We start from the raw sequence: 114401 nt of genomic DNA on the forward strand, positions 1-114401 counted from the left end.
ACAAAAAGCGTGGCACCAGCTAAACCAACACCCACCGTCACCAAATCCAGCAAACCTGCCCAGCCGACCTGTGGGCCAAAGTTAACTCCTAATGCATTGACTAAACTTGCGAGCAAGTTGCCGGCGCCAAAGATTTCCACCGGAGAGATCATGGATTGGGAATGGGACGCTGACTATGCAGATTCGTCTACTTATGATGAATGCGCCGCATTGTCATGGGTCACCTTTCCCATTGAGGGGGCCACCGGGTCATCGCCATACATCATTGCCCTCTTCCATCAGGGGAAGTACCTCGGTGTCGCCACTCGTACGACGTTCGGTTTTTTCCCACAGGTAGTACGCGTTGACGATGGGCAACTAAAGGTCACCTATACCTATGCCAAAGACGGGGAATCCAACGCGGGAGCCTCAGGCCGAGCGGTCTCCACCTACTCTTGGAACTTGGGCACTGAGTCCGTCAAACATCAAGGTGCATTCCCGCCGGGCTACGCGCAGTAAAGCCGGTCGAACCCTAGACGAAATTCACGGCTGCATCATCAATGGCACAGCACCTGAGCTGTGACGCGCAATTCACGGGGCAGCCCGCTGCTCGATTTGCCTGATCAATGAGGTTCTCGAAGAGCTGACTGTCAGCACGACGAAAATTGCGGCGCGTTCCTTCGCAGCCGGCTGCAGCCGCTAGCCCCAGCGGAACATCTCGCCGCGGCGGTGGCCGAAGAAAACAACAATGATGTTCTGCTGGTCCAATTCATTTCTAACGAAGTGCCGTGCACCGAGGATGATAACGCTGAAGGTTACGGCCAGCCGGCAAAATATCAAGTGAAAGCCACTTAAGTGCTAAACCCTAAAATTACAGTTAAAAAGTCGCTTGACTAGCGTGTTCATCGAGATTGACAATGTTACGCACTAACCACTGACTGAGGGATAAATCCACTACTAGTCAATTGTGACGCAACACCGGAGGTAATAAAGTAAAGCGCTCCTACGATTACTGGCAGAGCACCACTGTGCTTGCCAGTGTTTGAAAGGAATAACCCCCAACATGTCTTCTGCAGATCAGCGTCAGGACAACGTCGTCGGCTCCGAACGCGTTAAGCGCGGTATGGCCGAAATGCTCAAGGGCGGCGTCATCATGGACGTTGTCACTCCGGAACAAGCCCGCATCGCTGAAGATGCCGGCGCCGTAGCCGTTATGGCCCTAGAGCGCGTACCGGCCGACATTCGTGCCCAGGGCGGCGTCTCGCGCATGAGCGATCCGGACATGATTGATAGCATCATCGCCGAAGTGTCCATCCCAGTGATGGCCAAAGCTCGCATCGGTCACTTCGTCGAGGCACAGATCCTGCAGTCACTCGGTGTGGACTACATCGACGAGTCAGAGGTGCTTTCCCCAGCAGACTACGAGAACCACATCGATAAGTGGCCATTCACCGTGCCATTCGTTTGTGGTGCCACCAACCTAGGTGAGGCGCTACGCCGCATCAACGAGGGTGCTGCAATGATCCGTTCCAAGGGTGAAGCCGGAACCGGCGACGTCTCCAACGCGACCGGACACATGCGCAAGATCCGCGCCGAAATCGCTAAGTTAGCTGCGCTTCCAAAGGACGAGCTGTACGTGGCTGCCAAGGAACTTCAAGCTCCATACGAGCTGGTCAAGGAAATCGCTGCGACCGGTAAGCTTCCGGTGGTGCTGTTCACCGCCGGTGGCATCGCCACCCCGGCAGATGCGGCGATGATGATGCAGCTGGGCGCCGATGGCGTATTTGTCGGCTCGGGCATCTTCAAGTCCGGCAACCCGGTACAGCGTGCCGAGGCGATCGTGAAGGCTACCACCTTCTTCGACAACCCGGATGAACTAGCCAAGATCTCCCGCGGGTTGGGTGAAGCAATGGTCGGCATCAACGTCACCGAGTTGCCAGAACCACACCGCCTTTCCGAGCGCGGCTGGTAAAAATCTCTAAGTGAGAAGTAGGGGTCACGCTGCCAAATATTGGTAGCGTGACCCTGCTTCGTTAACGCTCTTTCCGGAGACTGTGCCAGCCAATGGAGACTCATCGCTCACTTCATACAAGGCAATAAGTGCGCAAATGGCCACGGCTACCAATTGAGCCATGTGCACCGCATCTTCATTGTTCGCCTGCTCAGCAATACGGGCGTTGACTGGTCATGAATGATCACGACTTCTCGAAGTCCAGCCATTCGTGCCAACCCAAGCTGCAAAGATTACCAACGCCGAGCCTGGGAGAATTCCGCTGTTGGACGAGCAACACACCAGGGCAGATAAGTAGCGCTCCTAGCATTTGTCTGGTTCCTAAAACCCGCTGCCCTCTTGAAAGCGTGACGAGGGCACTATTTAAACGAATGCTTGTCCACCCTTCAGCCACAGGTCTAGTGTGGGCATCAGGAGTCTTCGCCACCAGATGGGTATCAAAAAATGTGCCGTTGGCTAGCTTATCTTGGCTCACCGATAGAGATCGCAGACATTCTGGTGCGGCCAAATCATTCGTTGATTGATCAGAGCTTGCACGCTAGGGAGCTGTATCTGCCCAATGATCCGCTGGCTGCACAATTCACGAACCACGCATTTCCCACTAATGGCGACGGCTTTGGAATGGCTTGGGCCGGACGCGCAGAAACCTTGGGACAGTACCGACAAGTTGGTCCGGCCTGGGATAGCCAAAACCTGAAGCATCTCGCGCAACAGCTTGAGTCCGGATGCTTCCTCGCTCATGTGCGTGCGGCACCCGGTGGAACGATTGCGGAACAGAACTGCCATCCATTTGTGGATCACGGCTGGATGTTTCAGCACAACGGGTCGATCCCTAACTTTCGTGAACTCAAACGCGAGCTGACCTTTGACGTGGCCACGCCACTATATCCGTCGATTCTGGGCAATGCAGATACCGAGCTTTGCTTCTATCTGGCGCTGACCTATGGGCTGAAGCAAGATCCCGTAACGGCACTTACCCGTATGGTGGCTCGGGTTGAACAGTCAAGGAGCGAACATCAAGTTCGGGCTCCCTTCCGGGCGACCATGTGTGCCTCCGATGGCAGACGTTTAGTGGTATTGCGCTGGGTAAGCCCAGATTCGTTAGGCGCAGTGGCGCCGAGCTTGTATCACGCGACCGGGTCAACAATTCTGCACGGTGTTGCTGGTGAAAAACTTTCATTGCCGGCCGATGCGCAGCTGGTCGTCTCCGAACCGCTTTCTCTCCATTGGAGCAGGCATACCTGGGTCGAGGTCCCCTCGGGAACTATTGGAGTCTTCGAGCAGGGCCAACCACCAAAAATTGAAGCGCTGAAGCTGGAGCGGTGAAGGCGCAACTGGCCATCCAGCAGCCGACGGCTGGCATCATGTTGGTGCCTTGTGCGCTCTAAACCTCGATTATTTGGAGAAATGGGGATGGCCCGTTGAGTGGTTCTGCACGTCAGAATATAGAGGGGCGATTGAAGAGAATTTACTGCGCGAGCAATACCTCAAGTGCATTCGGAAGTCCTGCGAAAGGGTGACTTCTCAAGGAATCAGCCAGATCTTGTGGACACCATCAGCAATTCGGCGACAGGCGAGGATTCGATGGGAAACTTGAGTTATGAGTGAAATAATTTTTGACGCAGCGGTATCGTTAAACGGCTTCTTGGCCGATGAGAGTCATAGTCTGCAGTGGCTTTTTGATGTTCCTGGAGCCCAGGAGCCAGACCCTAATTTGCTGCCGAAAAATGTCGGTGTGCACGTGGAAGGCGCAAATACCTACCAGTGGATGCTGGAGCATGAAAACCTCATTGCCGAACCCGAAAAATGGCAGCAGTTCTACCCAAATATCACCATCTTCGTCTTCACCCACCGCAAGCTTCCGGTACCGAAAGGTGCCGATGTGCGCTTCGTTTCCGGAGCCCTGCAAGGACATCTAAAAACGATTCGTGATGTTGCCGGCTCAAAGAACATTTGGGTGCTCGGTGGAGGGGAATTACTAGGCCAATTCCTCGACGCTAACGCCCTGCACACACTGGCGCTCACCATCGCACCGGTGACCTTGGCGGCTGGGGCTGCGCTGCTGCCACGCAACATCGGAAGCGACCGGTTGGAACTACGCCAAGCCCATCAAGCCGGTCCATTCGCACGACTGATCTACAAGGTGAGACCAACGGATTAAAAAGCAGTGGCGGGACCCGTAAGGATCCCGCCACTCACTGTTCACGTTAAGACCAAGAACGCAGAATCATATGCCGCCCGCGTCCAAGCAAACGCAGCCCATTGGCGCTGAAGAAGTCCGCACTGCTCGGCGGGGACGCCGCAAGCAGTTCCTGGGTTGCATCCTCATCCGGTGGATCCAGCGGATTGATTAGCGACCGAGACAGTCCGTGCAACAGCGCGGTGCCGACGCCCTGACGGCGGTGGCCTTTGCCCACCGCCAGCGAATGCACCATCGCCTGACCATTCAATCCTTGTTGCACAAAACCTCGACCGACGATGTCGCCTCCCTCGGTGCGTGCCAGAGCATGCTCCACCCTGCGTAATGCCGGGTGGCCGCTGGACAGCTGCGAAGACGGATCACGCCACAGATTTGTGACTTTCAGTTCTGCGGCGTCGGCTCCGGTGGCTTCTGGAACATTATTGCCCAGCCGGATCTTCCCCTCCCAGCGTTCCATCGGGATTGCGAGTCGTCCTGCATGCCAGGCGATCTGCGCATTGTCGGTAAAACCTGCGTCTTTGAGTCCAGTGGCATCGGAACCCGAATTCACCCAGGCTTCCACGCGGCGTGCGCCCAAGCGCATACCCTCGGCAAACGCCGGGCGTAGGCCCGCGGAATCTGCATGCTCCGGAAAGAGCAGGATCAGGCGCTTACGCACCGGCTGCCAAGCCCAGGAGCAACCGTGGGTGGTAAAGATCTTGCCACCTGTAGCTACCGCGAGGGCCTGCTGCCAATGGCTAAGAGCTTCTTGCGCGGAGGCAATTGTCGTCATTATTCTGCGTTCACCAATCCTCGACGGCGCAGCAACGGTTCAACTCGTGCGCTGCGTCCGCGGAACATTTCGTAAGACTCTAGTGGATCGCGCGTATTTCCGCGCGAGAGCAGTTCCTGACGGAACCGCATTCCATTTTCTCGCATTAAGCCGCCATTTTCCTCGAACCACTGCACAGTGTCGGCATCTAGCACCTCACTCCAGATATAGGAGTAGTAGCCGGCAGAGTACCCATTGGCGAAAATATGCTGGAAATACGCGGTTCGGTACCGTGGTGGGATCAGCTCGGGGGTGAAACCAAAGTTGGATAAGGTCTCACGTTCAAATGATTCCGGGTCCTCGATGCTGGTTCCCGGATCGATGGTATGCCAAGCCCAATCCAGCACACTGGCCGCCAAATATTCGGTGGTCGCAAAGCCCTGACCCCACAGCTCCGCAGCGCGGATCTTCTCGATGGTTTCCTCGGGTAGCGGCTGCCCGGTTTCATAGTGTTTGGCATAGCCGCCAACCACATCCGGGTGCAATACCCACATCTCGTTGACCTGAGAAGGGAACTCAACAAAGTCTCGTGGCACCGACGTTCCCGAGAGGGTCGCATATTTTCCATTGGAGAGCAGCCCATGCAGCGCGTGGCCAAACTCGTGGAACAACGTGTTCGTCTCATCCAAGGTCAGAAGGATCGGTTGGCCCTCACCCGGAGCCGCGATATTCAGCGTATTTGTCACGATGGGGCGTTCATCCAGATCTGCGGCGGAATCGCGCATGGAAGTCATCCAGGCGCCGCCCTTTTTCGTTTCACGCGCCAAGAAATCGCCGCTGTATAGGGCCATGGCCGAGCCATCTGCGTCAAAAACTTCCCACACGCGTACCGCTGGGTGGTAGGTCGGAAGGTCAAAACGTTCGGTGAAGCTGAGGCCATAAAGGGTCTGTGCGGTGGCAAAGACACCGTGGTGCAGCACCGAATCCAGCTCAAAGTAGGGGCGCAGGGCTGCGGAGTCCACAGCAAAACGTTCGCGCAGCACCTGATTGGAGTAGTAAGACCAATCCCAAGCATTGAGCTCACCGCCGGCCAGCTCGCGCAACGTGTCCGCCTCAGCATGCGCGTTACGAACCGCGGCTTCGGTCAGTTCCTTCAGCCGGGTGGCTACCGCTTCGGTCGAGGGAGCCGTTGCATCGGCCAAAACAGTTTCGGCATGGTTCGCAAATCCAAGCAGTGCTGCCCGCTCCGCACGCAGTGCCGCCATCTGTGCGGCCAGCGGCAGCGTGGAATTCTCCCCGGACCCACGGCTCAACGAAGCTTCAAAAATCTTGCGCCGTGACTCCGAACGCGTCAAGGAGGCGAGTACCGGTTGCCCGGTAGGGGAGACCAGCGGAAGCAGATAGCCGGTGTTGTGACCGGCACTTTCAGCGGCCGCCCGGGCCGAAGCAATCCGTGCCTCGTCGAGGCCTTCGAGCTCATTCACGTCGGTAAAGAGCACGGCGTGGGCATTCTGATTTTCTAACGCCTTGGTGGAGAACTGTGTGGACAGTTCCGAAAGCTGTGCGTTCAGCGCCTTCAGTTTCGCTTTAGCCCCTGCATCCAAGCGGGCGCCGGCAAGCTCAAAGGACTTTAATGTCTCGCTGGCTAGCCGGGCATCTTCGCCTGCTAACTTACCCAGATCCACCTCGCGCAGCCTTGCATAAAGTTCTGGATTCAGCTGAATCTCGTCACTCTGTGCGGTCATGATCCCGCTGAGTTCGGACTGGATCTCACGCAACTGATCGGTGCCGTGTGCCGACAGCACACTGAAATAGGCCATCAGTGTGCGGCGCAGCAGTTGACCACTGCGTTCTAGCGCGAGGAAGGTGTTCGCAAAAGTCGCCGGCCTTGCATCGGCCACGATGGTGGCGATCTGCGCAAGATGCTCCTGCGCGCCCTTGCGGGCTGCCTGCAGGTAATCTTCGGCGGTGATGTGGGCGAAATCTGGCCACTGGTAGGGCAGTTCGCTGGGTTTCAGAAGCGGGTTTGGCATAGTGCCAGATAACCACAGGACACGTGATTTTGCTTGCATTAACACGAGGTATCAGCCGATAGGGTAGAACCCATGAAGTCACGTGCGCTGCTCGCGGTCCTGGCATTACTACTGCTCACGGGATGTTCTGCGGCTCAGCAGCAGTCAACGGCGGAACCCACGCCCAGCCCAGTGCCGGCCCAGCAGAACACACTAAGTCCTAGCCCAACACCGAGCCAAATGCCGGCGCCAAAAGAACTCTCCTTGATGGCCACCGGCGATGTGCTGCTGCACCCGCAACTGCTTACCGAAGCGAAAACCTCCAAGGGCTACGATTTCCTGCCGTTGTTGGATGGACTCAAACCCTATGTCCAGGATGCCGATGTGGCACTGTGCAACCTCGAAACACCGATCGGCACGCCGCCCTACTCCGGATACCCCACCTTCAGCGTGCCGGCCCAGATTGCCGCGGACCTGGCAACCATCGGCTACGACGGCTGCACGACCGCCACCAACCACACCGTGGATATTGGCACCGCCGGAGTCAAGCGCACGCTGGACACGCTAGAAAAATATAAACTCTTCGCCACCGGGTCCTACCGCACGCAGACCGAAGCGCAGGCACCACCGCTGATGGACGTCGAGGGCATCAAACTCGGTGTCATCGCCAGCACCTACTCGCTCAACGGTATGCGCGCCGATACCGACTGGCGGGTAGATACCGGGGTGGACGCGAAAAAACTGATCACCCGTGCCAAGGCCGCACAGAAATCCGGCGCGGAAATAGTGGTCGCTGCCATTCATGACGGCACCGAATACAGTACGCGTCCCAGCGACGCACAGCGCAAGCTCGGCCAAACCCTGGCCGAATCCGGCGCCTTCGATTTCATCTACATGCATCACACCCACTCGGTGCTGCCCATTGAAAAGCATGAAGGCACCTGGATCGTCTACGGTCTGGGTAACTCGGTAGCTAAGCACGCCACCGACACAATCCTGAACCGTGAGGGAATCAGTATCAAGGCCACCTTCACCCGCACCGGAAAAGATCAGTGGAAGGTGGGGGAGCTAGCCTGGGTTCCACATCAGTTGAGTTCCTCACCGGTCAGATGGTGCCAGGTGTTCACAGTCGATGACTGCCTGCCTGCGGCCGATGCCAAAGCCTCGCTGGCGCGCACCAGCAAAACCGTCAACGCCTATGGCGCCTTCGACGACGGCCTGCAACCCTGGGAACTGGACTAGATACGGCGCACCGGCCACGGCGCCCATACGCCATCGGCTGGAAGCATCGCTCGCGCCCTGGCCAAATGCTCCGGAGAAATATCCTCCACCCCGCCAGAGCTTTCGCGGCCTGCCACCCCGTCCGGATCAAAGCGGTGTGTCAGCAGGCCGGTTCCGGACTCATCAAGTATTTCGGTGAAATACCCGGCCACTACCGTCGCGATCTGTTCTTCTAAATCATCCAGCAGTTCATCGACTGAATCATCGCATGCATCACAACCGCTAAAGTCACCCCGGGAAAATCGGTGAACACTAGACTCAGCGGTGCACAGGCCCGATCGGCTGGAATCAGCCGTACCGACTGAACCGCCGGCTCCGCTGTTTCACTTAGTTCGGCCGCTATTCCCGGGTCTTGAAGAGCACGCACCTCAAAGCGTGCACACAACCAATCCACTAGCGCCTGCGCCACGGTATGCAATGGTGCAAAACGCTGTGGGTGGACGGTCACCGTATAACTCTCCTCGCCAGGTTGTCCGGGCCACCGCTGACCATAGGAGATGGGTGTACCTCGGTCATTAAAGTAATTTTGCTCGCCGGTTACCGGCCGCCGGTAACCTTCTAACTGCATGCGGTGTTCCTTCCGTCCTTCGGCGAGAGCGCCGGCTAGTGCCCGAACTCGTCCGAGTCGGTAAATGGTCCGGCACCGGTATCCAGCGCCTCGATGTCTGCCATCTGCGCGGCGTTGAGTTCAAAATCGAAGATATCCAGGTTCTGTGCCTGCCGCGAGGGGTTTGCCGATTTCGGCGCCGCTGCCCGCCCCGACTGCACATGCCAACGCAAGGTCACCTGCGCAGGCGTTTTCGTGTGCGCCTCGGCAATCTGCACCAGCGCAGGATGCTGCAAAAACTCTGATTTCCCCCGGCCCAACGGTGAATAGGCTTCGGTGAGTACCCCATGTTCGGTGTTAAATTCCTCCCACGCTGCACTGCGCCGCTCGGGGTCCAGCTGAATCTGATTAACCGCTGGGGTGAATCCCGCATCAAGCAAAATCTGCAATTGTGCGGGCTTAAAGTTTGAGACACCCGCGGCGCGAATCAGCCCTTCGGCTACAAGCTTTTGCATCTCGGCGAACGCCTGTATAAAAGTGCCCTGCTCCGGGTTGGGCCAGTGAATAAGTAATAGGTCCAGGTAGTCCATGCCTGAACGATTCAGGGAATTTTCCAATGCTTGGCGCACCCCGGTGGCCGAATGCCATTGTTTATTAAACTTCGTGGTCACAAAAACTTCATCGCGTGGCACCCCACTATTTCGAAGTCCCAGGCCCACCGCTGGCTCGTTCTGGTAATTTTCCGCCGTGTCGATCCGGCGGTAACCAATGCTGAGGGCCGAAGTGACCGCGTCACTGGCCTCTGACTCGCGCATCGGCCAGGTTCCTAAGCCGATGGCAGGCATCAAAAAATCACCGGGCAATTTAAAGGACGAAATATCTGCACTCATGTCCCTGAACCTATCAACCCCGGCAAACTTCTGGCGACACACCGAGAAATAAAACGGCACAGCACGCCCTGCCGGCATTAACGTTATTTCGGCGCTTGCTGCGCCGTCCATCCATAAACTGTGAAGGCTCAACATGAGCGAATTTGGTGTGCTCGCATTACAGGGCGACTTCCGTGAACACCTTGCAGCGCTCGACAGCCTGGGAGTCAAAACCCGCATGGTGCGCACGCTCGACGAGCTGAAAGCCGTAGACGCACTGATCATTCCCGGCGGCGAGTCTTCGGTGATCGACCGGCTCACCCGCAACTACGGTCTGGCGCAGCCGATCAAGGAGCGCATCGCGGCTGGGATGCCCACGTACGGTTCTTGTGCCGGAATGATCATGCTGGCGGACCGGCTGGAAAACCCCGCGGTCACCAGTACCGGCGAGCAACAGCAAACGCTGGGCGGAATCGATATGCTCGTGCGCCGCAATGCCTTCGGCAGGCAGGTCGATTCCTTCGAGCACACGCTCAAATTTGCCGGCCAGGATCTCAGAGCGGTGTTCATTCGAGCTCCCGAAGCGGTTCAAGTAGGCCCCGACGTGGCTGTGCTCAGTGCGGTGCCTGCCCCCGATAGCCGCGCACAAGGTAGAATCGTTGCAGTACGTCAGGGAAATTTGTTGGCCACTAGCTTTCATCCGGAAGTTACCGGAAGCAGGGCCATCCACGAATTTTTTGTTAATCTCACGCGAGGAGACGCTTAAAGCATGTCAGGCCACTCCAAATGGGCAACCACCAAGCATAAGAAGGCAGCCATTGACGCCAAGCGCGCCAAGGCCTTCGCTAAATACATCAAGGGCATCGAAGTTGCCGCTCGCGCCGGCGGCGCCGACCTGGCCGGTAACCCGGCACTGGAACTCGCCGTCAGCAAGGCGAAGAAGAACTCCGTACCCATCAACAACATCGATCGCGCCGTCAAGCGCGGCGCCGGACTTGACGGCGAAGTTGTCGACTACACCGAAATCATCTACGAGGCCCGCGGCCCGCAGGGTTCGGCACTGCTCATCGAGTGCCTGACCGATAACAAGAACCGCGCAGCTTCCGAGGTCCGCGTGGGCATCACCCGCAACGGTGGTACCGTCGCTGATCCGGGCTCCGTGTCCTACCTCTTCGCCCGTCAGGGTGTTGTTCGTCTGCCCAAGGGCGAGCTGACCGAGGACGACCTTTTGATGGTTGTACTCGATGCCGGCGCCGACGAAATTCTCGACGAAGGCGAAACCTTCGCTATTGTCTGCGACCCGTCGGATCTGCGTGCGGTAGCTGCCGCGCTGGATGAAGCGGAAATCGCCTACGAAACCGACGAAATGGAATTCATTCCGTCGATGAAGGTTGATTTGGACGTTGAGGGTGCGCGCAAGTTCTTGCACTTGTACGACGCGTTGGAAGAACTCGACGACGTGCAGGGCATTTACACCAACGCCGACCTGTCCGACGAGGTCCGTGCGGCCCTCGACGAAGAGCAGTAGGACTTGGCCCTACGCGTCGTAGGCGTCGACCCCGGACTGACCCGCTGTGGTTTGTCCGTGGTCGACGTCGCAGCCAACCGCAAGGTGGAGCTAATCGATGTCACCGTCGCCGGCACCCCACCGGGCACCCCGCTGGACGCGCGGCTGCTCACCATCGCCGATGCGATCGATGCCTGGCTTGATAAACACCAGCCCGACGTACTCGCCCTGGAGCGGGTCTTCGCCTCGGCCAACGTTTCTACCGTCATCGGGACCGCCCAGGTCACCGGCGTCATTATTCTGGCAGCCGCGAGGCGCAGCATACCGGTGGCCCTGCATACCCCCACCGAAGTTAAGGCCGCGGTCACCGGCAGTGGGCAGGCCACCAAGGCAGCCATCGGTAAGATGGTCGCCAAGATTTGCCGTCTCGATGAGCCGCCTAAACCCGCAGATGCCGCCGATGCGGTGGCCCTGGCCATCGCCCACGGATGGCGTGGCGCGGCCGTTGGCTCCAACGCTTCGGCCTCAGCATCCGCCGCACGCACCGGTTCTCAGCAGCTCACCGCCGCGCAGCAGGCATGGATTGCCGCCGAAGCCTCCTCGAAGCATCGTGCGGCCCGTCGCTAATCGCCATTCGTAACTATCTTCGATAAGCTGGAAGCGTTCGAACATACTTTTGAGGAGTGGCATGATCAGCTCACTGACCGGCACGGTCCAGGCGGTAACCCTAAACACCGCGGTTATCAACGTCAACGGCTTCGGCATGCTTATCCAAGCTACCCCCGGCACGCTATCCACCTTGCACGTGGGCCGTGAAGCCACCGTGCACACCTCAATGGTGGTGCGCGAAGATTCGATGACGCTATTTGGCTTCGCTACCCCCGACGAACGAGAGGTATTCGAAGTAGTTATCGGCGTCTCGGGTGTTGGTCCCCGCACAGGCCTGGCGATCCTGGCGGTACACACCCCCGAAGAGGTCCGCGTCGCGGCGAACACCAAAGACACCGCCGCCTTCACCAAGGTCTCGGGCATCGGTCCCAAGGGCGCCAGCCGAATCGTGCTGGAGCTGAACGGCAAGCTGATCCCCACCGGCGTAGATACCGCCACAGCCCGTCCGGGCACCGGCTCGGTCTGGGAGCCGCAGGTCATCGAGGCGCTCACCGGCCTAGGCTGGACCGAAAAGGACGCGCAATCTACATTGAAGGCACTGGGCAAAGCGAACCCTGAAGTTGTCGAAACCGGCAACGTCTCCGAAATTCTGCGTGCGGCGCTGCGTAGCATGTCCACCGGCACCCGTGCCCGATAGGATAACCCTGTGAATGATTCCTCGCAGCTGACCAACGCCGGCAGTGAACCCGAAGAGCGGGTGATTGAAGCTGCCCTGCGTCCGCGCAATCTGGATGACTTCGTCGGTCAGGGCCGGGTGCGCCAACAGCTCTCACTCATGCTTGAAGCGGCGAAGATCCGCGAGCGCACCGCCGACCACGTGCTGCTCTCGGGCCCTCCCGGCTTGGGAAAAACCACGCTCTCCATGATTATCGCCGCGGAAATGAATGCCCCGCTACGCATCTCCTCGGGCCCTGCCATTCAGCACGCGGGAGATTTGGCTGCCATTCTCTCCTCGCTCACCGAGGGTGAAGTGCTCTTTTTGGACGAGATTCACCGGATGTCCCGGCCGGCTGAAGAAATGCTCTACATGGCCATGGAAGATTTCCGCGTCGACATTATTGTCGGTAAGGGCGCCGGGGCTACCGCTATTCCATTGGAACTTCCGCCATTTACTTTGGTGGGGGCAACCACCCGTGCCGGGTTGCTTCCTGGTCCGCTACGCGACCGCTTTGGCTTCACCGGACATCTAGAATTTTATGCAGTTGAAGAACTCGAACTGGTGCTTCGCCGTTCGGCGATGATGCTTGATCTACGTGTGACTTCCTCGGCCTTCAGCGAGATCGCTGGACGTTCGCGTGGCACCCCACGTATCGCGAACCGCTTGCTTCGCCGCGTGCGTGACTGGGCGCTGGTGAACAAACTTGAAGAGATCGATCAAGTTGCGGCCGCTGCAGCACTTGAGATGTACGAGGTTGACCCCAAGGGGCTTGACCGTCTGGACCGCTCGGTACTCGAAGCCCTGTGTCTTAAATTCGGCGGGGGACCGGTAGGGCTGTCGACCCTGGCCATCGCGGTGGGCGAAGAAAGCGAAACCGTAGAAACCGTCGCTGAGCCTTTTTTGGTTCGTGAAGGACTCATGGGACGCACCCCGCGCGGGCGTATCGCGATGCCAGCGGCTTGGGAGCATTTGGGCCTCGCGGTGCCTAAGGATGCGATCTTTGCCGGAACGCAAAGCTATGAATCCGATGAGGATTAGATGAATACCTCTACTCTGCCCGCGTAAATGGCTTGGTGCTTTGCTTCTAGCCATTAGACTGGAGACGCCCGACACACGCCCTGACTTTGGCGTGCCCGGGCGTCTTAGTTCTTTAAACGAATCGTTAGCAGGTATTACAAGTGAATTCCCTCGTCCTTGCACAGGGAGCCGGTGGCGGCTTCAATCCATCCATGATTCTGATGGTCGCGCTCTTCGCAGTGCTGATCATCATGATGATCCGTGGCCGCAAGAAGGTTTCCAAGCAACAAGAAGCACTGAAGACCAAGTCGGTTCCAGGTGCCAAGGTGATGACCAACTCGGGCATCTTCGGCACCATCATTTCCATCGATGAGCAGGATCGTGTGCTTGTCGAGGTTGCCAATGGCGTGGTGCTCACCTTGCACCGCCAGGCTATCTCCACCTTCTTGGATCCAGCAGTCACCGAGGCTCCTGCCGAAGAAGCCGCTGGCACTCCTGCCGTCGCCGAATCCCCAGAAGAGAGCCTTCGTCGTTTGAACGACCAGGGCAAGGACGACCGCAACGCCTAAGGCAGGCACCATCGTGGTGGCTGTCTAGCACGCCACCAGTTCAAGAAAGCACAATAGATGTCATCAATTGGACCTGTAAAACAGGCACGCAAGGCGTTGCTGTGGTTACTGGTCGTCCTCATCATTGCAACCGGTGTTCTGGTTGCTGGTGTGTCGACGGGCAAGACCGGCGCGGCCCCAAAGCTGGCGCTCGACCTCGAAGGCGGCACCCAGATGATCCTGGCGCCCCGGGTTAAAGGCAATGAGACGATCAGCCAGGAACAGCTTGATCAAGCGGTGGAGATCATTCGCCAGCGTGTAGCCGGTTCCGGTGTTTCGGAAACCGAAATCACCACCCAGTCTGGACGTAACGTCGTCGTGTCGATGCCCGGTACCCCGGATGCTGAAACTCGCCAGCTGATCCAGGCCTCGGCGAATATGGAATTCCGCCCGGTGCTCATTACCGGTTCCTACGAGGCAACTCCCAAGGAACAGCGCACGGCTGACAAAGACATTCCAGCCCCTACGGCTAAGCCGGAGAATCCTTCGGATACCAGCTGGATCACCAAAAAGCTTTACAAAGAGTTCGAGGCCTACGACTGCCCAATCGAGCTCGAGAAGCGTGAAACTACCGATCACGATCCTAAGACCGCGATGATCTCCTGTGACCCGCGCCAGGGAGTGAAGTACATCCTCGGCCCGCAGGAAATTCCAGGTGACCAAATTTCTGATGCCTATGCCAACTTGGCACGCGGCGTGCAGGGTGCGGTGACAGGCGAATGGGTCGTGGTGATCGAGTTCAATAAGCAGGGCGCCGCAACCTTTGCGGAAACGACTCAGCGTCTCATCGCGTTGCAGGGTTCACAGAACCAGTTCGCCATCGTGCTTGACGGAACCGTCATCTCAGCTCCAACCACCAATGCGGTGATCTCCGATGGCCGCCCACAGATTTCTGGAGGATTCACCGAGGAGTCCGCACAGGCGTTAGCTCAGCAGCTCAAATACGGCGCACTGCCGATCAGCTTTGAGATTCAGTCTGAGCAGCAGGTTTCGGCGACCTTGGGTGGTGACCAGCTTGAAGCCGGTCTCATTGCCGGTGTCATCGGCCTGATCTTGGTGTTCATCTATTCGCTCTTCCAGTACCGCGCACTGGGTCTGGTAACGATTGCTTCGTTGCTAGCATCCGGTGTACTGACTTACCTCGCGATCGTCTTACTTGGCTGGGCGATGAATTATCGTCTCTCGCTGGCAGGTGTCGCGGGTCTGATCGTGGCCATTGGCTTGATTGCGGACTCCTTCATCGTGTACTTCGAACGTGTCCGTGATGAGCTGCGTGATGGCCGATCATTGGCCAGCGCAGTCGATGTCGGCTGGTCGCGCGCTAAGCGCACCATTCTTGCTTCGAAGGCAGTCAACGTGCTGGCCGCCATCGTGCTCTACCTGGTAGCAGTGGGCAACGTGCGAGGCTTCGCCTTCACCCTGGGCCTGACCGCAATCATCGACCTCATCGTCGTTTACGGTCTGACCCACCCAACCTTGATGCTGCTGGCACGCACAAAGTTCTTCGCAGACGGGCACCGCCTCTCCGGCCTGGACCCATCGCTGCTTGGCGCGGTGCCGCTGTACCGCGGTGCCGGCAGGGTGCGCAGCTTTAATGAAAATGCGCAGGAGAACCGCGGCAAGAAGAACTCTAAGGCCAGCGGTGAGGCAGCCAAGCGGCTGACCATCGCCGAGCGCCGCCGCGCCGAAGCAAACCGGGAGGAGAACAATGAATAAGCTCGCAGAGTGGGGCAATCAGCTCTACACCGGGAAGCGCTCCTACCCGTTCACGCAGAAGCATCGTCTGTGGTTCTTGATCGCCGGCATCTTGGTAATCGCCTCGATCCTGGTCCCAGTGGCCAAGGGCGGGTTCAACCTCGGAATCGATTTCCGTGGCGGTTCGGAATTTATGGTCTCTGGTGTGCAGAACACCGAGGTCAGCGTCGGCGAAGATGTGGTGAAAAACGCCGCTGATGGCGCCAAAGCCACAGTCACGAATATCGCTCCGGGCACCATGCGCGTGCAGACCGATCGACTCAGCGATGATCAGACGATCAGCGTTGCCGGAGATCTGGCCAAAGCCTACGAGGTGGAAGCCAGTGAGGTAACCAGTAACTTCATTGGCCCAACCTGGGGGCAGGATGTTTCGCGTCAGGCGGTGCTGGGCCTCTTGGTCTTCATCGTGCTGGTGGGCCTGCTGATGGCAGCGTACTTCCGCACCTGGAAGATGTCTGCCGCAGCCATTATTGGTCTGCTGGTAGTGATTATCATTACCGCCGGAATTTATTCACTGTCCGGTTTTGAGATCACCCCTAGCGCGATTATCGGCTTCCTGACGATTCTCAGTTACTGTCTGTACGACACCGTGGTGGTCTTCGACAAGGTTCGAGAGAATACCAAGAACTTTGAGCAGCAGACCAAGCGGACTTTCCAGCAGCAGGTGAACCTCGCGGTGAACCAGACGTTGGTGCGTTCGATCAACACCTCGGTGGTCGCAGTGCTGCCGGTGGCTTCGATCTTGTTCATCGGTTCCTACCTGCTCGGTGCCGGTACGCTCAAGGACCTGTCGCTGGCGCTATTCGTCGGTATTATCGTTTCGGCACTATCGACCCTCTTCGTGCAAGCTCCGCTGTATTACCAGCTGCGCCACGGCGATGAGGACGTGCAAAAGCACAATAAGAAGATGGAAGCGCTGGGCGCTTAAGCACTAAAAACCTTCGTGGCATCAAGCCACGAGCGAAGTGCCCCGGATCAACCGATCCGGGGCACTTTTTTATAGTAGTGTCGAACGGGTAATTAGTTGTCATCACGCGAATGTGCTATAACGAATGAACTAAAACATTGCACGGCGCCGGCATCGCTAGCTTGGCACCTAGCACCGTGAGGACCGGCAACGGTGGGAAGGAGCGAGGCATGGCTAACACGCCGACCCCAAACAATTCGAAGCGACGCTCTATCTCACGTCTAGTACGCTTTGCGGGCCGAGGTAGCACCCCGAGCACCTCGCCAACTTTGGAACCGCTGCTGCGCACGGTTAAATCCAAACACCCCAAGGCTGATCTGGATCTGCTGATCCACGCCTACGAGGTGGCAGAAAAGTACCACGAGGGTCAAAAACGTAAAAGTGGAGACCCCTACATCACCCACCCGGTGGCCGTAGCGACGATCCTTGCAGAAATGGGTATGACAGGTTCGATCCTGGCTGCCGCGCTGCTGCACGACACCGTGGAAGACACCGACTACTCGCTGGAATCGGTCACTAAGGAATTTTCCGAAGAGATCGCGATGCTCGTCGACGGGGTGACCAAACTCGACAAGGTCACCTATGGGGATGCTGCCCCGGCGGAAACCGTGCGCAAAATGGTTGTCGCGATGTCCCGCGATATCCGCGTGCTGCTCATCAAATTAGCCGACCGCCTGCACAACGCGCGCACCTGGCGTTATGTCTCCCCGGAGTCCAGCTCGCGCAAGGCGAAGGAGACCTTGGAGATCTTCGCTCCGCTGGCGCACCGGCTGGGCATGAACGCGGTTAAATGGGAGCTGGAAGACCTTTCCTTCGCAGCCCTGCACCCACTGGTGTACCAGGAAATTGTCCGCATGGTGGGGGACCGCACCCCGGAGCGCGAAAAATACCTCGCAGGCATCCGCGAACAGCTGAACGATAAACTTAACGAACTGGGCGTGCACGCCCAAGTCTCGGGCCGGCCGAAGCACTACTACTCGATCTACCAGAAGATGATCGTGCGCGGTAAAGACTTCGACGACATCCACGACCTGATGGGCGTGCGGATCACCGTGGACTCGGTGAAGGACTGTTATGGCGCCTTGGGCGTAGTGCACTCCGAATGGAATCCGCTGCCCGGACGTTTCAAAGACTACATCGCACTGCCGAAGCTGAACCTTTATCAGTCTTTGCACACCACCGTGATGGGCCCAGAGGGCAAGCCGGTGGAAATTCAGATCCGCACCCATGAGATGCACCTGCACGCCGAAAACGGGGTGGCAGCGCACTTCCAGTACAAGCATGGCGACCGGTCTGATGCGATGCTCTCCCCGGAGAAGAACATGGAGTGGCTGCGCTCGTTGATGGAGTGGCAGGAGGACACCACCGATTCCGAGGAATTCCTCGACGGACTGCGCTACACCATCAACTCCGCCGAAGTTTACGTGTTCACCCCCAAGGGTGACATCATGTCGCTGCCGGTGGGTGCTACCCCGATCGACTTTGCCTACTCCATCCACACCGACGTCGGACACCGCACCATCGGGTCGCGGGTGAACGGCAAGCTCGTTCCGCTGCATACCGAGTTGAAGCAGGGCGATGTGGTGGAGGTTTTCACCTCCAAGGCAGAAGACGCCGGCCCCTCGCAGGACTGGCAGAACTTCGTCAAATCCCCGCGGGCCAAGGCTAAAATTCGTGCATACTTCTCCAAGGAACGCCGCGAAGAAGCCATTGAAAAGGGCAAGGAGCTGCTCACCAAGGAGCTGCGCCGCAATCAGCTGCCACTGCAACGTTTGATGACCCATGAGTTGCTGACCACCGTGGCCACGAACCTGCACCACGTGGATATTTCAGCGCTCTACCAATCGGTGGGTGATGGGCACACCAGTGCACAGAACGTCATCGAACATCTGGTCTCACTCACCGGGCCTCCGGCGGGAGAGCAGGTTGATGAGGAAGCCGTCGTCAGCACCAGCCTGTCCAAGCCCACCACGGGCAACGACGCAGGCGTCATCGTGCAGGGCGTCGGCGACGTGCTGGTCAAGCTCGCTCGTTGCTGTACACCGGTCCCGCCGGATGAGATCCAGGGTTTCGTGACCCGCGGCGCCGGAGTCTCGGTGCACCGCACCGACTGCCTCAACCTCGCACAGCTTGCCCAACAGCCTGACCGGTTGGTTCAGGTATCCTGGGCGGAAAAGCACCACGGGGTGTTCCTGGTAGAAATCCAGGTGGAGGCGCTGGACCGCAAGTCACTGCTCTCAGATGTCACCCGGATCCTGTCCGAAAGCCACCTGAACATTCTCTCGGCCAGCGTGCAAACCAGCCGCGAACGAGTCGCGATCTCACGGTTCTCCTTCGAAATGGGCGATCCCAAGTTCCTGAGCCATGTGCTCAATCAGGTTCGCCGCATCGATGGGGTCTACGACGTCTACCGCACCACCGCAGGAAGCCGGCGCTAAACACCAAACCCTGCGTAACGCCAGCTAAAATCTGGGTCGTTACGTGGGGTTTCGTGCACCCTGCCAGTTCAGGCAGCGCGCGCCTCATAGGACTGCACCAAGCGCAGTGCACGCGCCACCGGGGGACTAGCCTCCAGTTGGGCCAGGTTTTCACCCACGGCGCCCAGATTCAAAAACGGATCACCGAGGCGTTGCACTTGATTAAACACCGAGGTGGCGATCGGCAGCGGGTCATAACAGGCCACATCGCATACCGTGCGCAATGAACTGCTCAGCCGCACCCGCTTACGATTGACCACATCCTCATCATCGATCGGCAGCTGCACAAATTCAAAGTGCAGCCCGTTGCCCGGCCGGTAGGGCCGATGATAGAGCTGCGATGAAATGCAGACTGTGTTCACATGAGGCAGCAAGCCATGGATCCACGCGGCGGTCTGCTGACAGAAAATATCGGTTCTGCCAAAATGCCGACCGGCAAGAAACGCGGCTATTTGCGCCCGCGCGGTCGAATCGTAGCGGAACCTGCTCTCCACAAAACACCCGCCAATGGATTCGCGCAGCAACCCATGGGTAGCCATGGCGCCAAGCTCATTGCGGGTAAAAGGTTCGCCGGCGATAAACAGGTCTTCGGGGATACGCAACGCGGCGACGCGCTGTCCGGTAACTTTTTCCATAAAGCTACTGAACCAGCAAGCGCCGCCGCGTAGGGGGTGTTTAAACGATCTGTGGATTCTAGTCGAGATCCGCCGCAGACTTCTCCAGGGTGTTCAACCACATCTGGCGAGCCTCCAAGGCCTCCTGAGCCTTCGCGATCCGCTTGGCATTACCCTGCTTTTTCGCTGCCTCAAGGTCGTTTTCCAAAGCTGCAATGGTGTCCTGCAACTGCGAAAGCATCGAGTTCGAGCGGGCCTTGGTCTCTGGATTTGACCGGCGCCACTGCTCTTCTTCGGCGCCCTTGACGGCCTCTTCCACCTGGCGCAATGCCGATTCGACTCGCTGGAGGTCAGCGCGTGGCACCTTGCCAGCTACTTCCCAACGGCTGCGAATTGAATCGAGCTTCTGCTTGGTGATGGTTAGATCCTTCACCGGTACCAGGGTGCGCGCCTCTTCAAGCAGCGCCTCCTTGACGATCAGGTTTTCAGCGTATTCGGCGTCGACCTTCGCATTTTCCGCGGCACGCGCCTGGAAGAACACGTCCTGCGAGGCACGGAATCGGCTCCACAGCGCGTCGTCATCCTTGCGTGAGGCACGGCGGGATTTTTTCCACTCGTCCATCAGCTTGCGGTACTCGGCGGCGGTGCCTGCCCAGTCGGTGGAGGTCTGCAGCGCCTCGGCGCGGCTGATCAGCTCCTCCTTGGCAGACTTTGCCTGCGCGTTGGTGGCATCGAGCTGTGAGAAATACGCCCGGCGGTGACGGTCAAAGGTGGTGCGCGCGGCACGGAAACGCTTCCAGAGCGCATCTTCGGTGGCACGCGGCAAACGCACGGCCGAACGCTGGGTTCCCTTCCAGGTTTCGAACAGTTCGTTCATCGCGGTGGAAGCGGTCTTCCACTGGATCTGCTCCGGACGCTTCTCAGCCAAGGCTTCGGCCTGCTCAACCAGGGCTTCGCGCACCTTGAGCTGTTCGGCACGGGCGGCCTCGGTGACCTGACGCTGTTCGCCAGCCAGGGCACTTACCGCGGTGCGTGCCGCGGCGATCCGCGCTTCCAGCTTCGGAATATCGCCGACCAGATGACGCTCGGCCACGGTGGCGTCCAAGGTATCCAGGGTTTTGGGCATATCGCCGCTTGGTGCCTTCGCGGTCACACGCTGCTCGAGCAGCATCAGCTGGGACAGCACATCGTCGTACTTGCGCACAAAGTAGGCCAAAGCCTCATCCTTTGTGGCATCCGGGTACTGTCCAACCGGGTGCTCGGCGCCGTCAATGATGACAAATACATGCCCATCGTCGGTGACGCGGGCAAATTTTGCCGCTTCTTCAAGGGGGGTACTGTGGTCGACGGGCTGAGCCACAACCTGCTTTGCCACTGGCTTATGCGCCTGCGGCAAGGGGATGTTCGGGCTGTCGTCGGATTTCTGACTGGTGGTCACCGCTGAAACTCTTTCGCTTTACTGTTCGCTTGCTTTGCCTAACTCTACCTGTGAGCTGCACTTCTTAGTAAGCCGACGTGCACAGTATTGCTGCCTGTTGCGTCGTAAGATGGATAGGCAACCATTTTGTATGAAGGAGTTTCATGGCACGCAAGGCCTCATTATCAGGTTTCCCCGAATGGCTTCCCGCCGAGCGGGTCGTCGAACAACATGTGTTGGACACCTTGCGTCGCACCTTTGAACTGCATGGTTTTGCCAACATTGAAACGCGCGCGGTGGAAACCCGCGGGCAGCTGCTGCGCAAGGGCGAGATCGACAAGGAAGTTTACGGCCTCTCCCGGCTGGCGGCTGAAAATGAAGATAAGCACGATCCCAACGCACTAGCCCTGCACTTTGATCTGACGGTGCCCTTCGCCCGGTACGTGGTAGAAAATGCCGGACACTTAGCCTTCCCCTTCCGCCGCTACCAGATGCAGAAGGTCTGGCGCGGCGAGCGTCCGCAAGACGGCCGCTTCCGCGAATTCACCCAGGCAGATATCGATGTCGTAGGTGAGGGCACGCTCGCCTTTAGCTACGACGTGGAGCTGGCACTAACCATTGCCGATGCCTTGTCCGCACTGCCGATCGGCGACTTCCGTCTGCGCGTGAACAACCGCAAACTGGCCGAAGGCTTCTACCGTGGCCTGGGTCTGGATGATCCGGATGCGGTGCTGCGCGCCATCGACAAGCTGGAAAAAATCGGCAACGAGGCGGTCGCCAAGATCCTCATCGACGAGGTCGGCGCCACCGGCGAACAGGCCGACGCCGCGCTGGCCCTGGCCGCCATCTGCACGCTGGACACCAGCTTCGTGGAGCAGGTGCGCGCCCTGGGCGTGGAACACGAACTGCTGGACACCGGGCTCGAGGAACTCTTCCAGGTGATCGACGCCGCCTCCAAGCGTGCGCCGGGCAAGGTGATGGCGGATCTGTCCATCGCCCGCGGCCTGGATTACTACACCGGCACCGTGTACGAGACCGTGCTGGTGGGCCACGAATCCTTGGGTTCGATCTGCTCCGGCGGCCGCTACGAATCCTTGGCGTCCAAGGGGAAGAAAAATTACCCGGGCGTGGGCTTGTCCATCGGTGTCACCCGTCTGGTCTCCCGCATCCTCGCCGAAGAGCTGGTCAGCGCCGCGCGCACCGTGCCGTCGGTGGTATATGTCACCTTGGCTGACGAGAATTCCTGGCACCAGGCGCAAGACGTTGCGGCAGCGCTGCGTGGCCGGGGGATCGCCTGCGAGGTCGCCTCGAGCGCCGAAAAGTTCGGCAAGCAGATCAAGTTCGCAGACCGACGCGGGATTCCGTTCGTCTGGTTCACCCAGCAAGACGGCACCCACGAGGTGAAAGATATCCGCACCGGTGAGCAAATCACCGCCGATCCAAGCAGCTGGAGTCCGCCGGCAGAAGATCTGCACAACACCGTCAACTAGCCGCGGTGCACTAAACTCGTCAACGAGAAGAACTGAAGAGATTTCTAGTCTCAACCGACCGAAAGGATCGTAGTGCTACGCACTCATCAGCTGGGCGAACTCCGCGCCGAGCACATTTCACAGCAGGTCACCCTCACCGGTTGGGTTGCGCGTCGCCGCGACCACGGTGGCGTGGCGTTCCTCGATCTGCGCGATGCCTCGGGTTTCGCCCAGGTAGTCGTGCGTGATGAAGAGGACTTCCACCCGCTGCGCAATGAATTCGTGCTGCAGATCAAGGGCACCGTTGAGCGTCGTCCGGAGGGCAACGAAAACCCGAACCTGCCGACCGGGCAGATCGAGGTGATCGCCGATGAGGTGATCGTGCTCAACACCGCAGCCCCGCTTCCTTTCCAGATCGATGAGCACGTTGAGGTCGGCGAAGAGGCGCGTCTGCGCCACCGCTACCTGGACCTGCGCCGTCCGACCCCGGCCCGCAACCTGCGTTTGCGTTCCGAGGTCAACCGTGCCGCACGTAACCTGCTGCACGACGAGGGCTTCGTCGAAATCGAAACTCCAACGCTGACTCGTTCCACCCCGGAAGGCGCCCGCGACTTCGTCGTACCGGCACGCCTTTCCCCGGGCTCCTGGTACGCGTTGCCGCAGTCCCCACAGCTGTTCAAGCAGCTGCTGCAGGTCGGCGGATTTGAAAAGTACTACCAGATCGCCCGCTGCTACCGCGATGAGGATTTCCGCGCAGACCGCCAGCCGGAATTCACCCAGTTGGATATTGAAGCCTCGTTTGTTGAGGAAGATGACATCATCGAGCTCGGTGAGAAGCTGGTCAAGGAAATCTGGTCGTTGATCGATGTGCAGGTTCCTACCCCGATCCGCCGCATGGCGTACTCCGAGGCGATGGCCAAGTACGGCAGCGACAAGCCAGATCTGCGTTTTGGTCTGGAATTGACCGAAATGACCGAATACTTCTCGAACACCTCCTTCAAGGTGTTCCAGTCCGCGTATGTCGGTTCCGTGGTCATGCCAGGCGGCGCATCCCAGCCACGGCGTACCCTGGATGCCTGGCAGGAATTTGCTAAGCAGCGCGGTGCCAAGGGTCTTGCCTACGTGCTGCTGAAGGAAGATGGCGAGCTGGCTGGTCCAGTGGCCAAGAACCTGTCCGACGAGGAGAAGGCCGGCTTGGCGCAGGCGACCGGCGCGAATCCCGGCGACTGCATCTTCTTCTCCGCGGGAGACAAAACCGAATCGCGGGCATTGCTTGGCGCGGTCCGCGTGGAAATCGGCCACCGCACCGGTCTGATCAAGGACGGCGACTGGGCTTTCGTCTGGATCGTCGACGCACCGATGTTCGAGCCGGCTTCCGCGGCCGTGGCCTCCGGCGACGTGGCAGTGGGCGCCGGCGCATGGACTGCCGTGCACCACGCGTTCACCAGCCCGAAGCCAGAGTTCATGGACACCTTCGACACCGATCCGGGTTCGGCGCTGTCCTACGCATATGACATCGTCTGCAACGGTAACGAAATTGGTGGCGGTTCGATCCGTATCCACCAGCGTGATGTGCAGGAACGTGTATTCAAGCTGATGGGCGTATCCGACGAGCAGGCGCAGACCCAGTTCGGCTTCCTGCTGGAGGGCTTCAAGTTCGGCGCTCCTCCACACGGCGGCATCGCCCTGGGTTGGGACCGCGTACTGCAGCTGCTCACCGGTTCAGAGTCAATCCGCGACGTCATCGCCTTCCCGAAGACCGGTGGCGGTTTTGATCCGTTGACCGCAGCGCCTGCGCCGATCACCCCGGCCCAGCGCAAGGAAGCCGGCATCGACTTCAAGCCAGAAAAGAAGAAGGTCGAAGAGAACGCCAAGGCCGAAGCCAAGTAGGCTTACGCTGCTTCAAGATGCCGGATGGAACGCACTGACGCGTTCCATCCGGTTTCTTTTTGCCCAAAAATAATTCAGAAGATGGATTAAGGCTGATTTTTATACTAGGTTAGTTTTCAACCTAGATATTTCGATCCCAGGAGACCAGTTGGCCCCGGCAGAACCCGAAGACATCGTCGAGCAATACCCGGAAACTGACCGCGAATGGGCGCGGGACTTCAGTCTTGCGATGTGGCTGAATGACCTGAATGATTCGCAGAGCCTTCAAGAACTGGAAAATGTCTTGGCTGCCATCCGCGATAGCGGCCAAGGTGCAGAAGATCTCTTTGGCGATCCAAGGGAATACGGCGAAGTCCGGTCCTATGCGCGATTGACGCCGCAGCAGCTCGCGGATTCAGAGATGCCGATCAACAGCAGTGTGCTGCTGCTCGCTGGCTTTGGCCTGGTGGTTGGCCTGCTGTGCGCCGGTTTCGGAACTTGGGTTGGATTCCGTGATGGATGGGCTTCGAATTCGTGGCACTATTGGCAGCTGGCCGCCTTGAGCGCAGGCACTGGAATCGCCTTGTCCGGGCACTTGTGGTGGTTCTACCGCTTGAAAGGAAGGTTCGCCCGATCATGGGCGCTGGGTTTGGCAGGAATAGCGGTTTCCATCGCAGCGGCTGCGCTCATCGCAGTACTCGGCGGTGAGGAAGCCATGCAACTGCCCAACTGGCTAGCGCCGTTCCTCGGGATTGCCCTGGCCGTCGGTGTCTTTTGGCTGCCCTTCAATCAAGAACCCGCAGCAACACGTAACGGTGACTCGGCTTTCACTGATCCAGAGACCTGGTTTGCCGAATCCACGCGTTTGCTGCGCGGACGCTACGGAATGCGGGGCAAGGAGGCGGCAGCTGCCTTGGCGCCTGCCCGCGAGCACTGGTCGAATATGAACGTGGCGCGCGGCGAGCCAACAATTGTCGAAGAATTCGGCACTCCGGGCGAATTTGCCATCGGTCTGGGAGTTAACACCGCAAAGGCGCTGCAACGGCGATGGTTAATGCTCCGGTTGCTGCCACTGGTGCTCGTTGGCCTATACGCCCCCAACCTCGTGGAAGGGTTACTTGCCCCGGAGCGCAGCGGCTGGGATATCTTCTTCACAGTCTGCATTGTGATTTATGCAGTAATTACGCTCTACGAGCTGCGCCCAGCAAATCGCGCAGAATACGTGCAATCAAAACTTGATCAAAGGCGCGCCCATGCCCGCGGCCTGGAAGAAGGCCGCGATGAATAAGGAGTCGCCATTTCCCAGCAGCTGGCAGCGAGCCATGCTTCCGATGCTTTTGCTCGCTGAATTATCCACGGGGCAAGCCCACGGCTACGCCCTGTCCAAATCCTTGCAGGAACGAGGTTTCGGGCCGGTTAAGGGCGCGACACTTTACCCGGCACTGGCTAAGCTGGAAGCTTCCGGATTTGTCGCAACCAGGTGGGAAGAAGGCCAAGGTGGGCCCGGGAGGAAAGTATACGAACTCTCCGCTTCCGGCAGTGCCGAGCTAAAAAGCCAGCGCGCACACTTCGATATTTTCGCGCAGCTGGTGAAGACTACCGGCAGCTAAGCCAGCTCGGCCGAATCCACGATCACCGTGAACGGGCCGGTGTTGGTCAGTGACACGTTCATCATCGCGCCAAATTTTCCGGTCGCGACCGTGGCGCCTAATTCGCGCAGATACGCCACGAAGTACTCGTAGAGCGGCTCGCTCACCGGACCGGGGGCCGCGTTAGACCAGGAAGGGCGCCGGCCCTTGCGCACCGAACCATAGAGGGTGAACTGGCTGATCACCAAGAGGGGAGCGTTGAGGCCTGCAGCCGAGGATTCATCCTCCATAATGCGCAACTGCCAGATTTTCTCTGCAACCTTGCGCGCGGTGCCCTGGTCATCGTCATGCGTCACACCCAAAAGAATCACCAGCCCCGGAGCGTCAAGTTTGCCGACGATTTCCCCTTCGACCTCGACGTGGGCGTTGCTGGCAACCTGGATGACGGCGCGCATAGGGCAGGTCCTTTCAAAAACTGGTAGGTGGCGGCGGTGAAGTGCTGACTAGCACCGCGCAGCTATCAGAATATCGGTAGGCTGGGTCTGTGAACGATTTGCTGGATGCCCTGGATGACGGTTCGATCAAGCGCCCGCGCCCACCCCTTGCGGTACGTATGCGCCCCAAGACGCTGGATGAACTAGTAGGCCAAGGCCACCTGCTGGGTCCCGGCTCCCCGCTGCGGCAACTCGCCGAGCATCCCGAAACCGGGTTGGCCGGACCCGCCAGTGTGATCTTGTACGGCCCGCCAGGTATCGGCAAGACCACCATCGCGCACGTGATTGCCCGCGCCACGGACCGGAAATTTGTAGAGCTTTCGGCGATTACCGCCGGGGTGAAAGACGTCCGCCGGGTCATCGAGCAGGCCAAGGATGACCGCGATCTGCGCGGGGTGACCACGGTGCTCTTCCTCGATGAGATTCACCGCTTTAACAAGGCCCAGCAAGACGCATTGCTTCCCGGGGTTGAAAACCGGGTGGTGGTGCTGGTGGCCGCCACCACCGAAAACCCCTCCTTTTCGGTGATCTCTCCGCTGCTTTCGCGCTCCTTGCTGCTGACCCTGCGCCCGCTGACCGATGGCGATCTCGCGCAGCTCCTTGACCGTGCGGTGCTCGACGAACGAGGTTTTGACGCGCAGGTAGTTCTTCCCGAAGCGCAGCGGGACGCGATTGTCCGGCTGGCTCAAGGCGACGCGCGGCGCTCCTTGACGGTGCTGGAGGCCGCCGGGGCTGTGGCCTGGAACGCGGCTGGGACCAAACCGGAACCGCCGATCGAAATCCTTGACGAACACGTCCAGCTCGCCATGGATCAGGCGGTGCAGCGTTATGACAAGGACGGCGATCAGCACTACGACATCATCTCCGCGTTCATTAAATCCATTCGCGGCTCCGACGTCGATGCGGCCCTGCACTATTTGGCGCGGATGCTTTCGGCCGGGGAGGACCCGCGGTTTATCGCCCGCCGGCTGATGATCAGTGCCAGTGAGGATATCGGCATGGCCGATTCGACCGCCCTGCCGCTGGCGGTGGCCGCCGCCCAATCGGTAGCGCTGATCGGCATGCCTGAGGCACGGCTGATCCTCGGGCACGCCACCGTGCATCTGGCCACCGCACCGAAATCAAACGCCGCCTACACCGCGGTCAATGAGGCCATCGCGGACGTGAATGCCGGCAAAGGCTCGCTGGTGCCGGACCACCTGCGCGACGCGCACTACCCCGGCGCCAAGCAGCTGGGCCACGGGGTCGGTTACATTTATTCGCACGATGCCCCGCATTCGATCGCCAGCCAGCAGTATCTGCCCGACGATCTGCTCGGCACCAACTACTACCGGCCGACCGCCAATGGCACCGAACGCACGCTGGGCGATCGGCTGGCGAAGCTGAGAGAGATTATTCGCCGCAAAGACAAGAAGAAACGATAGCGAGCTACGTTACAACGGGCCTAGCTGGCCCCTGCATTCGTGTAGACTTGATCTTTGGCTGGCAAGCTAAGTCGCGCCCGCGAGTAATCGCAGGGGCAGCAAGGTTGCAGTGGTTCAGGGGCGCGGCGCCCCAACACTCTCCGTCCCGGAGGCCAGTAGATCCCGTCGCTGAAACGAAAAGGACACACTTATGGCTAACGCCCGTGCCCGCCGTACCGTGCGCCTCTCGCGCGCACTCGGCCTTGCCCTGACTCCAAAAGCTGAAAAGTACATGGAGCGTCGTCCCTACGGTCCCGGCCAGCATGGCCGCGCCCGCAAGAAGCAGGACAGCGATTACGCGGTACGTCTGCGCGAAAAGCAGCGTCTTCGTGCCCAGTACGGCATCCGCGAAGTTCAGATGCTCAACGCTTTCAAGGAAGCAAAGCGCCTCGGCGGCCAGACCGGTGACAACCTGTTGGCACTGCTCGAGTCCCGTCTAGACGCTCTGGTTCTGCGTGCAGGCTTCGCCCGCACCATCCAGCAGGCTCGTCAGCTGGTTGTGCACCGCCACATCCTAGTTAACGGCCAGCGCGTGGACCGCCCATCGTTCAAGGTGCAGCCGGGTCAGCTGATCCACGTGCACGAAAAGAGCGAGAAGATGGTTCCTTTCCAGATGGCAGCAGCCGGAGAGCACGCTACCGTGCTTCCAGCAGCTCCTGCTTACCTGGACGTGAAGCTGGAAGCCTTGCAGGCTACCTACCTGCGCGCTCCTGAGCGTGCAGAGATCCCAGTGACCTGCGAAGAGAACCTCGTGGTCGAGTACTACGCACGCTAAACTTAGTGTGTGTTTGGTGGCCCGCAACCGACTCGGTTGCGGGCCACTGGCTTAACTACCTTTAATCGGCTCCGGTTCGATAAGGTGGACTGGCAGCAAGCACTCAAAGCAGAAGAGGAAGCACATGTCGGGTTCGGATATTGCAGGGCTCATCGCGGCCGGCGTCTTTGCCATTTTGGTGGCACTGTTGGCCGTACCAATTATCAAGTTGGGCAAGGTGTTTGATGAGCTTCGAAACTCGATCAAAGATCTCTCTGACGGGACCACTCCGCTGATCGGCGAGGTTGCCAACACGGTGGCCACGACCAATGACCAGCTCAAGAAGGTCGACGCGATCACCTCAAACGTCTCCGATGCGAGCGCCAACGTCTCCGCGCTGTCCTCCTTGGTGGCAGCCACGGTGGGCAAGCCACTGATCAAGGTCGCAGCTTTCACCTCGGGTGTGAAGTCAGCGATGAATGCGAATGCCAGCGGCAAGGGCCGCCGTAGCCGTTAGGGGAGACTAGAATGAAGAAGCTTTTGTGGGTTGTTATCGGCGTGGGCGTCGGAGTCCTCGCCACCAAGAAATACACCGAAGTATCCTCCGGGGCGGCGTTGAACCGTCAGGTCGGTAAGTATGCCGATCGCATCTCGGAGGTCGTGGGAGCATTCCGTGAGGGAATGAACTCCCGCGAAGTAGAACTACGTTCCGCCTTAGGCGTGGACACCGCTAAGTGAAGGGACCATCCGTAACACGATGAAAACGCAGGAAATTGCACGCCGCTGGGTAGACTTCTTCGTCTCCAAGGGGCACACGGCGGTACCCAGCGCGTCGCTGGTCTCATCTGACCCTTCGCTGCTCTTTACGGTGGCCGGCATGGTCCCGTTCATCCCTTACCTCACCGCACAGGAAGAGCCGCCCTACACGCGTGCCACCTCGGTGCAGAAGTGCATTCGCACCGGTGACATCGAAGAGGTCGGCAAGACCTCACGCCACGGCACCTTCTTCCAGATGTGCGGCAACTTCTCCTTCGGCGATTACTTCAAACGCGAAGCGATCCACTTCGCCTGGGAACTGCTCACCGGTTCGATCGAAGACGGCGGCTACGGGCTGGATAAGGCCCGGCTCTGGGTCACCGTCTACGAGGACGGCGAGGAAAAAGACACCGAAGCCCGCAGCATCTGGGAAGACGAAATCGGCATGCCTGCCGAACGCGTCGTCGGCACCGGCAAGGAAGATAACTACTGGAACACCGGCCAGCCCGGCCCCGGCGGTCCCTGCTCGGAAATCTACTACGACCGCGGCCCGGAATACGGTGTGGACGGCGGCCCGGCAGTCGACGAAACCCGTTTTGTCGAAATCTGGAACCTCGTCTTCATGCAGTACCGGCTCTCCGCGGTACGCTCCAAAACCGACTTTGATGTAGCCGGCGAACTGCCTAAGCGCAACATCGATACCGGCCTGGGTCTGGAACGTCTGGCAATGATCTTGCAGGGCGTGGAGAACATGTACGAGACCGATCAGCTGCGCCCGGTACTCGACAAGGCCGCGGAACTGGCCGGCATCGTATACACCTCCACCGAGGATCCGGAAGATCCGAACCACGCCAACGACGTGCGCCTGCGCATGATCGCTGACCACACCCGCTCCTCGCTGATGCTCATCTCCGATGGAGTCACCCCGGGCAACGAAGGCCGCGGCTACGTGCTGCGCCGACTGATCCGCCGTGCGGTGCGCGCGCTGCGCCTGATGGGTGTGGACACCGCGGTCTTGCCAGAGCTGCTGCCGGTCTCCCGCGATGCGATGAAGGGTGTCTACCCGATCGTCGCAGATGACTTCGAACGTATTGCACGCATCGCCTACGCAGAAGAGCGCGCGTTTAGCCGCACCATCGCCTCGGGCACCATCCGGCTCGACGACGCGCTGAAATCCGCTCGGGCCGAGGGGCACAACCTCTCCGGAGATGACGCTTTCGCCTTGCATGACACCTTCGGATTCCCCATCGACCTGACCTTGGAAATTGCTTCCGAGGCGGGGCTTGCGGTGGATGAGAAGCGTTTCCGCGAACTGATGACCGAACAGCGCACCCGCGCCCAGAAGGACGCCAAGTCCAAGAAGGGCGGGCACGCTGACCTGAGCGTCTTCAACCAGCTGGCGCAGGCCGGCAAGGTCAACTTCACCGGTTATGACACGCTCGTGGGTGAATCAAAAATCCGCGGTATCGTCTCTAACGGTGCGGTGGTGAACTACGCCGAGCAGGGTCAAGAAATTGACCTGGTGCTCGACGAGACCCCGTTCTACGCCGAATCCGGCGGCCAGGCCGGCGATATCGGATTGATCACCGGCGACGGCTTCGTCCTGGAGGTCACCGACGTGCAGGCTCCGGTGAAGGGGCTGAACGTGCACAAGGTGATTGTGCGCGAGGGTGAACTTCCCGCCGACGCACTGGTGCGCACCCAGGTAGATGCGATCCGCCGCCACTCCGGTGAGCAGGCCCACTCGGCCACCCACCTGGTGCATGCCGCATTGCGCCAGCTACTGGGCGACACCGCCACCCAGGCCGGTTCTTTCAACAAGGCCGGCTACCTGCGCTTTGACTTCTCCTGGACCGAGGCACTCTCGGCCCAGGCGCGCACCGAGGTTGAGGAGGTCGTGAACCTCGCGATCGCCGCCAACCATCAGGTGGTCACCAACGAGATGGCTTTGGCCGAAGCGCAGCAGCTGGGTGCGATGAGCCTGTTCGGTGAAAAGTACGGCAGCGCGGTGCGCGTCGTGGAGATGAACGGCGCCTGGTCCCGGGAGCTGTGCGGCGGCACCCACGTGCCGACCACCTCGCGAATCGGCCAGCTCACCTTGCTCTCCGAAGCATCGGTCGGGTCGGGCAACCGCCGCGTCGAAGCGCTGGTGGGCATGGAGGCTTTCCGTCACGGAGCGGCAGAACGTGCCCTCGTTTCCGAGCTTTCGGGTCTCTTCCGGGTACCTTCAAATCAGGTTTCCGAGCGGGTTAACGACACCGTGGCGAAGCTGAAGGCAGCGGAGAAGCAGATCGCCGAGCTGAAGAGCCAGGCGATGCTCGCCCAGTCGGCCACGCTGTTGGAAAAGGTCGAGACTATCGGCCAAACCCGGCTTTTGGCGCACAATGCGGGGACCATCGATTCGGCCGACGCGCTGCGCACCATGGCGTTGGATCTGCGCGGCAAACTCGGCAGCGAAGCGGCCGTCATCGTGCTGATCGGCGAGTCAAACTCCCGTCCGCTGGTGCTCGCGGTGACTAACGATCAGGCCCGTGCCAACGGCTTTAAGGCCGGCGCGCTGGTTCGTACCGCAACCGGGGTACTGGGCGGCGGCGGCGGCGGCAAGGACGATATGGCTCAGGGCGGCGGCCAGGACGTGTCAAAGATCGATGACGCGCTGGCAGCAATTCGGGCGGCACTTGCCAATGGCTAATATTGCGTTCGGCGTCGACGTGGGTCTGGCCCGCGTCGGCGTCGCCGTGTCCGATCCCTCAGGTATCCTCGCCACTCCGGTGATGACGCTGCGCAGGGACCTGAAGAAAAACTCTGATCGACGCATGCTATTACGCATGATCGTTGACCGGGGGGTGTCAGAGGTATTCATCGGTGAACCGAAATCACTGGCCGGAAACTCAACCGATTCCACTAAAATGGCTCGTGACTACGCGATTGCCTTGGCGGAAGAGGCAAATGAGGCTAAAATCGAGGTTGGAATTTTTTTGGTTGACGAACGTTTGAGCACGGTCAGTGCCCATCGTTCATTGCATGCCTCAGGTCGCCGCATGCAAGATCACCGCCAGGTCGTTGACCAGGTGGCAGCCGTCGAAATCCTGCAGCAGGTGCTTGAAATGCGTCGCAACTCCGTGCGTGTGCAAGCCAGCCGTATCGTGCTGAAATAACTGCGCGACGCGAGAAACCACTTGGGAGAATTAATGCGAGATGAAGCCCGCCGCAAACGGCAGCGTGAAACCCACTCCGAGCTTTACGCACGTTTTGCTGCCGGGCAACGCTCGGTTCTACCCGAGGCTTCCAGCCCTGAGCTGACCGGTGGGGGAGTGTATCTTGATGCCGCCGCTGGCACGCCAGCGCAGGCTCCACTGGAATCCGCTGCCGTGGCACAGGAATTCGCGCAGTCCGAACCCGAGTATGCCGGCGAGCCCGGCACGCAGCAGACGTTGCGTGCCGGCTCGGCCGGCACTGGGGGCAAGGCGCGCAAAAAGCGTAGCAAACGCCGCCGCAACATGGTGATGCTGGCAACTTTCCTCATTTTTGCCGTGGTGGTTGCCGGATCTTTCTACTTCATTCGCTCGCTGTACAAGCAGTTTAACCCCGATGATTACCCTGGACCCGGCGGCCAAACGGTGGAGTTCACCGTGGAAGACGGCTGGGGTCCGGCACTGATTTCGCGCAAGCTCGAGGACCTCGACGTCGTGGCCAGTGACAAACTGTTCATGTCGGCCATCGACAATTCGGATGCCGCAAGCAAACTCATCCACCCCGGCACCTACCTGCTCAAAACGCAGATGCCTGCCGCGGCGGCCGCCGACGAGTTGATCGACAAACGACCAGATAAGGTCTTCTACATCGGGCTGAAGGCAAATATGCGCCTGGGCGCTGCCTTGGAAGAGATTGCCAAGGGTTCGGGCCTGAAGCTTGAGAGTCTGCGCAAACTGGCTGATCAACCAGAAAAGTTCGGGCTGCCCAAGGAATCGCCAAACCTCGAAGGCTGGTTGCACCCCGGAGAATACCGCTTCCCGTTGGATACCAAGGCCGACGAGGTACTGACGACGATGGTTGACTCCACTAAAAAGGCGTTGACCGATGCCGGTGTGAGTGACCTCAGCGAAGGTTACCAGGCGTTGAAGATCGCCTCCATTCTGCAGGCAGAGGCCACCCCGAAGGATTACGAGGTCGTCTCCGGAGCCATCCGGAACCGGCTGGACCCAAATAATAACGAAACTCATGGTCTGCTGCAGACCGACTCCACCGTAATTTATGGGCTGAACCGCTACTCGCTGCAGTTCACCAAGGCGGAGAAGAAGGATGCTGGCAACAAGTACAACACTTACGTACACCCCGGCCTGCCACCCACCCCGATCGGATCCCCGGCCACCTCGGCGATCAACGCCGCGGTGAACCCACAGGATAACGGCTTCTACTATTGGGTCACCGTGAACACCCAAACCGGTGAGACGAAGTTTGCCTCCACCTACGCCGAGCATCAGGTGAACCACGCACAATTCAGTGCCTGGTGCGAGGCAAACCCCGAGGTCTGCAAGTGATGCGCGCAGCGGTGCTCGGCCAGCCGATCAGCCATTCCAAGTCGCCGGTCCTGCACCGGGCCGCCTATGCGCTGCTCGGCGCAGACATTGCCTACGAGGCGATCGAGCTGGCTCCCTCGGAGGCCGCAGAATTCGCGCAACAGCTGCGTGTTAACCAGTGGGCCGGCTGCTCGGTGACGATGCCGCTCAAAGATGTCTTTGTGCCACTGATGGACGAGGTCTCGGACCGCGTGGCCCGGCTCGGCGCGCTGAACACCATTGTGGTGCGCGGCGATGGAAGTCTCTTCGGCGAAAACACTGACGTTGCTGGAATCGTGCTGGCCCTATCCGACGCGGGCGTGCGGCACAGTAGCCAGGCCACCATACTTGGCGCGGGAAATACCGCGTTGGCGGCTATTGAGGCCGCCGGCGAACTGGGCACAACCGAGCTGAAGCTTGTGGTCCGTGACACCGCCCGCGCGAGCCGCGCCCGCAGCTTAGCCCAAGAACTCGGAATGCGCGTTGAACTGCGGGCGGTCGCTGAACTCAACGAGCACGGAATTACCGCCGATCCACTGGTGATCAGCACCTTGCCCCCGCGTGCGGCCGATAGCTGGGTGCAGCCGCTCGGCGCCGGTCAAGGCGTGCTCTTGGATGTCGCCTATGACCCCTGGCCCAGCGAACTGGCGCAGAACTGGGCGGGAACGGTGATTTCCGGGCTTCACATGCTGGTGCATCAAGCGGTGGAACAAGCCCGGTATTTCAGCGCTTTACCCTTCGACGAGCAAACCCGTGAAAACGTCACAAACGCGATGTATCACGCACTTGGGCTTCATCGACGCGGTTAAAGAAGCCATGTCATGGCAAAATAGATTCCATGTTGCGTTGGTTGACGGCGGGCGAATCACACGGCCCGGCACTCGTTGGAATTCTTGAAGGCCTACCCGCCGGAGTCTCGGTGGACAGTGAAGTGGTGCGCGATGCGCTCGCTCGGCGGCGTCTTGGCTACGGCCGGGGCGCGCGAATGAAATTTGAAAAGGATCAGGTCAGCTTCCTCGGCGGCGTGCGCCATGGCAAAACCCAGGGTGGCCCGATCGCCATTGAAATCGGGAATACCGAATGGCCTAAGTGGGAACGCGTGATGAACGCGGACCCGGTAGACCTCGACGAACTGGCCTCGATGGCGCGTAACGCCCCATTAACCCGGCCACGTCCGGGCCACGCAGATTTCACCGGCATGCAGAAATACGGGTTCGACGATGCCCGTCCGGTGCTCGAGCGTGCCAGCGCCCGGGAGACCGCTGCCCGCGTCGCGCTCGGCTCGGTAGCCCAAGCTTTCCTGGCGGGCCTTGGCATCGAACTTGTTTCACACACCACCGCTATTGGTGCGGTCGCCGCCCCGGTGGATGCACCACTGCCCACCCTGGCCGATGTCGCTGCACTAGACGCCGATCCACTGCGTTGTTTCCACGGCGAAACCAGCGCGGCAATGGTTCTCGAGGTCGATGACGCGCATAAGGCGGGGGAGACCCTGGGCGGTGTGGTTGAGGTGCTTGCCTACAACCTGCCTCCGGGCATCGGCTCCTACGTGCATTGGGATCGCCGCTTGGATTCGCGTCTGGCCGGAGCCCTGATGGGTATTCAGGCCATCAAGGGTGTTGAGGTCGGCGACGGTTTCCTGACCGCAGCGCGACGCGGTTCGGCCGCGCACGATGCAATTATCCCCGCCGAATCCGGCGGAATTAAGCGTGAAACTAATCGTGCCGGCGGCATCGAAGGCGGCATGTCTATCGGCGAGGTACTGCGCGTACGCGCCGCCATGAAGCCGATCGCTACCGTGCCCCGCGCGCTAGCCACCATCGACACCGCCACCGGTGAAGAAACTACCGCGCACCATCAGCGTTCGGACGTCTGTGCGGTTCCGGCCGCCGGTGTGGTCGCCGAGGCAATGGTCGCCCTGGTGCTGGCGCAGTCGTTGCTGGAAAAGTTCGGCGGCGACTCGCTGAATGAAACCAAGCGCAATATCGGCAGCTACCTGGCGAATATTCCTACCTCGCTGGGCTCGACCGGGGTCTAAATGATTTACCTGATTGGTCCGATGGCCAGCGGCAAGTCCACCGTGGGCAGGTCGCTGGCTAGGGCCTTGGGCACCAGCTTTGCCGATTCTGACGCGCATATCGTTGCCGCGCATGGGCCGATCGCACAGATTTTCGTCGATCACGACGAGGCGTACTTCCGTGACCTTGAGGTTGCGGCGCTGGCGCAACTGCGTGCCGGGGTGATCGCCACCGGCGGCGGCGCGGTGCTGCGCGAAGAAAATCAGCAGCTGCTGCGCGGCGGTACGGTCATCTATCTGGCGATGAACTTGGAGACCGCAAAGCGTCGCCTCGCGGGGGATACGCACCGCCCGCTGCTTGCTGGTGACCAAACCCTCACCACGTGGTCCCGGCTCTATGAGACCCGCAAAGAAATTTACAAAAACCTCGCTGATCTGACCTTACAGGTTGATAATTTGAGTCTCGAGCAACTCGTTGAGGCGATCGAGTCCCATGTGATTCACGCCACGAGATAGCAAAACCTGTAGCGCTCCCGCGTACGCTGGATAGATCAGCACCATCAGGAGGAACGTCAAGGATGCCACTGCCACCAACCACACTTCAGGTCACCGGAGCCACTCCAGCGGAGTCATATCCGGTGATGGTCGGTAACGGCTTACTGGGAGAATTGCCCGCACTTTTGGGTCCGGCAGTTAAAAAGGTTCTGGTGATCCACCCTCGTGCCCTGCGCGCCACCGGCGACGTCGTCCGCGACGACCTGGAAAAGGCCGGGCTCACCTCGCTGACCGCGGAAATTCCCGACGCCGAAGAGGGCAAGCACATTCAGGTCGCCTCCTTCTGCTGGGAGGTACTGGGCAAGAATGACTTCACCCGCAGCGACGCAATTGTCGCCGTAGGCGGCGGAGCGGTCACCGACCTCGCAGGTTTTGTGGCTGCTACCTGGCTGCGCGGAGTGAAGGTTATCCACGTGCCAACCTCGCTGCTGGGTATGGTCGACGCCGCCGTGGGCGGCAAAACCGGTATCAACACCGCCGAAGGTAAAAACCTCGTTGGTTCCTTCCATCCGCCGGCCGGCGTACTGGCAGACCTCGACGCGCTAGCCACCCTGCCTAAGCACGAACTGGTAACCGGCCTCGCCGAGGCAGTGAAGTGCGGGTTCATCGCCGATGAGCGCATCCTGGAACTGATCGAAGAAGATCCCGAAGATGCGATCCGCGCCGACAGTGACCGGCTGCGCGAAATTATCGAACGCACCATCGCGGTGAAGGTTGAGGTGGTATCACGGGACCTGAAGGAAGCCGGGGACCGCGAGTTCCTGAACTATGGCCACACCCTGGCTCACGCGATCGAGCTATCCGAGCGCTACAACATGCGTCACGGCGCGGCAGTATCCATCGGACTGTGCTTCGCCGCGGAGCTGGGCCGCTCGGTTGGGCACACCCCGGACGCGGTCACCGATAGGCACTTCAGCATCCTGAAGTCCTTGGGCCTGCCTACCAGCTACCGCAACGACAAGTGGATGGCATTGCTGGACGGCATGAAGCGCGACAAAAAGACCCGTGGCGATCAACTACGTTTTGTAGTGCTCGACGCCATCGGCAAACCACGCATTTACGAGGTGCCGGATAACTCGCTGTTATTCGCCGCCTACCAGGAAATCGGAGAGTAAGCATGAGCGAGTTCACCGCATACGCCATTGACGTCGCATCGGTAAACCACGAAGGCGTGGGCACCTCCATCGACGGCGTACTGATCGACCCGAACACGCTGCGCCCCTTCATCAACGATGAACAGGCCGCCGATCGTTCGATGGCCAACGGCACGCCTACCGACCAAGTGGTCATCCACATGGCCCGCGGCGAGCTCGCGCTGGCCGGTAATCTGATTGCCGAATCACGTTTTGAAGACCCCACCAATGCGCACCTGCGCGTGCTGGACACCGAATTGACTCGTTTACAAGGTGATTTCGATCGCGCTATCAACCGCTTGCGCAAGCTGGTGGATGAATTTTCGGGCACTTACTACGAGCCGCTGATGCAGCACCACCTAGGCATGTCATTCTTTGCGAAGGGTGACTACAAGGCAGCAGTAACCCGGTTCCGCACCGCCTTGGAACAGCGCCAGCAGATGGGTTCTTCGCAGCATCTGCTCAACGCGTCGGCCGGTTGTTTACGACTGGCCGAGGAACGTGCACAGAATTAGTCATTAGCGCGGTTTGCTATAGTGATAAATGGATTTTTGATAATGCCGGTGTATGCCGGCAAAAAATAGAGGATTGAGGACCCGTGGCGGATACAACTGACATCAAAAATGGTCAGGTCATCAAGATTGACGGCCAGCTTTTTACCATCATCGACTTCCAGCACGTTAAGCCGGGCAAGGGCGGCGCTTTTGTCCGTACCAAGATGCGCAACGTGATGTCCGGAAAGGTCTTGGATAAGACCTACAACGCCGGCACCAAAATTGAGCTGGCCACCGTTGACCGCCGCGATTACCAGTACCTCTACCAGGACGGCGATGACTACGTCTTCATGAACCTGGAAGATTACGACCAGATCACCGTTTCCGGAGTTACCGTTGGCGACGCAGCAGGCTACCTGCTGGAGAACCAGGAACTGACCATCGCAATGTACGACGGCAGCCCACTGTACCTGGAACTGCCGGCATCGGTCGTTCTGGAAATCACCTACACCGAGCCGGGCCTGCAGGGCGACCGCTCCTCGGCTGGCACCAAGAACGCAACCTTGGAGACCGGTCTGGAAATCCAGGTTCCATTGTTCGTTGAGCAGAACACCAAGGTGAAGGTTGATACCCGCACCGGCGATTACCTGGGACGTGTCTCCTAGTGAGGGCCCGCGCTAAGGCGCGACGTCGTGCACTTGAGTTTCTTTTTGAAGCCGAGGCCCGCGACGTTGATGCGCTTAGTGTAGCGATCGGCCGCCGCGACAATTCTGACATCGTGCTCAACGAGTACTCGTTGACGATCCTTGAGGGCGTTATGGCCCACCTGGACCGCATCGATGAAGTACTTGAAAGCTACGTCAAGGGCTGGACCATCGAGCGTATGCCAGGCGTTGACCGCATGGCGCTGCGCATCGGTGTCTGGGAAATCCTGTACAACGACGACGTTCCGGACGCGGTGGCCGTGGCCGAAGCGGTCGTGAACGTACGTGAACTATCCACCGACGAATCTCCAGAATTCGTCAACGGTGTGCTCGGACGCATTCAGAGCGTCAAGGACACCCTGATCGACTAATCCTCGACTTCATAATCTACCGAGAGCCGGAACCTGCTGGGTTCCGGCTCTCGGTATTTAAGCCAGACTTACCCGGCGCGCAGCACGAAGAAGATGAAACTCAAAAATGCTTCACGGTCCTTTAAGTTCTCCGGGACCAGCTCATCGGGTGCGTCCTTGGAGTAGGGCGGCTCGCTGATCAGCTCGATGCTGAATCCGGCCTGGGCAAAAGCGTCGGACATCGCATGCAGCGGTCGGTGCCAGTAAGTCAGGCTGCCTGGCTCACCATTAAATTCGAGCTCATCGGTGTACTTCGTGGTCTTGAAGTACTGCACACCCTGATGGGTGAGCGGGTACAGCAGTGGGTGATTCACCGACATCAGCAGCCGTCCGCCAGGTTTGAGCACTCGTCGCAGCTCAGTTAGTGGAGCGCTCCAATCTTGCAGATAGTGGAAGACCAAGGATGCGCAGGCATCGTCAAAACTATGCTGGGCGTAGGGCAGCGGCTCCCCGAGGTCCGTGCACTTCAGCTGCGCCCGTGCGCCGAGCCTGCGTCGGGCGATATCAAGCATGGCTTGGCTCGAATCAAACCCGTGGACCGTGGCCCCGCGCCGGAGCAATTCTTCGCTGAGCACTCCGCCGCCGCAGCCGACATCAAGAATCGTTTTACCTTGCACCTGCCCGGCGAGCCTGAGCATCGCCGGTCGTTCATAGTAGGCGTTGAGCAAGCTGGTTTCGTTTTCGGCGTTGTATGCCTCGGCGAAGGTGTCGTAGTTCGTGTCTTGGCTCATCTGTGAAAACCGGTCCATTTCCTCGCAGGTCGCTGAATTTTTCACGCTAGCAGCCATATCGGTGCATCAGCTTCAAGAATCTTGCCGGTCAGCTGATAGTTCTTCCCTGGTTCGGGTTTTGTTACGCCAGTGTGTGCCGCGCGTGACTGGCAAACCCTGAGGAGCTGCATCACACTGTGCGGTTCCAGCTGCCCTTGGCGGTGTGCTCAAAGCGACAGGATTGTGGTCATCAAACGCGACGAAGAGCGCGAATTAGCGCACTTTACGGTGGATCGCTGCAGCGCGCGCACTACGCTGTGAAAGAAGTCACGCACTATTCACGGGTATGCATAGGTTTCCGCTAGGGAATGATGGCCGGATCGTGATAATTTGAACTAGCAATATTCCTTTAAATCCCGTCCCGTGAGGCGGAGAAGGGAGAGGTGCACACAGATGAATGAAAATTCACAGCACGATGTGGCTCGCACGGTTTTGACCGGCGAAGACATCGAACGTGTACTGACCCGTGTGGCCTTCGAAATTATCGAAGCCAACAAGGGCACCGAAGATCTGGTGCTGCTGGGCATTCCGAGTCGCGGTTATCCGCTGGCCCAGCGCCTGGCCGAACGCATCGCCGCTTCGACGCCGAACCAGCTGGACCCCGCGTCGCTGGTCGGACAGCTGGACATCACCATGTACCGTGACGATCTGCGTCACTCCACCACCCGCACCCCGGCGCCCACGCGCCTGCCCGCAGGCGGCATCGACGGCAAGGTGGTCGTCCTGGTAGACGATGTACTCTATTCCGGGCGCACCATTCGCGCCGCGCTGGACGCGCTGTCGGACTGGGGACGGCCACGCATTGTGCGTCTGGCCGTGCTGATTGACCGCGGACACCGCGAGCTGCCGATCCGTGCGGACCATGTAGGCAAAAACCTCCCCACGGCAAAAAGCGAAAAGGTGCGCGTGCATCTGGCCGAGATCGACGGAAGCAACGAAGTGGTCATCGAGGCCAGCGCATGAAGCACCTGCTGTCCACCGCGGATTTAAGCCGCGAAGAAGCCATCGCGATTCTGGACATCGCCGAAGAAATGCGCGAAACCGGCACCCGCCAGGTGAAAAAGCTCCCGGCGTTGCGCGGGCGCACCGTGGTGAACCTGTTTTTTGAGGACTCCACCCGCACCCGTATCTCCTTCGAAGCGGCCGCCAAGCGGTTGAGCGCCGACGTGATCAACTTTTCCGCCAAGGGCTCCTCGGTCTCCAAGGGCGAATCGCTCAAGGACACCGCGCAGACGCTGCTGGCCATCGGCGCGGACGCGGTAGTGATCCGCCACCCTGACTCCGGGGCGCCGGCACGGCTGGCTGCCACCGACTGGATCGGGTTGCCGATTGTCAACGCCGGGGATGGCACCCACGAACATCCCACCCAGGCGTTGCTCGACGCGTTTACGCTGCGCCGCCAGCTGGCGCTGCGCGAGGGCGTCTCTCCGGTAGGCCGGGGTCTGGACGGGCTGAAGGTCGCAATTGTCGGCGACATCCTGCATAGCCGGGTGGCCCGCTCAAATTTGTGGCTGCTGAACACCTTAGGCGCTTCGGTGACCATGGTTGCCCCGCCCACGCTGCTGCCGGTCGGTGCGGGCGCTTGGCCGTGCAGAATCAGTTACTCGCTGGACGCGGTGATCGAATCCGGAGTCGATGCGGTGATGATGCTGCGTGTGCAAGGTGAGCGGATGCGGGCAGCGTTCTTCCCGAACCCCCGCGAATACTCGCGCTACTGGGGACTGGATGACACCCGCCTCAAAGCGCTTGAAGCCAAGGGGCACGACACACTGATCTTGCACCCTGGCCCGATGAACCGCGGTCTTGAAATATCCTCGGCTGCCGCAGATTCGCCAGCGTCGATGGTCCTGGAACAGGTCACCAACGGCGTGGCGGTCCGCATGGCAAGCCTCTACATGCTGCTGTCCGGCGATTTGATCTAAGGAACCTAAGATGAAGTATTTGATTCGACAGGCCGCCGTTCTGGGCGGTCAAGCTACCGACGTGCTGATCATCGACGGTAAGATCGCGCAGCTCGGTGAGCTCCATGACGCCGAGGCGACGGTGATCGAAGCCGCCGGGCTGGTGCTGCTGCCGGGTCTGGTTGACCCGCATACGCACCTGCGCGAACCTGGCCGTGAGGACGCCGAAACCGTGGAGACCGGTTCCCAGGCCGCCGCGCGCGGCGGTTATACCGCGGTGCACGCGATGGCCAACTCCACCCCGGTGGCAGATAACGCCGGCGTCGTGGAGCAGGTCTACGAGCTGGGCCGCAAGGCGGGCTGGGTGGATGTACGCCCGGTCGGTGCGGTCACCGTAGGACTGGGCGGGCAGCAGCTCTCCGAGATCGGCGCCATGGCAGACTCCCGCGCGAAGGTGCGGATGTTCTCCGATGACGGGATCTGCGTCTGGGATCCGCTGCTGATGCGCCGTGCACTGGAATATGTGAAGGCCTTCGACGGGGTGATCGCCCAGCACGCCCAGGAACCACGGCTCACCGAGGGCGCCCAAATGAACGAGGGCGAGGTGTCCGCGGTGCTGGGCATGACCGGCTGGCCGGCGGTCGCCGAAGAGTCGATCATCGCCCGCGACGTGCTGCTTGCAGAACATGTCGGTGCCCGCTTGCACGTGTGCCACGTGTCAACCGCCGGATCGGTGGAGATTATCCGCTGGGCCAAGGCGCGCGGCATCTGCGTCACCGCCGAGGTCACCCCGCACCACCTGCTGCTGACCGATGAAAAGGTGAAAACCTTCGATCCGGTCTTCAAGGTCAATCCGCCGCTGCGCCGCGAAGAAGATGTGCTGGCGCTGCGTGCGGGAGTCGCCGATGGCACCATCGACGTGATCGGCACCGACCATGCCCCGCACCCTTCCGAAGCGAAGGACTGCGAATGGGGTGCGGCCGCCATGGGCATGACCGGGTTGGAAACCGCACTGTCCATCGTGCAGCACACGCTGGTTCAGACCGGGCTGCTTTCCTGGGCCGACGTAGCGCGGATTACCTCGTTCACCCCGGCGAAGATCGGCAGCCTGGAAGATCAGGGCCGCCCGATCGCCGTAGGTGAACCGGCCAACCTGACCCTGGTGGACCCGGCGGCACGCTGGATCGTGGACCCGTCCACGATGGCCACCAAGGGGCGCAACTCGCCGTTTGCCGGAATGGAGCTGCCAGGTGCGGTACGCGCCACCTTCTTCCACGGTCACCCCACCGTGCTTGACGGCGCGCTGGCTACCCCGCGGGTGGCTCATGACTAGCGGGGAACTGACCAGCGTGCTGGTCACCATCGGGATCGCGGTACTTTTCTGTGCGCTGATCCTGATTGGCTGGCGCAATATGAAACGACGGCAGAGCGCCATCCCGGCGCCGTATGCGCAGTTCGACGACGAGCCGGAACACCAGTTCACCGGCATGTACGTGGCCACCACCCGCTATGAGGACTGGTTGGACCGGATCGCGGTCCATCAGCTCGGAGTACGTTCGAACGCCACCTTGGAACTGGGCAGCGCCGGGGTGCATCTGCTCCGTCCAGGCACCACCGACCTGCACATTCCGTGGAACGCGTTTGTGAAGGTGGCCCGGTCCGCCGGCATGGTCGGCAAGTTCGTCGAACGTGACGGGCTGATCGTGATCACCTGGACGAAGGATGATTTCACCTTCGATACCGGATTCCGTCCTCGCTACCACGAGGACACCGCAAAGATTTATCAGTTGCTGGCGTCGCACCAAGCCGACGCGGCCGAGCAGGAGACAAACTAAGTGAATTCCCTGAGCAACCTACCAGCAGTGCTGGTACTCGAAGATGGCCGCATCTTCCGTGGACGCAGCTACGGCGCCGTAGGCACAAGCCTTGGCGAAGCAGTGTTCACCACCGGAATGACCGGGTACCAGGAAACATTGACCGACCCTTCCTACGCGCACCAGATCGTCGTGCAGACCTTCCCGCACGTGGGGAACACCGGCGTGAACAGCGAAGATCCGGAGTCCACGCGCATGTGGCCGGCCGGCTATGTAGTGCGCGACGCGGCCCGGCGCCCCAGCAATTGGCGCAGCGACCGCACCTTGGATGAAGACCTGGTGACCTACGGCATTGTTGGTATCCGCAACGTGGACACCCGCGCGCTGACCCGTCACCTGCGTGATGCCGGGGCCATGAAGTCCGGAATCTTCTCCGGTGAGGCCGCCGCACAGTCCGACGCCGAGCTGATCGCCGCCGTCAAGGCGCAGCCAGCGATGGCCGGACGGAACATCTCCGCCGAGGTTTCGGTAGCCGCCGCCTACACCGTGGAGCCTGCCGATCACGGATTCAGCGGTGCGCCGTTGCACACCGTGGCCGCCGTGGACCTGGGCATGAAGTCGATGACCCCGCACCGCCTGGCCGAACGCGGACTGCGCGTGCACGTTCTGCCGTACAACGCGACACTTGAAGAAATCAAGGCCACCGGCGCCACCGGTGTGTTCTTCTCCAACGGCCCCGGTGACCCGGCGGCAGCTACCGCACAGGTGGAACTGGTCCGTGAAGTGCTCGACGCCGGCATGCCGTACTTCGGCATCTGCTTCGGCAACCAGATCCTGGGCCGCGCGCTGGGTTTTGAGACCTACAAGCTGCGCTTCGGACACCGCGGAATCAACCAGCCGGTCATGGACAAGTCCACCGGGCGTGTGGAGATCACCAGCCAGAACCACGGCTTCGCCGTCGACGCACCGCTGGAAGGCACGCCAACCGCACCGATCGCACGCTTCGGCAGGGTAGAAGTATCGCACTTCTCGCTGAACGACCACGTGGTGGAGGGCCTGTCATGCCTCGACATCCCAGCCTTCTCCGTGCAGTACCACCCGGAGGCAGCATCCGGTCCACACGATGCCGCCTACCTCTTTGACCGTTTCGTTTCCGCGATGGATTCCGCCGCAGATAAGGACAGCAAGTAATGCCTAAGCGCACCGATCTCACCTCAGTACTCGTCATCGGTTCGGGCCCGATCGTCATCGGCCAGGCCGCCGAATTCGATTACTCCGGCACCCAGGCACTGCGCGTGCTCAAGGAGGAGGGCCTGCGGGTCATCCTGGTGAACTCCAACCCCGCCACCATCATGACCGACCCGGAATTCGCCGATGCCACCTACATCGAGCCGATCACCCCGGAAGTTGTCGAAAAGATCATCGCCAAGGAACGCCCGGACGCGATCCTGCCGACCCTGGGCGGGCAGACCGCACTGAACACCGCCATCGCCCTGGATAAGTCCGGCGCGCTTGAGAAGTACAACGTCGAACTGATCGGCGCAAATATCGAAGCCATCGAGCTGGGCGAGGACCGCGAGAAGTTCAAGGGCGTGGTGGAGCGCTGCGGCGCCGAATCGGCTAAGTCACAGATCGTGCACACGCTGGACGAGGCCTTTGCCGCCGTCGAGATTCTGAACTACCCGGTGGTAGTGCGCCCCTCGTTCACCATGGGCGGCCTGGGCTCGGGCATGGCCTATGACGCCGAAGACCTGCGCCGTATCGCCGGAGCCGGGCTGCAGTACTCGCCGACCACCGAGGTGCTCCTGGAGGAGTCCATCCTGGGGTGGAAGGAATACGAGCTGGAAATGATGCGCGACAAGAACGACAACGTCGTCGTCGTGTGTTCAATCGAAAACTTCGACCCGGTAGGCGTGCACACCGGCGACTCGATCACCGTCGCCCCGGCCATGACGCTGACCGACCGCGAATACCAGAACCTGCGTGATATCTCCATCGCGGTCATCCGCGAGGTGGGCGTGGACACCGGTGGCTGCAATATCCAGTTCGCGATCGAACCGGACACCGGACGAGTGGTCGTCATCGAGATGAACCCCCGCGTTTCGCGTTCCTCCGCGCTGGCCTCCAAGGCCACCGGCTTCGCGATCGCGAAGATCGCCACCAAGCTCTCGCTGGGTTACACCCTGGATGAGATCCCGAACGACATCACGCAGAAGACCCCGGCCTCCTTCGAGCCGGCGCTGGACTATGTGGTTGTCAAGGTCCCACGCTTTGCCTTCGAGAAGTTCCCGGCAGCCGATAAGACGCTGACCACCACCATGAAGTCCGTGGGCGAGGCGATGGCGTTGGGCCGTAACTTCACCGAAGCGCTGCAGAAGGCGCTGCGCTCCCTGGAGCAGAAGGGATCGGAGCTTTCCTTCGAGCCGATTGCCGAAGAAGAGCATGAGGCGGTCCTCGCCTCGATCGTGAAGGGCTCCACCGAGCGCCTCTCGCTGGTTCAGCGCCTGCTGTTCTCCGGGGTATCCATCGAGAAGCTCTTCGAAACCACCGCAATCGACCCGTGGTACCTGGACCAGCTCGCGCTGATCAACGAGACCGCGCAGATGATCGCGGCGAATAAGGACCTGTCCGAAGAGGTCCTGCGCGAAGCCAAGCGCCACGGTTTCTCCGACGCGCAGATCGCCCAGCTCACCGGCAAGCCCGAGGCGGTCATCCGCGGGATCCGTCATGCGTTGGGGGTGCGTCCGGTCTTCAAGACCGTGGACACCTGCGCGGCCGAGTTCGAGGCATTCACCCCGTACATGTATTCGACCTACGACGAAGAGACCGAGGTGACCGCCCACGAGAAGCCGTCGGTGATCATCCTCGGTTCCGGTCCGAACCGCATCGGCCAGGGCATCGAATTCGATTACTCCTGCGTGCACGCGGTGATGGCCTTGCGTGAAGCCGGCCACGACACCGTGATGATCAACTGCAACCCGGAAACCGTGTCTACCGACTACGACATTTCCGATCGTCTCTACTTTGAGCCGCTGACCTTGGAAGACGTGCTGGAGATCATCCACGCGGAAGAAGAAACCGGCGGAGTGCTCGGGGTGTTCGTGCAGCTTGGCGGGCAGACCCCGCTGAAGCTCGCAGCCGAGTTGAAGGCGGCCGGGGTGCGGATCTTGGGTACCTCCCCGGAGGCCATCGACCTCGCCGAGCACCGTGGCGCCTTCCAGCAGGTGCTGGATAGCGCCGGGCTGATCGCCCCGAAGAATGGCACCGCGGTGTCCTTCAATGATGCGAAGAAGATTGCCGACTCGATCGGCTACCCGGTCTTGGTACGTCCTTCCTACGTGCTCGGCGGCCGCGGGATGGAGATCGTCTACGACGAGGCTAACCTGGAACGCTACATCGCCAACGCCACCGAAATCACCGTCGATCACCCGGTCCTCGTTGACCGGTTCCTGGAAGATGCGATCGAGATCGACGTGGATGCCCTGTTCGACGGCACCGACCTGTACGTCGGCGGCATCATGGAGCACATCGAGGAAGCTGGCATCCACTCCGGCGACTCGGCCTGCACCTTGCCTCCGATCACGCTGGGCCCGGACGTGCGCGACCGCGTGGCCGCAGCCACCCGCGCCATCGCCGAAGGTGTGGGGGTACGCGGGCTGATCAACATCCAGTTCGCGCTCGCCTCAGATATTCTCTACGTCATCGAAGCGAACCCACGCGCCAGCCGCACCGTGCCATTCACCTCGAAGGCTACCGGCGTGCAGCTGGCCAAGGTTGCGGCATTGATCGGCGTGGGGCACACCATCGCCGAACTGCGCGGCAGCTCGCTGCCGGCTACCGGAGACGGCACTCACCTGCCGGATTCGGCGCCGATCGCGGTGAAGGAAGCGGTGCTTCCGTTCGCGCGCTTCCGCACCCCGGAGGGCAAGGTCGTCGATTCGCTGCTCGGCCCTGAGATGCGTTCCACCGGCGAGGTCATGGGTATCGACAAGTACTTCGATACCGCCTTCGCAAAGTCCCAGGCAGCGGCGAACAACCCACTGCCTACCGGCGGCAAGGTCTTCGTTTCGGTGACCAATCGTGACAAGCGCTCCATCGTGATCCCGGTCAAGCACCTGGCAGACAACGGATTTGAGATCCTGTCCACCGGTGGCACCGCCGAGGTACTGCGCCGCAACGGCATCCCTACCCAGGTGGTGGGCAAGGTCCATGAGGGCGGGGAGTCCATCGTTGATCTGATCAACGCCGGGCAGATCGGCCTGATCTTGAACACCCCAACCGGTTCCGAGGCACGCGGGGACGGCTACGAGATCCGCGCCGCCGCGGTATCGGTGGGCACCCCAATCATTACTACCGTCGCCGAATTCGGTGCCTGCGTGCAGGCTATCGACGCGCTGCGTGAGTACGAGTGGGATGTCACCAGCTTGCAGGTGCACGATCAGAACCTGCGCGGTGCGCGTAATGCCTAACTTCGGAACCCGCCTCCGGGCGGCGATGGAGGCGGCCGGGCCGCTGTGTGTGGGAATTGACCCGCACCCGGCGCTGCTTCAGGCGTGGGGGCTGGAAAATACCCCCGCTGGGGTGCGATCTTTCTCACTGAGCGTGGTGGAAGCCATGAGCGGTGTGGCAGCAATCGTGAAGCCACAGATCGCGCTGTATGAGCGTTTTGGGTCCGCGGGATTTGCGGTTTTGGAGGAAACTCTCAGCTTGGCCAAATCTGCGGGAATATTAACCCTGGCAGATGCCAAGCGTGGCGACATTGGTTCGACCATGGCGGCCTATGCCACGGCATGGTTGGACGACGCTTCCCCGTTGGCTTCGGACGCGGTGACACTGAGCCCATACCTGGGTTATGAGTCACTTCGACCGGCCATTGACCTGGCCGCGCAGACCGGTCGCGGAGTGTTCATTCTGGGGCTCACCTCGAACCCTGAAGGACCCTCCGTGCAGCACGTTGGTGGTAAAAAGTCGGTTGCAAAATCGATTATTGACCAAGTCACCGCAGAAAATGCGGGCGCTGAAGATATGGGCCACGTGGGTCTGGTGGTAGGCGCAACCATTGGCGATGCACCGGAGAAACTGGGCATCGATCTGAGTGCAACGAAGGCGCCATTGCTCACCCCTGGGCTCGGTGCCCAAGGAGCTACGGCAGCTGATATCGCCGCCGCTTTTGCCGGTAGTTATTCACAGGTGCTGGGTACCAGCAGCCGGGACATCCTCAAGGTGGGGCCAAGTGTAAACGCCTTGCGGGCGAAAGCGGCGCAAGTTCGTGATGAATTACTGGCCGCGGGCTAAATAACTAGCACAATCGCGTTGTGGCTACTACAGTTTCTGGTAGCCACAACGCGATTACTCTTGCAAAATGCGCGTTTGATCGCTATGTTCACTCTCATAGCCTTAGTCCACTACACATGAAGGATGGCTGAACGATGGTACTGCGAGAACTCTCAGACGAAGACCGTATTCGGGCTCGTGCCAAGGCATTGGCAGCTCGCACACGCCGTGCAGAACTTAAAGCCCAGTTCAGTACCGGCAAGATCTCCATCACGGAGGTACTAGACTTGGTATACGAAGACGAGGCTGTGGGACGCATGCGTGTCATGGACCTTCTGGAGTCGGTGCCGGGTGTTGGCGAAGTTCGTGCAGCAAACCTGCTGGAACGTCTTGGCATTTCCCCTTCGCGTCGCTTGCGCGGTTTAGGCCGTAAGCAGCGCACGGCGATCACCGAACACTTCAAGCAATCGCCACCAAAAACGAAAGTGTAGTCAATGACCGCTGCGTCGGTAACTGTTCTAGCCGGCCCCACGGCCGTAGGTAAGGGCACCGTCTCCACCTACATCCGAGATAACTATCCTGATGTCTGGCTTTCGGTCTCGGCCACAACCCGAGACCCACGGCCAGGCGAAGAGGATGGAGTTCATTACTTCTTCGTCGGGCCTGAAAAGTTCCATCAACTGGTCGACGGCGGTGACATGCTGGAATGGGCTGTGGTGCACGGGCAGAATAGCTACGGGACCATCCGCTCCACGGTTGACGACGCGGTGGCTAATGGCAAGAAGGTCCTGCTGGAGATCGATCTGCAGGGTGCGCGGCAGGTGAAAGAGTCGTTGCCTGAGGCAACGTTCGTCTTTTTAGCCCCGCCAACCTGGGATGAATTGGTGCGCCGGCTGATAGGCCGCGGCACCGAAACGGCCCAGGAGCAGCAGCGTCGTCTAGAAACCGCTAAACTAGAACTTGCGGCGGAATCAGAATTCGATGTCACCATCGTCAATGATGATGTTTCACGCGCCGCCGAAGAGCTTGTGGCCCTTATGGGCCTGAAGAATGACTAAAGGGAGTCCTGTGTCCAATCTAGAGGGAATCATTAACCCATCGATCGACTCGTTGCTTGAGACCAACGACTCGAAGTACGCGCTGGTGCTCAACGCATCAAAGCGCGCACGTCAGATCAACGCTTACTACGCGCAGCTAAATGAAGGCCTGTTCGAGTATGTTGGTCCATTGGTTGAGACCAAGTTGAACGAAAAGCCACTGACCATCGCATTGCGCGAACTGGACAGCCAGCTACTGAAGGTCACTCGGGCTGAAGTTACCGAAGACTAACATCAGAGATGGCGCCCCGACCGGGCGCCATCTTTTTTCTTTAACCACCAGGTAAAAATCACCAAAGGATCTTTCGCGTGTTGCGTATCGTTTTGGGCGTCTCGGCCGGGATCGCCGCCTACAAGTCCGTGTTGCTGCTGCGCCTGCTCAAAGAGGCCGGGCACCACGTCGACGTCATCCCGACCGCGAAGGTAGAAAACTTCGTTGGCAACGCCACTTGGGAAGCTTTGTCGGGCAATCCGGTGACCTCCAATGTTTTCGACGCGGTGGATTCGGTGAATCACGTGCGTTTAGGCCAGCAAGCGGACCTGGTGCTGATTGTGCCGGCTACGGCGGACCTGATGGCGAAGGCGGCGGCGGGGATCGCCGATGATTTGCTGACCGGCACGCTGCTGGCGTCCCGTGCTCCGGTAGTGATGGCCCCGGCAATGCACACCGAAATGTGGCAGCACGAGGCCACCCGCGCCAACGTAGCCACCCTGCGCTCACGTGGGGTGACTATCATCGAACCGGCTAGCGGACGGCTGACCGGAAAAGACTCGGGACCCGGGCGACTCCCAGAACCCGAAGATATTTTTGCGCAGATTACCCCGCTGCTGAGTACCCCGGTCCTGGCCGGCCAGCGTGTGCTGATCACCGCCGGCGGTACCCGTGAACCTTTGGACCCGGTGCGCTTTTTGGGCAACCGATCCTCGGGCCGCCAAGGTGTGGCGCTGGCGCAGGCAGCCCGTGATGCCGGCGCCGAGGTAACGCTGCTAGCCACGCACCTGGAAGTTGCCCCGCCGGCTGGGGTGCGTCTGGTGCATGCATCGAGCGCGTTAGAACTGCGCGCCGCGGTGTTCGCCGAGGCGCCGGGCCACGATGTGCTGATCATGAACGCGGCGGTGGCTGACTTCCGTCCGGCAAACATCGAAAATTCGAAGATCAAAAAGCGCGACGAACACTCCGCTCCGGTGATCACCTTGGTGCGCAACCCGGACATTCTGGCGGAGATTGTGCAGGCCCGTGCGCAGGATGCGACGCTGCCTTCACTGATCGTCGGGTTCGCGGCCGAAACCGGCGACGAGCAGGGCAGCGTGCTGGACTACGGGCGCTCGAAGCTGGCGCGTAAGGGCTGCGAAATGCTCGTAGTCAACGAGGTGGGCGCGCAGCTGACCTTTGGGCAGGATACCAACAGCATTCAGGTGCTTTTTGCCTCGCAGGCTCCGAGCGTGCAGGCTACCGGAAGCAAGCTCGAGGTAGCCCGGGTGGTCATAGAGCAGATCGCGGGCGCAATAATCGGACATCCGCACGTCATAAAGTGAGCCGCACCATATGGTGTTTGGTCACGTATCGTCGCAACTAAAGCCAATCGGTCGGTTAGACCAGATAGAGTAAAAAGGTGACTTCAACTACCCCCGAACTTCGTCTTTTCACCTCGGAATCCGTTACCGAGGGACACCCAGACAAAATTTGCGACCAGATCTCGGATGCGATCCTCGACGCCATGCTGGCGCAGGACCCGAACTCCAAGGTCGCCGTCGAAACGCTGACTACCACCGGACTGGTGCATGTGGCCGGCGAGGTGACCACCAACGGCTACGTAGAGATCCCCGAGATCGTGCGCAGCACCATCCTGGACATCGGCTACGACTCCTCGGCCAACGGCTTTGACGGAGCGCGCTGCGGTGTGTCGGTGTCGATCGGACAGCAGTCCCAGGAAATCCACGACGGCGTGTTCAACTCGCTGGAAGCACGCGAAGGCACCGCCAAAGACCCACGAGATATGCAGGGCGCCGGGGACCAGGGCCTGATGTTTGGCTACGCCTCGGATGAAACCGATTCGCTGATGCCTACCCCGATCTTCCTGGCCCACCGTCTGTCCGAGCGGCTGACCCAGGTGCGCAAGAACGGACGCATGCCGCTGCTGCGCCCGGACGGCAAGACCCAGGTCACTATCGGCTATGACGGGGACACCCCGGTCTCCATCGACACCGTGGTCGTTTCCAGCCAGCACGCCTCGGAATACGAATTGGCGACCTTGAAGGCAGACCTGCTCGAAGAGGTTGTCACCCCGATCCTTGAGCGATCAAATCTGGACACCTCAAGCACCAACGTGATCCTGAACCCTTCGGGTCCTTTTGTGATCGGCGGACCGGTAGGCGACGCGGGACTCACCGGGCGCAAAATCATCGTGGACACCTACGGCGGTTTCGCCCGCCACGGCGGCGGCGCGTTCTCCGGCAAGGATCCTTCCAAGGTTGACCGTTCGGCCGCCTACGCGATGCGCTGGGTAGCGAAGAATGTCGTGGCCGCGGGGCTTGCCCGCCGCGCCGAAGTTCAGGTGGCCTACGCCATTGGCGTGGCTCGTCCGGTGGGTCTGTATGTGGAGACCTTCGACACCGAAACCGTGGACCCGTCCAAGATTACCCGCGCCATCAACGAGATCTTTGACCTGCGCCCGCTGGGCATCATCGAAGACCTGGATTTGCTGCGTCCGATCTACCGTAAAACCGCCGCGCACGGCCACTTCGGACGTGACGACAACGACTTCACCTGGGAGCGTACCGACCGCGTGGATGCGCTGCGCAGCTGGTTCAACGTCTAGGAACCAGCGTGCAGCAAGACGCCCTCATATCAGCACCCGAGCCGGCCCGTATCAAGCGGGTTGCCCGGGTGCTGATTGATTCTTCCGTGCCGCATCTGGACCGGCTCTTCGACTATCAGGTGCCCGAATCAATGGTGTCCAGCGCGGTGGCCGGCACGCGCGTGAAGGTGCCTTTTGGGGCGCAGCAGCTGCCTGGCTTCATCACCGAGGTGCTCGAAGACTACGCCTCGCCGATTAAGCTCAAGGCGCTGTCCAAACTGGTCAGCGACAAGGTGGTACTGCACCGCGAGGTATATGAGGTCGCCGAACTAGTGGCGCAGCGTTATGCCGGAACCGTGTGGGATGTGGTGCGCTTAGCCGTTCCGCCACGTGCTGCCAAGGTCGAAAAGGAAGAACTGGAAGTGGCAGTCCCCACGCTGCCCGAGCATCCAAATCAGCTAGAACACTACGAGTTGGGTCCCGAGGCGCTTCAGGCATGGGCCAACGGAGATACGCTGCGCGCGGTAGCCACCTGGGTGCCGAACTTTTATGGCTCATGGCCCGGGTTTTTGCTTGACGCGTGCCGGCCGGTGCTGTCCCGCGGGCAGCGCGTGCTGCTGCTGGTGCCCGACGCCAGCGACCTGGCCCGACTGTCCGAACACCTGGACGAGCACTTCGGCAAAGACAGTTATGCGCGGTTGCAGGCCGACGACGGACCGACCCCGCGATACCGGAATTTCCTGCGTGCCATCGGCGGGCAGGTGCAGATCGTCATCGGCACCCGGTCCGCCGCGCAATGCCATATCCCGCAGCTGGGGCTGATCGTGCTCTGGCAAGACGCGGATCAATCCCACCGTGAACAGCGCTCACCGTACCAGCATGCGCGCGAGGTGGCGTTGCTACGCAGCACCCACAGCGGCTGCTCGCTGCTCATTGCCTCACCGTCGCGTTCGGTGGAGGCCCAGCGCCTGGTGGCTACCGGATGGGCCACGGAACTGAAGGTGCCTCGAGCGGTGCTGCGCGCGCAGACCCCGCGCGTCGTGGCCACCACCAATGATTTTGAAATGGAACGCGACCCGGTGCTCGCCCGCGCCCGGATCCCGTCGCTGGCCTGGCGCGAAGCGACAAAGGCTCTGGAAACCGGGCCGGTGCTGGTGCAAGTGGCGCGCACCGGTTTTATGCCCGCGTTGGCCTGTCAGGACTGCCGGACGTTGGCGCGCTGCCCGGCCTGTCAGGGCCCGCTGCAACTTGGCGGGTCAACCCACCATATTGCCTGCAAATGGTGCGGCGAACAGTATCGCGAATACCGTTGTGCCGAATGTAATTCGCCACGGATCCGCGCGGCAAGCATTGGCGCGGATCGTACCGCAGAGGAGTTGGGCCAGGCCTTTGCCAAGGTGCCGGTGATTTCTTCTACCGGGGCTAAACCGGTGCGCCGGCTGGAGCGGAAACCTGCGCTGGTGGTGGCAACCCCCGGGGTGGAACCGGTGGTGGACGGCGGCTACAGCGCGGTGCTGCTGCTGGACGCGGATAAGATGATGGCCCATGACTCGCTTCGCAATACCGAAGAGGTGCTCAGCCGCTGGTTCAGCGCGGCCTCGCTGGCCTCGCATGAGGGGGTCGTGGTGCTGACCGGCACGCCAAGCCCGGCCGGTGCGGCGCTGGTGCGTTATGACCCGGCCAGTTTTGCCGAGCGTGAACTGGGGGAGCGCCGTGAATTGGGGCTGCCGCCGGCGGTACGCAGTGCGGTGGTCTCCGGGCCCGGTGCCGAACGGCTGATCGCCGCGATTTCACCGAAGCTGCGTGAGAAGCTGGCGGTGCACGGTCCGACGATTATCGATGGACCACCGATTGAACACCGCTATGTGCTGTTTTTTTCCTACGCCGACGGCCACCTGGTGACCACCTCGCTGCGAGCCTTGCGGGCGCGGATGTCCGCGGCTAAAGATCCGGTAGTGAACATCGCCGTGGATCCCGACGAGGTGCTTTAGCCCGGGATTGGTCCGGCAGGTGCTGCAGAAAATCGACGATCGCCGCGGCGGTGTCGCCGGCCTTTTCATAGTGAATCAGGTGACCGACGTTCTGAAGCATGACCAGCCGCGCGTCGGCAAAGCTCGCCCGGAGGTTCTCCTGGGTTTCCGGCGTGCCCAACTCGTCGAGCAGCCCGCCGACCATGAGTACCGGAATGCGAATATCTGCACTGTATTCACCCACGGTGTGCGCAATGGATGCCTGATAAGCCTGCGCGAGGCTCACGCGTGAATGAAACCCGCCAAAGTAGGCGCGGTGCTGTTCGCGCACGTACTGGCGCATGCTGCGGTCTTTACTCTTGGTCATCACCACGCTCATGGCGTCGGAGAATAACTTCGAGCGCAGTACCGCCGAACCGAGGCGTTCGGGCAGCTTCGCGCAGAGCTCGTAGTAAAAACCGGTGAGTTTAGCCATCAGCGCCTGCGAAGAATCCAACGCCAGCTCGGAGATCGGGTTCAGCAGCACGAGCCCGGAGAAGCCGCGTTCGGTGGCCAGTTTGGCCGCCACCAGCGAGCCAAAAGAATGCCCGAGCAAGATGGTGCCAGATGGCAGGGCGAACTCGTCGGCCAACGTGGACAGTGCCGTCGTGTAGCCGTGGACGTCGTGGGGTAATTGCATCGAGTTGGAGGAGCCAAAACCAGGAAGATCGGGCACGATGATGGTGTATTGCGGCAGCTGGTCCACGATGCGCTGCAGTCCATGATGATCGCCGCGAAAACCGTGGATCGCAAAAATCGTTCCGGCACTTGGCTGCGTGCTGGCCGGGTAACTGTAGACCTTGGTGGTGGAACCGTGCAGGGTATGGGTGGTGACCAGTTCGGTGCGTGGCGTCATGTGTTTAACCCTACCCGTCGAGCAGGGCGAGCGCGGTGCCCTCGTCGATGACCAATTCGGTGATCAGCTGGCCATTGAGCGCTCCGCGGACGGCTTCTAACTTGCCGCGGCCCGAGACTACGCAGAAGCGCCGTGGAACCTTGCGCAGTTCGGCCAGTGTGGGCCCGGTGGCTCGAGCGTTGATCTCAATGTGGGCGTCGTCGCCGCTTTTGTCGAAAAAGACCGTCGCGACGTCTCCCACCACACCCATCTCACTGAGCTGCCGGGTCTCGGCCTTACTGAGGTAACCGCCGCGGTATACCTGCGAGGCGAGGTTTGAATTGGCGGCCCCCAAGGAAAAGACCGCCAAATTCATCTCGCGTTGGATATTCCGTACGCGGTGTATCGAGGTTTCCTGCCACATCGCCTCGCGGGTACTGGCTTTGTCGAAAAAAGCCGGGACCGGGAACTGTTCGGTGCGGGCGGTGAAGGCCTGGCCGAAACGGGTCAGAATTTCGCTGGCGTAGCGCACCCCGCTGGAGACCGGGTTGGCCGCCCCATTCAGCTGCACGACCACCGAGTCATGGGTGGGGTGCCCGGCCAGTGCCGCGGAGACCGCCTGCATGGTCTGGCCCCAGGCGACACCGATGGTCATTGAAGAGGACACGATAGTGCCCAGTAGATAGGCTGCATGCGCCGAGACGCGTTGGAGCAATTCGGTGTCATCCATCGAACCGTCGGTGGGGACTAAATGCACGTTGATCCCGTATTTTTCGGCTAGCTGGTTACTGACCAATGCCGACAGGTTAGCCGAGGGGTTAATCTTCACCGAGACCATTCCGGTGCGTTTGGCGTGGGCGAGCAACCGCGACACCGTTGACCGCGAGACTCCCAATTCCCGGGCGATCACCTCCATCTTGATGTCCTGCAGGTAATACAACTGTGCGGCGCGCAAGGCGTCCTTGGCTTTGGGATTAGTCTGCACGGATGTGTCAGGATTTGGCAGTTTATAGGGTCCGTTCCCGGGGGATATCTGCATCAATCGGACCATTTCTGCACGTTTGTGCATTTCGTTTGACCGTTTTGTTCCATGGTGACAAGACTAACTGTTGACAGACACCAACAGTCAAAAAAGGGGCAAGCAATCGTGAATCGGGACCAGCTAGAGCAACTACGTGCACGGCCAAAGGCGCGGGTGCTCGTTGTCGGCGGTGGCATCAACGGCGTGGCGACTTTCCGTTACCTCGCGACGCAGGGAATCGATGTGGCACTGGTAGAACGTGGCGATTACTGCCAAGGCGCCTCCGGTGCGAGCTCGCATATGATCCACGGTGGGATCCGTTACCTGGAAAACGGTGAATTCCGCCTCGTCCACGAGTCGGTTCAGGAACGCAACTCATTGCTGGAGATCGCTCCGCACTACGTGAAGCCGCTGCAGACCACGATCCCGATTTTCTCCACCTTCTCCGGCATGCTCAGCGCGCCGATCCGTTTCTTGACTCACAAGTCCGGCAAGCCTACCGAGCGCGGTGCGGCGCTCATTAAAGCCGGACTGATCATGTACGACGTTTTCGCGGGCATCGATGGACGCAACACCCCATGGCACAACTTCAAGGGCAGCAAAGCAGCCCGCAAGGATCTGCCCGAACTGCGCGAGGACGTCAAATATACTGCCACGTACTTCGACGCCTCGGTGCACAATCCCGAACGCCTGACCCTCGATGTGTTGCGCGACGGCCTGGGTGCCAACGATCAGGCGCGAGCTAGCAACTATGTGGAGCTAGCCACCGTCACCGACGGCACCGCGACGCTGCGCGACGTGCTGACCGGCGAGCAGTTCGACTTCCAAGCCGAAGTCATCATCAACGCCACCGGTGCCTGGGTGGATCTGACCAACGCTGAGCTTGGAAAGAACACCAAGTGGACCGGCGGCACCAAAGGCTCACACATCGTGCTGGATCACCCAGAGCTGCTGGCCGCGACCGGTGGACGTGAAATCTTCTTCGAAAACGAAGACGGCCGCATCGTACTGATCTACCCAATGCTTGGCCGGGTACTGGTGGGAACCACCGATCTGGAGCACGACATGCGTGAACCGGCGGTCTGCACCGACGAGGAAGTTGCGTACTTCTTCGATTTGATCGGACAGGTCTTCCCGCGAATTTCCGTGAGCGAAGAGCAGATCGTCTACAAGTTCTCCGGTGTGCGTCCACTGCCGAACCACGACGACACCGCCCCGGGTTTCGTCTCCCGTGATTACCAGGTGAGGGAAACCCGCCTGACCGATTCGACCATGATGCTTTCGCTGATCGGCGGCAAATGGACCACCTTCCGCGCGCTGGCCGAAAACCTCGGTGGCAAGGCGCTGGCCTTCCTGGGCGAAAGCGAAAAGCACAGCACCCAGGGTGTGGCTATCGGCGGCGGCAAGAAGTTCCCCACCAATGAGGGCCAGCTGGCCGCCTGGTACGCAGCCCGTGAAGACCGTGCGCCGCATGCGCGGCTTCGCGTACTGCTCGAGCGTTATGGCACCGGAGCGGATCGGGTGCTTGCTGAAGTGGGCGAGCACGAAGAGCTACTGACGCACAGCAGTGAACTGTCGGTTCAGGAACTTTCCTACCTGGTCACGCATGAGCAGGTCGGGCGCTTGATCGATGTATTTATTCGCCGCACCAACCTCGCCTTCCGCGGGTTGGTCACTAAAGATTTGGTCAACGAGGTCGCCTCGCACCTCGCGGTACCGATGGGCTGGGATCAGACCCAGACCGCAGCCGAGATCGACAATTCGCTCTCGGTACTTGCAGAAAGCCATGGGGTCATCCTCGCGTAACCTGCACCGGCCGGCGGTAGGTTGCCGCCGGCTTTCGAAACCACTAAGAGGTCAATGTTGTCCACTCACGTGTTTCTTGCCGAATTAGCCGGCACTTTCATTCTCATCCTCATGGGCTCGGGCGTATGCGCCAACGTGGCACTCAAGGGAACCCTCGGTAGCGCCGCCGGTTGGCTGGCGATCAGCTTTGGCTGGGGCCTTGGTGTGTACTGCGGTGTCTGGATCGCCGGTATTTCCGGCGCGCACCTGAACCCTGCGGTCACTCTGGGGTTGCTGATCAACCCGGACGCCGCCGAATACGCACCCGGTGTTGCCAAAACCTTCGCCAACACCATGCTTTATTTCCTCGCCCAGCTCGTGGGCGCGTTCCTTGGTGCCGTGGGTACCTGGTTGGCTTACAAAAAGCACCTCGACGATAAGCAGAACGCCGGTAACCAGCTGGGCGTGTTTGCCACCGGTCCTGCGATCCGCTCCTACGGCTGGAATATGGTCTCCGAGATTTTCGGTACCTTTGTACTCGTCTTCGTGATTGCCGGTTTCGGTAAGACCCCTCATGAGCTTGGCCCGCTAGCGGTCGCGTTGCTCGTGGTGGCCATCGGTCTATCCCTGGGTGGAGCTACCGGTTATGCAATCAACCCAACTCGCGACCTCGGGCCGCGACTGGCACACGCTATTCTTCCTATCAAGGGCAAGGGATCATCGGACTGGGCTTACGCCTGGGTTCCGATCGCTGGCCCAGTCATTGGTGGTCTACTTGGCGGCGTCGGCGCCGGCCTGATGTTCTAGAAAGAGAGATGTGAATCATGACTGAAAAATATGTTATCGCCATCGACCAGGGAACCACTAGTTCCCGAGCGATCGTCTTCGATCACGCCGGCGAGGTTGTCTCGGTAGGCCAGCTCGAGCACGAGCAGATCTTCCCGGCCGCCGGCTGGGTGGAGCACGATGCAGCTGAAATCTGGAACAACATCCGCGAAGTGATCGGCCAGGCGCTGTCCAAGGCGAACCTGACCCGGCACGACATCGAAGTAGTTGGCATCACCAACCAGCGTGAAACCGCCGTGGTGTGGGATAAGAACACCGGCGAACCGGTGTACAACGCGATTGTCTGGCAAGATACCCGAACCCAGGAGATCGTTGACGAACTGGCTGCCAAGGGCGGAATGGATCGTTACAAGGACCGGGTCGGGCTGCCACTGGCAACCTACTTCTCCGGGACGAAGATCAAGTGGATTCTGGACAACGTGGAAGGCGCACGGGAACGCGCAGAAGCCGGGGATCTGATCTTCGGCACCACCGATAGCTGGGTGTTGTGGAACCTGACCGGTGGCATCGACGGCGGCGTGCACGTCACCGACGTGACCAATGCCTCGCGCACCTTGTTCATGGACCTGAAGACCCTGGCGTGGGATGAAGAAATCCTTGCCGACTTCGGTGTGCCGGTATCGATGATGCCGCAGATCCGTTCCTCCTCCGAGGTGTATGGCACCGTGGCGGGCAACCAGTTGCTGCGCGAAGTGCCTGTGGCGGGTATTTTAGGTGACCAGCAGGCGGCCACCTTCGGCCAGGCAGCGTTCACCGCGGGTACCGCGAAGAATACCTATGGCACCGGTTGTTTCTTGATCTTCAACACCGGCACCGAGATCGTGCATTCCTCTAACGGGCTGCTGACCACGATGGCCTACAAGCTGGGCGACGCCGCTCCGGTCTACGCGCTGGAAGGCTCCATTGCGGTAGCCGGATCCCTGGTGCAGTGGCTGCGCGACAATATCGGCATGATCGCTACCGCCCCGGAGATCGAAGAGCTGGCGGCCAAGGTAGATAACAACGGTGGCGTGTACATCGTGCCTGCCTTCTCCGGTCTCTTCGCACCGTATTGGCGGGCCGAAGCACGTGGCGCAATCGTGGGCTTGACCCGCTTTGCGAACAAAAACCACATTGCCCGGGCCGCATTGGAAGCTACCGCATTCCAGACCCGCGAGGTGCTGGACGCGGTGAACGCCGACGCCGAGGTGCCGCTGACCGAGTTGAAGGTCGACGGTGGCATGGTGGCCAACGAGGCATTGATGCAGTTCCAAGCCGATATTCTTGGGGTGCCTGTGGTTCGCCCAAAGGTTACTGAAACCACCGCGCTGGGTGCTGCCTATGCAGCTGGCCTGGCAGTGGGCTTCTGGCAGGACCTTGGCGAGCTGGAATCGAACTGGTCTGAGGACAAGCGTTGGGAGCCGGAGATGGAAGACGCAGAGCGCGAACGTAGCCTGCGCCTGTGGAAGAAGGCCGTGACTCGTACCTTTGACTGGGTAGACGAAGACACCAAAGCCTAGCCAGCTTCAGCACGCACAAACGCAGACCTCGAACCCAAAAGCCACGGGTTCGTGGTCTGCGTTTTTTCCGGTGCCGGCCGGTGGGGGATTGGGGGTTCGGCTGGCACGGTCTGCTTGCTAACTTTCCTCGGGTGGATCGGGTGGATCGGGTGGATCCGGTGGATCGGGTGGCGTTACCTCCCGGTCGGGGGAGTCTGCCAGTTGCAGTGCTCCCCAATAGGTGTTGCGCCGAGGTTTTTGTTCAGGGTCAAGATGCGCAGGCAGGATCACGTGGGGTAGGCCATCGACGTCAACGATTTTAATTTGATCCACGTGGCGGCTGTGATGCCCTTCGGGACACAATCCTGCCCCGGACTGCACACTGGTGGTCCCGCCATCGGCCCACGCGCGTTGATAGTGATCAATTTCTACGTGATCTGGCGCGGTGGTGCAGTCCGGCACAATGCAGCCACGATCGCGCGCTAACACTGCCGCCCGGACATACCCCTGGTGATAGCGTCTGGATCGGCCCAGATCTAGCGGTTGGCTGTTGCCGCCCAAGACAACCGGGATGATATTGGCGTCGGCTAAGGTGCGTCGAAGTTCACCGGGCGGCAAGTTCACCCCATTTGCGGTGACGGCGTGAGCTTCGGCGAGGTTCTGCAGGTCACTTAGCCACATATAAACGAAGATGCGTGGAATGATTGGCTTGAATTTTCCGCCGGTGGCAGGGGCGGTAAGGATGGCCATGAAAGCGTTCAGTGCGCGGAGCTCCGGGGTGAGGACTTCGTAGACATTGCTTACTGGTTTGGTCTGCGTGGTGCAGTTCGCGGTGCCATCGGCTTCAGACTGCTCATCGGCCGGCTGAGCCCATGCGGGCATCGGGGTCTCGGGCTGTAGCCAGGGCGGGTCACTGGGCACATCGGTCGGCATGAGCACGGCGTCGGCAACTGGCTGCTGCGCGTTCATTTCTGGCGACCGCGAAACGGCATCAGAGGCAGGTTCTGCGGTTGCGCCACGTGCGGCCTTGCCTGCACGGGTGCGCCAGTCTGCCGATTGCACGCGGATCGAACGGATCACCTGAGCATGGGAGGCCAAGGTGCGCAGGGTGAATTCGTGAACACCTTGGATGATCGGGCCGATGAATAGGCCCAGCGCCGGTGGCTGTTTTTCGGTGTGCAGTTCCTTGTAGATTCCGATCCGGGTGCTGATCTCTTTGCGGGCGGCATTGGGACCGAGCTGCGCTAAGGCGCGGGCGGCGTGGACCTCTAGAAGTTGCCCGTCGGTGTCTCTGGCGGTGAGCTGCACCGGGATCCCGTCGAAGGTGGTGTCTTTGGGTTCGAGTTTTTCAAGCCTGCGGGCGGCGGCAGTGATGCTGCGTCGGTCTGCGCCACCCTCGGCATAGAGTCTTGCAAGTTGGGGTAAGCGAGGCGGGCAAAGCTCACCCTGGGCGGTGCGCCGGCCGATAAGGAGATAGGCGTCGTCGATGCGCCGTTGTGCCTCGAAATAGTTCAGGCCTAACCACGCGGCCAGCAAGTCCCCGGCAGATTTGTAGCAGGTCCGGCCCACGGCGAGTTCCGGTTCACCCTCTAGCACGCAGGTCCCGGCGCGTAACCGATCGAAACTTTCAAGACTCAGCGCGTGCGCCCCGCTGAGCTCAGCGTCAAGGGCGGTGGCCAGTTGTTCGTGATGGACCTGCTGGGCGAATTTTTCCACGAGGTCACCGTAGGCAAGTGCGAGGCGTGGGTCGCGCTGCTGATGCACTAGCTGGCCAATGGCGGTGAACAGGGCGAGGGCCAGGGAGCCTAAACGCAGCATCATGGCACCGGTGAGCTGCGTCCCGAGCTGAAGCGGGGCGGCGCACAGGGTGTGCAAGGTGGCGATGAGTGCTGGGGTGTTCATGAAGCCATTGTTGACCCGGCAGCTCGGTGCTGGACCGCCGTGGGTGCCAGCTGTGGATAAGCGGTGTGCGAATTCATCGGACACCGGCGTGAGGTTTGTGAGCGAAGACATTGGACCGGTGGCGGAGCCGGCATTTCACGGATGCGCCGTTGCGAGTTGAACTGCGATAGAATCGGCGTATGCATTTTCAGCGCAACCTAGGCTAAGCACGGCCAATGGCCGTACCCCCGAGTGGTGATTTGGGGGCTTTTGTTGTGTCTGGACCCGAACCAAGTTTTCCGTCAGGAAATTTTTCCGCAAGTGTGTGAGAAGAGCTCAGTGACATCATCGACGAACGAACCCAGAACCTACGATTTTAAGGACCTCGAGTCCAAGTGGCTACCGGTGTGGAACGAACTTGAAGTGTTCAAGCCCGCCGATGACGGCAGCCGCGAGCGTCGCTATGTGCTGGATATGTTCCCGTACCCCTCCGGTGACCTGCACATGGGTCACGCCGAGGCTTTTGCTATGGGCGATGTGGTGTCGCGTTACTGGCGCTTGCGTGGCTATGACGTGATGCATCCGATCGGCTGGGATTCCTTCGGCCTGCCAGCGGAAAACGCCGCCATCAAGCGCAATGCGCACCCGGCGGAGTGGACCTACAAGAACATCGACACCCAGGCTGAGAGCTTCAAGCGTTACGCGATCTCCGCCGATTGGGATCGCCGGTTGCACACCTCGGATCCGGAATACTACCGCTGGACTCAGTGGCTGTTTAATAAGTTTTACGAAAAGGGTCTGGCCTACCGCAAGGACCACCCGGTGAACTGGTGCCCTACGGACCAGACCGTGCTGGCTAATGAGCAGGTAGTTAACGGTGCCTGTGAGCGTTGTGGCACGGCGGTGACCAAGAAATCATTGAACCAGTGGTACTTCAAGATCACCGATTACGCCGACCGCCTGCTCGAAGATATGGACGGGCTCAAGGGCCACTGGCCTGAGCGCGTACTGCTGATGCAGAAGAACTGGATCGGCCGTTCCGAGGGCGCCCAGGTGACCTTCTCCATCGCCGCGCAGGATCAGCTGGACGAAGTCAAGATACCGGTCTTCACCACACGCCCGGACACCTTGTACGGTGCGACCTTCATGGTCGTTGCAGCCGACGCCGCGCTGGCTGGCGAGCTGGTCACCGACGAGCACCGCGCCGCCCTGGAAGAATACCAGGAGCAGGTGAAAGCACTCTCCGAGATCGAACGCCAGTCCTCGGAACGTGAGAAGACCGGTGTGTTCCTGGGCCGTTACGCGATCAATCCACTCTCCGGCGAAAAGCTGCCGGTCTGGGCCGCGGACTACGTGCTGGCCGATTACGGGACCGGTGCAATTATGGCCGTGCCCGCGCACGACCAGCGTGACTTGGACTTTGCCCGCACCTTCGACCTGCCGGTGCGCGTGGTCGTCGAAACCGGTGAAGAGGATCCGGCAGTTTCCGGAACCGCGACCACCGGCGAGGGCCAGCTGATCAACTCGGGTGAGCTCTCCGGTCTGACTAAAACCGAGGCGGTCGCGAAGGCGATCGAGATCGTTGAGGCCGCCGGCACCGGTGAGCACACGATCAACTACCGGCTACGCGACTGGCTGCTATCGCGCCAGCGCTTCTGGGGTACCCCGATCCCGATTATTCACTGCACCGACTGCGGCGAGGTCCCGGTTCCCGATGACCAGCTTCCGGTGCGCCTGCCAGATAACCTGCGCGGCGAGCAACTCGCTCCGAAGGGCACCAGCCCGCTGGCTGCCGTCGAAGAGTGGGTCAACGTGGACTGCCCGAAGTGCGGCGGCGCCGCCAAGCGCGACACCGACACCATGGATACCTTTGTGGATTCCTCCTGGTACTTCCTGCGTTTCGTTTCCCCGCATTACACCGAGGGTCCGTTCGACCCGCAGGCAGTGCGCGATTGGATGCCGGTTGGCCAGTACGTCGGCGGTGTAGAGCACGCGATTCTGCACCTGCTCTATTCGCGGTTCTTCACCAAGGTCATTTTTGATCTGGGCCTGATCGACGTGGACGAACCATTTAGTGCGCTGCTGAACCAGGGACAGGTACTCAACGGCGGCAAGGCGATGAGCAAGTCGCTGGGCAACGGTGTTGACCTTGGCGAGCAGCTGGACAAGTTTGGTGTGGACGCGGTACGTCTGACCATGATCTTCGCCTCCCCGCCGGAGGACGACGTGGACTGGGCCGATGTATCCCCATCGGGTTCGCAGAAGTTCTTGGCCCGCGCCTGGCGTATCGCCCAGGACGTGCACAGCGCCCAGGACGTCGATTACACCACCGGTGAGAAGTCCTTGCGCCAGGTCACTCACCGCACCGTGCACGAGGCCGCGCAGCTGCTGGACTCGGGCAAGTTCAACGTGGTGATCGCCAAGACCATGGAATTGGTCAACGCGGCGCGTAAAACCATCGATTCCGGTGCCGGGTCCAGTGACCCTGCGGTCCGCGAGGCCGCAACGGTCACCGCGCAGCTGCTGAGCATGTTCGCGCCATACACCGCCGAAGATATGTGGGCCCAGCTGGGCTACGAGCCAAGCGTGGTGAACAGCTCCTGGCCGCAGGTTGACGAGACGTTGCTCATTGATGACACCGTCACTGCCGTGGTGCAGATCAAGGGCAAGGTCCGCGCGCGTCTAGAGGTGCCCCTGGATATCTCCGAGGATGATCTGCGTGAGCAGGCTTTGGCCAACGAAACGGTGATCCGCATGCTCGATGGCAAGGAGCCGCTGAAAGTGATCGTCCGTGCGCCGAAGCTCGTGAATGTGGTTCCGGCCCCGTAGGCTCAACCCATGAGCGAACGCACGAAGAGTCCACGCGCGGGCTGGCTGCCTAAATGGCTGGCCCCGCGTGGGCTTTCGCGTACCCGGATTGGCGTGGTCACCGACTCCGCCGCCTGCCTGCCTGGCAGCTTGCTGCAAAGCGCCGACTTCGCCTGCGTGAATATCCCCATTATCGTCGACAATCATGTGCACGGCGATGACCTGAACGCGTTGATGATGGGTCTGGCGATGGGAAAATCGGTGAAAACCTCACGCCCAGCCCCGGGGGAATTCACTAAGGTCTACCGGCAGCTTCAGGACGCCGGTTGCGAGTCAATTATCTCTATTCACATGTCCGGTCAGCTTTCGGGCACGGTGGATGCCGCCCGGCTGGCAGCAAAGGATGTTCAGCTGCCGGTGACGGTAATCGATACGCGTACCGTCGCGATGCCCCAAGGCTTTGCCGTCGCCGATGTGCTGGCCGCCCGGCAGGCCGGCGCGCCACTTGAAATGCTGACCCAGATCGCGCGTTCGGCCACCGCGAATTCCGTCTATTTTGCGGTGCCAAGCCTCGAGCAGTTACGCCGCGGTGGGCGGATCAGCACCATCTCCTCGGTGCTGGGAAACCTGCTCAACGTGAAACCGATCCTGCACATCGACGATGGACTGATTCAACCCATTGAAAAGCCACGATCTTTTGCCCGCGCCCAAGCCCGTCTGGTGGCGCTGGGTACCGATGCGGCCAGCAAGGCTGAAGGACCGGTGCGTATCGGAGTGATGCATTTTGGGGCCGCGGAGTTGGCTACCGAGGTGGCCAACGAACTAGCTTCGCTCAGCGATGAGCCGGTGCAGATCGAATCCCTGCCGGCAGTACTCGCCGCGCACACCGGGATTGGGGTCCTCGCGGTGGCCGTCGGGCCGCTGAATCCACAACCCGACACCGTGCAGCGCGTCAAGGACTAAGTCTGGCGCAAACTGTGGCTCATGGGGCGCCACGACTTCTTCTCTAAATTTGCGCCACGGCCGACCCGTCTGCGCTTCGCCGTGTCGCGCGTGGCCGCGCTCGTGCTGGTGCTTGTGGTGCTGGTTTGGGTCGCCTTCTCCATTATCTTTGCCCCGCCACCGGCCGCCGAAGAATTAGAAGCAATCCCGCTGGTCGCCGATCCAGAACATCCCGCCGCGACCCAAGAGGTCAACATGATTACCGTGCATGTGGTCGGCGCGGTCAAAAAACCCGGTGTGTATGAACTAGCTGAGGGTTCGCGCATTATCGACGCCATTAACAAGGCGGGCGGGATGAGCAAAAAAGCTGCGCCCGAACTTCTCAATCTGGCGGCCAAACTCACCGACGGGCAACAAATCATCTTGCCCGGTGCCAGCAGCAGCAGCGCGCCGGAAGAAGCTACGAAAGCTCCCGGCGCCGGATCGAAGATCTCGTTGAACCAAGCCGATGATCAAACGCTGATGACCTTGCCCGGCATCGGGCCGGCGCTAGCCAAACGCATCATCGACTTCCGCACCAAAAATGGCCCCTTTACCAGCGTGGAGCAACTCGACGCGGTCTCCGGTATTGGGCCGGTCCTGCTGGGTGAACTTTCCGAGCTGGTGGTGCCATGAAAACAGATTTTCGCGGTTTATGGGTGCTCGCCGGAGCATGGCTGACCGCGTATTTGAAACCGGCCTTGCCCATAATGCTGGTGGTGCTGGTGCTCTTCTTCGTGATTCTGGCATTTCTACTGCGCCAGCGTCATGACGCACCCTCATCGGCACCGTGGTTTACCGGGCCGCTGTTATTGCTTTTAGCCGCGATCAGCGTCAGCGCTCTCGGCTCTGGGAACAATGAATGTTTATTGCCCGGGGACGCTGAACAGCAACGCAAGGTGATCGTCGCCTTCGACGAGCAACCCAGGGTAGGTGCGGATGCTGTCAGCCAAGGCGCTGCGCAGATTCTCAAATACTGGCACGAAGAGCAATGGGTTAGCTGTCCTCTTGAGATATATCTGAGCGTGCCCTACAGTCTCGATGTCACCGCCGATCGTTTTGAAACAATCCTCGCACTGCAAGCCACCGATTCAAACGGTTCGTTTGCGTGGTGGGCTAGGGCGCAGAGTGCGCCGGTCGTGCTCAGCACCCAAGATCTCGACGCCGCCGATTACCTAAAAACACGATTCGCATCCAGCTTGCAAGAGCTCAGTCCCGAAGCACAGGGTCTACTACCTGGAATGCTCTATGGCGACCGGTCGGGGCAAAACGAAGAACTCTCGACCGCCATGAAAAATAGTGGCTTGAGCCATTTGACCGCGGTCAGCGGCTCAAATGTGGCATTGCTTGGGGCGATGGTGTTAGTTCTCCTGCGGCTTTTTACCGTGCCCAGAATCCCTGCGGCCCTCTTGAGCATCGCGTTTTTGGGGCTGTTTATTTGGTTTGTGGGACCAGATCCCAGCGTGCTCCGAGCCGGACTAATGGGAATGATCGCCACTATCTCGCTGCTGCTCGGTCGTGGCCGCGGTTCACTGGGCATTCTGAGCTTGTCCGCGACGATCCTGCTTCATCTGGATTCCTCGCTCGCGGTAGATCCGGCCTTCGCCTTATCGGTGCTGGCGACCCTAGGAATCATCGTACTGACGCCCGCGCTCACCGAGATTTTCTCGCGTTTTTTCCCGCCATGGTTTGCCCAGCTCACCGCAATTTGTTGCGCCGCCCAGTTCACTTGCCTTCCGGTAATTATCGCGTTGAACTCAAACTTCAGTTTGTACTCATTGCCCGCGAACCTTGTAGTAGCCCCCTTGTTGCCGTTGATCACCACCGTCGGTGTGCTTTGCCTATTGCTTTGCACCGCCTTGCCCGGTGTAGTTCAGCTGCTGGTGTGGGTGCCTGGACTGCCGGCCGGTTGGATCGGAAAAGTAGCGTTATGGGTGGTCGAGTTACCCGGTGCTTCGCGTCCTTGGCCAGCGGGGATTGCCGGTATCAGTCTAGCCATTGGATTCTCGGTGGTTTTCACCGTATTGCTTGTGACTGGCCGTGAAAGTGAACATCTGGCGGTGCACCGCGTCGCTGCCGGCGGTTTGATCGCAGCACTGGTGGCGATGTCTGCGATAGTTGTGCCGGCGACCTTGTTCTATCGTCCAGATCTTGGCGGAGATTGGAATGTTGCAATGTGTGATGTCGGGCAGGGGGATGCTTTTATGATCCATACCGGTCCAGAAGAAGCGTGGCTGCTGGATTCGGGCCCGCCCGATGGGGACGTGGAATCTTGCGTGAAGCGATTAGGAATCACGAAGCTGTCCAAGGTGTTTATTACCCACGAGCATGCCGATCATTTTGGTGGAGTACCTGAAATAGAGGCATCCGGAATCCAAATCGGCCAGCGGCTAGTCTCCTCTGGTTTTACCCCGGACCTCTGGCAGGGTGCGGAAGTTATCGGCCCCGGCGATAGCGGCGGCACCGACGAAGTACGGTACCGGGTAATCGGCCCTGATGAGGTCAGCGCGCGCTATGCAGAGCCCAATGACACCTCTTTGGTGATCGTCTTCGACTTTATTCTGGATGGGGGAGTAGTCAGCTTCTTTACTGCCGGGGACTTAGAGGAAGCTGCGATGCATCAGTTGCTGGCGAGCCAACCACAACCACCGGTCCAAGTGCTCAAAGCCTCGCATCATGGGGCGAAAAATGGTGGGGTCGAAATCATCGAGAAACTCAAACCCCAAGTGATCTTGGTATCCGTGGGCGAAGACAATTCATACGGTCATCCGCACCAACAGATTCTTGACGGCGCCGCACAAGTGGGCTCGAAGGTTATCAGGACGGATCAGGAAGGTAGTGTTCTGCTCACATTCGAAGCAGACAAGGTGCTGGCCAAGGCGATTGGAGCTGTAGTTCGGTAGGATCAAGGTACCGCACGACGCATAAAGGAGCTCGATGGCACGCGCGCAAGCATCCCCGGGAATCTCGTGGAGGGATTTAACTCCTCAACCACTGATCCTACTGACCGGATCCGAACAATATCTGGCTTCTCGGGCGTTCGAACTGTTGCGTAGCCAAGCGGCAACACGCGAAGACATTCAACATACGCGACTCAACGCGGCCACCTACGAGCCCGGAGAACTATTGCTTGCAACGAGCTCCTCGTTGTTCTCCAGCGCCAACTTGGTCGAAGTCCATGACCTGGCCAGCATGAATGAGTACTTCCTCAAAGACGCCTTGAACTACCTCAAAGATCAGGCCCCTGAGAATGTCCTGATACTGCATTATTCAGGCGGCACCCGAGGCAAGAAACTATTAGACGCCATCAAGGCTGCCGGAGCGTTGATCGTCAATTGCCAGCCAATCAAGCGCGATGCTGAAAAAATTGATTTTGTGCAGGCTGAGTTTAAGGCCGCCAAACGTCGAATCACTAATGACGCAGTGAAGTCGTTGGTTGCAGCCGTGGGCAATTCGTTGGCAGAACTTGGCTCAAGCTGTCATCAGCTAATTCAAGACACCACTGGCACTATCGACCAGGAAGTAGTGGATCGCTATTACGGCGGACGGATTGAAGCGACAGCCTTCAAAGTGGCAGACGCGGCGCTGGCAGGAAATGCGCAGCTCGCGTTGACTACCCTGCGCCATTCACTGGACACCGGAACCGACCCGATTCCCATTGTTGCAACTTTGGCGATGAAAATTCGCCAATTGGCCAAGGTACTTGGTGTTAATGAGCCTGCGGCATCGTTGGCTTCAGAACTCGGTATGGCACCGTGGCAGGTGCAGGCCGCTCAGCAGCAGGCCCGCGGGTGGAAGCGTGCGGATGTCGCCTTGTGCATTGAAAATATTGCGCAAACAGATCGTATGGTTAAAGGTGGTGGCCGTTCTCCAGGTTATGCCTTAGAACGTGCCATCTTATTCATTGCGTCCAAAGCCCCCAAACGTTAGTTCACTTGCTTTGTTTCTGCGGCTAATTTCTCATAAAGGGACCAAAAGTCTGCCATCGGGCGAGGCGACCCGCAAAGTAGATCTTCTAGATACTGCAGGTGTGTCTGCCATCCGGTGAAGTAATTAGTAGCTTGATCCGACAGCTGACTGTGTATGAGCGATAACTTGGTACCCGTTGAGTTGCCGGCGAGTCGTAGTTCCAGCATTGACAGGTTCTCGTCCGGGAACTTCCACGTCATGATCAAGAGTTTCGCTGGATCGCACCGTTGGATGAGACAGGTGCACCAATAGTCTGTGGCGTGTTGAATTTCTACAAGCTGTCCGACTTCGAAATTTGCCAAGCGAGGTTCACCAAGCCACTTACTTAGCTGGGCGCCTTGCGTCAATGCGTCCCATAGCTGGTCAGTTCTGACCGGGTACTGCCAGTGATGGATGACCGCGGTATTCTCGGATCCGATCCAGCTATTGAGTTGAGGCATGCTCACAGGCTAGCCCAACGATGAAAATAGTGGTTAAAACACAAGATCCCCGAAGCCCTGAGGATTCGAGGATCTTGCTGAAGTTTAGCGGTGCTTAGAGGGCGTTAACCTTCTTGGCGATTGCCGACTTACGGTTAGCAGCGTTCTTCTTGTGAAGAACACCCTTGCTAACTGCCTTGTCGAGCTTCTTGCTAGCCAAACGCAGTGCGTCAGTTGCCTTCTCCTTGTCAGCGGTGGCGACTGCCTCGCTGACGTTACGGATAAGGGTCTTGACCTCCGAGCGGACTGCTACGTTACGTAGACGAGCCTTTTCGTTGGTAAGGTTACGCTTCTTCTGGGACTTGATGTTTGCCACTTTAATAAACTCTCTCGTTTATCGTCAAATACGGTCGGTAGAGGGTTCATCCTTCGGGCCATCGACTGAGCGGTGTGGGGCACCTATGGCGACCCAAAGGGGGCGTGTCACCCAACCTGCGTGACACACAAGAGTTAACTCTAGCAGAACGGCCGTCCAGCGACTAACGCCTAGCGCTGCTTATTTAGGGTGTTCACCACATTGCTAAAACGCTGTTCATCAAGGATTGCACCCTCGCGACGCACCGAACTTTGGCTGAGCCGGATAATTCGGTCTAGCTTGACCTCGCTTGGCCTGCGTTCACGATCCCAGTCACCGGTACCAATATCCATGTAGTCCGAATTCTGGTGACCCTCAAAGTTTTTGTCCTTGCTGGTCAGCATCAAGCCCAGAAGCCACCGCCCATCACGTCCGATAATCAATACCGGGCGGTCTTTGCCTTGGTTGTGATCTTCCTCGTAAGGAACCCAGCCCCAGACAACTTCACCGGGATCTGCTTCGCCGTCCAGGCTCGGGTTGTACTCGTAGCGAACGGTACCGCGAAAATCTCCGGGATATGCAGAGCCAGACTGAGCCGCTGGGCCGTTGGAAGCTGCCTGCGGATGCCGGGATCCGCTTGGTGCCTGAGTTGGCCGACGGGTAGTAGTTGTGCCGGTTGGTCCGTTGCTGCGTGAGGAGTTAAAAAGTTTAACCGCACGCAGTACAAGAGAAAGAATCTTCTGTGCATTCAAAGCCATGATCGACAAACTATCAGGGCGCGCCCTTCCAAATAGGTAGTGACGCGTAAATCATGACAGAATGGAGCCTAATTCCGCGTAAATTCTTAGTTTGTAAATGAGGTCTGTTTAGGTGTCTCCATTGGCCCGCACCGCCCAGGTGCCAGCCGCGACCGATCCGTCGCTCATCCGTAACTTCTGCATAATTGCCCACATCGACCACGGTAAATCAACCTTGGCCGACCGCATGCTGCAGTCCACCGGCGTGGTTTCCTCGCGCGATATGAAGGCCCAGTACCTGGACCGCATGGATATCGAGCGTGAGCGCGGTATCACCATTAAATCGCAGGCAGTGCGCATGCCGTGGGAAGTCGACGGGGTGACCTATGCGCTGAACATGATCGACACACCAGGACACGTTGACTTCACCTACGAGGTTTCTCGCTCCTTGGCGGCCTGTGAAGGCGCCATTTTGCTGGTTGATGCGGCTCAAGGCATCGAAGCGCAGACCCTGGCTAACCTTTATTTGGCCATCGAGAGTGATCTGAACATCATTCCGGTGCTCAACAAGATTGATTTGCCTAACGCTCAGCCGGAAAAATACGCCGAGGAATTGGCAAACTTAATTGGCTGCGAAGTTGAAGACGTACTGAAGGTCTCGGGTAAAACCGGCGAAGGCGTTGAAGACTTGTTGGACGAAGTGATCAAGCAGTTGCCAGCGCCTCAGGGTGTGGCTGAGGCTCCGGCTCGCGCAATGATTTTCGACTCGGTGTATGACACCTACCGCGGTGTGGTTACCTATGTTCGCGTGGTTGACGGCATGCTTCGTCCGCGTGAGCGTATTCAGATGATGTCCACCGGCACTACTCACGAACTTCTTGAAATTGGCGTTTCGGCACCTAACCCGGTTCCAAGTAAGGGTCTGGGCGTGGGTGAAGTAGGCTACCTGATCACTGGTGTGAAGGACGTTCGCCAGTCCAAGGTTGGCGATACGATCACCAATAGCATCAAGCCTGCCACCGAGTCTTTGGGCGGCTATGAAGATCCGAAGCCAATGGTCTTCTCTGGTTTGTACCCGATGGATGGCAGTGACTACCCAGCGCTGCGCGATGCTCTGGACAAGCTCCAGCTCAACGACGCTGCATTGGTGTATGAACCAGAAACGTCGGTAGCACTAGGCTTCGGCTTCCGTGTTGGTTTCTTGGGCCTGTTGCACCTGGAAATCACCCGCGAACGCTTGGAAGCCGAGTTTAATCTCGATCTGATTTCCACCGCTCCCAACGTGGTGTACGAGGTCATGCGTGAAGACAAGGTCATGATCACCGTGACCAACCCGTCGGAGTTCCCAGAAGGCAAGATCCTTGAGGTTCATGAACCTCTGGTGTCCGCGACTATCCTTGCCCCGGCTGAATTTATTGGTTCGGTGATGGAGCTGTGCCAGGGGCGACGTGGCACGCTTCGTGGCATGGACTACCTCAGCGAAGAGCGCGTAGAAATGCGTTACACCTTGCCGCTAGCGGAGATCGTGTTCGACTTCTTCGATCACCTCAAGTCCCGTACCCGCGGGTACGCCTCCTTGGATTGGAAGGCCGACGGCTCGCAAATTGCCGACCTTGTCAAGGTTGATATCTTGTTGCAAGGTGAGCAGGTTGATGCTTTCAGCGCGATCACTCACCGTGACAAGGCGTACGCCTACGGTGTCATGATGACCGGAAAGCTGCGTGAACTGATCCCGCGCCAACAGTTTGAGGTGCCAATTCAGGCAGCTATCGGTTCACGCATTATTGCTCGTGAATCCATCCGAGCTATTCGCAAGGACGTGCTCGCAAAGTGCTACGGCGGCGATATTAGCCGTAAGCGCAAGCTGCTTGAAAAGCAGAAGGCCGGTAAGAAGCGTATGAAGATGGTCGGTCGTGTGGAGGTTCCGCAGGAAGCCTTCATCGCCGCCCTATCCACCGGTGAAGAGAAAAAGAAGTAAATGCCCTCAGTTTTGCCTGATGGCGATCCGGCACCGGCCGATGGTCTGCTCCCCGCATTATGTTCGCACAATGCGCAGGAGCGGACCATGTCCTTCTATGTGCATATTCCGTTCTGCACTGTGCGTTGCGGTTATTGCGACTTCAACACCTACACCGCGAAGGAACTTGGTTCTGGTTCGAGCCAGGCCAGTTATGCTGCGACGGTAAGTCAGGAAATCAGTTTCGCTCGCGGTGTGATGGACAAGTCTGAAATTGAGCATCGCGAGATTGAAACCGTATTTTTCGGCGGTGGTACCCCGACCTTGCTACCGGCCAGTGACCTTGTTTCGGTATTAGACCGCATTCGTAGTGAATTCGGGCTCAAGCCCGGTGCTGAGGTCACCACCGAGGCGAACCCCGATTCGGTGACTCGTGAAAGTCTGCAAGAGCTCAAAGATGGCGGATTTACCCGTGTCTCCTTTGGGATGCAGTCTGCAGTACCCCATGTCTTGGCGGTCCTAGAACGCACCCATGATCCCAAGCGTGTTCCACAGGTAGTTCAGTGGGCCCGCGAGGTGGGTCTGGATGTGAGCGTGGATCTGATTTATGGAACGCCGGGGGAGTCGGTTGAGGACTGGCGTACCAGCATCGAGGCCGCGCTATCCTACGAGCCCGATCACATTTCTGCTTACGCACTGATAATCGAAGAGGGAACTAAACTGGCGGCGCAGATTAGGCGCGGCCAGGTTCCTAATATTGACGATGATGATCATGCCGAAAAGTATCAGCTAGCCGATGAGATGTTCGCTGCCGCCGGCTACCAATGGTACGAAGTCAGTAACTGGGCCAAGGGTGAAGAGCATGCTTGCCGCCATAACGTTGCCTACTGGCAAGGTGGTGACTGGTGGGGCGCAGGCCCTGGAGCGCATTCGCACGTGGGCGGTTTGCGCTGGTGGAATGTGAAGCATCCGGCCGCTTACCAGCAACGTATCGATGGTGGCATCTCTCCTGGACACGGCCGTGAGTTTCCTAATGCAGAAGCGGTTCAGTTAGAACGAACGATGCTCCTGACCCGGCTCAGCAGTGGAATGCTTATCGCAGACCTGGAAGAGCATGGCCGGAAGGCCGTGGCAGGTTTAATCGCCGATGAGTTGATTGATCCGAAGGCAGCATTTGCTGGATCTGTGGTGTTAACGCAACGAGGCCGGCTCTTGGCCGACCTGGTTGTTCGAGAATTATTAGATTTCTAGAGCGTAGAAAATTAGTTACTTCATCAACCGCAGGTTAATGAGGTAACGGTATGGGCGTCCCTTGTTGACCTGAATGGCTGCACGGGCGCCCATTAGCGTCATGTAGACCCAGAGTGCCACGGTAAGTACAGCGAAGATCCAACCAATGCCGGGGATCAAGGTCAGCACGTTCAGGATGATTGCCAAGATAGTTAGCGGGAACGTGAAGTTGAAGGCTTCCTTCGACTCCTGAGAAGTGAAGGGCCCCCGGTCGCGGTACACCGCGAAGATAATGGCCGATGGGATGCAACCGAGTATGGCGCCGAAATGCGACATCATTGCCCATTGACGATCCTCGGAAGGAGACAAGGGTAATGCTGAGACCTTGGAACCTTCGAAACGTGAATTCTCCGGCGGTAGGGTCTTGCGTGTTGTCACGTGGCTCTTCCTTGTCTCGATAGGGTGTTGTTCCAATTCTATCGAGGTTCTAGCGATGTAAAGGCCAACCCGCCCTAAATCTCCAACTATTGGTCAATCGTTAGGAAACCGTAATCTTCACTGGTGAGGAAATCGATCAGCTCTTCAACTTTGCCTAAGAGCTGTGGTTCTAGCTGAGAATAGTGGTCAACGTGGGAAAGGATGCGTTGCCAACCCAGGCCGATGTCCTCTGCTGTGGAGTGTGGCCAACCGAACTCGCGTAATATTCCGGTTTTCCAATCGGTACCGCGCGCAATGACTGGCCAATTCGTAATATTAAGCGCCGAGGGTTTAACCGCCTGCCAGACATCGACGTACGGATGGCCCAGGATCAACACATGCTGCGCTGCGCCGGGGACCCGCATGGCTTCCTTGACGATGTGGTCTTCTTTGGTTCCAGAAATAAGGTGATCCACTAGGATTCCCAGGCGCCGTTCCGGTGAGGGATTAAATGCTCGGATTGCCCCGGCAAGATCATCAACCCCGTGTAGTGGTTCCACCACAATGCCTTCCACACGCAGGTCATGGCCCCAGACTTTTTCGACTAATTCGGCGTCGTGTTTACCTTCGACCCAAATACGACTGGCCCGGGCGGTACGGGCCTTGAGATCAGTGACCGCACGCGAACCGGATGCCGAAACTAACTTCTTCGGTGCCGCCGCTTTAGGCTGCGGTTCAACGATCTCGACCGGTTCTCCTTCGAGCAGGAATCCGAACCCGGCTTGGAAAGAACGTGTTTTACCTCGACGGTCCTCCAGCACGATGACACGCATCCCTCCGGACTTTTCGGTGCGAACCACTTCGCCGACCCATCCGCTGTCCACGTCTTCCAACAACAAACCGACGGACACCGGAATTTGACGTAGTTTTTTGGGTGCTGGTGCGCTGAGGTCTTGCGCTCCCCAGGAGTAATTGGACACGTACTGCCTTTCGCTGTGATCGAATACGCTCGAAATCCAATGCTAGCAACCGATGAACGTATTAGACTTGGCACTTGATAGGTTCGAGTGCCAAAACCTTGCGTGGTTTCATAGGAGGTGTTGAGGTGAGTGAGTTTCGACGACTAGACGTCTTGCGCGCCATTGTGGAGGACTACGTCCAGTCCCATGAACCAGTCGGGTCCAAGGCATTGCTCGATCGTCATAACCTAGGAGTTTCCGCGGCGACGATCCGTAATGACATGGCCTTGCTGGAAGAAGAAGGGCTGATCGCGGCTCCACACACCTCTTCAGGGCGTATTCCAACGGAAAAGGGCTACCGTCGTTTCGTTGATCAGATAGGTGAGCTGAAGCCGCTGTCTAGGGCCGAACGCGAAGCGATCAACAAGATCTTAGATAGTTCCCAAGATCTCGACGAGGTTCTGCAAAGTACCGTTCGGTTGTTGGCGCGCCTGACAAACCAAGTCGCACTGATTCAAGTTCCGCACTATGACACTGCGTCCTTGCGAAATCTGGATCTTGTGGGGTTGGGTTCCGCGCAGGTTTTGATGGTGATGATTGCCTCCAATGGGACGGTAGACCAGCGAATGATATCCACCGTGAGGGCTTATAACGACGAGGAACTGCACGCCCTGAAGCTGACTTTGCTTAACGCTCTTGGCGGACGGCAGCTTGCCGAGCTCGTGGGAAGCCTAAAGCTGGATATGATCCCACCGCAGCTTCAAGAAGATCCTTTGTTCGAATCGATCGTGGGTAGCCTGCAGGAAATGGCACGAGCAGCGAATGCGCAGCGCATCGTGATGGCCGGTACTGCTAACCTCGCACGTTCCTCGGGTGACTTCCCGTTGACGCTGACCCCGGTTCTGGAAGCCTTAGAAGAGCAGGTAGTTTTGCTTAAGCTATTTTCCGAGCTGGAAGCCGACTCACGTGGTGTAGCGGTGACCATTGGTACCGAACATCATTACGGACAGTTATCCGATGCCACGGTGATTGCCACAACTTATGGCTCCGACGCGCGTAGCAAATTGGGTGTGCTTGGACCGACCAGAATGAATTACCCCTCATCGATGGCATCGGTACGCGCGGTAGCGCGCTACTTATCGAAAATTTTGACGAATTAGTATTCGTCACCACTAAATTTTTTTATATTTACGAAAGGACACGGCGAATATCGTGAGCTCGCATTACGAGACGCTGGGTGTTGCTAAGGATGCGACCCCGCAGGAAATCAAGAGTGCCTACCGCAAACTGGCACGAAAGTTGCACCCAGATGTAAACCCTAGTGAAGGTGCTGCTGAACAATTCAAACTGGTCACCCGCGCCTACGAGGTCCTTTCCGATGAAAAGAAGCGCGCCAACTTTGACGCGACCGGGGACCTGAACGGCAACGGTCAGCAGGGTTTCGGTGGAGGCGGCGGACAGAACTTCGGTGGCTTCGGCGATATCTTCGAACAGTTCTTTGGCGGGGGACAGGCTCAGGGGCCGGCCTCGCGTACGCAGGCTGGCCGCGATGCGCTGATCACCATCACCATTGATTTGGAAGATGCGGTCAAGGGCACCGTCTATCCGCTGGAAATGGAAACCGCCGTGACGTGCAAGGCCTGCGATGGTTCATGCTGCCGCCCAGGCACCAGCCCGGTCACTTGTGAAACCTGCCGTGGTGCAGGTCAGATCCAGCGCCCGGTACGTTCCTTCCTCGGACAGATGATGACCGTCGAAACTTGCCCCGCCTGCCGCGGGTTCGGTACCACCATCCCCGATCCATGTAATGAATGTAATGGCGAAGGCCGCGTGCGCGAGCACGTGTCGAAGTCGCTGAACATTCCTGCCGGTGTTGATTCGGGAACCCGAATTCAGCTGCGCGGGCAGGGCGAAGCCGGTCCTGGTGGGGGACCGAACGGTAACCTCTTTGTTGAGATCGATGTTCGCCGCCACAAGGTGTTTGAGCGCGCCCAGACCGATCTGCATGCGAAGATGACCATTCCGATGACCGCTGCAGCACTGGGCTGTGAGCTGAAGCTTGAAACCTTCGATGGCGAGCAGCAGATCAACGTGGAATCCGGTGCCCAAGATGGGGATACGATGACGCTGCCAGGTCTGGGCGTACCACGTCTGCGCGGTGGCAAGCGTGGCGACGTTATCGTGCACCTGCAGGTGGAGACGCCAACTAAGTTGGATGCCGCACAGCGTGAACTGCTTGAGCAGCTGGCAGAACTTCGTGGCGAACAGCTCACCTCTGGTCGTGTTGAGCAGTCCGGCGGCATGTTCTCCCGGTTGCGCGATAAGTTGAACCAGCGCTAAACATGAGCAATCACAGCTTTGTGATCTCCGCGGAGCAGGGTGCACTAGCCCTGGTGGGGGAAACTATCGAACTCACCGGGGCTGAAGCCCATCATGCAGTGGCCGTGAAACGGGTGTCTCCCGGCGAAGAGCTTGATCTGCTCGATGGAACCGGATTGCGCTTGCGCGTTAAAGTGCTGGACGCGTCCAAGGAGTTGCTGCGCGTCATCTTGCTTGAACGCCAACAGGAAGATCCTCCGGCACACCGTATTGGATTGGTTCAGGCTCTAGCCAAGGGTGACCGTGACCTGCAGGCCGTGGAATCCGCCGTGGAGCTCGGTGTGTTTACGGTCCGTCCATGGCAGGCCGATCGGTCTATCGTGCGATGGAGCGGAAGCAAGACCGAGAAGGCAATGGCTAAGTGGCGTTCGCTGGTGCGTTCGGCACAGAAGCAATCGCGTCGTGCATTTGAACCTGAAGTCTTGGAACCGGTTAATACCAAGGCGCTGAGAAGCCAGATTCGCCAGTTGTGTGAAAACGGCGAGTTAGTCTTGATTCTTCATGAGGCAGCGCAACTATCCGTCACGCAGGAAATGCAGAACTGGCTAAGCCAGGCATCCGAGCAGGCCGGTGTCACCTTGGTGGTCGGACCTGAAGGCGGTATCAGCGACGCTGAGCTTGAACAGTTTGTTGTTGCCGGTGCCCGCCCGGCCCTGCTGGGGCAGCATGTCTTGCGTGCTTCAACCGCAGGGCCTGCAGCCTTGGTTCTGGTTCGGCACCTGCTGGGCGAGTTATAAATCGACAAACAGAAAATGTTCAGCATAACCAAGCGGTTGTGCTGAACATTTTTTGTGGTTAAACGGGCAAGGATTTACTTGATGGTGAATTCACTGGACACCGAAGCGATTTTCTTCGTGGACCCAGTTTCTTGTCCCCAGAAGGTCAGCTTGTAGGAACCCACTCCTAACTGAGTGGTGAAGCTGAACGAACCGTCTTTTTTGATCGATGATGCTTTGATAGCTTCAGCCGCGGTCAAAACGGTCAGCTTGCCGGTTTTGTCCTTGCTTTCCAGACTGAAGTAGATGCCGTCGGTAAAGTCGGCGGTTCGTCCGGAGAATTTGATTTGCCCGGCCTTATTTGTGGCACCAAATTGTGGATCGATGATCCAAATTGGCGCCATAAAGCTTGCATCGCGTTCGTATGAATCGGCGAGTCGTAAGTCGCCGAAGACCGTCGCATTTGCTTGACCGTCGACCAGGATTTTTACCTTCGGAGGCAATGTGCCGATTAACAGCCCCGCGTTGGAAGCGGCAGCGGTTGAGGTGAAAACCAGTTGCTGAATGGTGCGTTCGGACAGCCCGCGGTCGAGTTTAGCGCTGAAGACCTTAGCGGGAAGATCAAGGGTAATGACGTTTTCCTTGTTCATGGACACGCCAACTTCGCTTGATGGCTTCAGATGTGTGTACCAGACAGGATTTACTGACTTTTCATTAAGCAGGTAGGAGATGGAATCCCCAATGGGCTCGCCAGTCACATTTTTTGTGGCGTATTCACGGTATAGATATACGCCAAGATCCGTGTTTTCCAGCCAATAGATCGGCAACCGGTCAATTGATGATTGATGTTCAACTGAGTCACTTGCAGCGGGTAGTGCCAGTGAGGCAGCGGCCGAGCTAATCGGCATTTGGTGTGATTCCTCGCGAGAAGCAAGACCACAGCCTACTGCCGCGACGAGACTTAGAGTGACTCCAATAACGGCAACCCGCTTTGAAACCTTTCTCGTGAATCTACCCTGCACTACTTACCAATCCGTTGATCAATCGCTTAACGTCGAGCCATTAGATGCCCTGACGCTCAAATAGTTTGGCACACGAAGCTGAGCAAAAAGCAGAAATCGGGCGTTTCGACGCATTCTTAACCAAATCTATACCTTGGCCACCAGTGATACTTAAGAAACACTTCAGATGCAATGAGCCCTTGCTCATGGCGAAAATCTTCCCGAAGACTGACCGTCACGGATAGACTGTAAGGTACGAGAAAGAACCATCGCCAAGCTTGATAAGAGGGGCACTAAGCACTGCATGCAGGTTAAACATAATAAGATACCGGCCGAGTCTGACTCCGCGTCCATGACCATCACCTTCGAGACTGCCGAACTTATGGTCGCGACGCTAGGTCCTAGTGATGAATTATTGCGCATCCTGACAGGTGCCTACCCCTTGGTGCAGTTCCGCCCCAGCGGCTCCGCCCTGACCTTGATCGGCGAACCCATCCAGGTACGTAAGGCGCAGCGGGTTACCGAAGAAGCGCGGGCCTTAGCTAGCCGCGGTTCGCGGATGAGCGCCGATACGATCGAGCAAATCATCAAAATGCTCTCTGCTGGCGGTGGCGATACACCCACCGACGTGCTGGGTCTGAAGATCCTGTCTGGCCGTGGTCGATCGATTCGGCCAAAGACGCTGAACCAAAAAAGCTACGTCGACGCGATCGAGGACAACACCATCACCTTTGGTGTGGGTCCAGCCGGTACCGGTAAAACTTTCCTTGCCATGGCGATGGCGGTGGCAGCCTTGCAAGCCAAGGAAGTGAGCCGCATTATCTTAACCCGTCCAGCGGTAGAAGCGGGGGAGAAGCTGGGTTTCCTCCCCGGAAGCCTGACCGAAAAAATTGATCCTTACCTGCGTCCGCTGTACGACGCGTTGCACGAGATGATCGACCCGGAGACCATTCCACGGCTCATCGAGGCCGGGACAATTGAGGTGGCCCCGCTGGCTTACATGCGCGGACGCACGCTCAATGATGCCTTTGTCATTCTGGACGAAGCGCAGAACACCACCAGCGAGCAGATGAAAATGTTCCTCACCCGTTTGGGCTTCGGTTCAAAAATGGTGATCACCGGAGACGTGACCCAAGTGGATCTGCCCGGAAACGCGGTCTCCGGACTAGCCATGGTCATCGAAGTGCTCGAAAAAATCGACGACATCAAGCTGTGCCGGCTGGATGCCGGGGACGTGGTGCGCCACCGCCTGATCGCAGACATTGTCACGGCTTATGACCGTTGGGACACCAAAAAACGTGAACAACATTCCCGGGGACGGACCAAGTAATGAGCGTTGAAGTAAATAACGAAACCGACTATGAAGTGGACCTGCACGATGTCCAGAAACTCGCCGACTCGATTACCGGGGCGATGTTCATCCACCCGGAAACCGAAGTTTCCATCGTCTTCATCGACGAAGATGCGATGAGCGAATTGCATGTGGAGTGGATGGACCTGGAGGGCCCCACCGACGTGATGAGCTTCCCGATGGATGAACTACGTCCAGGATCCGAAACCGCTCCGTCGGAAAGCGGAATCTTAGGCGACATCGTGATCTGCCCAACCATCGCCGAAGCTCAGGCGAAGGCCGGCGGGCACGCAGTCCATGATGAGATTTTGCTGCTGACCACCCACGGCATGCTGCACCTGATGGGCTTCGACCACGAAGAGCCAGAGGAAAAGGCCGAAATGTTCGCCCTGCAGCGCCGCCTGCTCGAAGGCTACACCGGCCGCCCAGCACCGAAAGAAACGGTGGAATAGCCGGTGGGCGCAGTACTACTCATTTTGGCATTGGTCTTCATGGCCTGCGCCGCAATCTTAACCGCAGCGGACTCGGCCTTCTACGCATTGTCGCGTAATGCGGCCGAACGGTTGCGCAGCGAATCGGATTCAAAGTCGCTGAGCCACATTCTTGACGACACCGAATCCCACGCCCAGGCAATCCGCTTCTGGCGTATCTGGTTTGAAACCGCCTCCGCGGTGGCGGTAGCACTACTGGCGGCGCGCTGGATCGAAAGCCTCTGGCTAGCCGGACTACTGGCCACCGTGGTGATGGCCGCCATCGGGTTTGTGCTGGTGAGCGTGTCACCTCGGCGTTATGGTCGATCCAATGCTCGCAACGTCGTCCGCGCGACCGCGCCGATGGTGCGCTTGTTGCGAGTCTTATTGGGCCCGATCACCAATTGGCTGGCCAGCATCGGTACCGCCATGAGCCCAGGGACTGGCAACGACGAAGACGGCTACCTGGGCAAGGAACGCCTCCGTGACATGGTCGATCGCGCCAGCGAGGGCGAAGACCTTGATGAGGAATCTGCCGAACTGATCTCCTCGGTGATGGACCTGGAAGAAACCAACGTGCGTGCGGTGATGGTGCCGCGCACCGACATGGTGGTGCTCACCGGGGATCACACGATCAACAGTGCGTTGGAACTGTTTATGGCCTCAGGCTATTCGCGGATCCCGCTGATTGGCGAAGATACCGATGACATCCAGGGCATCATCTACCTCAAGGATGTAATCTCTGAGATCCACGGTCTGCAGCAGGCCGAACGTCTGGAAGATCTGGCCCGGCCGGTACGCTTTGTGCCCGAATCAAAAAATGCTGCAGACCTTCTGCAGGAACTGCAGCAAGAAGCCATTCACCTTGCCGTGGTGATCGATGAGTATGGCGGCACCGCCGGGCTGGTGACACTCGAAGATCTGATCGAAGAGATCGTCGGCGAAATTGACGACGAATATGACCGCTCACGTAACGAGATCATCGAGAATCCAGACGGTTCGCTGTTCGCCATGGCCTCGGTGTCCATCGATGATGTGGCAGATCACTTCGACGTGCTGATCGATGATGAAGATGTTGACACCGTCGGTGGGTTACTCTCGAAGGTGCTGGAATCTGTTCCAGTACTCGGCTCCACCGCCGATGTCCACGGACTACGGCTAACCGTGGTGGCCCTGGCGGGCCGCCGAAACCGTATTGGCAAGATCCATGTAGAGCGTCTGGAAACGGACGCATCCGACCATAATGAGAACAACGAGGTTTCCGCCGATGAGCGATAACGAGAAAATGATGCCCACCAGTGGCTGGCCCGAGAACTACCGTTCGGGCTTCACCTCTTTTGTGGGACGCCCAAATGCCGGAAAATCGACGCTGACCAACGCTCTGGTTGGCCAGAAGGTCGCGATTACCTCGGCTAAGCCGCAGACCACCCGGCACACCATCCGCGGTATCGTCCACCGCGACGACGCCCAGCTGATCCTGGTTGACACCCCTGGTTTGCACCGGCCACGCACCTTGCTGGGCCAGCGCCTCAACGACTTGGTCGCGCAGACGCTGTCCGAGGTGGATGCCATTGGTTTCTGCCTGCCGGCCAATGAGAAGATCGGTCCCGGTGACCGCTTTATCGCCACCCAGTTGGCGCAATTGCAGCGCAAGCCAATCGTAGCCCTGGTCACCAAGGCTGATCTGGTTGACCGTGAACAGCTCGCCGCACAGCTCATGTCGGTAGCCGAGCTAGGTGTGGAACAGTTTGGTGAAGATGGTTTTGCGGCCATCATCCCGGTTTCCGCGGTGAAGGAATTCCAAGTTCAAGAGGTCGCAAACGTGCTTGTGGAGCACCTGCCGAAGGGTCCACCACTGTACCCGGATGGTGAACTCACCGACGAGCCTGAAATGAAAATGGTCGCCGAACTTATTCGTGAGGCTGCCCTTGAAGGCGTACACGACGAGCTCCCGCACTCCTTGGCCGTAGTGGTCGAGGAAATGATCCCACGTGAGGGACGCAGCGAAGATAAGCAGCTGATCGACATTCATGTCTCCTTGTTTGTGGAACGTTCAAGCCAGAAGGCCATCATCATCGGCAAGGGCGGATCACGTTTGCGCGAGGTGGGCTCCAACGCCCGTCAGGGCATTGAAAAGCTTTTGGGCACCAAGGTGTACTTGGACCTGCATGTGAAGGTCGCCAAGGATTGGCAGCGCGATCCTAAGCAACTAGGACGCTTGGGCTTCTAAGTCCGCGTTCCTTGGGAGCGCTCGCCCCGGGATCGGTCTGGCTACTGCAGACCGATCCCGGGGCGAGCGCCCTTTAAAAGCACCATTATGGCCAGCAATTCACTGTTTTCGGTCTTAGCTGCCGGCAGGTTGCTGATGCTCACCGGAGCGGCGCTGGTTCAGGTTTCCGAACCTCTCGCACTGATTCTGGCCGGCCAAGGAGTGCTGATTTTCCTTGCGTGCCCTACCTTTACCTTGGCGATAGAAATTCGTTGTTCACGGCTCCGCAAACGAGGGCTGGAAATTGGGTGAGGACTAGGTCGCGCCCAAACGTTGATTGCCAGGGTTCAAAGAATCACCCTGCTGTTAGCTCCGCCGGTGCCGGCCCGGAGCTGCGAGAGGGCATTGATAGTTTCCCGGAGGCGGTGCTGCTCATTGCCAGCATCGTGCTGGTGGCCGCGGGACTTTGGCTGGCGCCACCGGACGAAACTCTGTGCGTCGCTCCTAACAAATCCATGCACTGCAGCAGAGAATCGTTTGATCTTGTAGGGCATTAATTACCAGTTCCTTGTAGACCAAGAGTTGCCTGCTGGCCAGCAGAACAACACGGCCTTGATCAGGAGTGTCCACTATTTGACACAATTGAGTAGCAAGTCACGGTCCACATCAAAGCGGTGTTATGCTCAAATCGTGCATTTCGAGCTTCTACTACTAATCTGCCGCTGCGAGGATCCAAGAGACCGTTAGTGGTCAATTCGGCCGACCTTCTCGCCGCGGAGTAGCTCATGTCTGGCCCCACACAACTAAGCACCAACATTGTCTAGGGGAAAACCGAAATGCAGAACATGCAAAAATCTTCGAACATGCCGGTCCACAAGTATGTTCCTTTCCAGGATCAGATCGAAGTCAACCTGCCCGATCGCACCTGGCCAGATAAGTACATTACGAAGGCTCCGCGCTGGTGCGCGGTTGACCTGCGTGATGGAAACCAGGCACTGATCGACCCGATGAGTCCAGAGCGCAAGCACAAGATGTTTGACCTGTTGGTCCAGATGGGTTTCAAGGAAATCGAAGTTGGTTTCCCTTCCGCTTCGCAGACCGACTTTGACTTTGTCCGCCAGCTGATCGAACGCGGCATCCCTGATGATATCACCATCCAGGTGTTGACCCAGTCCCGTGAGCACCTGATCGAGCGCACCTATGAGTCGCTGCAGGGCGCCAAGCAGGCAATCGTTCACCTGTACAACTCCACCTCGATCTTGCAGCGCGAAGTTGTCTTCCGCCAGGACGAGGATGGCATTGTTGATATCGCCGTGCAGGGTGCACGTCTGTGCAAGAAGTACGAAGAGCAGCTGACCGGCACCAAGATCACCTATGAGTACTCTCCAGAGTCCTACACCGGGACCGAACTGGCATTCGCCAAGCGAATTTCCGAGGCAGTAGCCGAAGTTTTGGAAGCCAGCCCGGAGAACAAGATGATCCTGAATCTGCCGGCCACCGTCGAAATGGCTACCCCAAACGTGTACGCCGACTCCATCGAGTGGATGCACCGTAACCTGTCGAACCGTGACTCGATTATCTTGTCGCTGCACCCACACAATGACCGCGGCACCGGCGTTGCCGCCGCCGAGCTGGGTTACCTGGCTGGCGCGGATCGCATCGAAGGCTGCTTGTTCGGTAATGGCGAGCGCACCGGCAACGTTGACCTGGTAACCCTGGGGATGAATATGTTCGGGCAGGGCGTGGATCCACAGATCGACTTCTCCGATATGGACCACATCCGCCGCACCGTCGAATACTGCAACCAGCTGCCAGTTCCAGAACGCAGCCCTTACGGTGGCGACCTGGTCTTCACCGCTTTCTCCGGATCCCACCAGGATGCGATCAAGAAGGGCTTGGAGGCTATGGACGTCAAAGCCACCGCCGCAGGCAAGGAACTGAACGACATGGTCTGGGCTGTCCCATACCTGCCCATCGATCCAATGGATATTGGCCGTTCCTACGAAGCCGTGATCCGCGTGAACTCGCAGTCCGGCAAGGGAGGCGTGGCTTACCTGCTGAAGAACGACTACAACTTGGATCTGCCGCGCCGTGCGCAAATCGAGTTCTCCGGAGTCATCCAGAAGAAGACCGAAACCGAAGGCGGCGAGGTTTCCTCGGCCACCATTTGGAATGTCTTCCAGGACGAGTACCTGCCAGTCAGTGAAGACTCCGGATTGGATACCTGGGGTTACTACCAGATTGCTTCGGCGACCGCTGCCTCGGCCGAAGATGGAAGCTTCCAGCTGGACGTGAAGCTGATCATCGATGGAGTGGCGCATGAGCGCAGCGCCCAGGGTAATGGTCCGGTATCCGCCTTGGTCAAGATGCTCAATGATGATGGAGTAGACCTGCGCGTGCTGGACTACACCGAGCATGCAATGAGCGAAGGCGGCAACGCGCGCGCTGCCTCATTTGTTGAATGCGCCGTCGGAGATCGCATCCTGTGGGGCGTCGGGATGGACACCAACACCAACATCTCAGCACTGAAGGCAGTGGTATCTGCCGTCAACCGCGCGATTCGCGACGCTAAGTAACTACAAACCACAAGCACAAAAATGCTAGGAACCAAATGGTTCCTAGCATTTTTGATTTCGGGGGACGGGAATGGGAGCCGCAGCCACTGCGGTCCACTTTTACGCTCGAGCGTGACAAGGACGGCGGCAACAAGGACTTAGGGCACAGTGCGGAACAAAGCGGTAGCCATCTGAAAACTCAGTGGGATTGGCCGCTGACCAGACTAACCATTCGGGCCCCGGTTGCTGCAGAGAAATACCGCCCGTGTAATCCGCGGTGACCAACGGTACCGCTGAGAGAAGGATCCCCGGTGGTGAATTGCGATATTTCCAGTTTCAAGTGGGAGAATTGAAGACGTGTCACGTTCCGGATTCGCCTCACGCAGTTACCACACCCGTGGGCTGGTGTTGCGTACCCATAAACTGGGCGAAGCAGATCGCATCATCACACTGATCACTCCTAAAGGTTTAGTACGCGCGGTCGCTAAGGGTGTGCGCCGGACCTCTTCGCGGCTCGGTGCCACATTAGAACCATTTATGGAAGTTGATGCGCTAATCGTGATGGGGCGCAATCTTGATGTCGTCTCGCAGGCTCAGCTGCGTCATCCTTATGGGCAGCAGCTAGTAAGCGACTACACGAGTTATACGGTGGGCACGGCAATGGTTGAAATTGCCGAAAGACTGCTCGAGGCCGACGCGGATTCAACTGGCAAACAATACTTGTTGCTGCACGGCGCGATTGCGCTGTTGTCAAAACATCGGGTTGATTCCGGGGCCCTGCTGGACTCCTATATTCTACGAGCGCTATCTATTGCTGGTTGGGCGCCATCATTTACCAACTGTGTTAAATGCGGGAGGCCTGGCCCGCATGAAGCGTTGCATATCCAATTGGGCGGGGTCGTGTGTGCCGACTGCCGGCCTTCAGGATCATTGGCACCGCATCCGATTACCATTGGTTATCTGCAGGCATTACTCACCGGCGACTGGGACACGGTTGCTGAAGCCGGACCACGAGCTAAAAAACAGGCAGCTGACATTGTTGCCAACTACCTGCAGTGGCACCTGGAGCGTGCCGTGAAATCGCTGAAACACGTGGAGAGAACATGAGCAAGCTTCGTCCGATTACCGGCCGTCCTGGTCCGGTCAAGCCATACCCGCACCCGGATAACCCGGTGATGCCCAGCATCCCTGCAGCCTTAGTGCCTGAGCACGTAGCGATCGTGATGGATGGCAATGGCCGGTGGGCCAACCAACGTGGATTACCTCGCACCGAGGGACACCGGGCCGGCGAAGCAGCGCTCCTGGATGTCATGGCCGGAGCAGTAGAGATGGGCGTCAAACATATCTCCGTATACGCTTTTTCCACCGAGAATTGGAAGCGAAGCCCCGAGGAAGTACGTTTCCTGATGGGATTCTCACGCGACGTGCTGCGACGCCAGCGCGATACCCTGAACTCGTGGGGCGTACGAATTCGTTGGTCTGGTCGCGAACCGCGATTATGGAAGTCGGTGATCAACGAGCTGCGAGCCGCCGAGGAGCTAACCAAAGATAATCTGGGCTGTCAGCTGACCATGTGTGTCAACTACGGTGGCCGAGCCGAAATTGGTGATGCGATGTCCGCGATCGCTGCAGATGTTGCCGCCGGTAGGCTGAAGGCCTCCTCCGTGGGCGAGAAGACTTTGGGCAAGTACCTCTACGCTCCGGAGCTTCCAGATGTGGATCTTTTCTTGCGTACCAGCGGGGAGCAGCGCACGAGTAACTTCCTGCTGTGGCAGTCGGCGTACGCGGAAATGGTGTTCCTTGATCAGCTGTGGCCCGATGTGGACCGTACTACGCTATTCACCGCGGTAGAGCAGTATGCGCAACGCGATCGTCGTTACGGTGGAGCCGTAGACAAACCGAAGAGCTAGCGTTTACGTTGAAACATTCTCAGCCACAAGGCTAAGTCTCGATATGCCGCAGCCCTGGTTGGTTCCGCCGAGGTGAACACGTCGTGCATGGCCCCATGTATTTGTGACAGTGTCACAAAACTGCCCAGTTTAATGGCACGCAATCGGGTCTGCTGCACATCGATCACGGAATCAGAGTTCTGCATGATGGGGGAGTAGTTGGTGCTCAGGTGAGACGCATTTGAACTGAGCACCAGAATCGGTTGGGTTAGGTCCAAACCTTTGGCGACGAGCGCATGCCCATCGAGGATGGTTTTCATCCAGGCGGTAGTTGGCTGGAATGCGTAGCGCGGTCGCCACAGTCGGTGAATGTCCCATTCACCGACTCCTTGATCACTGAGCGAATGCCAGTAGTGATCGCGTTCGGGCAGCACGAGTTTGCGTCGCCCGTTATTACGTCCAATAGCTTCTAGGATCCCGTGCATGGGAACGCGCAAAAATGCAGTTCCTTGAAATTCCAGCCAGGGGGCGTTGAGTACTAAGGCCTGTACACGAGCTGCCGTACGCGCTAACCAGAGGGTGAGGATTAGCCCGCCTTGGGAGTGACCTTGAGCAATGATCGGAAGATCTGGATGCGCTGCACCGAGTACCTCCATGGAGGCGTTGAGCTCTTCGTCATACACAGCAAGGTCATCGACGTAACCAGGTATTTCATGCTCGGCCCGAAGACTGCGACCGTAGCGGCGCAGATCAAGTGCGTAGAAGTGGTAACCGCGCGCTTCCCAGAATTCGGCCAGTTCCCGGTTGTAGAAATAGTCGCTCCACCCATGCAAGCTCAGGACCACGCCGCTGTAACGTCGCGGGAGCAAGGTGCGCCAGCCAAGCGGCTTATAACGAACTAAGGTGCCGACGGCGGGGCCTTCAGCATCAACACCGAAGTCCAGGGTCGTGTATTCGAATCCTTCGCCCAGTGGATCTGGAACCCATTGACCGGGTTCGGTGCTGACCGTGAAGTCTGGCCATTGCCCGCTGGATGAATACGTTGAGCCCTTCATATCTTGAAGCATACCGATCTCAAGTTGTCTGTTAGGGGATCTTCGCGGGAAACTATTAACCATGCGCATTTATCCTCTGGTCTTCAAGCATGTTTTCACCAAGATGGATCCTGAAAAGGCCCACTATTTCGCTTTTGACGCCATCAAACTCGCGCAGCGTGTGGGTTTGACCAAGGCAGTCCGTAAGTTTTTTGCCCCCAACCCTAAGCTTCGTCGTACCGTGATGGGAATTGATTTTCCTTCACCGTTTGGTCTCGCGGCGGGGTTTGATAAAGGTGCCACCGGAATTTTGGCGCTCAGCGACATCGGGTTTGGACATGTGGAGATTGGTACCGTCACCGGTCAAGCTCAACCGGGTAATGAGTTGCCTCGGCTATTTCGTTTGGTCGAAGACCGCGCAGTCATTAACCGCATGGGCTTTAACAATGAGGGTGCCGAAACCGTAGCGGCACGTGTTGCGACTGCACGCCAGCAACTGAAGAGCCACTACTCCGGTACCCGTCCGGTAATCGGTGTGAATATCGGTAAAACCAAATTGGTTGAACTCGAAGATGCCATCGGCGACTACCTTGAATCAACCCGCCAGCTGGCAAACCATGCAGATTACCTAGTTGTTAATGTTTCCAGCCCCAACACGCCGGGTTTGCGGCTGTTGCAGAGTGTTGAGTCATTGCGTCCTCTGCTCAGTGAGGTGGGAGCACTGGCCGATCAAGTCGCCGGGCGTCACCTTCCGTTGTTGGTCAAAATAGCTCCCGACCTGAGCGACGAAGATGTTGCCGATGTTGCAAAATTGGCCACCGAGCTTAACCTTGATGGCATTATTGCCACCAATACGACAATTACTCGCGACGGTCTAAGCAGTGACTCTGCGCGCGTGGCAGAAATCGGCGCCGGTGGACTCTCCGGAGCACCGTTAAAACTTCGTTCATTGGAAGTGTTGCGCCAGCTACGTGAATTGGTTCCTGCCCAGATGGCTTTGATTGCCGTGGGTGGCGTGGAGAATGCTGACGACGTGAAGGCACGTTTGGATGCCGGTGCAGACCTAGTTCAGGGTTACACCGCGTTCCTCTACGAAGGTCCTTTCTGGGCTCGTGCGATTAATAAGGAACTTGCTCGTACCCTGTAGTGCAGCACCTATGCAAACAAACGGTCCTCTGAAACTTGGTTTCAGGGGACCGTTCGCCGTTTAGCCAGCTGGTCGTTGCCGGGGGAGAAGTCGAATTCTTAATGGACGTCGTGAGCGGCTTTGGTGGGGATAGGCAACGCACCAAAGTAAATCATTGTGTACGCCCCATAGAACCTTGTATGTCGCGTTACAAATGAAAGCGGCACGTTGATGGAAGACTCCACAACGCAAATATTTTAAAGCTTGTGAAAGCATTTACAAACTTTTATCTTTGTGGAGTTGACGATGAATTATTGCCCGTTGCGTTTTTGGGCATTAAGAAGGGCGGGCCTTTTGGGGCCCGCCCTAGAAGATTTGGACTGAGAGACTAGTCGATATTTGCGCCGCGCTTGACCTGCGGCTTAGGAAGCCGCAGCTTGCGGAACTGCATTCCGCGCATTGCAGCATACATGCGAAGGCCGCGGTCCATCGAGCCGAACTTGGCCACCAGGCGACGCTTGAGAAGTATCGTGGTCACAATGAGTTCGATGATGACCAAAGCGATTACGACCCAGAGCGCACCCTGGACGTACATTTGCACGCTGAGATTCTTGTTGAAAGTCAGTGACAAGATCAAGAAAGCGAAGATCACAAACATCATGAACTCGCTGAACATCCAGCGGGAATCGATGAAGTTACGGGCGTAACGCTTCTGGGCTCCCTGATCACGTGGCATGAGATAGCGCTCGTCACCGGTTTCGTTAGCGATACGCAAACGGTTCTGCGCCTCGATACGCCGCTGACGGTCGGCTTCTTTCGCCGCCTTGCGATCGGTGGGCACCAACGGACGCTGGCGGCTAGCCTGCTGTGCGCTGCGCTTCGGGGTCGGTCCGGTCTTGCGGCCGTCCGTTGTTTCAGGAGCCGAGGCTGTCGGCTCTACATTTGCGGGGGATTGAGAGTCATCTTTTTTACGTCCAAACACGCCCCTATCCTACCGGGTTGTTGGCCACCTAGTGACATTGGCAACCGCGGTCGTTGCTAGGCTGAATACATGACAATTAATTCTCCAGTCGACAGCTCAAACCATGGCGTCGATGTTACTGCCCTAAAAAGTCATGTTGAGAAGAACTTTGAGAAGATCCTCGAAGAGCTCAGCTCACTGGTCGCCATTCCCGGCGTTGCTTGGGAATCATTTGATCCGGCTAACTTGGAACAGAGCGCAGAAGCCGTAGCTGCTCTCGCCCGCGAGGCTGGCATGGACTCCGTCGAAATTCTGCGTGAAGCAGACGATAACGGTGTCATGGGTGCTCCCGCGGTGGTTGCTCGCCGCAAGGCGGCCCCGGGCAAACCGACTATTCTGCTCTACGCACATCATGACGTGCAGCCTCCGGGAAACGACGAAGACTGGAACACTCCAGCCTTTGAAGCCACCCGAGTAGGGGATCGGCTCTATGGCCGCGGCGCCGCAGATGACAAGGCCGGAATCATGGTTCATATTGCCTCGTTGCGTGCAGTCTTGGAGTCCGTGGAGGACTTCGGCGTGGGCGTCAGCTACTTCTTCGAGGGTGAGGAGGAAGCTGGCTCACCATCCTTCCGCAACTTCCTCGAAGCGCATCAGGAAAAGCTCGCTGCCGATGTGATCATCGTGGCAGATTCCTCCAACTGGGCGGTGGGCACCCCCGCATTGACAAGTTCGCTTCGCGGTATGGCAGCCGCAGAAATCACCGTCCGCTCCCTGGGGCACGCAGTGCACTCGGGCATGTTCGGTGGCCCGGTACTCGACGCTCCGATCCTTGCAGCAAAGCTCATTGCTTCGTTCCATGACGAGGATGGTTCCGTTGCTGTTCCGGGCCTGGTCGCCAATGACAGTGCGGAGGTCGACTTCGATGAGGCCGAATTCCGTCGCGATAGTTCCGTCCTCGACTCGGTTCAACTGGCAGGCACTGGAAAGATCACCGACCGTTTATGGAATAAACCAGCGCTGAGCGTCATTGGAATGGATATGCCCAGTGTTGATCGCTCGTCAAATACCTTAATCCCGCAGATGCGCTTTAAGGTGTCGATGCGGCTAGCCCCGGGACAAGAGCCACAACAGGCGCTGGCTGCGTTGGAAGCACATGTGAAGTCGGTGGATCTTCGCGGTGCCGAGGTTCAGTTTGTCGCCACCGAGGGTGGAAATGCCTACCAAGCGGATCTTGAAGCGTCGGCGAACGACACCGCACGCTGGGCGCTCGAGCAGTCGTGGGGAGTGGAGCCGGTCAGCATGGGGCTAGGCGGATCTATTCCGTTTATCGCCGACCTGCTCGACGTATTCCCCCAGGCGCAGATCTTGGTGACCGGGGTGGAAGATCCTGATTCACGGGCACACTCGGCTAACGAGTCGCTTCATATTGGGGACTTCCAGAAGGCAATTGTTGCCGAAGCCTTGCTTTTGGCACGGATTAACTCGACGGGACTATGAACCACGTCATATGACGAGAAGATCGAAGAGCATTTTTGATCCTCGCGACGTAGTATTGAATCAAGAAATGATGCCGTTTAGCCCGATGCACTTCGGGATGAGGGCGTCACATCAAACAGTATGGGAGGAAAATCATGACTGTAGCCGTTGACCAGACCACGGGTGACTCAACCGAGGTGCCAACCCACGAGGTGGAAATTTCCGACGTGGCTGCGCAGAAGGTACGTTCACTTCTTGAGCAGGAAGGTCGCGACGACCTTCGTTTGCGAATTGCCGTTCAGCCTGGCGGCTGCTCTGGCTTGATTTACCAGCTCTACTTCGATGAGCGCATGCTTGAAGGCGATCACGTACGCGATTTTGACGGCGTCGAAGTAGTCGTCGACAAGATGAGCGTGCCGTACCTCACTGGCGCTTCGATCGATTTTGAAGACACAATTTCCAAGCAGGGGTTCACCATTGATAACCCTGCCGCATCCGGATCTTGTGCCTGCGGAGATTCCTTCCACTAGGCCACAAGGAACTAACGCCGCTGTTTAAACGTTGAAGAAATTTCTCGTTCAAACAGCGGCGTTTTTCGGTATTCTGGGGTCGAAGAGGGTAAGCTCTACAGTAAGTAGTAAAACTATGTTTCCCCTTCGTGAGCCACCTCACCGTGAACTCGTTTAACCGCGAGGTGACTTATGAAGACCACATTCTGCACCAACAAAGAGGAAGGGCCGTCTGTGAGTTCGCAATACCGAACCGGCAGTCGCGGATCTGCTAAAGCTAAAGTTATTGCTTTGGTCGGCGCCGGCGCATTGCTGCTGACGGGATGTACAGCGGAGGCTAAACGCGGGTGGCTCCCAAACGTGGAGCGCGACACCACGAACCACACTGGAGCAATCCAGGATCTATGGGTTCACTCCTGGATCGCCGTAATCATTATCGGTGTGATGACTTGGGGCCTGATGCTTTGGTGCGTCGTGGCTTACCGTCGTCGTAAGACCGATACTGGCTACCCGCGTCAGCTAAGCTACAACCTGCCATTGGAGATCTTCTACACGGCCATTCCTTTGGTCCTTGTTTTGGTCTTCTTTAGCTTCAATAACACCGTTGAGAAGTCAATCAACGCACCTGTAGATTCCGAGGTCGTCGTTGACGTCCGCGCGAAGCAGTGGTCGTGGGACTTCAACTACAACTACGAGGGCCAGAAGAAGTACTTCGCTGGCGAACAGGCTCACCTGAACAAGGATGGCTCGGCAGGCGTTGAGGAAACTCTGCCTACCCTGTACCTACCTGCAGGCAAGTCGGTAACTCTCGAGCTTAACAGCCGCGATGTTATCCACTCGTTCTGGGTTCCAGCATTCCTTCAGAAGCTGGACATGATTCCAGGCAAGACCAACCACATCTACCTGACTCCACAGGTTGAAGGTACCTACGCTGGTAAGTGCGCCGAGCTTTGCGGCGAGTACCACTCGGAAATGCTCTTCAACGTCAAGGTCGTCAACGACGCCGAGTTCAAGGCCCAGCTTGCCAAGATGGAAGATGGCCACATTGGCGAAGAATACGACCGTCAGCCCAACAAGGTTAACTCCGTTGTTGTGGAGCACGGCCATGAAGAGGGAGGAAAGTAGTCACTATGACAACGTTTGAATACGCTACCGACGACGTCAAGTCGATTGCCCCATCTGTCGTGCCGCGGTCAAAGGGTCGAATCTTCGTCGACTACATCACCACGACTGACCACAAGAAGATCGGGTACATGTACCTGATCACCTCGTTCATCATGTTCTGTATCGGTGGCGTCATGGCGCTGCTGATTCGTGCTGAGCTGTTCGAACCGGGTATGCAGATCCTGCAGACCAAGGAACAGTACAACCAGCTATTCACGATGCACGGCACCGTCATGCTTCTGATGTTCGCAACTCCGCTTTTCGCGGGTTTCGCCAACGTCATGATGCCTCTGCAAATTGGTTCCCCAGATGTGTCCTTCCCACGTCTGAACGCGTTGGCCTTCTGGTTCTTCTCCCTGGGTTCGACCATTGCACTGGCTGGCTACCTCACCCCTCAGGGTGCAGCTAGCTTCGGTTGGTTCGCTTACGCGCCATTGTCGAACACCACCTTCTCGCCGGGCATCGGCGGAGACCTCTGGGTCTTCGGTCTTGCACTGTCGGGTTTCGGTACCATTCTTGGCGCCGTCAACTTCATCACCACGATCATCTGCTTGCGCGCACCTGGTATGACCATGTGGCGTATGCCGATCTTCACCTGGAACATCTTGATCACCTCGATCTTGGTTCTCATGGCTTTCCCACCGCTAGCAGCAGCGCTGTTCGCACTGGGTGCCGACCGACGCTTCGGGGCGCATATTTTCGACCCGGACAACGGTGGTGCGGTTCTATGGCAGCACCTGTTCTGGTTCTTCGGACACCCTGAGGTTTACATCATTGCGCTACCGTTCTTCGGTATCGTTTCTGAGATCTTCCCAGTCTTCAGCCGCAAGCCAATCTTCGGTTACAAGGGTCTGGTCTTCGCGACCATTTCCATTGCTGCGCTTTCGGTTTCCGTCTGGGCTCACCACATGTACGTGACCGGCTCGGTGATGTTGCCATTCTTCGGCTTCATGACGATGCTGATCGCGGTGCCAACGGGCGTGAAGTTCTTCAACTGGATCGGTACTCTGTGGCGAGGTTCGATTACTTTCGAAACCCCAATGCTGTGGAGCATCGGCTTCATGATCACCTTCTTGTTCGGTGGCCTGACCGGTATTATCCTGTCGGCTCCGTCGCTTGACTTCCACGTTTCGGATACCTACTTCGTGGTTGCCCACTTCCACTACGTGGTCTTCGGTACCGTGGTGTTCGCAATGTTCGCCGGATTCTACTTCTGGTGGCCAAAGTGGACAGGCAAGATGCTCAACGAGCGTTTGGGCAAGATCCACTTCTGGCTCCTGTTCATCGGCTTCCACGGAACCTTCCTCATCCAGCACTGGTTGGGTGTTATGGGTATGCCACGTCGTTACGCTGACTACATGCCAGAAGATGGCTTTACCGCCATGAACCAGGTTTCGACCGTGTTCGCCTTCATCTTGGGTATGTCGATGATTCCGTTCTTCTGGAACGTTTGGGTTACACACCGTAACGGCAAAATGGTTGAAGTTGATGATCCTTGGGGCTTCGGCGCATCGCTGGAGTGGGCAACTTCTTGCCCACCACCACGTCACAACTTCCACTCGATTCCACGTATCCGTTCCGAGCGCCCAGCGCTTGATCTGCACCACCCAGAACTGAGTGGCCGCGCTACTCCTACTGCTGGTGCCGCAAAGATCTTCGGACCGGCTGACCAGAAGGACCTGTAAAGATGAAAGTTGAATCCTGGATCTTCCTGGGTGGAATCTTCTTCTTCACCCCTATCGCGGTTGTATACGGTTACATGACTAACTGGAACGAATGGGTTGGCCTGTTAGCACTGCTAATGCTGGTTGGCCTGTCCGCAATGGTTGGCGGTTACCTGTACTTCACCGCAAAACGTGTTGGTCCTCGTCCAGAGGATCGCCTTGATGGCGAAATCCACGAGAGCGCCGGCGATGTCGGATTGTTCGCACCGTGGAGCTGGTGGCCACTGGTTCTTGCCAGTGCCGCAGCAATCGGCTTCCTTGGCTTAGCCCTTGGATGGTGGGTTATGTTCATCGGTGTTGGACTGTGTGTTATCGGTCTTGTCGGCTGGGTTTATGAATACAGCCGCGGCGATCACGCTCACTAAGTAGTTCTCCTAGCGGGGTGACAAGTTTTCACTTGTCACCCCGCTAGCATTTTAACTAGCATTACCGTGTCCAAGGAGATCAACATGCGCTACTCGCCGACGCCACCGGTCACCGGCACCATCGATGCCCAAAGCACTACCAGCAAGTACCGACAGATCCGCGACATCCTCAAAACCCATGCCCGTGAAGCCTGCAAACCGGGATACAAGCTCCCACCAGAACGCGAACTGGCCACGCACTTCGGAGTTGCTCGGAAAACTATCCGGCAGGCAATCGACGCCTTGGTTGACCAGCAGGTCCTCAAGCGAGTGGTGGGTATTGGCACGTTCGTCGTTCCAGAGAAAATGGATCTGCGTGTGCGGCTGCACTCCTATTCCGAAGACATGATGCGTCGCGGCATGGTTCCAGACGCTCGCGTCCTCGAATTTGACGAAGTGAAAGCTTCGCCCTACCTCAGCACCCAACTGATGGTCGATGAGGGAGCCGGCGTAGTGCGCTTCAAGCGCCTGCTCCTGGCCGACGGCACACCCATGAGCTTGGATGAAAACTACATGCCTGCTGACCTAGTGCCCGGCTTCGTTGACGGCCCTCCACCCTCGAAGCTCTACCAGGCGCTCCACGAGCGTTACGGCATCCTCCTTGAATGGGGAGAGGACCAGGTGGAAAGTACGGCCGCCACCAGCGCGCAAGCGTTGTTGCTGGGTGTTGAGCAGGGTTTCCCGCTCTTGCAGATCACTCGCTATGCGTATATCGGCGAACGCCTGGCCGACTACTCGGTCTCGCTGTACCGTTCGGACCGTTACAAGCTCTTTGTGCCGCTTCAACGACTTGGGACACGCACTCCACGCTACACAGATAATTTCTAGGCTTAGAAGCGATCCTGTCGTGTGCCAGTGATGCCGAGGGCGGTGACTTCGGGCGAGCAATGAGAAGCGCGAAAAATTTGCACTCGTTAAGCCGTCTGCGCGTCGGCACTGAAGCGGCACGAGTGCTGGAGTTCTATTCCCGTCTGAATCTGCCGTGATCCGCTGACACTGGTGATCGGGATGTGGTGGAGTTCCGCTTCAACGCCAAGCCTTCGCCGCTTATCAAACGAACAAGTGGTGGCTTCTTCCTGCCGTAGCCAGAGCCTGGTTCAGTCCGGCGCGCTTTTCGAGGACTACTCGCCCTCCGGGTTGAGGACGGCTGCGATTAGTCTGGAGCAAAGTTGATCGAGGTCGCAGAAACTCAACCGGCACGCACCAAACCTACCCAAAAGAACTGCCTCACCCGGCCTATCGTGTAATTCCGTTTCATTACTACCAAGACCCCGGAAATGAAACCCAAGACGGAGGAGAAGCAGGCGTAAAGCCTGCTTAACCCAGAAGAGGGACACACCAGTAGGTGTGTCCCTCTTTCTGTGACTAATGCGAGTCGCTGTTACTTCTCGATTGAGTCTTGCTTTTCACCTTCGACCTCATGGTGGCCGTGGGCTGCATGCGCAGCTTCGAGCTCCGATGGGGTCACTGGTGCAACGCGATCCTCGAAGAAGAACTTCGACAATGCTGCGCGACGCTTCTCCGAACCGGAGACGTGTCCTGCGGCATCCGGCTGGGCCGGGATGTACTTGTTGTCGTTGTAGCTGGTGAGCAAGAAGCGCTTGTACACGTCAACTTCCTCATGCTTCTCCGAGAAGCCACCTTCAGGGGACATCTGGATAATGCCAGCTTCACGGCCGTGCAGCACGATCTCGCGATCCTTGCGCTGCAGCGACAAGCAAATACGGCGGGTAATCCAGAATGCGAAGATTGGGCCCAGGAAGAAGAGGATGCGTAGCCAGTAGGTTACGTCATTCAATGCCACATGGAAGTGGGTTGCAATCAAGTCCGAGGAGGCCGCAGCCCACATCACGCAGTAGAAGACAACACCAGCTGCACCCATTGCGGTACGGAATGGAGCGTTACGCGGGCGGTCCAACAAGTGGTGCTCGCGGTTATCCTTGGTGACCCAACGTTCAATCCATGGCCATGCGAACATCACCATGAACAGTACACCGGCGGGAACCAGCGCAGGAAGCAGAACGCTCAAGACCAAGGTGTTATCGCCCCATGGGAATGGGATGATCCATTCGAAGCTGAAGTTACCAAGGTAACCAGGCATCAAACGCAACGCGCCATCAACGAATCCGATGTACCAGTCCGGCTGAGTACCAGCAGAAACAGGTGATGGATCGTATGGACCGTAGTTCCAGATCGGGTTGATCTGGAAGAGACCCGAAATGAACGCCACGATACCGAAGACGATGAAGAAGAAGCCGCCGGCCTTCGCTGCGTAGACCGGACCAACTGGGAAGCCAACAACATTGTCGTTGGTGCGACCCGGGCCAGGGTACTGGGTGTGCTTGTGAGTCACAACCATGAACAGGTGAATTACCAGCAGCAAGATGATCACTGCAGGAACGATCATGATGTGCAACGAGTACAGGCGAGGAATAACGTGTACGCCCGGGAACTCTCCACCGAAGAAGAACATCGACAGGTAAGTACCGACGATTGGCAGAGCCTTCATCACGCCGTCGATAATGCGCAGACCGTTACCGGAAAGCAAATCATCTGGCAGTGAGTAGCCGGTGAAACCAGCAGCCAGACCCATGATCAGCAGTACGCCGCCGACAACCCAGTTCAGTTCACGTGGGCGGCGGAAGGCGCCGGTGAAGAACACGCGCAGCATGTGCACCGACAGCGAAGCTACGAAGAGCAGCGCCGACCAGTGGTGTACCTGACGCATGAACAAGCCACCGCGAACATCAAAGGAGATGTCCATGGTCGAAGCCATAGCCGCCGACATGCCAATGCCCTTCAACGGGACGTAAGAACCGTTGTAGGTGACGTGGGTCATCGAAGGATCGAAGAAGAAAGTCAAGAAAGTACCGGAGAGCAGCAGCAGTACGAAGGTGTACAGCGCTACTTCACCGAACATGAATGACCAGTGGTCAGGGAAGATCTTACGACCAAATTCCTTGACCATGCCCGAAGCACCGACGCGGGAGTCTACGAAGTTCGCAAGACGGCCGGTCGTAGTTGACGGGGTGTATTCATTCGTTGTTGCCATAATTATCCACGCTCCCAGTAGCTTGGGCCTACAGGTTCGTGGAAGTCGCTCTGGGCTACGAGGTAGCCGTCAGCGTCCACGGTAATAGGCAACTGTGGAAGTGCGTGACCTGCCGGGCCGAAGATAACCTTGCACTCATTGGCAAGGTCGAAGGTCGACTGGTGGCATGGGCACAGCAGGTGGTGGGTGTGCTGCTCGTACAAGGCGATCGGGCAACCCACGTGGGTGCAGATCTTCGAGTAAGCAACAATGCCATCTACGTGCCAGTCTTCGCGGCCCGCGGAAATGTTCATTTCCTGTGGGTCCATGCGCATGAGCAGTACAACTGCCTTAGCCTTTTCGTTCAGCATGTTCTCTGCATTTTCCAGACCCTCTGGGATCACGTGGAAGGCGGAGCCAAGCTGTACGTCCGAAGCCTTAATGGGAGTACCCGATGGGTCGCGAGTCAGACGAACGCCGGTGTCCCACAAAGTGTGGCGCATCTGTTCGATCATCTGATGCGCGGTCTTACCGGTACGGTCAAGGTCGCGGAACATGAAGATTGCTGGAATCGGTGCCAAAGCGATGGCACCAATCAAAGTGTTGCGGATCAGCGGACGGCGCTTGATACCGGTTTCTTCGATCACGGTGTCGATGATATCGACTGCATCCTGGCGATCTTTTTCGGAGCTGATCTCGTGACGTTGTTCAACGAGTTCATGGTCCGGCATCAGAGTCTTAGCCCAGTGAACGATACCCACACCAATGCCGAGCATCGCGAATGCGGTGCCCAAGCCCAGTGCAGCGTTCTGCACACGCAGTTCTGCGAAGGTCATTTCGCCCAGGTGACCCAGGACGAAGTAAGCCACGAAGAAGAACAGCGTGCCAATGATGGAGATGGTAAATAGCAGCGCAACTTGGCGCTCGTGTCGCTTGGCTGCGCGCGGATCGCGATCTGCGAGACGCGGACGATGTGGGGGGAGTCCTGGATCCGGGAACCGGTCCTGAGCTACATCGTCAGCCTTAGCAACGGTGCCCGATTCTTCGGGACTGCCGTGACTATGGTCGCCCATGTTTCTCTCTCATCCTTCTGTTAGGAATTTATGTACGTAGTGATGTGTGCGGTTTTCACCGCGAAAGCCTTAGGAAGGACGCGAGGTCAACCAAATGGTGAAGGCGATAATGATGCCCAAACCGGCGGTCCAAACGAAGAGACCTTCAGCCACTGGGCCAAGGTTTCCAAGAGCAGCGCCACCGGCAGAACCATTAGCTTCAATGGTCTTCAAGAAGGTGATCACGTCACGCTTCTCATCGGGGGTGATGTTCGAGTCGTTGAACACTGGCATGTTCTGCGGACCGGTAGCCATCGCTTCGTAAATGTGCTTCTCTGAGACGCCTGCTAGCGTCGGAGCAAACTTACCGCGGGTCAACGCGCCACCACCGGCAGCGGCGTTGTGGCACATTGCGCAGTTCACTCGGAAGACGGTGCCACCGTGGGCGGCGTCGCCCTTGGTGGTATCCAGAGAATCTTCGTCTGGAATTGCTGGACCTGCACCGAGGCTCGCAACGTAGGCCGACAGCTGGGAGATCTGATCATCGTCAAACTGAACTGGCTTAGCCTGGGCCTGTGGCCCCTGCATCTGCATCGGCATACGGCCGGTGCCTACCTGGAAGTCAACTGCTGCTGCGCCGACGCCGATCAACGATGGGCCGTCTGCGGTGCCTTCGGCGCTCATGCCGTGGCAGGTGGCGCAGTTGGCTACGAAAAGCTTCTGGCCTTCCTCTACATCGGTAACCGATGCAGAAGTAGTATCCGCTGCCTTCGCTTCGCTTACGCTGCCTGCTGCAGTGTAGAGACTGCCGGTGACCAGCAATCCGAACAACAGCAGGGCCACAGCGGCGAGCGGGTGGCGGCGCTTTTTCGAAAGAGCCTTCACTTGCTGGTTCCTCACTTAGTTTCTTGGTGTGGTGTTGCCATACTTCCGTGGAGGCAACTGGTGGATATTAGTTACCTATTTTAGGAAGTAGATGATCGCAAACAGCGCGATCCACACTACGTCAACGAAGTGCCAGTAATAAGACACAACGATGGCGCCGGTCGCTTCGAAGTGACCAAACTTCTTAGCCAGCATTGCTCTACCTATGATCAGCAAGAATGCGATCAGGCCACCGAGCACGTGAATGCCGTGGAAGCCAGTAGTGATGTAGAACGATGAAGCGTACGAGTTCGAGTTCATTGCAACGCCTTGGCTCACGAGCACGGCGTATTCATAGGCCTGAACAGAGACGAAGATCGAGCCGAGAATGAAGGTCAGGATGAACCATTCGATCATTCCCCATTCCTTGAACTTAAAAATTCCACCGGAACGGCGAGGCTTGAACTCTTCGGCTTTGAACACGCCAATCTGGCAGGAGAACGAGCTGGACACCAGAATCAAGGTGTTAACCAGCGCGAACGATACGTTCAGCTTTGAAGTTTCGGTCGCCCAAAGCTCGGGCGCGGCAGCCCGGAGGCTGAAATACATGGCGAAGAGGGCGGCGAAGAACATGAGCTCGCTGGAGAGCCACACCATCGTTCCCACCGACACCATGTTTGGGCGGTTCGGCGCATGTGGCGCCGTCGTATTTGGGGCATGAGTCGCAGTTGTCACACTGTCATTATGTCTCTAAACAGCCCTCAGATACCAATGCAAACCATGGTTCTTTAGGGTTTGCTACGCCACACTATGAAAACAACCGCGGAAACATGCGGAAGTAGCCCGAAAACTCTTTCTACAATTTGTAGAGCTTGGGACGGCGCGCCGCACGAAACAATCGCTTAAGCAACATAAATGTACCCTAATTGAGGTCATTTTTGACCTAAAAACGGTCTTTTGACCGCGCATCACGTGACGACATGAACTAGCAGTGACGGTGCCCCGTGGATAGGCTTATATACGTGTCAACGAGCCTTGCAAACGAAAAGTTCCCAACGTGGCCAGATCTTTTGGCCTCTCTAATTAGCGGCCAGAACCTGAGCCGTGAAGATGCCGCCTGGGCCATGAATCAAATCATGACCGGTGAAGCCAGCGATGTGCAGATCGCCGGCTTCCTTGTCGCGCTGCGCGCCAAGGGGGAGACGGTGGCAGAGCTCACCGGCCTTGTTGACTCCATGGTGGGTAATGCACGCGAACTTACCATCGATGCACAAACTTTAGACATTGTAGGGACCGGCGGCGATCGACAGAACACCGTAAACATCTCCACGATGTCGACCCTGGTCTGCGCCGGCGCAGGTATGAAGATCGTTAAACACGGAAACCGGGCCTCGTCTTCGTCGTCCGGGTCGGCAGATGTTCTGGAAGCCTTAGGTGTCCATCTGGACGTCCCCATCGATCGCCTTGTAGAGGTGTACGAAAAGGTCGGCATAGCCTTCTGCTTTGCCAATATCTTCCACCCATCGATGCGCCACGTCGCGGGGGCCCGCCGCGGACTGCGAGTACCTACGGCCTTCAACTTCATGGGCCCACTGACTAACCCAGCGCTTCCCAGCGCCTCCGCGATTGGTTGCTCGGACCTGCGGATGGCCCCGATTATGGCCGGTGTACTAGCCAGCCGAGGTGTGCGTGGCCTGGTATTCCGTGGAAATGATGGTCTTGATGAAATGACCACCACCGCACCGAATATGGTCTGGGAAGTACGGGACGGAAAAGTAGAGGAATTTACCTTCGACGCTCAAGAAGTCGGCATCGCCCGAGCGACGCTAGATGATTTGCGTGGGGCTGATGCTGCGTACAACGCCAGTGTCGTTCGAGACATTGTCTCCGGGGCCAAGGGTCCGGTGCGTGACGCCGTAGTGCTTAATTCAGCGGCTGGAATGGTCGCCTTTGATCAGGATGCCCAGGGCAGCTTTGCCGATCGGATGCGGGCAGCAATGCGTCGCGCGGAAGAGTCCTTGGATTCCGGTGCCGCAGCCAAGGTCTTGGACGCATGGTCCTCGACGACCTCAGCGATTGTAGGAAAGTAACCACCTTATACAACGAAGGGAGCTTGTCTCAGGTGATTGAATACCTGAGACAAGCTCCCTTCGTTGTACTCTCAGATCTAGTCGTCCAAGCCCAATGAAAAGGCAGCTTCTAGGTCATGAGCCGAGTAGGCGCGAAATGCAATGTGAGTCTGAGTCTGGCGAATACCAGATATCTTCGATAGCCGATTGGCGATAACTTCCGCCAGATCTTCATGTTTGTGGACCCGTGCCACGGCGATCAAATCCCAGTCTCCGGCAACGGAGTAGACCTCGCTGATTCCTTCGATTTCTGAAATCTGCTGCGCCGACTCAGGAATACTGTCGGTTGCCGTCTGAATCATGACGAATGCGGTGACCATGAAAGCCTCTCAACGTTGAATAGTTCCCCATGTACAGGGATTGCTTCACTAAATAACTGTAGTGCACCCGGAGTCTGACTCCCATGCGTAAGACGAAGATCGCGTATCCATTAAACAGGACTTAAAGTTTGTTCAATAGATTACAATGCTTTAGACTTGTACCATGATCGTTCTGACAATCGACCAGCGTCGCTCTCGCCAGGGAGAAGATAAAGTCCAGGCGCTGATCAATCAAGCCAATAACACGGTCACCCACGTGCGTCCATTCCAGCGTACAGCTGGCGATGAAGTGCAGGCAGTGTTTGATGAGGCCATGGAAGCCATCCATCTTGCGGTCATGATGGCCGCCTCCGGAGACTGGAGCGTGGGTCTCGGATACGGGGAAGTGGAACTTCCACTGCCTAAAGAAACCCGTGCCGGTCGCGGACCCGCCTTCGTTTTTGCACGTGAAGCGGTAGAGCGGGCTAAAAACACTAACGCCCACCTGTCAGTAGCCGGACCCACCGAAGAAGCCAGCCGTCTTGAAGCAGAACTTCAACTCACCGTTTGCATCGTGTCCAAACGACGCGCCACGGCGTGGGAGGCCGGAACGCTCGCTGACCAAGGGATGACTCAACAACAAATTGCCACGCGTCTTGGTATCACCCAACAAGCGGTGTCATCAAGGCTCTCGGCTGCCCTATGGTTTGAGGCTAACCGAATGATGGAAGAAGCCACTAAGTCTCTGTCCAGACAATTACGTAAATTGGGGGAGTGAACTTGGCTTGGACTGCTTGGTCGCTACTAGTACTAGCGGTGCTTATTGCCAGCTGCGCAACTTTCCTCGCTGGAAAGAACGGCACTAGGGCGAAAGTTCGAAACCTTCTCACCGTTGGTGCAGGTGTTGTTTCCCTCGGGACATTGATCATTGGCCTACTAGCCAAGTCCTCTGATCTATCGCCTGCAGTTCCCGACGTATTGATCATCGGTGTAAGCGTCCTTTTTGCGGTGAGTTTCGGTGGTCCACTAACCGAATTAATTTTCCACCTGGCATGGCGCCACGACCAAAGGCAGGAGCGGCAAAAGACCGACCCATCACCACTGCGTGGTGGCTTATGGATCGGTCTGCTGGAGCGAACCGCTATCGTTGCGACGCTTTGGGCTGATTGGCCAGAGGGTATCGCAGTAGTGCTCGCGGTGAAGGGGCTAGGTCGTTTTTCGGAACTGAAAAATCATCAGGCAGCCGAGCAGTTTATCCTCGGTACTTTCGCTAGCTGCCTCGTTGCCGCCGGCGGATACGGACTAGGCGTTTTGTTGCTTCGCTGATCGCTTGGAAAGCAGCGAGCAGATTAGTCTGCGGCCTAAGAGGAATACGCCTAGGACGATGATCGTAACGATGACAAATGCAATGGCTGCAGTTGAACCCATCGCAATTCGAAGCGCCATTCCCACAGCTACAGTTCCGAGCCAAACAAGTAGACCTGTAGGCCAGATCCGGTGGATAGTCAGCCATGGTCGCGATATCAAAGTCATGACTACGTAGGCGGCCAAGAACGGAACGGCTGTTTCGAAAATGCCACCGATGTCTAACGCATGTTCGTGTTCACGCCGACCTAAGATGGCGAAGAGAATGATCAGCGCGAGGTCAATAACGGCCCAGAGCGGCCAATTGCGAATACGTTCTTTCATGACTCCATCATATGTACCGCAATCCTCGATGATCCTATTCATTGGGCAAGTGTATGTTGAATCACTTGTCCAGCTGCGGAGCTCAGTTTGCTGACGTGCCAATGCTCGTAACCCTTGGAGCGAGCTGTTCTCCACTAGCATTAGAAACATGACAATTTGGCCTTGGGCGTCATGGACGCAACGACATCAAATTGTTCTGTACCTGGTCGCCATCGTGTTCGGTGCGGGTATTGGGTTTCAAGTCCCTGATGTTCGGTCGTCCCTCGAGGCCTCAATCAATCCGTTTCTTGGCCTTCTTCTTTACGCGACATTCTTAAGTTTGCCGCTGACAAAACTACTCGAGTCGTTCCGCGATCTGAGATTTATGGCGGCCCTGGGTTTCGTCAACTTTGTACTGGTGCCTGCCGTCGTTTTTATTCTGACCAGATTCATCGCCCATGACCAAGCCTTGCTCTACGGTGTGCTCTTAGTATTGCTAGCGCCGTGTATCGACTACGTGATTGTGTTTGCAGGGCTGGCTGGGGGAGATGCTGCAAGGTTGCTTGCGGCCACGCCGCTTCTCTTGTTGCTGCAGGTGCTTCTAGTCCCTGCATATATGTTCCTTATAGCGGGCTCAGAAACTCTGGCACTGATTGATCCAAAACCCTTTGCGCGCGCTCTTCTCGGGCTGATAGTGGTCCCTTTTATCGCCGCTTTCTTAACGCAGGTGTTAATGAAGAGGTTCTCATTAGCTGTCAGGATCGGCTCATGGGCCGATTATCTGATGGTGCCTTTAATGATGGGCACATTACTTAGCGTCGTGGGTTCCCAGATCCATGCAGTGGCAAGTCAGTTTCAAAACCTGGCTACGGCCATCGCTATTTTTGTCGTATTTGTGGCCGTTATGGCAGTAATCGCAACCGTCGTTGGAAAACTTTTTCACCTGGAAACAGCTCCGATGCGAGCCGTGACTTTTAGCGGGGTGACCAGAAATTCTTTGGTTGTCTTACCCCTTGCACTGGCCCTGCCACCGGAGCTTTCGCTGGCTTCCACGGTAGTTGTTTCACAAACACTAGTTGAGTTAGTTGCCATGCTGGTTTTGATCCAGCTGGTCCCTAGATTCGTCTCAGCAAAAAACGGCATAAACGATCAACACGGCTTGGCTTGATCGGCAGTCAGCAAAAATGAACGACTACGTTCTGCGCTCAGACCAAGCTTGCGCAGAAATTGCAGGTCCCTTTAGCTCCTAGCTACGACCACCGGGAGGGCCCAGGAATAACATGGTAGAAAATACTGCAACAATTGCTACGAACAGCAGGACAGCAGTTAAAGTCGGCCGGGCAACTAGCCAACGCATAGTTGCATCAGTCCATTTTCTGTCGCCAGGGTGATCAGAAGCTGAAGTACGCCAGTCGCCGACAAGTTTTCCGTTCTTTTCCAACCACTTGTCAAACGGGATGGTCAAGTACGGAGTGATCGAGGTGGCAGCGGCACCGACAATCAGTCTCTTACTCCAACGTTGGTTCATTCCGACAAGTATCGACATGACCACATACGACAAAAATACAAAGCCGTGAATAAATCCAGCGACAGATACCGGCCAGTCTCCAACTTTCACACCATATTTTAGAATCATTGCAATGATGAGCAATGTCCAGGTGACGGCTTCGGCCCGGGCTACGGTCCGATACATAACGCTTGGCGACATGAGCTGTTTTCAATCCTTGCTGTATTGGGGGAGAGGTATACCCAAAAGGGGTTACTACTGGATCAAGCTTATCGGTTCAACCCCTAACAGATTGAACAGCATTCCTCAGCCTCTGTTCAAAGCTGCAAGATGCACAAAGCTCACCTATCGACAATTGCGATAAAAATTTCTTTATCCTGCGCTGGGGGAGTCTAAGTAGATTCATGTGTGCACTCGGAGGAGACGCTCATCTGTAATTAGTTGTCATCATTTCGCTGGGTTGATCTAGGCTCAGTTCCCGCAAGTTTCTCGATAATCGACAGTCCCGTGGCGGTACCCGGCCAATGGCGGTGAAGTAATTCGACACCCGCAGAACGAATAACCGAGCGTAGGACTAGGGCCAGAATTATGACATCGTCGGCTTGTCCAATAATCGGAATGAAATCCGGGACGAGATCAACAGGGGACAACAGGTAGACCAGCAGCAAGGCAAGTTTTATCTTCACCGCAGGTGGTGCAGATTTATCCGCAGCCATCCTTCGAATGACTCTGATGAGATCAGGTAGCAGGCGTAACGCTTCAGGTACGCTAACTGATTCCGGATGGCGTCTGGCATATAACCAGAGCGCGATTAAAAGTACGAGATAGACGACCAATAATCCCACGAGTATTCCTGCAATTGCTTCCCACATGAAATCAACTCTAAGTCCGTATACTCAGAATTTTCTTTGAACCCGCCACCAGGACAACGTTGGAAGGTGAATTGGTGGCCTGAGTCCCAGATCCACATCCCTGGATTAGAGAACGGCAAGGGAGATGGCCCTTAGCAGGCACCCTGGGGCACTCGATTTCAACTACTTGACATAATGTAGATTATCGGCTCAATATCCAACATGCTGAAAGTGGCGGAAGTTAGCCAATGATCAGGATTTCATCCACACATGGTTAGCTGCTTCGAACCTGACCCACAGACTCATCCTGGTTGCTGACGGCAAGTCGATACTCGGCGAAATCTAGAGCTTGACCAATGAACTGCTTGAGACGTTCGTCTTGCATCGAGTAAATTACGTGACGACCAGATTTGCGTGTTTGCAGAACACCAGTTGCTCTGAGCCTGGCGAGCAACTGTCCAGCGACTGTTGGACTGACACCAACATATTGCGCAAGCTCAGACAATGAATGTTCGGCTTTACTGAGCGCCCACAACATTTGCAGTCGAGCAGGATCCGACAGGGTCTTGAGAATCGTCATCGACATGTCCAGCAAATCATTGGAAATGATCTCTTCGCGTGTTGGCGATCCAGCGTATTCACTGGTCATCTTCCTCGACTCCTCTGGCTCTGCGATAATTCGGACTCAGTGCTCCCAATGCTTCACTGCACTTGCAGTCCTCGGTGCAACCATTATGGACACGCTTAGCTCCAAAGCGATAGTAAAGATACGAAGTTGCCACTATCCGGTGTACAAGGTTGGGCGAGATTAGCACTACTCCCCCTTTGATACTTGATCTTTCAACTTATACGTTTCTCGGCCTACCCTCGTGTTCTTAAGCTGATTTCTCTTTTATCTCAGGCCATTGACTGAGAAAGTATTTAGCAAACTACCCTGCGCGTAGGCGGGCAAATTGGCAGTCAGTCCGGCTAATGGGAAGATTTGTATATGCCTTCACTATTGCCATCTCGACTTTTGCGCGCCCGTAGCGCCGCAAAGCGTAGGCGCCGAGTAGTTTCCCACCTTCAGCGACAAGGACTCATACTCGATGACCGACAGAACGAGCTCATAGGCTTACTGTCGCGAAATCTTGCACGCCTTAGTGAACAAGGGCAACGTGGAACGTATATTTATGGTCCGCCAGGCCGCGGAAAATCCATGCTTATAGATGCTCTCTGCGCGGATTTAGATCGGCAGACGACCGCACGTTTTCACTTTCATGAGTTCTTTCAAGCGATCAACAATCCAAGCAAACGCAGCAACGAGCAAAGCTTGGGATCGGTCTTTACCGAAGGCCTCCACCGCGAACTACAGGGTTTGCAGGTTCTGTTCTTTGATGAGTTCCACTGCGTCGAACCAGGGGACGCAATGTTTATGGCTAGGATGGTGAATTACTGCGAAGAGCATGGAATCTTCATCATCACGACGTCAAATTATGCCCCAGAAAAATTACTGGATGACGAGTATTTCCATCATCTGATCGAGCCGACTATTGCGAAAATCCGGTCGTCCTTCGAAGTATTTAAACTAGATGCTGCGGTTGATTACCGCATGCTGCAGACGCCGGATCAAATGCGGCTCAATGGCTACCGTTCGGGCACGCTGAACCCCGGATACTCCCCCATTGACGAAGCCGACTTCACGGAGCAGCTCCCCATCGGCTATGACCACATAGGCCCTGTCCGGCTGACCGGAACGAGCATTGAAATATCATTTAGTCAGTTATGCCGTACCCGACGCAATACCGCTGACTACCTTGAACTAGCTTCTCGCTTTAATTGCTGGCATATAACTTCCGTACCCTCCAGTGAGCACATGCCACTGGACGAGGAACGCCGGTTCGCCAACCTCATAGATGTTTTCTATGACAAGGACATCGAAATTCACTTATACACTCAAGACCGGCTGGAATTTCTTGGGCATCAATTACACGACACAGAGAGCGCACGTCTGAAGTCCAGGTTGGCGCAACTAACACACACCTTGAATACAACTGATCGGATTATGAAGTGAATTCAGCTCAGCCTTTAACTTCCGAGGATCTGACCGACCTCGTCGTGACTATTCTGTCCCAAGCAGAGGATCAGGTAGTCCCGATCGTTCAGCTGGGTCATCCGGTGCTTCGCCAGCAAGCACAACGCTATACAGATCAGCTGCCCAAAGAACTGCTTGAAGAACTCTTGGATGTCATGCGAGCGACCATGTACGCAGCTCCTGGTGTAGGACTTGCGGCACCACAAATTGGAATTCCGCTACAGATCGCCGTGTTAGAGGATCTGTATCCCACGGATCCAGAAACAGCTCAGTTACGGGAACGAGCACCGTTAGAGTACCTTGAAATCTTCAATCCCACTTATCGCGGCGTCAGCGACCGGCAGGCGGCATTCTATGAAGGATGCTTGTCCTTCGATAATTTCCAAGCTGTAGTGATTCGTCCGGCAGATATCGCCGCCGACTTCGAAGACCGTGAGGGAAACAAACTCAGCCAAGAGTTTTCTGGCTGGCAAGCTCGGATCATCCAACACGAAACCGACCATCTTGCGGGCACCGTCTATATCGACAAGGCCATCACAAGGTCGCTGATTGGGCAGGACGAGTTATATCGTTACCCGGGTCTTGAAATTGCCCAAGCCCGAGAGGACCTAAACTTCTAATGGACATTAGCACCTCGGCCCAATGTCCTGTCTGCGAACAGAGCCTTAGCCTCACCACGCAGCCGCGGCGCAGCCTGAGCTGTCCTGAGGGACACCGTTTTGACGCTGCTAAACAGGGCTACTTCAATTTCCTCACTGGGCGTGGAACGAACTTTCTAGAAGATACCGGGCCAATGGTTCTTGCCCGCGAAGAATTCCAGCACGCCGGGCACTACGAACCTCTGGCTGAAATACTCAGTGAATCTCTCAGCGGGCATCACCCAGATGATTCAGTAGATCTCTTGGACGCTGGCGCCGGCACCGGTTACTACCTGAACAAGATCATTGAGTCCCTACCCGGATCCAAAGTTGATGCACTCGCCCTGGACATTTCTCGCTACGCTATGCGACGAGCCGCGAAGGTGCCTCATACGCTTGCAATGGTGTGGGACGTTTGGCGCCGGCTGCCGTCGGCCGATGACTCACGCGATGTAGTGCTCAACTGCTTTGCACCACATAACCCGGAGGAGTTTCATCGCGTTCTACGGGCTAATGGTGCCTGCATAGTCGTCACCGCGGCAGCGGATCACCTCCAAGAGGTCCGCGAACCACTGGACATGCTCGGCATCGCGGAGAATAAAGAATCCTCGCTGATCGAGAAATTTGCAGCTCATAACCTTGTGCACCAACAGAGCAGTCCGTTGAAATACGCAATGGAACTGAGCGCGGACGACTTGTTCAATCTCGTATTCATGGGTCCTGCTGGACACCATCTCTCCCCCGAGACGCTACGCGCAAAAACTGAATCCCTCGGGGCGCAAAGTGTCAACGCATCCTTTGGCGTACATACATTCGTCCGTAAGGGCTAGAAAATACCCCAAAATGACTACCGCTTTTGTTCAGGTCTTACGGCAGAATAGAGCAAAGGCCACTCGCAATTGGCCCTTGCTCAATTGAACAGAGGTGGATGCCATGACAACGGCAGAATGGATTGTCAGCAACGCGTGGGTCATTTGGCTCGCGCTATTTCTGCTGTTGGCCATCATTGAGATGATTTCGTTAGATCTGTACTTCATCATGCTCGGTGTTGGTTCCCTCGGCGGAGTCGCCGTCGCATTACTTGAAGGACCCGTTTGGCTACAGGTAGTTATATTTTGCCTGCTGTCTCTTCTGATGATTTTCTTAGTCCGGCCAATCGCCATCAAACATCTAAAAAAATCGCCCGAAGGCTTTAGAACGAATATTGAACGGCTTATCGGCCAAGACGCGTTGATTCTTGAGCCCACCTCACGGCTGTCTGGTTCTGCCAAGATCGCCGGTGAAATCTGGACCGCCCGTGCTGAAGCTAACGCCGCGACGATGTCGCCAGGTTCCTATGCGGTGGTAAGTCGCATTCAAGGTGCTACCGCATATTTGAATCCCGCACCGCCAACTAAGTCCTAGCAGATTCAAAGACTTTTTTTACCTCATTACTACGCACAAGGAAAGAGAGTACACACCATGGAAAACGGCTTTGGCCTGACCATCGTACTTGTCGTCCTGGCGATCTTCGTGATCGTCGTACTGTTGCGCAGTGTTCGGATCGTGCCACAAGCACGAGCCGGCATTGTGGAGCGCCTCGGCAAGTACAACAAGACCTTGAACCCAGGGCTTACGATCCTCATCCCATTTGTGGATCGGCTTTTGCCGCTTCTCGATCTTCGTGAGCAGGTTGTTTCCTTCCCACCACAGCCGGTGATTACCGAAGATAACCTCGTGGTTTCGATCGATACCGTGATCTACTTCCAGATTACCGAAGCACGCGCAGCAACTTACGAAATCGCTAACTACATTCAGGCTGTCGAGCAGCTGACCACCACTACGCTTCGTAACGTCGTCGGCGGCTTGAACTTGGAACAGGCTTTAACTAGCCGCGACCAGATCAACGGTCAGCTTCGCGGAGTTTTGGACGAGGCTACCGGCAAGTGGGGCATTCGTGTTTCACGCGTCGAGCTGAAGGCCATTGATCCTCCGGTTTCGATCCAGGATTCGATGGAGAAGCAGATGCGCGCCGATCGAGATCGCCGTGCAGCGATCTTGACCGCCGAAGGCGTTAAGCAGTCCTCGATCCTGACCGCAGAAGGCGCACGCCAGTCCTCCATCTTGAAGGCCGAAGGTGATGCCCAGGCATCGATCTTGCGCGCTGATGGTGAAGCACAAGCGATCCAGAAGGTCTTTGATGCAATTCACGCCGGTAAGCCGGATTCTGAATTGCTTGCATACCAGTACCTGCAGACCCTGCCTAAGCTGGCCGAGGGTACGAGCAACACCTTGTGGGTTATTCCAAGTGAACTGACCGAGGCGCTCAAGGGAATCGGTGGTGCTTTTAGCAACACCGAAAATCCAGCCGCTGGTTCGGTTCAGCCACCAC

Annotated in this window: 112 protein-coding genes and 1 pseudogene (2 of these 113 cut by a window edge); 82 read left to right on the forward strand and 31 right to left on the reverse strand. The window is 58.1% G+C overall.

The features are described 5' to 3' along the window. Positions 1 to 140 carry the 5' portion of a hypothetical protein gene (locus VJ369_RS15650; RefSeq protein WP_324092972.1) on the reverse strand. It extends 67 nt beyond the left edge of the window, so 140 of the gene's 207 nt are visible here — the first part of the coding sequence; it begins with the start codon at positions 138 to 140; its stop codon lies beyond the left edge, outside the window. Between the two features lie 10 nt (positions 141 to 150). Between VJ369_RS15650 and VJ369_RS15655 the strand changes: the two genes are divergently transcribed. Beyond that, positions 151 to 498, forward strand: a complete 348-nt coding sequence (locus tag VJ369_RS15655) for an LppP/LprE family lipoprotein (RefSeq protein ID WP_324092973.1) — start codon at positions 151 to 153, stop codon at positions 496 to 498. A 544-nt stretch (positions 499 to 1042) separates the two neighbouring features. Then, complete coding sequence (pdxS, locus tag VJ369_RS15660) at positions 1043 to 1951, forward strand: pyridoxal 5'-phosphate synthase lyase subunit PdxS (RefSeq protein ID WP_324092974.1); 909 nt, start codon at positions 1043 to 1045, stop codon at positions 1949 to 1951. A gap of 24 nt (positions 1952 to 1975) precedes the next feature. Here the strand turns inward: pdxS and VJ369_RS15665 are convergent, their stop codons facing one another. Next, positions 1976 to 2113 carry a hypothetical protein gene (locus VJ369_RS15665; RefSeq protein ID WP_324092975.1) on the reverse strand — a complete coding sequence of 46 codons (138 nt, stop codon included), beginning with the start codon at positions 2111 to 2113 and terminating at the stop codon, positions 1976 to 1978. A 321-nt stretch (positions 2114 to 2434) separates the two neighbouring features. Here VJ369_RS15665 and VJ369_RS15670 point away from each other — a divergent pair, with 321 nt between their 5' ends. Further along, positions 2435 to 3316 carry a class II glutamine amidotransferase gene (locus tag VJ369_RS15670; RefSeq protein ID WP_324092976.1) on the forward strand — a complete coding sequence of 294 codons (882 nt, stop codon included), beginning with the start codon at positions 2435 to 2437 and terminating at the stop codon, positions 3314 to 3316. Between the two features lie 274 nt (positions 3317 to 3590). Further along, positions 3591 to 4151, forward strand: coding sequence for a dihydrofolate reductase family protein (locus VJ369_RS15675; protein ID WP_324092977.1), 561 nt, complete (start codon positions 3591 to 3593; stop codon positions 4149 to 4151). Between the two features lie 46 nt (positions 4152 to 4197). Here the strand turns inward: VJ369_RS15675 and VJ369_RS15680 are convergent, their stop codons facing one another. Both VJ369_RS15680 and VJ369_RS15685 read right to left on the reverse strand, forming a co-directional pair. Then, positions 4198 to 4962, reverse strand: coding sequence for a GNAT family N-acetyltransferase (locus VJ369_RS15680; protein WP_324092978.1), 765 nt, complete (start codon positions 4960 to 4962; stop codon positions 4198 to 4200). Continuing rightward, positions 4962 to 6974: a M3 family metallopeptidase gene (locus VJ369_RS15685; protein WP_324092979.1), complete on the reverse strand. Its 2013-nt coding sequence runs from the start codon at positions 6972 to 6974 to the stop codon at positions 4962 to 4964. The genes VJ369_RS15680 and VJ369_RS15685 overlap by 1 nt, the downstream gene beginning before the upstream one ends. Positions 6975 to 7046: 72 nt before the next feature. On the opposite strand from VJ369_RS15685, the gene VJ369_RS15690 reads away from it, so the two are divergent. After that, the gene (locus VJ369_RS15690; protein WP_324092980.1) at positions 7047 to 8195 is read left to right on the forward strand and encodes a CapA family protein; all 1149 of its coding nucleotides are present in this window, start codon (positions 7047 to 7049) and stop codon (positions 8193 to 8195) included. Here the strand turns inward: VJ369_RS15690 and VJ369_RS15695 are convergent. After that, positions 8192 to 8802: pseudogene (locus VJ369_RS15695) on the reverse strand (DUF6226 family protein). The gene VJ369_RS15690 and the pseudogene VJ369_RS15695 overlap by 4 nt on opposite strands. Positions 8803 to 8837: 35 nt before the next feature. Beyond that, positions 8838 to 9671 (reverse strand): aldo/keto reductase, encoded by an 834-nt coding sequence (locus tag VJ369_RS15700; protein WP_324092981.1) that lies wholly within the window; start codon positions 9669 to 9671, stop codon positions 8838 to 8840. 133 nt (positions 9672 to 9804) lie between these two features. Here VJ369_RS15700 and pdxT point away from each other — a divergent pair, with 133 nt between their 5' ends. The 9 genes from pdxT to VJ369_RS15745 all read left to right on the forward strand — a co-directional run bounded on the left by pdxT (position 9805) and on the right by VJ369_RS15745 (position 19269). Beyond that, positions 9805 to 10416, forward strand: a complete 612-nt coding sequence (gene pdxT / locus VJ369_RS15705; protein WP_324092982.1) for a pyridoxal 5'-phosphate synthase glutaminase subunit PdxT — start codon at positions 9805 to 9807, stop codon at positions 10414 to 10416. 3 nt (positions 10417 to 10419) lie between these two features. Then, on the forward strand, positions 10420 to 11178 hold the full coding sequence (locus VJ369_RS15710) for a YebC/PmpR family DNA-binding transcriptional regulator (RefSeq protein WP_105674022.1): 759 nt from the start codon (positions 10420 to 10422) through the stop codon (positions 11176 to 11178). A gap of 3 nt (positions 11179 to 11181) precedes the next feature. Then, positions 11182 to 11784: a crossover junction endodeoxyribonuclease RuvC gene (gene ruvC / locus VJ369_RS15715; RefSeq protein ID WP_324092983.1), complete on the forward strand. Its 603-nt coding sequence runs from the start codon at positions 11182 to 11184 to the stop codon at positions 11782 to 11784. A 61-nt stretch (positions 11785 to 11845) separates the two neighbouring features. Further along, on the forward strand, positions 11846 to 12463 hold the full coding sequence (gene ruvA, locus VJ369_RS15720) for a Holliday junction branch migration protein RuvA (RefSeq protein ID WP_324092984.1): 618 nt from the start codon (positions 11846 to 11848) through the stop codon (positions 12461 to 12463). Between the two features lie 9 nt (positions 12464 to 12472). Beyond that, positions 12473 to 13522 (forward strand): Holliday junction branch migration DNA helicase RuvB, encoded by a 1050-nt coding sequence (gene ruvB / locus VJ369_RS15725; protein ID WP_324092985.1) that lies wholly within the window; start codon positions 12473 to 12475, stop codon positions 13520 to 13522. Positions 13523 to 13662: 140 nt separating this feature from the next. Further along, positions 13663 to 14070: a preprotein translocase subunit YajC gene (gene yajC / locus VJ369_RS15730; protein ID WP_324092986.1), complete on the forward strand. Its 408-nt coding sequence runs from the start codon at positions 13663 to 13665 to the stop codon at positions 14068 to 14070. A gap of 57 nt (positions 14071 to 14127) precedes the next feature. Further along, positions 14128 to 15825 (forward strand): protein translocase subunit SecD, encoded by a 1698-nt coding sequence (secD, locus tag VJ369_RS15735; RefSeq protein ID WP_324092987.1) that lies wholly within the window; start codon positions 14128 to 14130, stop codon positions 15823 to 15825. Continuing rightward, positions 15818 to 16792: a protein translocase subunit SecF gene (gene secF / locus VJ369_RS15740; RefSeq protein ID WP_324092988.1), complete on the forward strand. Its 975-nt coding sequence runs from the start codon at positions 15818 to 15820 to the stop codon at positions 16790 to 16792. The genes secD and secF overlap by 8 nt, the downstream gene beginning before the upstream one ends. A gap of 209 nt (positions 16793 to 17001) precedes the next feature. Next, positions 17002 to 19269 (forward strand): bifunctional (p)ppGpp synthetase/guanosine-3',5'-bis(diphosphate) 3'-pyrophosphohydrolase, encoded by a 2268-nt coding sequence (locus VJ369_RS15745; protein WP_324092989.1) that lies wholly within the window; start codon positions 17002 to 17004, stop codon positions 19267 to 19269. Between the two features lie 68 nt (positions 19270 to 19337). Here VJ369_RS15745 and VJ369_RS15750 read toward each other — a convergent pair whose 3' ends face one another. Both VJ369_RS15750 and VJ369_RS15755 read right to left on the reverse strand, forming a co-directional pair. After that, a complete protein-coding gene (locus VJ369_RS15750; protein WP_324092990.1) occupies positions 19338 to 19943 on the reverse strand; it encodes a hypothetical protein in 606 nt (201 codons plus the stop codon). Positions 19944 to 20001: 58 nt separating this feature from the next. Next, positions 20002 to 21360, reverse strand: coding sequence for a DUF349 domain-containing protein (locus VJ369_RS15755; RefSeq protein WP_324092991.1), 1359 nt, complete (start codon positions 21358 to 21360; stop codon positions 20002 to 20004). 143 nt (positions 21361 to 21503) lie between these two features. Between VJ369_RS15755 and hisS the strand changes: the two genes are divergently transcribed. The 4 genes from hisS (at position 21504) to VJ369_RS15775 (ending at position 26287) form a co-directional block, all read left to right on the forward strand. After that, positions 21504 to 22829 carry a histidine--tRNA ligase gene (gene hisS / locus VJ369_RS15760; protein ID WP_324092992.1) on the forward strand — a complete coding sequence of 442 codons (1326 nt, stop codon included), beginning with the start codon at positions 21504 to 21506 and terminating at the stop codon, positions 22827 to 22829. A gap of 72 nt (positions 22830 to 22901) precedes the next feature. Beyond that, the gene (gene aspS / locus VJ369_RS15765) at positions 22902 to 24698 is read left to right on the forward strand and encodes an aspartate--tRNA ligase (RefSeq protein ID WP_324092993.1); all 1797 of its coding nucleotides are present in this window, start codon (positions 22902 to 22904) and stop codon (positions 24696 to 24698) included. Between the two features lie 148 nt (positions 24699 to 24846). Then, positions 24847 to 25965, forward strand: a complete 1119-nt coding sequence (locus VJ369_RS15770; RefSeq protein ID WP_324092994.1) for a hypothetical protein — start codon at positions 24847 to 24849, stop codon at positions 25963 to 25965. Then, positions 25958 to 26287, forward strand: coding sequence for a PadR family transcriptional regulator (locus tag VJ369_RS15775; protein ID WP_324092995.1), 330 nt, complete (start codon positions 25958 to 25960; stop codon positions 26285 to 26287). Before VJ369_RS15770 ends, VJ369_RS15775 begins: the two co-directional genes overlap by 8 nt. Here VJ369_RS15775 and dtd read toward each other — a convergent pair. Then, positions 26284 to 26721, reverse strand: a complete 438-nt coding sequence (dtd, locus tag VJ369_RS15780) for a D-aminoacyl-tRNA deacylase (RefSeq protein ID WP_324092996.1) — start codon at positions 26719 to 26721, stop codon at positions 26284 to 26286. The two genes, VJ369_RS15775 and dtd, sit on opposite strands and share 4 nt — an antisense overlap. 89 nt (positions 26722 to 26810) lie before the next feature. Between dtd and VJ369_RS15785 the strand changes: the two genes are divergently transcribed. The 14 genes from VJ369_RS15785 (at position 26811) to nusB (ending at position 39566) form a co-directional block, all read left to right on the forward strand. After that, a complete protein-coding gene (locus tag VJ369_RS15785; protein ID WP_324092997.1) occupies positions 26811 to 28184 on the forward strand; it encodes a replication-associated recombination protein A in 1374 nt (457 codons plus the stop codon). Between the two features lie 190 nt (positions 28185 to 28374). Beyond that, entirely contained in the window at positions 28375 to 28998 is a 624-nt protein-coding gene (rpsD, locus tag VJ369_RS15790) for a 30S ribosomal protein S4 (protein ID WP_096257772.1), read from the forward strand. A 124-nt stretch (positions 28999 to 29122) separates the two neighbouring features. Continuing rightward, positions 29123 to 29494 (forward strand): DUF948 domain-containing protein, encoded by a 372-nt coding sequence (locus tag VJ369_RS15795; RefSeq protein WP_324092998.1) that lies wholly within the window; start codon positions 29123 to 29125, stop codon positions 29492 to 29494. A gap of 11 nt (positions 29495 to 29505) precedes the next feature. Continuing rightward, positions 29506 to 29715, forward strand: coding sequence for a hypothetical protein (locus VJ369_RS15800; RefSeq protein ID WP_096257770.1), 210 nt, complete (start codon positions 29506 to 29508; stop codon positions 29713 to 29715). Between the two features lie 19 nt (positions 29716 to 29734). After that, a complete protein-coding gene (gene alaS / locus VJ369_RS15805) occupies positions 29735 to 32425 on the forward strand; it encodes an alanine--tRNA ligase (RefSeq protein WP_324092999.1) in 2691 nt (896 codons plus the stop codon). Next, positions 32418 to 32891, forward strand: a complete 474-nt coding sequence (ruvX, locus tag VJ369_RS15810) for a Holliday junction resolvase RuvX (RefSeq protein ID WP_324093000.1) — start codon at positions 32418 to 32420, stop codon at positions 32889 to 32891. The genes alaS and ruvX overlap by 8 nt, the downstream gene beginning before the upstream one ends. Positions 32892 to 32924: 33 nt before the next feature. Then, positions 32925 to 34274 carry an endolytic transglycosylase MltG gene (mltG, locus tag VJ369_RS15815; protein ID WP_324093001.1) on the forward strand — a complete coding sequence of 450 codons (1350 nt, stop codon included), beginning with the start codon at positions 32925 to 32927 and terminating at the stop codon, positions 34272 to 34274. After that, positions 34274 to 35101, forward strand: a complete 828-nt coding sequence (locus VJ369_RS15820; protein WP_324093098.1) for a shikimate dehydrogenase — start codon at positions 34274 to 34276, stop codon at positions 35099 to 35101. The genes mltG and VJ369_RS15820 overlap by 1 nt, the downstream gene beginning before the upstream one ends. Before the next feature lie 29 nt (positions 35102 to 35130). Then, on the forward strand, positions 35131 to 36330 hold the full coding sequence (gene aroC / locus VJ369_RS15825) for a chorismate synthase (RefSeq protein ID WP_324093002.1): 1200 nt from the start codon (positions 35131 to 35133) through the stop codon (positions 36328 to 36330). Next, on the forward strand, positions 36331 to 36825 hold the full coding sequence (locus tag VJ369_RS15830; protein WP_324093003.1) for a shikimate kinase: 495 nt from the start codon (positions 36331 to 36333) through the stop codon (positions 36823 to 36825). Positions 36826 to 36887: 62 nt separating this feature from the next. Continuing rightward, positions 36888 to 37979: a 3-dehydroquinate synthase gene (aroB, locus tag VJ369_RS15835; protein ID WP_324093004.1), complete on the forward strand. Its 1092-nt coding sequence runs from the start codon at positions 36888 to 36890 to the stop codon at positions 37977 to 37979. 2 nt (positions 37980 to 37981) lie between these two features. Further along, a complete protein-coding gene (locus VJ369_RS15840) occupies positions 37982 to 38512 on the forward strand; it encodes a tetratricopeptide repeat protein (protein WP_096257762.1) in 531 nt (176 codons plus the stop codon). Positions 38513 to 38595: 83 nt separating this feature from the next. Then, entirely contained in the window at positions 38596 to 39156 is a 561-nt protein-coding gene (gene efp / locus VJ369_RS15845) for an elongation factor P (protein ID WP_324093005.1), read from the forward strand. Beyond that, positions 39156 to 39566, forward strand: coding sequence for a transcription antitermination factor NusB (gene nusB / locus VJ369_RS15850; RefSeq protein ID WP_096257760.1), 411 nt, complete (start codon positions 39156 to 39158; stop codon positions 39564 to 39566). Before efp ends, nusB begins: the two co-directional genes overlap by 1 nt. 68 nt (positions 39567 to 39634) lie before the next feature. On the opposite strand, the gene VJ369_RS15855 is transcribed toward nusB, so the two are convergent. Further along, entirely contained in the window at positions 39635 to 40381 is a 747-nt protein-coding gene (locus tag VJ369_RS15855; protein WP_324093006.1) for a class I SAM-dependent methyltransferase, read from the reverse strand. 387 nt (positions 40382 to 40768) lie between these two features. Here VJ369_RS15855 and pyrR point away from each other — a divergent pair, with 387 nt between their 5' ends. The 13 genes from pyrR (at position 40769) to VJ369_RS15920 (ending at position 55250) form a co-directional block, all read left to right on the forward strand. Continuing rightward, positions 40769 to 41338, forward strand: coding sequence for a bifunctional pyr operon transcriptional regulator/uracil phosphoribosyltransferase PyrR (gene pyrR / locus VJ369_RS15860; RefSeq protein ID WP_324093007.1), 570 nt, complete (start codon positions 40769 to 40771; stop codon positions 41336 to 41338). Beyond that, entirely contained in the window at positions 41335 to 42297 is a 963-nt protein-coding gene (locus VJ369_RS15865; RefSeq protein WP_324093008.1) for an aspartate carbamoyltransferase catalytic subunit, read from the forward strand. The genes pyrR and VJ369_RS15865 overlap by 4 nt, the downstream gene beginning before the upstream one ends. Positions 42298 to 42307: 10 nt before the next feature. Continuing rightward, entirely contained in the window at positions 42308 to 43609 is a 1302-nt protein-coding gene (locus VJ369_RS15870) for a dihydroorotase (protein WP_324093009.1), read from the forward strand. Continuing rightward, on the forward strand, positions 43602 to 44111 hold the full coding sequence (locus tag VJ369_RS15875) for a hypothetical protein (protein WP_324093010.1): 510 nt from the start codon (positions 43602 to 43604) through the stop codon (positions 44109 to 44111). The genes VJ369_RS15870 and VJ369_RS15875 overlap by 8 nt, the downstream gene beginning before the upstream one ends. Further along, on the forward strand, positions 44112 to 45281 hold the full coding sequence (carA, locus tag VJ369_RS15880) for a glutamine-hydrolyzing carbamoyl-phosphate synthase small subunit (RefSeq protein ID WP_324093011.1): 1170 nt from the start codon (positions 44112 to 44114) through the stop codon (positions 45279 to 45281). Beyond that, the gene (gene carB, locus VJ369_RS15885; RefSeq protein ID WP_324093012.1) at positions 45281 to 48559 is read left to right on the forward strand and encodes a carbamoyl-phosphate synthase large subunit; all 3279 of its coding nucleotides are present in this window, start codon (positions 45281 to 45283) and stop codon (positions 48557 to 48559) included. The genes carA and carB overlap by 1 nt, the downstream gene beginning before the upstream one ends. Then, complete coding sequence (gene pyrF / locus VJ369_RS15890) at positions 48552 to 49385, forward strand: orotidine-5'-phosphate decarboxylase (RefSeq protein WP_324093013.1); 834 nt, start codon at positions 48552 to 48554, stop codon at positions 49383 to 49385. Before carB ends, pyrF begins: the two co-directional genes overlap by 8 nt. Before the next feature lie 134 nt (positions 49386 to 49519). After that, complete coding sequence (mihF, locus tag VJ369_RS15895; RefSeq protein ID WP_096257752.1) at positions 49520 to 49855, forward strand: integration host factor, actinobacterial type; 336 nt, start codon at positions 49520 to 49522, stop codon at positions 49853 to 49855. 3 nt (positions 49856 to 49858) lie between these two features. Beyond that, positions 49859 to 50422 carry a guanylate kinase gene (gene gmk / locus VJ369_RS15900; RefSeq protein ID WP_324093014.1) on the forward strand — a complete coding sequence of 188 codons (564 nt, stop codon included), beginning with the start codon at positions 49859 to 49861 and terminating at the stop codon, positions 50420 to 50422. After that, positions 50415 to 50693 carry a DNA-directed RNA polymerase subunit omega gene (rpoZ, locus tag VJ369_RS15905; protein ID WP_096257750.1) on the forward strand — a complete coding sequence of 93 codons (279 nt, stop codon included), beginning with the start codon at positions 50415 to 50417 and terminating at the stop codon, positions 50691 to 50693. Before gmk ends, rpoZ begins: the two co-directional genes overlap by 8 nt. 80 nt (positions 50694 to 50773) lie before the next feature. After that, complete coding sequence (gene coaBC / locus VJ369_RS15910; RefSeq protein WP_324093099.1) at positions 50774 to 51997, forward strand: bifunctional phosphopantothenoylcysteine decarboxylase/phosphopantothenate--cysteine ligase CoaBC; 1224 nt, start codon at positions 50774 to 50776, stop codon at positions 51995 to 51997. 77 nt (positions 51998 to 52074) lie between these two features. Continuing rightward, a complete protein-coding gene (gene metK, locus VJ369_RS15915) occupies positions 52075 to 53280 on the forward strand; it encodes a methionine adenosyltransferase (RefSeq protein ID WP_324093015.1) in 1206 nt (401 codons plus the stop codon). 8 nt (positions 53281 to 53288) lie between these two features. Continuing rightward, a complete protein-coding gene (locus VJ369_RS15920) occupies positions 53289 to 55250 on the forward strand; it encodes a primosomal protein PriA (protein ID WP_324093016.1) in 1962 nt (653 codons plus the stop codon). On the opposite strand, the gene VJ369_RS15925 is transcribed toward VJ369_RS15920, so the two are convergent. Together VJ369_RS15925 and VJ369_RS15930 are read right to left on the reverse strand one after the other, a co-directional pair. After that, on the reverse strand, positions 55201 to 56124 hold the full coding sequence (locus VJ369_RS15925; protein ID WP_324093017.1) for an alpha/beta hydrolase: 924 nt from the start codon (positions 56122 to 56124) through the stop codon (positions 55201 to 55203). The genes VJ369_RS15920 and VJ369_RS15925 overlap by 50 nt on opposite strands. Positions 56125 to 56134: 10 nt before the next feature. Beyond that, positions 56135 to 57088 carry a sugar-binding transcriptional regulator gene (locus tag VJ369_RS15930; RefSeq protein WP_324093018.1) on the reverse strand — a complete coding sequence of 318 codons (954 nt, stop codon included), beginning with the start codon at positions 57086 to 57088 and terminating at the stop codon, positions 56135 to 56137. 105 nt (positions 57089 to 57193) lie between these two features. Here VJ369_RS15930 and VJ369_RS15935 point away from each other — a divergent pair, with 105 nt between their 5' ends. From VJ369_RS15935 to glpK, 3 genes are read left to right on the forward strand one after another with little or no spacing between them, the layout of a single operon-like run. Beyond that, positions 57194 to 58930, forward strand: coding sequence for a glycerol-3-phosphate dehydrogenase/oxidase (locus VJ369_RS15935; RefSeq protein ID WP_414652671.1), 1737 nt, complete (start codon positions 57194 to 57196; stop codon positions 58928 to 58930). A gap of 54 nt (positions 58931 to 58984) precedes the next feature. Beyond that, the gene (locus VJ369_RS15940; RefSeq protein WP_324093020.1) at positions 58985 to 59716 is read left to right on the forward strand and encodes an MIP/aquaporin family protein; all 732 of its coding nucleotides are present in this window, start codon (positions 58985 to 58987) and stop codon (positions 59714 to 59716) included. 17 nt (positions 59717 to 59733) lie between these two features. Then, positions 59734 to 61254: a glycerol kinase GlpK gene (glpK, locus tag VJ369_RS15945; protein WP_324093021.1), complete on the forward strand. Its 1521-nt coding sequence runs from the start codon at positions 59734 to 59736 to the stop codon at positions 61252 to 61254. A 117-nt stretch (positions 61255 to 61371) separates the two neighbouring features. Here the strand turns inward: glpK and VJ369_RS15950 are convergent, their stop codons facing one another. Next, positions 61372 to 63135 (reverse strand): hypothetical protein, encoded by a 1764-nt coding sequence (locus tag VJ369_RS15950; protein WP_324093022.1) that lies wholly within the window; start codon positions 63133 to 63135, stop codon positions 61372 to 61374. A 318-nt stretch (positions 63136 to 63453) separates the two neighbouring features. Between VJ369_RS15950 and leuS the strand changes: the two genes are divergently transcribed. The 5 genes from leuS to holA are packed head-to-tail and all read left to right on the forward strand — an operon-like array spanning position 63454 to position 70833. Continuing rightward, complete coding sequence (gene leuS / locus VJ369_RS15955; RefSeq protein WP_324093023.1) at positions 63454 to 65943, forward strand: leucine--tRNA ligase; 2490 nt, start codon at positions 63454 to 63456, stop codon at positions 65941 to 65943. Between the two features lie 9 nt (positions 65944 to 65952). Further along, positions 65953 to 66885, forward strand: a complete 933-nt coding sequence (locus VJ369_RS15960) for a DegV family protein (RefSeq protein WP_324093024.1) — start codon at positions 65953 to 65955, stop codon at positions 66883 to 66885. Positions 66886 to 66906: 21 nt separating this feature from the next. Then, complete coding sequence (locus tag VJ369_RS15965; RefSeq protein WP_324093025.1) at positions 66907 to 67539, forward strand: ComEA family DNA-binding protein; 633 nt, start codon at positions 66907 to 66909, stop codon at positions 67537 to 67539. Further along, the gene (locus VJ369_RS15970) at positions 67536 to 69806 is read left to right on the forward strand and encodes a ComEC/Rec2 family competence protein (protein ID WP_324093026.1); all 2271 of its coding nucleotides are present in this window, start codon (positions 67536 to 67538) and stop codon (positions 69804 to 69806) included. Before VJ369_RS15965 ends, VJ369_RS15970 begins: the two co-directional genes overlap by 4 nt. A 34-nt stretch (positions 69807 to 69840) precedes the next feature. Continuing rightward, on the forward strand, positions 69841 to 70833 hold the full coding sequence (gene holA, locus VJ369_RS15975) for a DNA polymerase III subunit delta (RefSeq protein WP_324093027.1): 993 nt from the start codon (positions 69841 to 69843) through the stop codon (positions 70831 to 70833). Here the strand turns inward: holA and VJ369_RS15980 are convergent. From VJ369_RS15980 to VJ369_RS15990, 3 genes are all read right to left on the reverse strand, one after another. Beyond that, positions 70830 to 71312, reverse strand: a complete 483-nt coding sequence (locus tag VJ369_RS15980) for an SRPBCC domain-containing protein (RefSeq protein WP_324093028.1) — start codon at positions 71310 to 71312, stop codon at positions 70830 to 70832. The genes holA and VJ369_RS15980 overlap by 4 nt on opposite strands. Before the next feature lie 94 nt (positions 71313 to 71406). Next, positions 71407 to 71667, reverse strand: a complete 261-nt coding sequence (rpsT, locus tag VJ369_RS15985) for a 30S ribosomal protein S20 (RefSeq protein WP_096257737.1) — start codon at positions 71665 to 71667, stop codon at positions 71407 to 71409. 170 nt (positions 71668 to 71837) lie between these two features. Then, positions 71838 to 72404, reverse strand: coding sequence for a type II toxin-antitoxin system PemK/MazF family toxin (locus tag VJ369_RS15990; protein WP_324093029.1), 567 nt, complete (start codon positions 72402 to 72404; stop codon positions 71838 to 71840). A gap of 112 nt (positions 72405 to 72516) precedes the next feature. On the opposite strand from VJ369_RS15990, the gene lepA reads away from it, so the two are divergent. Next, positions 72517 to 74361 (forward strand): translation elongation factor 4, encoded by a 1845-nt coding sequence (gene lepA / locus VJ369_RS15995; RefSeq protein WP_324093030.1) that lies wholly within the window; start codon positions 72517 to 72519, stop codon positions 74359 to 74361. Next, positions 74362 to 75591, forward strand: coding sequence for a radical SAM family heme chaperone HemW (gene hemW, locus VJ369_RS16000; RefSeq protein WP_324093031.1), 1230 nt, complete (start codon positions 74362 to 74364; stop codon positions 75589 to 75591). Positions 75592 to 75606: 15 nt separating this feature from the next. On the opposite strand, the gene VJ369_RS16005 is transcribed toward hemW, so the two are convergent. Further along, a complete protein-coding gene (locus VJ369_RS16005) occupies positions 75607 to 76008 on the reverse strand; it encodes a DUF4870 domain-containing protein (protein ID WP_324093032.1) in 402 nt (133 codons plus the stop codon). Positions 76009 to 76094: 86 nt separating this feature from the next. Then, entirely contained in the window at positions 76095 to 76967 is an 873-nt protein-coding gene (locus VJ369_RS16010) for a DUF3097 family protein (protein ID WP_324093033.1), read from the reverse strand. A 125-nt stretch (positions 76968 to 77092) separates the two neighbouring features. On the opposite strand from VJ369_RS16010, the gene hrcA reads away from it, so the two are divergent. From hrcA to VJ369_RS16025, 3 genes are read left to right on the forward strand one after another with little or no spacing between them, the layout of a single operon-like run. Further along, positions 77093 to 78106 (forward strand): heat-inducible transcriptional repressor HrcA, encoded by a 1014-nt coding sequence (gene hrcA / locus VJ369_RS16015; RefSeq protein ID WP_324093034.1) that lies wholly within the window; start codon positions 77093 to 77095, stop codon positions 78104 to 78106. Between the two features lie 52 nt (positions 78107 to 78158). Next, positions 78159 to 79286 (forward strand): molecular chaperone DnaJ, encoded by a 1128-nt coding sequence (dnaJ, locus tag VJ369_RS16020; RefSeq protein WP_105674126.1) that lies wholly within the window; start codon positions 78159 to 78161, stop codon positions 79284 to 79286. Positions 79287 to 79288: 2 nt separating this feature from the next. Next, positions 79289 to 80062 (forward strand): 16S rRNA (uracil(1498)-N(3))-methyltransferase, encoded by a 774-nt coding sequence (locus tag VJ369_RS16025; RefSeq protein WP_324093035.1) that lies wholly within the window; start codon positions 79289 to 79291, stop codon positions 80060 to 80062. A gap of 74 nt (positions 80063 to 80136) precedes the next feature. On the opposite strand, the gene VJ369_RS16030 is transcribed toward VJ369_RS16025, so the two are convergent. After that, a complete protein-coding gene (locus tag VJ369_RS16030; protein WP_324093036.1) occupies positions 80137 to 80949 on the reverse strand; it encodes a GerMN domain-containing protein in 813 nt (270 codons plus the stop codon). 397 nt (positions 80950 to 81346) lie between these two features. Here VJ369_RS16030 and VJ369_RS16035 point away from each other — a divergent pair, with 397 nt between their 5' ends. The 5 genes from VJ369_RS16035 to VJ369_RS16055 all read left to right on the forward strand — a co-directional run bounded on the left by VJ369_RS16035 (position 81347) and on the right by VJ369_RS16055 (position 85384). Continuing rightward, a complete protein-coding gene (locus VJ369_RS16035; RefSeq protein ID WP_324093037.1) occupies positions 81347 to 82372 on the forward strand; it encodes a PhoH family protein in 1026 nt (341 codons plus the stop codon). Further along, the gene (ybeY, locus tag VJ369_RS16040) at positions 82372 to 82845 is read left to right on the forward strand and encodes an rRNA maturation RNase YbeY (protein ID WP_324093038.1); all 474 of its coding nucleotides are present in this window, start codon (positions 82372 to 82374) and stop codon (positions 82843 to 82845) included. Before VJ369_RS16035 ends, ybeY begins: the two co-directional genes overlap by 1 nt. A 3-nt stretch (positions 82846 to 82848) precedes the next feature. Further along, positions 82849 to 84141 carry a hemolysin family protein gene (locus tag VJ369_RS16045; RefSeq protein ID WP_324093039.1) on the forward strand — a complete coding sequence of 431 codons (1293 nt, stop codon included), beginning with the start codon at positions 82849 to 82851 and terminating at the stop codon, positions 84139 to 84141. Beyond that, positions 84131 to 85093 (forward strand): GTPase Era, encoded by a 963-nt coding sequence (gene era / locus VJ369_RS16050; RefSeq protein ID WP_324093040.1) that lies wholly within the window; start codon positions 84131 to 84133, stop codon positions 85091 to 85093. Before VJ369_RS16045 ends, era begins: the two co-directional genes overlap by 11 nt. 87 nt (positions 85094 to 85180) lie before the next feature. Beyond that, positions 85181 to 85384: a hypothetical protein gene (locus tag VJ369_RS16055; RefSeq protein ID WP_324093041.1), complete on the forward strand. Its 204-nt coding sequence runs from the start codon at positions 85181 to 85183 to the stop codon at positions 85382 to 85384. 35 nt (positions 85385 to 85419) lie between these two features. Here VJ369_RS16055 and VJ369_RS16060 read toward each other — a convergent pair whose 3' ends face one another. Continuing rightward, entirely contained in the window at positions 85420 to 85626 is a 207-nt protein-coding gene (locus tag VJ369_RS16060) for a hypothetical protein (RefSeq protein ID WP_324093042.1), read from the reverse strand. Positions 85627 to 85908: 282 nt separating this feature from the next. On the opposite strand from VJ369_RS16060, the gene leuA reads away from it, so the two are divergent. The 3 genes from leuA (at position 85909) to VJ369_RS16075 (ending at position 89537) form a co-directional block, all read left to right on the forward strand. Next, positions 85909 to 87648 (forward strand): 2-isopropylmalate synthase, encoded by a 1740-nt coding sequence (gene leuA / locus VJ369_RS16065; RefSeq protein WP_324093043.1) that lies wholly within the window; start codon positions 85909 to 85911, stop codon positions 87646 to 87648. Positions 87649 to 87984: 336 nt separating this feature from the next. Then, positions 87985 to 88734: a DNA repair protein RecO gene (gene recO, locus VJ369_RS16070; RefSeq protein WP_324093044.1), complete on the forward strand. Its 750-nt coding sequence runs from the start codon at positions 87985 to 87987 to the stop codon at positions 88732 to 88734. Further along, positions 88731 to 89537: an isoprenyl transferase gene (locus VJ369_RS16075; RefSeq protein ID WP_324093045.1), complete on the forward strand. Its 807-nt coding sequence runs from the start codon at positions 88731 to 88733 to the stop codon at positions 89535 to 89537. Before recO ends, VJ369_RS16075 begins: the two co-directional genes overlap by 4 nt. On the opposite strand, the gene VJ369_RS16080 is transcribed toward VJ369_RS16075, so the two are convergent. Then, a complete protein-coding gene (locus VJ369_RS16080) occupies positions 89534 to 90583 on the reverse strand; it encodes an alpha/beta hydrolase (protein WP_324093046.1) in 1050 nt (349 codons plus the stop codon). The genes VJ369_RS16075 and VJ369_RS16080 overlap by 4 nt on opposite strands. A 49-nt stretch (positions 90584 to 90632) precedes the next feature. On the opposite strand from VJ369_RS16080, the gene VJ369_RS16085 reads away from it, so the two are divergent. Beyond that, complete coding sequence (locus tag VJ369_RS16085; protein ID WP_324093047.1) at positions 90633 to 91697, forward strand: quinone-dependent dihydroorotate dehydrogenase; 1065 nt, start codon at positions 90633 to 90635, stop codon at positions 91695 to 91697. A gap of 367 nt (positions 91698 to 92064) precedes the next feature. Here the strand turns inward: VJ369_RS16085 and VJ369_RS16090 are convergent, their stop codons facing one another. Further along, complete coding sequence (locus tag VJ369_RS16090) at positions 92065 to 92658, reverse strand: DUF3043 domain-containing protein (RefSeq protein WP_324093048.1); 594 nt, start codon at positions 92656 to 92658, stop codon at positions 92065 to 92067. Between the two features lie 69 nt (positions 92659 to 92727). On the opposite strand from VJ369_RS16090, the gene VJ369_RS16095 reads away from it, so the two are divergent. The 6 genes from VJ369_RS16095 to VJ369_RS16120 all read left to right on the forward strand — a co-directional run bounded on the left by VJ369_RS16095 (position 92728) and on the right by VJ369_RS16120 (position 98745). Then, positions 92728 to 94137, forward strand: coding sequence for a dipeptidase (locus tag VJ369_RS16095; RefSeq protein WP_324093049.1), 1410 nt, complete (start codon positions 92728 to 92730; stop codon positions 94135 to 94137). 134 nt (positions 94138 to 94271) lie between these two features. Beyond that, on the forward strand, positions 94272 to 94646 hold the full coding sequence (locus VJ369_RS16100) for an iron-sulfur cluster assembly accessory protein (RefSeq protein ID WP_324093050.1): 375 nt from the start codon (positions 94272 to 94274) through the stop codon (positions 94644 to 94646). A gap of 213 nt (positions 94647 to 94859) precedes the next feature. Beyond that, positions 94860 to 95750, forward strand: a complete 891-nt coding sequence (gene coxB, locus VJ369_RS16105) for a cytochrome c oxidase subunit II (RefSeq protein ID WP_324093051.1) — start codon at positions 94860 to 94862, stop codon at positions 95748 to 95750. 5 nt (positions 95751 to 95755) lie between these two features. Beyond that, positions 95756 to 97474 (forward strand): cytochrome c oxidase subunit I, encoded by a 1719-nt coding sequence (gene ctaD / locus VJ369_RS16110; protein ID WP_324093052.1) that lies wholly within the window; start codon positions 95756 to 95758, stop codon positions 97472 to 97474. A 2-nt stretch (positions 97475 to 97476) separates the two neighbouring features. Continuing rightward, the gene (locus tag VJ369_RS16115; protein WP_324093053.1) at positions 97477 to 97878 is read left to right on the forward strand and encodes a cytochrome c oxidase subunit 4; all 402 of its coding nucleotides are present in this window, start codon (positions 97477 to 97479) and stop codon (positions 97876 to 97878) included. 84 nt (positions 97879 to 97962) lie between these two features. Then, a complete protein-coding gene (locus tag VJ369_RS16120) occupies positions 97963 to 98745 on the forward strand; it encodes a GntR family transcriptional regulator (protein WP_324093054.1) in 783 nt (260 codons plus the stop codon). A gap of 553 nt (positions 98746 to 99298) precedes the next feature. On the opposite strand, the gene VJ369_RS16125 is transcribed toward VJ369_RS16120, so the two are convergent. The 4 genes from VJ369_RS16125 to VJ369_RS16140 form a co-directional block, all read right to left on the reverse strand. Further along, positions 99299 to 100969, reverse strand: coding sequence for a ubiquinol-cytochrome c reductase cytochrome b subunit (locus VJ369_RS16125; RefSeq protein ID WP_324093055.1), 1671 nt, complete (start codon positions 100967 to 100969; stop codon positions 99299 to 99301). Between the two features lie 2 nt (positions 100970 to 100971). Further along, positions 100972 to 102021 carry a ubiquinol-cytochrome c reductase iron-sulfur subunit gene (locus VJ369_RS16130; protein ID WP_324093056.1) on the reverse strand — a complete coding sequence of 350 codons (1050 nt, stop codon included), beginning with the start codon at positions 102019 to 102021 and terminating at the stop codon, positions 100972 to 100974. Between the two features lie 69 nt (positions 102022 to 102090). Continuing rightward, a complete protein-coding gene (locus VJ369_RS16135; RefSeq protein ID WP_324093057.1) occupies positions 102091 to 102885 on the reverse strand; it encodes a c-type cytochrome in 795 nt (264 codons plus the stop codon). Between the two features lie 75 nt (positions 102886 to 102960). After that, complete coding sequence (locus VJ369_RS16140) at positions 102961 to 103599, reverse strand: heme-copper oxidase subunit III (RefSeq protein ID WP_324093058.1); 639 nt, start codon at positions 103597 to 103599, stop codon at positions 102961 to 102963. 287 nt (positions 103600 to 103886) lie between these two features. On the opposite strand from VJ369_RS16140, the gene trpD reads away from it, so the two are divergent. Next, positions 103887 to 104954: an anthranilate phosphoribosyltransferase gene (trpD, locus tag VJ369_RS16145; protein WP_324093059.1), complete on the forward strand. Its 1068-nt coding sequence runs from the start codon at positions 103887 to 103889 to the stop codon at positions 104952 to 104954. Between the two features lie 77 nt (positions 104955 to 105031). Here trpD and VJ369_RS16150 read toward each other — a convergent pair whose 3' ends face one another. Further along, the gene (locus VJ369_RS16150; RefSeq protein WP_324093060.1) at positions 105032 to 105313 is read right to left on the reverse strand and encodes an Lrp/AsnC ligand binding domain-containing protein; all 282 of its coding nucleotides are present in this window, start codon (positions 105311 to 105313) and stop codon (positions 105032 to 105034) included. 163 nt (positions 105314 to 105476) lie between these two features. On the opposite strand from VJ369_RS16150, the gene VJ369_RS16155 reads away from it, so the two are divergent. Next, on the forward strand, positions 105477 to 106070 hold the full coding sequence (locus VJ369_RS16155) for a sigma factor-like helix-turn-helix DNA-binding protein (protein ID WP_324093061.1): 594 nt from the start codon (positions 105477 to 105479) through the stop codon (positions 106068 to 106070). Positions 106071 to 106072: 2 nt separating this feature from the next. Then, the gene (locus VJ369_RS16160) at positions 106073 to 106618 is read left to right on the forward strand and encodes a hypothetical protein (RefSeq protein WP_324093062.1); all 546 of its coding nucleotides are present in this window, start codon (positions 106073 to 106075) and stop codon (positions 106616 to 106618) included. Here VJ369_RS16160 and VJ369_RS16165 read toward each other — a convergent pair. Beyond that, positions 106595 to 106981 carry a DUF3054 domain-containing protein gene (locus VJ369_RS16165; protein ID WP_324093063.1) on the reverse strand — a complete coding sequence of 129 codons (387 nt, stop codon included), beginning with the start codon at positions 106979 to 106981 and terminating at the stop codon, positions 106595 to 106597. The two genes, VJ369_RS16160 and VJ369_RS16165, sit on opposite strands and share 24 nt — an antisense overlap. A gap of 148 nt (positions 106982 to 107129) precedes the next feature. Between VJ369_RS16165 and VJ369_RS16170 the strand changes: the two genes are divergently transcribed. After that, positions 107130 to 108128 carry an arsenic resistance protein gene (locus VJ369_RS16170; protein ID WP_324093064.1) on the forward strand — a complete coding sequence of 333 codons (999 nt, stop codon included), beginning with the start codon at positions 107130 to 107132 and terminating at the stop codon, positions 108126 to 108128. A 78-nt stretch (positions 108129 to 108206) separates the two neighbouring features. On the opposite strand, the gene VJ369_RS16175 is transcribed toward VJ369_RS16170, so the two are convergent. The 3 genes from VJ369_RS16175 to VJ369_RS16185 form a co-directional block, all read right to left on the reverse strand. Further along, complete coding sequence (locus VJ369_RS16175; RefSeq protein ID WP_324093065.1) at positions 108207 to 108668, reverse strand: DUF3817 domain-containing protein; 462 nt, start codon at positions 108666 to 108668, stop codon at positions 108207 to 108209. A 236-nt stretch (positions 108669 to 108904) separates the two neighbouring features. Then, complete coding sequence (locus VJ369_RS16180) at positions 108905 to 109312, reverse strand: YkvA family protein (RefSeq protein ID WP_324093066.1); 408 nt, start codon at positions 109310 to 109312, stop codon at positions 108905 to 108907. A 280-nt stretch (positions 109313 to 109592) separates the two neighbouring features. Beyond that, positions 109593 to 109967, reverse strand: a complete 375-nt coding sequence (locus tag VJ369_RS16185) for a metalloregulator ArsR/SmtB family transcription factor (protein WP_324093067.1) — start codon at positions 109965 to 109967, stop codon at positions 109593 to 109595. A 339-nt stretch (positions 109968 to 110306) separates the two neighbouring features. On the opposite strand from VJ369_RS16185, the gene zapE reads away from it, so the two are divergent. The 5 genes from zapE to VJ369_RS16210 all read left to right on the forward strand — a co-directional run. Then, positions 110307 to 111371, forward strand: a complete 1065-nt coding sequence (gene zapE / locus VJ369_RS16190) for a cell division protein ZapE (RefSeq protein ID WP_324093068.1) — start codon at positions 110307 to 110309, stop codon at positions 111369 to 111371. Further along, the gene (locus VJ369_RS16195; RefSeq protein ID WP_324093069.1) at positions 111368 to 112012 is read left to right on the forward strand and encodes a peptide deformylase; all 645 of its coding nucleotides are present in this window, start codon (positions 111368 to 111370) and stop codon (positions 112010 to 112012) included. The genes zapE and VJ369_RS16195 overlap by 4 nt, the downstream gene beginning before the upstream one ends. Next, on the forward strand, positions 112012 to 112860 hold the full coding sequence (locus VJ369_RS16200; RefSeq protein ID WP_324093070.1) for a putative RNA methyltransferase: 849 nt from the start codon (positions 112012 to 112014) through the stop codon (positions 112858 to 112860). The genes VJ369_RS16195 and VJ369_RS16200 overlap by 1 nt, the downstream gene beginning before the upstream one ends. Positions 112861 to 112963: 103 nt before the next feature. Continuing rightward, positions 112964 to 113434 carry an NfeD family protein gene (locus VJ369_RS16205; protein ID WP_324093071.1) on the forward strand — a complete coding sequence of 157 codons (471 nt, stop codon included), beginning with the start codon at positions 112964 to 112966 and terminating at the stop codon, positions 113432 to 113434. Between the two features lie 57 nt (positions 113435 to 113491). Beyond that, on the forward strand, positions 113492 to 114401 hold the 5' portion of the coding sequence (locus tag VJ369_RS16210; protein ID WP_324093072.1) for an SPFH domain-containing protein. 20 nt of this gene lie beyond the right edge of the window; 910 of the gene's 930 nt are visible here — the first part of the coding sequence; the start codon lies at positions 113492 to 113494; its stop codon lies beyond the right edge, outside the window.

Origin of the sequence: Glutamicibacter sp. (genome assembly GCF_035257265.1) — a bacterium.
In the GTDB taxonomy this organism is placed as follows: domain Bacteria; phylum Actinomycetota; class Actinomycetes; order Actinomycetales; family Micrococcaceae; genus Glutamicibacter.

Excerpts from the sequence above, each read along its gene's own strand:
- VJ369_RS15665 (WP_324092975.1), bottom strand. The coding sequence starts at position 2,113 with ATGGCTCAATTGGTAGCCGTGGCCATTTGCGCACTTATTGCCTTGTAT.
- VJ369_RS16155 (WP_324093061.1), top strand. The coding sequence starts at position 105,477 with ATGATCGTTCTGACAATCGACCAGCGTCGCTCTCGCCAGGGAGAAGAT.
- hemW (WP_324093031.1), top strand. The coding sequence starts at position 74,362 with ATGCCCTCAGTTTTGCCTGATGGCGATCCGGCACCGGCCGATGGTCTG.
- pyrR (WP_324093007.1), top strand. The coding sequence starts at position 40,769 with ATGAATGAAAATTCACAGCACGATGTGGCTCGCACGGTTTTGACCGGC.
- VJ369_RS16175 (WP_324093065.1), bottom strand. The coding sequence starts at position 108,668 with ATGTCGCCAAGCGTTATGTATCGGACCGTAGCCCGGGCCGAAGCCGTC.
- carB (WP_324093012.1), top strand. The coding sequence starts at position 45,281 with ATGCCTAAGCGCACCGATCTCACCTCAGTACTCGTCATCGGTTCGGGC.
- VJ369_RS15970 (WP_324093026.1), top strand. The coding sequence starts at position 67,536 with ATGAAAACAGATTTTCGCGGTTTATGGGTGCTCGCCGGAGCATGGCTG.
- VJ369_RS15840 (WP_096257762.1), top strand. The coding sequence starts at position 37,982 with ATGAGCGAGTTCACCGCATACGCCATTGACGTCGCATCGGTAAACCAC.
- ruvX (WP_324093000.1), top strand. The coding sequence starts at position 32,418 with ATGGCTAATATTGCGTTCGGCGTCGACGTGGGTCTGGCCCGCGTCGGC.
- VJ369_RS15745 (WP_324092989.1), top strand. The coding sequence starts at position 17,002 with ATGGCTAACACGCCGACCCCAAACAATTCGAAGCGACGCTCTATCTCA.
- hisS (WP_324092992.1), top strand. The coding sequence starts at position 21,504 with ATGGCACGCAAGGCCTCATTATCAGGTTTCCCCGAATGGCTTCCCGCC.
- secF (WP_324092988.1), top strand. The coding sequence starts at position 15,818 with ATGAATAAGCTCGCAGAGTGGGGCAATCAGCTCTACACCGGGAAGCGC.
- VJ369_RS15655 (WP_324092973.1), top strand. The coding sequence starts at position 151 with ATGGATTGGGAATGGGACGCTGACTATGCAGATTCGTCTACTTATGAT.
- leuA (WP_324093043.1), top strand. The coding sequence starts at position 85,909 with ATGCAGAACATGCAAAAATCTTCGAACATGCCGGTCCACAAGTATGTT.
- ctaD (WP_324093052.1), top strand. The coding sequence starts at position 95,756 with ATGACAACGTTTGAATACGCTACCGACGACGTCAAGTCGATTGCCCCA.
- mihF (WP_096257752.1), top strand. The coding sequence starts at position 49,520 with ATGGTACTGCGAGAACTCTCAGACGAAGACCGTATTCGGGCTCGTGCC.
- VJ369_RS15925 (WP_324093017.1), bottom strand. The coding sequence starts at position 56,124 with ATGACGCCACGCACCGAACTGGTCACCACCCATACCCTGCACGGTTCC.
- VJ369_RS16085 (WP_324093047.1), top strand. The coding sequence starts at position 90,633 with ATGCGCATTTATCCTCTGGTCTTCAAGCATGTTTTCACCAAGATGGAT.
- VJ369_RS15820 (WP_324093098.1), top strand. The coding sequence starts at position 34,274 with ATGCGCGCAGCGGTGCTCGGCCAGCCGATCAGCCATTCCAAGTCGCCG.
- VJ369_RS16080 (WP_324093046.1), bottom strand. The coding sequence starts at position 90,583 with ATGCTTCAAGATATGAAGGGCTCAACGTATTCATCCAGCGGGCAATGG.
- VJ369_RS16060 (WP_324093042.1), bottom strand. The coding sequence starts at position 85,626 with ATGCCCTACAAGATCAAACGATTCTCTGCTGCAGTGCATGGATTTGTT.
- VJ369_RS16170 (WP_324093064.1), top strand. The coding sequence starts at position 107,130 with ATGACAATTTGGCCTTGGGCGTCATGGACGCAACGACATCAAATTGTT.
- VJ369_RS15875 (WP_324093010.1), top strand. The coding sequence starts at position 43,602 with ATGACTAGCGGGGAACTGACCAGCGTGCTGGTCACCATCGGGATCGCG.
- pdxT (WP_324092982.1), top strand. The coding sequence starts at position 9,805 with ATGAGCGAATTTGGTGTGCTCGCATTACAGGGCGACTTCCGTGAACAC.
- VJ369_RS16115 (WP_324093053.1), top strand. The coding sequence starts at position 97,477 with ATGAAAGTTGAATCCTGGATCTTCCTGGGTGGAATCTTCTTCTTCACC.
- VJ369_RS16035 (WP_324093037.1), top strand. The coding sequence starts at position 81,347 with ATGCAGGTTAAACATAATAAGATACCGGCCGAGTCTGACTCCGCGTCC.
- VJ369_RS16025 (WP_324093035.1), top strand. The coding sequence starts at position 79,289 with ATGAGCAATCACAGCTTTGTGATCTCCGCGGAGCAGGGTGCACTAGCC.
- dtd (WP_324092996.1), bottom strand. The coding sequence starts at position 26,721 with ATGCGCGCCGTCATCCAGGTTGCCAGCAACGCCCACGTCGAGGTCGAA.
- zapE (WP_324093068.1), top strand. The coding sequence starts at position 110,307 with ATGCCTTCACTATTGCCATCTCGACTTTTGCGCGCCCGTAGCGCCGCA.
- gmk (WP_324093014.1), top strand. The coding sequence starts at position 49,859 with ATGACCGCTGCGTCGGTAACTGTTCTAGCCGGCCCCACGGCCGTAGGT.
- VJ369_RS15940 (WP_324093020.1), top strand. The coding sequence starts at position 58,985 with ATGTTGTCCACTCACGTGTTTCTTGCCGAATTAGCCGGCACTTTCATT.
- era (WP_324093040.1), top strand. The coding sequence starts at position 84,131 with ATGAGCGATAACGAGAAAATGATGCCCACCAGTGGCTGGCCCGAGAAC.
- VJ369_RS15680 (WP_324092978.1), bottom strand. The coding sequence starts at position 4,962 with ATGACGACAATTGCCTCCGCGCAAGAAGCTCTTAGCCATTGGCAGCAG.
- glpK (WP_324093021.1), top strand. The coding sequence starts at position 59,734 with ATGACTGAAAAATATGTTATCGCCATCGACCAGGGAACCACTAGTTCC.
- mltG (WP_324093001.1), top strand. The coding sequence starts at position 32,925 with ATGCGAGATGAAGCCCGCCGCAAACGGCAGCGTGAAACCCACTCCGAG.
- VJ369_RS15830 (WP_324093003.1), top strand. The coding sequence starts at position 36,331 with ATGATTTACCTGATTGGTCCGATGGCCAGCGGCAAGTCCACCGTGGGC.
- VJ369_RS15710 (WP_105674022.1), top strand. The coding sequence starts at position 10,420 with ATGTCAGGCCACTCCAAATGGGCAACCACCAAGCATAAGAAGGCAGCC.
- secD (WP_324092987.1), top strand. The coding sequence starts at position 14,128 with ATGTCATCAATTGGACCTGTAAAACAGGCACGCAAGGCGTTGCTGTGG.
- VJ369_RS16185 (WP_324093067.1), bottom strand. The coding sequence starts at position 109,967 with ATGACCAGTGAATACGCTGGATCGCCAACACGCGAAGAGATCATTTCC.
- VJ369_RS15870 (WP_324093009.1), top strand. The coding sequence starts at position 42,308 with ATGAAGTATTTGATTCGACAGGCCGCCGTTCTGGGCGGTCAAGCTACC.
- alaS (WP_324092999.1), top strand. The coding sequence starts at position 29,735 with ATGAAAACGCAGGAAATTGCACGCCGCTGGGTAGACTTCTTCGTCTCC.
- VJ369_RS15980 (WP_324093028.1), bottom strand. The coding sequence starts at position 71,312 with ATGCCTCAACTCAATAGCTGGATCGGATCCGAGAATACCGCGGTCATC.
- ruvA (WP_324092984.1), top strand. The coding sequence starts at position 11,846 with ATGATCAGCTCACTGACCGGCACGGTCCAGGCGGTAACCCTAAACACC.
- VJ369_RS16055 (WP_324093041.1), top strand. The coding sequence starts at position 85,181 with ATGGCCAGCAATTCACTGTTTTCGGTCTTAGCTGCCGGCAGGTTGCTG.
- VJ369_RS15690 (WP_324092980.1), top strand. The coding sequence starts at position 7,047 with ATGAAGTCACGTGCGCTGCTCGCGGTCCTGGCATTACTACTGCTCACG.
- rpsD (WP_096257772.1), top strand. The coding sequence starts at position 28,375 with ATGGCTAACGCCCGTGCCCGCCGTACCGTGCGCCTCTCGCGCGCACTC.
- VJ369_RS15935 (WP_414652671.1), top strand. The coding sequence starts at position 57,194 with ATGGTGACAAGACTAACTGTTGACAGACACCAACAGTCAAAAAAGGGG.
- rpoZ (WP_096257750.1), top strand. The coding sequence starts at position 50,415 with ATGACTAAAGGGAGTCCTGTGTCCAATCTAGAGGGAATCATTAACCCA.
- VJ369_RS15750 (WP_324092990.1), bottom strand. The coding sequence starts at position 19,943 with ATGGAAAAAGTTACCGGACAGCGCGTCGCCGCGTTGCGTATCCCCGAA.
- VJ369_RS15700 (WP_324092981.1), bottom strand. The coding sequence starts at position 9,671 with ATGAGTGCAGATATTTCGTCCTTTAAATTGCCCGGTGATTTTTTGATG.
- holA (WP_324093027.1), top strand. The coding sequence starts at position 69,841 with ATGGCACGCGCGCAAGCATCCCCGGGAATCTCGTGGAGGGATTTAACT.
- VJ369_RS15775 (WP_324092995.1), top strand. The coding sequence starts at position 25,958 with ATGAATAAGGAGTCGCCATTTCCCAGCAGCTGGCAGCGAGCCATGCTT.
- VJ369_RS16120 (WP_324093054.1), top strand. The coding sequence starts at position 97,963 with ATGCGCTACTCGCCGACGCCACCGGTCACCGGCACCATCGATGCCCAA.
- VJ369_RS16075 (WP_324093045.1), top strand. The coding sequence starts at position 88,731 with ATGAGCAAGCTTCGTCCGATTACCGGCCGTCCTGGTCCGGTCAAGCCA.
- VJ369_RS15950 (WP_324093022.1), bottom strand. The coding sequence starts at position 63,135 with ATGAACACCCCAGCACTCATCGCCACCTTGCACACCCTGTGCGCCGCC.
- aroB (WP_324093004.1), top strand. The coding sequence starts at position 36,888 with ATGCCACTGCCACCAACCACACTTCAGGTCACCGGAGCCACTCCAGCG.
- VJ369_RS16100 (WP_324093050.1), top strand. The coding sequence starts at position 94,272 with ATGACTGTAGCCGTTGACCAGACCACGGGTGACTCAACCGAGGTGCCA.
- VJ369_RS16205 (WP_324093071.1), top strand. The coding sequence starts at position 112,964 with ATGACAACGGCAGAATGGATTGTCAGCAACGCGTGGGTCATTTGGCTC.
- VJ369_RS15865 (WP_324093008.1), top strand. The coding sequence starts at position 41,335 with ATGAAGCACCTGCTGTCCACCGCGGATTTAAGCCGCGAAGAAGCCATC.
- VJ369_RS15675 (WP_324092977.1), top strand. The coding sequence starts at position 3,591 with ATGAGTGAAATAATTTTTGACGCAGCGGTATCGTTAAACGGCTTCTTG.
- VJ369_RS15670 (WP_324092976.1), top strand. The coding sequence starts at position 2,435 with ATGTGCCGTTGGCTAGCTTATCTTGGCTCACCGATAGAGATCGCAGAC.
- pdxS (WP_324092974.1), top strand. The coding sequence starts at position 1,043 with ATGTCTTCTGCAGATCAGCGTCAGGACAACGTCGTCGGCTCCGAACGC.
- VJ369_RS15965 (WP_324093025.1), top strand. The coding sequence starts at position 66,907 with ATGGGGCGCCACGACTTCTTCTCTAAATTTGCGCCACGGCCGACCCGT.
- VJ369_RS16130 (WP_324093056.1), bottom strand. The coding sequence starts at position 102,021 with ATGGGCGACCATAGTCACGGCAGTCCCGAAGAATCGGGCACCGTTGCT.
- VJ369_RS15800 (WP_096257770.1), top strand. The coding sequence starts at position 29,506 with ATGAAGAAGCTTTTGTGGGTTGTTATCGGCGTGGGCGTCGGAGTCCTC.
- VJ369_RS15960 (WP_324093024.1), top strand. The coding sequence starts at position 65,953 with ATGAGCGAACGCACGAAGAGTCCACGCGCGGGCTGGCTGCCTAAATGG.
- VJ369_RS16095 (WP_324093049.1), top strand. The coding sequence starts at position 92,728 with ATGACAATTAATTCTCCAGTCGACAGCTCAAACCATGGCGTCGATGTT.
- VJ369_RS16030 (WP_324093036.1), bottom strand. The coding sequence starts at position 80,949 with ATGCCGATTAGCTCGGCCGCTGCCTCACTGGCACTACCCGCTGCAAGT.
- pyrF (WP_324093013.1), top strand. The coding sequence starts at position 48,552 with ATGCCTAACTTCGGAACCCGCCTCCGGGCGGCGATGGAGGCGGCCGGG.
- aroC (WP_324093002.1), top strand. The coding sequence starts at position 35,131 with ATGTTGCGTTGGTTGACGGCGGGCGAATCACACGGCCCGGCACTCGTT.
- VJ369_RS16200 (WP_324093070.1), top strand. The coding sequence starts at position 112,012 with ATGGACATTAGCACCTCGGCCCAATGTCCTGTCTGCGAACAGAGCCTT.
- VJ369_RS16150 (WP_324093060.1), bottom strand. The coding sequence starts at position 105,313 with ATGGTCACCGCATTCGTCATGATTCAGACGGCAACCGACAGTATTCCT.
- ybeY (WP_324093038.1), top strand. The coding sequence starts at position 82,372 with ATGAGCGTTGAAGTAAATAACGAAACCGACTATGAAGTGGACCTGCAC.
- VJ369_RS15990 (WP_324093029.1), bottom strand. The coding sequence starts at position 72,404 with ATGGCTTTGAATGCACAGAAGATTCTTTCTCTTGTACTGCGTGCGGTT.
- VJ369_RS16125 (WP_324093055.1), bottom strand. The coding sequence starts at position 100,969 with ATGGCAACAACGAATGAATACACCCCGTCAACTACGACCGGCCGTCTT.
- VJ369_RS15795 (WP_324092998.1), top strand. The coding sequence starts at position 29,123 with ATGTCGGGTTCGGATATTGCAGGGCTCATCGCGGCCGGCGTCTTTGCC.
- VJ369_RS15685 (WP_324092979.1), bottom strand. The coding sequence starts at position 6,974 with ATGCCAAACCCGCTTCTGAAACCCAGCGAACTGCCCTACCAGTGGCCA.
- VJ369_RS16165 (WP_324093063.1), bottom strand. The coding sequence starts at position 106,981 with ATGAAAGAACGTATTCGCAATTGGCCGCTCTGGGCCGTTATTGACCTC.